The 111,577-nt window shown below is 56.7% G+C and carries 107 protein-coding genes and 2 tRNA genes; 21 read left to right on the forward strand and 88 right to left on the reverse strand.

Annotation, left to right across the window (positions count from 1 at the left end; genetic code table 11):
- The 19 genes from VJ651_RS19725 to VJ651_RS19815 form a co-directional block, all read right to left on the reverse strand.
- Positions 1–128: uroporphyrinogen decarboxylase family protein (locus VJ651_RS19725; protein WP_324107468.1), on the reverse strand; the 128-nt coding region annotated here is incomplete at its 3' end.
- A 185-nt stretch (positions 129–313) separates the two neighbouring features.
- The gene (locus VJ651_RS19730) at positions 314–1,051 is read right to left on the reverse strand and encodes an SGNH/GDSL hydrolase family protein (RefSeq protein ID WP_324109080.1); all 738 of its coding nucleotides are present in this window, start codon (positions 1,049–1,051) and stop codon (positions 314–316) included.
- 21 nt (positions 1,052–1,072) lie between these two features.
- Entirely contained in the window at positions 1,073–1,504 is a 432-nt protein-coding gene (locus tag VJ651_RS19735) for a CoA-binding protein (protein ID WP_324109081.1), read from the reverse strand.
- 66 nt (positions 1,505–1,570) lie between these two features.
- Positions 1,571–1,993, reverse strand: coding sequence for a F0F1 ATP synthase subunit epsilon (locus VJ651_RS19740; RefSeq protein WP_136419275.1), 423 nt, complete (start codon positions 1,991–1,993; stop codon positions 1,571–1,573).
- A gap of 110 nt (positions 1,994–2,103) precedes the next feature.
- Complete coding sequence (gene atpD / locus VJ651_RS19745; protein ID WP_324109082.1) at positions 2,104–3,504, reverse strand: F0F1 ATP synthase subunit beta; 1,401 nt, start codon at positions 3,502–3,504, stop codon at positions 2,104–2,106.
- Positions 3,505–3,537: 33 nt separating this feature from the next.
- Positions 3,538–4,407: a F0F1 ATP synthase subunit gamma gene (gene atpG, locus VJ651_RS19750; protein WP_324109083.1), complete on the reverse strand. Its 870-nt coding sequence runs from the start codon at positions 4,405–4,407 to the stop codon at positions 3,538–3,540.
- 27 nt (positions 4,408–4,434) lie between these two features.
- Positions 4,435–5,970, reverse strand: a complete 1,536-nt coding sequence (atpA, locus tag VJ651_RS19755; protein ID WP_136419272.1) for a F0F1 ATP synthase subunit alpha — start codon at positions 5,968–5,970, stop codon at positions 4,435–4,437.
- 60 nt (positions 5,971–6,030) lie between these two features.
- On the reverse strand, positions 6,031–6,564 hold the full coding sequence (locus tag VJ651_RS19760; RefSeq protein WP_136419271.1) for a F0F1 ATP synthase subunit delta: 534 nt from the start codon (positions 6,562–6,564) through the stop codon (positions 6,031–6,033).
- 2 nt (positions 6,565–6,566) lie between these two features.
- Positions 6,567–7,037, reverse strand: a complete 471-nt coding sequence (locus VJ651_RS19765) for a F0F1 ATP synthase subunit B (protein WP_292932722.1) — start codon at positions 7,035–7,037, stop codon at positions 6,567–6,569.
- Positions 7,038–7,111: 74 nt separating this feature from the next.
- Positions 7,112–7,357: a F0F1 ATP synthase subunit C gene (atpE, locus tag VJ651_RS19770; RefSeq protein WP_088710626.1), complete on the reverse strand. Its 246-nt coding sequence runs from the start codon at positions 7,355–7,357 to the stop codon at positions 7,112–7,114.
- Between the two features lie 85 nt (positions 7,358–7,442).
- Positions 7,443–8,270 carry a F0F1 ATP synthase subunit A gene (gene atpB / locus VJ651_RS19775; RefSeq protein ID WP_324109084.1) on the reverse strand — a complete coding sequence of 276 codons (828 nt, stop codon included), beginning with the start codon at positions 8,268–8,270 and terminating at the stop codon, positions 7,443–7,445.
- Position 8,271: 1 nt separating this feature from the next.
- Positions 8,272–8,610 (reverse strand): ATP synthase subunit I, encoded by a 339-nt coding sequence (locus tag VJ651_RS19780; protein ID WP_136419268.1) that lies wholly within the window; start codon positions 8,608–8,610, stop codon positions 8,272–8,274.
- Between the two features lie 163 nt (positions 8,611–8,773).
- Positions 8,774–9,325: an RBBP9/YdeN family alpha/beta hydrolase gene (locus tag VJ651_RS19785; RefSeq protein ID WP_324109085.1), complete on the reverse strand. Its 552-nt coding sequence runs from the start codon at positions 9,323–9,325 to the stop codon at positions 8,774–8,776.
- Between the two features lie 113 nt (positions 9,326–9,438).
- Complete coding sequence (locus VJ651_RS19790; protein ID WP_324109086.1) at positions 9,439–10,326, reverse strand: ParB/RepB/Spo0J family partition protein; 888 nt, start codon at positions 10,324–10,326, stop codon at positions 9,439–9,441.
- A gap of 13 nt (positions 10,327–10,339) precedes the next feature.
- Positions 10,340–11,110 carry an AAA family ATPase gene (locus VJ651_RS19795; protein WP_324109087.1) on the reverse strand — a complete coding sequence of 257 codons (771 nt, stop codon included), beginning with the start codon at positions 11,108–11,110 and terminating at the stop codon, positions 10,340–10,342.
- Between the two features lie 3 nt (positions 11,111–11,113).
- On the reverse strand, positions 11,114–11,746 hold the full coding sequence (gene leuE / locus VJ651_RS19800; protein WP_324109088.1) for a leucine efflux protein LeuE: 633 nt from the start codon (positions 11,744–11,746) through the stop codon (positions 11,114–11,116).
- Positions 11,743–12,396: a 16S rRNA (guanine(527)-N(7))-methyltransferase RsmG gene (rsmG, locus tag VJ651_RS19805; protein ID WP_324109089.1), complete on the reverse strand. Its 654-nt coding sequence runs from the start codon at positions 12,394–12,396 to the stop codon at positions 11,743–11,745. Before rsmG ends, leuE begins: the two co-directional genes overlap by 4 nt.
- Positions 12,397–12,409: 13 nt before the next feature.
- Positions 12,410–14,335 carry a tRNA uridine-5-carboxymethylaminomethyl(34) synthesis enzyme MnmG gene (mnmG, locus tag VJ651_RS19810; RefSeq protein WP_324109090.1) on the reverse strand — a complete coding sequence of 642 codons (1,926 nt, stop codon included), beginning with the start codon at positions 14,333–14,335 and terminating at the stop codon, positions 12,410–12,412.
- Positions 14,336–14,501: 166 nt separating this feature from the next.
- Positions 14,502–15,254 (reverse strand): hypothetical protein, encoded by a 753-nt coding sequence (locus tag VJ651_RS19815; RefSeq protein ID WP_324109091.1) that lies wholly within the window; start codon positions 15,252–15,254, stop codon positions 14,502–14,504.
- A gap of 220 nt (positions 15,255–15,474) precedes the next feature.
- Between VJ651_RS19815 and VJ651_RS19820 the strand changes: the two genes are divergently transcribed.
- Entirely contained in the window at positions 15,475–16,650 is a 1,176-nt protein-coding gene (locus tag VJ651_RS19820) for an iron-containing alcohol dehydrogenase (RefSeq protein ID WP_324109092.1), read from the forward strand.
- Between the two features lie 117 nt (positions 16,651–16,767).
- Here the strand turns inward: VJ651_RS19820 and VJ651_RS19825 are convergent, their stop codons facing one another.
- The 8 genes from VJ651_RS19825 to VJ651_RS19860 form a co-directional block, all read right to left on the reverse strand.
- Positions 16,768–17,754 carry a branched-chain amino acid ABC transporter permease gene (locus VJ651_RS19825; protein WP_324109093.1) on the reverse strand — a complete coding sequence of 329 codons (987 nt, stop codon included), beginning with the start codon at positions 17,752–17,754 and terminating at the stop codon, positions 16,768–16,770.
- Positions 17,755–17,767: 13 nt separating this feature from the next.
- A complete protein-coding gene (locus tag VJ651_RS19830; RefSeq protein ID WP_324109094.1) occupies positions 17,768–18,652 on the reverse strand; it encodes a branched-chain amino acid ABC transporter permease in 885 nt (294 codons plus the stop codon).
- A gap of 220 nt (positions 18,653–18,872) precedes the next feature.
- Positions 18,873–20,084: an ABC transporter substrate-binding protein gene (locus VJ651_RS19835; protein ID WP_324109095.1), complete on the reverse strand. Its 1,212-nt coding sequence runs from the start codon at positions 20,082–20,084 to the stop codon at positions 18,873–18,875.
- 45 nt (positions 20,085–20,129) lie between these two features.
- The gene (locus VJ651_RS19840; protein ID WP_136418191.1) at positions 20,130–20,840 is read right to left on the reverse strand and encodes an ABC transporter ATP-binding protein; all 711 of its coding nucleotides are present in this window, start codon (positions 20,838–20,840) and stop codon (positions 20,130–20,132) included.
- Positions 20,840–21,613, reverse strand: a complete 774-nt coding sequence (locus VJ651_RS19845) for an ABC transporter ATP-binding protein (RefSeq protein ID WP_324109096.1) — start codon at positions 21,611–21,613, stop codon at positions 20,840–20,842. Before VJ651_RS19845 ends, VJ651_RS19840 begins: the two co-directional genes overlap by 1 nt.
- Before the next feature lie 105 nt (positions 21,614–21,718).
- Positions 21,719–23,863, reverse strand: coding sequence for a 3-hydroxybutyrate oligomer hydrolase family protein (locus VJ651_RS19850; RefSeq protein ID WP_324109097.1), 2,145 nt, complete (start codon positions 23,861–23,863; stop codon positions 21,719–21,721).
- A gap of 91 nt (positions 23,864–23,954) precedes the next feature.
- Positions 23,955–24,692, reverse strand: a complete 738-nt coding sequence (gene fabG, locus VJ651_RS19855) for a 3-oxoacyl-[acyl-carrier-protein] reductase (protein ID WP_324109098.1) — start codon at positions 24,690–24,692, stop codon at positions 23,955–23,957.
- 288 nt (positions 24,693–24,980) lie between these two features.
- A complete protein-coding gene (locus tag VJ651_RS19860; protein ID WP_324109099.1) occupies positions 24,981–26,423 on the reverse strand; it encodes a sigma-54 interaction domain-containing protein in 1,443 nt (480 codons plus the stop codon).
- 940 nt (positions 26,424–27,363) lie between these two features.
- On the opposite strand from VJ651_RS19860, the gene VJ651_RS19865 reads away from it, so the two are divergent.
- Positions 27,364–27,714 (forward strand): response regulator, encoded by a 351-nt coding sequence (locus VJ651_RS19865; protein ID WP_324109100.1) that lies wholly within the window; start codon positions 27,364–27,366, stop codon positions 27,712–27,714.
- A 56-nt stretch (positions 27,715–27,770) separates the two neighbouring features.
- Here the strand turns inward: VJ651_RS19865 and VJ651_RS19870 are convergent, their stop codons facing one another.
- The 9 genes from VJ651_RS19870 to VJ651_RS19910 all read right to left on the reverse strand — a co-directional run bounded on the left by VJ651_RS19870 (position 27,771) and on the right by VJ651_RS19910 (position 35,799).
- Positions 27,771–28,160 (reverse strand): MerR family transcriptional regulator, encoded by a 390-nt coding sequence (locus VJ651_RS19870; RefSeq protein ID WP_324109101.1) that lies wholly within the window; start codon positions 28,158–28,160, stop codon positions 27,771–27,773.
- A gap of 11 nt (positions 28,161–28,171) precedes the next feature.
- Entirely contained in the window at positions 28,172–28,585 is a 414-nt protein-coding gene (locus VJ651_RS19875; RefSeq protein WP_136418185.1) for an integration host factor subunit alpha, read from the reverse strand.
- A 35-nt stretch (positions 28,586–28,620) separates the two neighbouring features.
- A complete protein-coding gene (gene pheT, locus VJ651_RS19880; protein ID WP_324109102.1) occupies positions 28,621–31,047 on the reverse strand; it encodes a phenylalanine--tRNA ligase subunit beta in 2,427 nt (808 codons plus the stop codon).
- Positions 31,048–31,122: 75 nt separating this feature from the next.
- Complete coding sequence (gene pheS / locus VJ651_RS19885; RefSeq protein ID WP_324109103.1) at positions 31,123–32,139, reverse strand: phenylalanine--tRNA ligase subunit alpha; 1,017 nt, start codon at positions 32,137–32,139, stop codon at positions 31,123–31,125.
- 144 nt (positions 32,140–32,283) lie between these two features.
- Positions 32,284–32,643 (reverse strand): 50S ribosomal protein L20, encoded by a 360-nt coding sequence (rplT, locus tag VJ651_RS19890; RefSeq protein ID WP_136418182.1) that lies wholly within the window; start codon positions 32,641–32,643, stop codon positions 32,284–32,286.
- 20 nt (positions 32,644–32,663) lie between these two features.
- Positions 32,664–32,861 carry a 50S ribosomal protein L35 gene (gene rpmI, locus VJ651_RS19895; RefSeq protein WP_119768735.1) on the reverse strand — a complete coding sequence of 66 codons (198 nt, stop codon included), beginning with the start codon at positions 32,859–32,861 and terminating at the stop codon, positions 32,664–32,666.
- A 156-nt stretch (positions 32,862–33,017) separates the two neighbouring features.
- Positions 33,018–33,539: a translation initiation factor IF-3 gene (infC, locus tag VJ651_RS19900; RefSeq protein WP_136418181.1), complete on the reverse strand. Its 522-nt coding sequence runs from the start codon at positions 33,537–33,539 to the stop codon at positions 33,018–33,020.
- A gap of 60 nt (positions 33,540–33,599) precedes the next feature.
- Positions 33,600–35,507, reverse strand: a complete 1,908-nt coding sequence (gene thrS, locus VJ651_RS19905) for a threonine--tRNA ligase (RefSeq protein WP_324109104.1) — start codon at positions 35,505–35,507, stop codon at positions 33,600–33,602.
- A 215-nt stretch (positions 35,508–35,722) separates the two neighbouring features.
- Positions 35,723–35,799: transfer RNA gene (locus VJ651_RS19910), tRNA-Val, on the reverse strand.
- A 228-nt stretch (positions 35,800–36,027) separates the two neighbouring features.
- Between VJ651_RS19910 and VJ651_RS19915 the strand changes: the two genes are divergently transcribed.
- Positions 36,028–36,984 (forward strand): cation diffusion facilitator family transporter, encoded by a 957-nt coding sequence (locus VJ651_RS19915; protein ID WP_324109105.1) that lies wholly within the window; start codon positions 36,028–36,030, stop codon positions 36,982–36,984.
- A gap of 15 nt (positions 36,985–36,999) precedes the next feature.
- On the opposite strand, the gene VJ651_RS19920 is transcribed toward VJ651_RS19915, so the two are convergent.
- The 3 genes from VJ651_RS19920 to VJ651_RS19930 are packed head-to-tail and all read right to left on the reverse strand — an operon-like array spanning position 37,000 to position 40,497.
- A complete protein-coding gene (locus tag VJ651_RS19920; RefSeq protein WP_324109106.1) occupies positions 37,000–39,249 on the reverse strand; it encodes a bifunctional (p)ppGpp synthetase/guanosine-3',5'-bis(diphosphate) 3'-pyrophosphohydrolase in 2,250 nt (749 codons plus the stop codon).
- A 7-nt stretch (positions 39,250–39,256) separates the two neighbouring features.
- A complete protein-coding gene (locus tag VJ651_RS19925) occupies positions 39,257–39,607 on the reverse strand; it encodes a RidA family protein (RefSeq protein ID WP_324109107.1) in 351 nt (116 codons plus the stop codon).
- A 23-nt stretch (positions 39,608–39,630) separates the two neighbouring features.
- Entirely contained in the window at positions 39,631–40,497 is an 867-nt protein-coding gene (locus VJ651_RS19930; RefSeq protein ID WP_324109108.1) for an alpha/beta hydrolase, read from the reverse strand.
- Positions 40,498–40,608: 111 nt separating this feature from the next.
- On the opposite strand from VJ651_RS19930, the gene VJ651_RS19935 reads away from it, so the two are divergent.
- Complete coding sequence (locus VJ651_RS19935) at positions 40,609–41,403, forward strand: 3-hydroxybutyrate dehydrogenase (RefSeq protein ID WP_324109109.1); 795 nt, start codon at positions 40,609–40,611, stop codon at positions 41,401–41,403.
- 103 nt (positions 41,404–41,506) lie between these two features.
- On the opposite strand, the gene VJ651_RS19940 is transcribed toward VJ651_RS19935, so the two are convergent.
- Positions 41,507–42,160, reverse strand: a complete 654-nt coding sequence (locus VJ651_RS19940) for a 3-oxoacid CoA-transferase subunit B (RefSeq protein ID WP_324109110.1) — start codon at positions 42,158–42,160, stop codon at positions 41,507–41,509.
- A 14-nt stretch (positions 42,161–42,174) separates the two neighbouring features.
- Positions 42,175–42,873: a CoA transferase subunit A gene (locus VJ651_RS19945; protein WP_136418174.1), complete on the reverse strand. Its 699-nt coding sequence runs from the start codon at positions 42,871–42,873 to the stop codon at positions 42,175–42,177.
- Between the two features lie 133 nt (positions 42,874–43,006).
- Here VJ651_RS19945 and VJ651_RS19950 point away from each other — a divergent pair, with 133 nt between their 5' ends.
- Positions 43,007–43,567: a PAS and helix-turn-helix domain-containing protein gene (locus VJ651_RS19950; protein ID WP_324109111.1), complete on the forward strand. Its 561-nt coding sequence runs from the start codon at positions 43,007–43,009 to the stop codon at positions 43,565–43,567.
- Between the two features lie 14 nt (positions 43,568–43,581).
- On the opposite strand, the gene VJ651_RS19955 is transcribed toward VJ651_RS19950, so the two are convergent.
- Both VJ651_RS19955 and VJ651_RS19960 read right to left on the reverse strand, forming a co-directional pair.
- A complete protein-coding gene (locus VJ651_RS19955) occupies positions 43,582–43,989 on the reverse strand; it encodes an acyl-CoA thioesterase (protein ID WP_324109112.1) in 408 nt (135 codons plus the stop codon).
- A 59-nt stretch (positions 43,990–44,048) separates the two neighbouring features.
- Positions 44,049–44,825, reverse strand: a complete 777-nt coding sequence (locus VJ651_RS19960; protein WP_324109113.1) for an SDR family oxidoreductase — start codon at positions 44,823–44,825, stop codon at positions 44,049–44,051.
- Positions 44,826–44,989: 164 nt separating this feature from the next.
- Here VJ651_RS19960 and VJ651_RS19965 point away from each other — a divergent pair, with 164 nt between their 5' ends.
- The gene (locus VJ651_RS19965; protein WP_324109114.1) at positions 44,990–46,678 is read left to right on the forward strand and encodes an electron transfer flavoprotein-ubiquinone oxidoreductase; all 1,689 of its coding nucleotides are present in this window, start codon (positions 44,990–44,992) and stop codon (positions 46,676–46,678) included.
- A gap of 53 nt (positions 46,679–46,731) precedes the next feature.
- Here VJ651_RS19965 and VJ651_RS19970 read toward each other — a convergent pair whose 3' ends face one another.
- From VJ651_RS19970 to VJ651_RS20065, 20 genes are all read right to left on the reverse strand, one after another.
- Complete coding sequence (locus tag VJ651_RS19970) at positions 46,732–47,286, reverse strand: NUDIX hydrolase (RefSeq protein WP_324109115.1); 555 nt, start codon at positions 47,284–47,286, stop codon at positions 46,732–46,734.
- 66 nt (positions 47,287–47,352) lie between these two features.
- Positions 47,353–47,658: a DUF2818 family protein gene (locus tag VJ651_RS19975; protein WP_324109116.1), complete on the reverse strand. Its 306-nt coding sequence runs from the start codon at positions 47,656–47,658 to the stop codon at positions 47,353–47,355.
- A gap of 24 nt (positions 47,659–47,682) precedes the next feature.
- Positions 47,683–49,167, reverse strand: coding sequence for an NADH-quinone oxidoreductase subunit NuoN (gene nuoN, locus VJ651_RS19980; RefSeq protein WP_324109117.1), 1,485 nt, complete (start codon positions 49,165–49,167; stop codon positions 47,683–47,685).
- Positions 49,168–49,279: 112 nt separating this feature from the next.
- Positions 49,280–50,770 carry an NADH-quinone oxidoreductase subunit M gene (locus VJ651_RS19985; RefSeq protein ID WP_324109118.1) on the reverse strand — a complete coding sequence of 497 codons (1,491 nt, stop codon included), beginning with the start codon at positions 50,768–50,770 and terminating at the stop codon, positions 49,280–49,282.
- 27 nt (positions 50,771–50,797) lie between these two features.
- Positions 50,798–52,846: an NADH-quinone oxidoreductase subunit L gene (nuoL, locus tag VJ651_RS19990; protein WP_324109119.1), complete on the reverse strand. Its 2,049-nt coding sequence runs from the start codon at positions 52,844–52,846 to the stop codon at positions 50,798–50,800.
- A 26-nt stretch (positions 52,847–52,872) separates the two neighbouring features.
- Complete coding sequence (gene nuoK / locus VJ651_RS19995; protein WP_136418164.1) at positions 52,873–53,181, reverse strand: NADH-quinone oxidoreductase subunit NuoK; 309 nt, start codon at positions 53,179–53,181, stop codon at positions 52,873–52,875.
- A 14-nt stretch (positions 53,182–53,195) separates the two neighbouring features.
- On the reverse strand, positions 53,196–53,837 hold the full coding sequence (locus tag VJ651_RS20000) for an NADH-quinone oxidoreductase subunit J (RefSeq protein WP_324109120.1): 642 nt from the start codon (positions 53,835–53,837) through the stop codon (positions 53,196–53,198).
- A 45-nt stretch (positions 53,838–53,882) separates the two neighbouring features.
- Entirely contained in the window at positions 53,883–54,371 is a 489-nt protein-coding gene (gene nuoI / locus VJ651_RS20005) for an NADH-quinone oxidoreductase subunit NuoI (RefSeq protein WP_324109121.1), read from the reverse strand.
- 24 nt (positions 54,372–54,395) lie between these two features.
- Positions 54,396–55,463, reverse strand: coding sequence for an NADH-quinone oxidoreductase subunit NuoH (gene nuoH / locus VJ651_RS20010; RefSeq protein ID WP_324109122.1), 1,068 nt, complete (start codon positions 55,461–55,463; stop codon positions 54,396–54,398).
- Positions 55,463–57,799, reverse strand: coding sequence for an NADH-quinone oxidoreductase subunit NuoG (gene nuoG, locus VJ651_RS20015; RefSeq protein ID WP_324109123.1), 2,337 nt, complete (start codon positions 57,797–57,799; stop codon positions 55,463–55,465). The genes nuoH and nuoG overlap by 1 nt, the downstream gene beginning before the upstream one ends.
- A 47-nt stretch (positions 57,800–57,846) precedes the next feature.
- Positions 57,847–59,142, reverse strand: coding sequence for an NADH-quinone oxidoreductase subunit NuoF (nuoF, locus tag VJ651_RS20020; protein ID WP_324109124.1), 1,296 nt, complete (start codon positions 59,140–59,142; stop codon positions 57,847–57,849).
- Positions 59,139–59,630 carry an NADH-quinone oxidoreductase subunit NuoE gene (gene nuoE, locus VJ651_RS20025; RefSeq protein ID WP_324109125.1) on the reverse strand — a complete coding sequence of 164 codons (492 nt, stop codon included), beginning with the start codon at positions 59,628–59,630 and terminating at the stop codon, positions 59,139–59,141. Before nuoE ends, nuoF begins: the two co-directional genes overlap by 4 nt.
- A gap of 23 nt (positions 59,631–59,653) precedes the next feature.
- Positions 59,654–60,907 carry an NADH-quinone oxidoreductase subunit D gene (locus tag VJ651_RS20030; RefSeq protein WP_324109126.1) on the reverse strand — a complete coding sequence of 418 codons (1,254 nt, stop codon included), beginning with the start codon at positions 60,905–60,907 and terminating at the stop codon, positions 59,654–59,656.
- Entirely contained in the window at positions 60,907–61,503 is a 597-nt protein-coding gene (locus tag VJ651_RS20035; protein ID WP_324109127.1) for an NADH-quinone oxidoreductase subunit C, read from the reverse strand. The genes VJ651_RS20030 and VJ651_RS20035 overlap by 1 nt, the downstream gene beginning before the upstream one ends.
- Positions 61,504–61,524: 21 nt before the next feature.
- Positions 61,525–62,001: a NuoB/complex I 20 kDa subunit family protein gene (locus VJ651_RS20040; RefSeq protein WP_136418155.1), complete on the reverse strand. Its 477-nt coding sequence runs from the start codon at positions 61,999–62,001 to the stop codon at positions 61,525–61,527.
- 3 nt (positions 62,002–62,004) lie between these two features.
- A complete protein-coding gene (locus VJ651_RS20045) occupies positions 62,005–62,364 on the reverse strand; it encodes an NADH-quinone oxidoreductase subunit A (protein WP_136418154.1) in 360 nt (119 codons plus the stop codon).
- A gap of 98 nt (positions 62,365–62,462) precedes the next feature.
- Positions 62,463–62,547, reverse strand: a tRNA-Leu gene (locus tag VJ651_RS20050).
- Between the two features lie 76 nt (positions 62,548–62,623).
- Positions 62,624–63,034, reverse strand: coding sequence for a preprotein translocase subunit SecG (secG, locus tag VJ651_RS20055; protein ID WP_136418153.1), 411 nt, complete (start codon positions 63,032–63,034; stop codon positions 62,624–62,626).
- Between the two features lie 40 nt (positions 63,035–63,074).
- The gene (gene tpiA, locus VJ651_RS20060; protein WP_324109128.1) at positions 63,075–63,821 is read right to left on the reverse strand and encodes a triose-phosphate isomerase; all 747 of its coding nucleotides are present in this window, start codon (positions 63,819–63,821) and stop codon (positions 63,075–63,077) included.
- Between the two features lie 147 nt (positions 63,822–63,968).
- Positions 63,969–64,949 carry an NAD(P)H-quinone oxidoreductase gene (locus VJ651_RS20065; RefSeq protein ID WP_324109129.1) on the reverse strand — a complete coding sequence of 327 codons (981 nt, stop codon included), beginning with the start codon at positions 64,947–64,949 and terminating at the stop codon, positions 63,969–63,971.
- A 296-nt stretch (positions 64,950–65,245) separates the two neighbouring features.
- Here VJ651_RS20065 and VJ651_RS20070 point away from each other — a divergent pair, with 296 nt between their 5' ends.
- Positions 65,246–67,735: a sensor domain-containing diguanylate cyclase gene (locus tag VJ651_RS20070; RefSeq protein WP_324109130.1), complete on the forward strand. Its 2,490-nt coding sequence runs from the start codon at positions 65,246–65,248 to the stop codon at positions 67,733–67,735.
- 117 nt (positions 67,736–67,852) lie between these two features.
- Here the strand turns inward: VJ651_RS20070 and pnp are convergent, their stop codons facing one another.
- Both pnp and rpsO read right to left on the reverse strand, forming a co-directional pair.
- Positions 67,853–69,982 carry a polyribonucleotide nucleotidyltransferase gene (gene pnp, locus VJ651_RS20075; RefSeq protein WP_324109131.1) on the reverse strand — a complete coding sequence of 710 codons (2,130 nt, stop codon included), beginning with the start codon at positions 69,980–69,982 and terminating at the stop codon, positions 67,853–67,855.
- 200 nt (positions 69,983–70,182) lie between these two features.
- On the reverse strand, positions 70,183–70,452 hold the full coding sequence (gene rpsO, locus VJ651_RS20080; protein ID WP_136418149.1) for a 30S ribosomal protein S15: 270 nt from the start codon (positions 70,450–70,452) through the stop codon (positions 70,183–70,185).
- Between the two features lie 299 nt (positions 70,453–70,751).
- Between rpsO and bamE the strand changes: the two genes are divergently transcribed.
- On the forward strand, positions 70,752–71,120 hold the full coding sequence (bamE, locus tag VJ651_RS20085) for an outer membrane protein assembly factor BamE domain-containing protein (RefSeq protein WP_324109132.1): 369 nt from the start codon (positions 70,752–70,754) through the stop codon (positions 71,118–71,120).
- A 65-nt stretch (positions 71,121–71,185) separates the two neighbouring features.
- Here the strand turns inward: bamE and VJ651_RS20090 are convergent, their stop codons facing one another.
- The 7 genes from VJ651_RS20090 to VJ651_RS20120 all read right to left on the reverse strand — a co-directional run bounded on the left by VJ651_RS20090 (position 71,186) and on the right by VJ651_RS20120 (position 79,119).
- Positions 71,186–72,724 (reverse strand): 2-isopropylmalate synthase, encoded by a 1,539-nt coding sequence (locus VJ651_RS20090; protein WP_136418147.1) that lies wholly within the window; start codon positions 72,722–72,724, stop codon positions 71,186–71,188.
- 330 nt (positions 72,725–73,054) lie between these two features.
- Entirely contained in the window at positions 73,055–73,561 is a 507-nt protein-coding gene (gene lysM, locus VJ651_RS20095; RefSeq protein WP_136418146.1) for a peptidoglycan-binding protein LysM, read from the reverse strand.
- A gap of 88 nt (positions 73,562–73,649) precedes the next feature.
- Positions 73,650–74,531, reverse strand: a complete 882-nt coding sequence (pssA, locus tag VJ651_RS20100) for a CDP-diacylglycerol--serine O-phosphatidyltransferase (protein ID WP_324109133.1) — start codon at positions 74,529–74,531, stop codon at positions 73,650–73,652.
- 319 nt (positions 74,532–74,850) lie between these two features.
- Positions 74,851–75,609 (reverse strand): SIMPL domain-containing protein, encoded by a 759-nt coding sequence (locus tag VJ651_RS20105; RefSeq protein WP_324109134.1) that lies wholly within the window; start codon positions 75,607–75,609, stop codon positions 74,851–74,853.
- 248 nt (positions 75,610–75,857) lie between these two features.
- Positions 75,858–76,874, reverse strand: coding sequence for a ketol-acid reductoisomerase (ilvC, locus tag VJ651_RS20110; protein ID WP_136418143.1), 1,017 nt, complete (start codon positions 76,872–76,874; stop codon positions 75,858–75,860).
- Positions 76,875–76,912: 38 nt separating this feature from the next.
- A complete protein-coding gene (gene ilvN, locus VJ651_RS20115; protein ID WP_135086867.1) occupies positions 76,913–77,404 on the reverse strand; it encodes an acetolactate synthase small subunit in 492 nt (163 codons plus the stop codon).
- On the reverse strand, positions 77,404–79,119 hold the full coding sequence (locus tag VJ651_RS20120; protein ID WP_324109135.1) for an acetolactate synthase 3 catalytic subunit: 1,716 nt from the start codon (positions 79,117–79,119) through the stop codon (positions 77,404–77,406). The genes ilvN and VJ651_RS20120 overlap by 1 nt, the downstream gene beginning before the upstream one ends.
- 511 nt (positions 79,120–79,630) lie before the next feature.
- Between VJ651_RS20120 and VJ651_RS20125 the strand changes: the two genes are divergently transcribed.
- Genes VJ651_RS20125 through VJ651_RS20140 form a run of 4 tightly spaced genes read left to right on the forward strand, consistent with a single transcriptional unit; the run spans position 79,631 to position 81,808 of the window.
- On the forward strand, positions 79,631–80,200 hold the full coding sequence (locus VJ651_RS20125) for an RNA polymerase sigma factor (protein WP_324109136.1): 570 nt from the start codon (positions 79,631–79,633) through the stop codon (positions 80,198–80,200).
- Positions 80,197–80,601 (forward strand): DUF3619 family protein, encoded by a 405-nt coding sequence (locus tag VJ651_RS20130; RefSeq protein ID WP_324109137.1) that lies wholly within the window; start codon positions 80,197–80,199, stop codon positions 80,599–80,601. The genes VJ651_RS20125 and VJ651_RS20130 overlap by 4 nt, the downstream gene beginning before the upstream one ends.
- A gap of 1 nt (position 80,602) precedes the next feature.
- Positions 80,603–81,286 carry a DUF3106 domain-containing protein gene (locus tag VJ651_RS20135; protein WP_324109138.1) on the forward strand — a complete coding sequence of 228 codons (684 nt, stop codon included), beginning with the start codon at positions 80,603–80,605 and terminating at the stop codon, positions 81,284–81,286.
- 9 nt (positions 81,287–81,295) lie between these two features.
- Positions 81,296–81,808, forward strand: coding sequence for an RDD family protein (locus tag VJ651_RS20140; protein WP_324109139.1), 513 nt, complete (start codon positions 81,296–81,298; stop codon positions 81,806–81,808).
- Between the two features lie 10 nt (positions 81,809–81,818).
- Here the strand turns inward: VJ651_RS20140 and VJ651_RS20145 are convergent, their stop codons facing one another.
- The gene (locus VJ651_RS20145) at positions 81,819–82,550 is read right to left on the reverse strand and encodes an FFLEELY motif protein (protein WP_324109140.1); all 732 of its coding nucleotides are present in this window, start codon (positions 82,548–82,550) and stop codon (positions 81,819–81,821) included.
- A gap of 195 nt (positions 82,551–82,745) precedes the next feature.
- Between VJ651_RS20145 and VJ651_RS20150 the strand changes: the two genes are divergently transcribed.
- From VJ651_RS20150 to VJ651_RS20160, 3 genes are read left to right on the forward strand one after another with little or no spacing between them, the layout of a single operon-like run.
- The gene (locus tag VJ651_RS20150; RefSeq protein ID WP_324109141.1) at positions 82,746–83,264 is read left to right on the forward strand and encodes a twin-arginine translocation signal domain-containing protein; all 519 of its coding nucleotides are present in this window, start codon (positions 82,746–82,748) and stop codon (positions 83,262–83,264) included.
- Positions 83,265–83,272: 8 nt separating this feature from the next.
- On the forward strand, positions 83,273–84,910 hold the full coding sequence (locus tag VJ651_RS20155; RefSeq protein WP_324109142.1) for a GMC family oxidoreductase: 1,638 nt from the start codon (positions 83,273–83,275) through the stop codon (positions 84,908–84,910).
- Between the two features lie 3 nt (positions 84,911–84,913).
- Positions 84,914–85,876 (forward strand): esterase/lipase family protein, encoded by a 963-nt coding sequence (locus VJ651_RS20160; RefSeq protein WP_324109143.1) that lies wholly within the window; start codon positions 84,914–84,916, stop codon positions 85,874–85,876.
- Between the two features lies 1 nt (position 85,877).
- Here the strand turns inward: VJ651_RS20160 and corA are convergent, their stop codons facing one another.
- On the reverse strand, positions 85,878–86,843 hold the full coding sequence (gene corA, locus VJ651_RS20165; protein ID WP_324109144.1) for a magnesium/cobalt transporter CorA: 966 nt from the start codon (positions 86,841–86,843) through the stop codon (positions 85,878–85,880).
- Positions 86,844–86,888: 45 nt separating this feature from the next.
- On the opposite strand from corA, the gene VJ651_RS20170 reads away from it, so the two are divergent.
- Entirely contained in the window at positions 86,889–87,485 is a 597-nt protein-coding gene (locus VJ651_RS20170; protein WP_324109145.1) for a fasciclin domain-containing protein, read from the forward strand.
- A gap of 52 nt (positions 87,486–87,537) precedes the next feature.
- On the opposite strand, the gene VJ651_RS20175 is transcribed toward VJ651_RS20170, so the two are convergent.
- Positions 87,538–89,526: an SDR family oxidoreductase gene (locus tag VJ651_RS20175; RefSeq protein WP_324109162.1), complete on the reverse strand. Its 1,989-nt coding sequence runs from the start codon at positions 89,524–89,526 to the stop codon at positions 87,538–87,540.
- Positions 89,527–89,736: 210 nt separating this feature from the next.
- Between VJ651_RS20175 and VJ651_RS20180 the strand changes: the two genes are divergently transcribed.
- The 5 genes from VJ651_RS20180 (at position 89,737) to VJ651_RS20200 (ending at position 93,944) form a co-directional block, all read left to right on the forward strand.
- Positions 89,737–90,255, forward strand: a complete 519-nt coding sequence (locus VJ651_RS20180) for a phasin family protein (RefSeq protein WP_136418131.1) — start codon at positions 89,737–89,739, stop codon at positions 90,253–90,255.
- Positions 90,256–90,380: 125 nt separating this feature from the next.
- Positions 90,381–91,634, forward strand: a complete 1,254-nt coding sequence (locus tag VJ651_RS20185; protein ID WP_324109146.1) for a patatin-like phospholipase family protein — start codon at positions 90,381–90,383, stop codon at positions 91,632–91,634.
- A gap of 77 nt (positions 91,635–91,711) precedes the next feature.
- Entirely contained in the window at positions 91,712–92,377 is a 666-nt protein-coding gene (locus tag VJ651_RS20190) for a TetR/AcrR family transcriptional regulator (protein WP_324109147.1), read from the forward strand.
- 10 nt (positions 92,378–92,387) lie between these two features.
- Positions 92,388–93,161, forward strand: a complete 774-nt coding sequence (locus VJ651_RS20195; protein ID WP_324109148.1) for a hypothetical protein — start codon at positions 92,388–92,390, stop codon at positions 93,159–93,161.
- 189 nt (positions 93,162–93,350) lie between these two features.
- Complete coding sequence (locus tag VJ651_RS20200; RefSeq protein WP_324109149.1) at positions 93,351–93,944, forward strand: TIGR00730 family Rossman fold protein; 594 nt, start codon at positions 93,351–93,353, stop codon at positions 93,942–93,944.
- 57 nt (positions 93,945–94,001) lie between these two features.
- Here VJ651_RS20200 and VJ651_RS20205 read toward each other — a convergent pair whose 3' ends face one another.
- The 13 genes from VJ651_RS20205 to VJ651_RS20265 all read right to left on the reverse strand — a co-directional run.
- Positions 94,002–95,171 (reverse strand): tetratricopeptide repeat protein, encoded by a 1,170-nt coding sequence (locus VJ651_RS20205; RefSeq protein ID WP_324109150.1) that lies wholly within the window; start codon positions 95,169–95,171, stop codon positions 94,002–94,004.
- Positions 95,168–96,061: an ExeA family protein gene (locus VJ651_RS20210; RefSeq protein WP_324109151.1), complete on the reverse strand. Its 894-nt coding sequence runs from the start codon at positions 96,059–96,061 to the stop codon at positions 95,168–95,170. The genes VJ651_RS20205 and VJ651_RS20210 overlap by 4 nt, the downstream gene beginning before the upstream one ends.
- Positions 96,062–96,063: 2 nt before the next feature.
- Entirely contained in the window at positions 96,064–97,827 is a 1,764-nt protein-coding gene (gene mshL / locus VJ651_RS20215; RefSeq protein ID WP_324109152.1) for a pilus (MSHA type) biogenesis protein MshL, read from the reverse strand.
- Positions 97,824–98,252, reverse strand: coding sequence for a hypothetical protein (locus tag VJ651_RS20220; RefSeq protein WP_324109153.1), 429 nt, complete (start codon positions 98,250–98,252; stop codon positions 97,824–97,826). Before VJ651_RS20220 ends, mshL begins: the two co-directional genes overlap by 4 nt.
- A complete protein-coding gene (locus VJ651_RS20225; protein ID WP_324109154.1) occupies positions 98,237–98,956 on the reverse strand; it encodes an MSHA biogenesis protein MshJ in 720 nt (239 codons plus the stop codon). The genes VJ651_RS20220 and VJ651_RS20225 overlap by 16 nt, the downstream gene beginning before the upstream one ends.
- Entirely contained in the window at positions 98,953–99,564 is a 612-nt protein-coding gene (locus tag VJ651_RS20230) for a PilN domain-containing protein (RefSeq protein ID WP_324109163.1), read from the reverse strand. The genes VJ651_RS20225 and VJ651_RS20230 overlap by 4 nt, the downstream gene beginning before the upstream one ends.
- A gap of 65 nt (positions 99,565–99,629) precedes the next feature.
- Positions 99,630–100,577, reverse strand: a complete 948-nt coding sequence (pilM, locus tag VJ651_RS20235; RefSeq protein ID WP_324109155.1) for an agglutinin biogenesis protein MshI — start codon at positions 100,575–100,577, stop codon at positions 99,630–99,632.
- Between the two features lie 133 nt (positions 100,578–100,710).
- Complete coding sequence (locus tag VJ651_RS20240) at positions 100,711–106,284, reverse strand: DUF6701 domain-containing protein (RefSeq protein ID WP_324109156.1); 5,574 nt, start codon at positions 106,282–106,284, stop codon at positions 100,711–100,713.
- An 84-nt stretch (positions 106,285–106,368) separates the two neighbouring features.
- Positions 106,369–106,770: a hypothetical protein gene (locus VJ651_RS20245; RefSeq protein WP_324109157.1), complete on the reverse strand. Its 402-nt coding sequence runs from the start codon at positions 106,768–106,770 to the stop codon at positions 106,369–106,371.
- A gap of 49 nt (positions 106,771–106,819) precedes the next feature.
- A complete protein-coding gene (locus VJ651_RS20250; RefSeq protein WP_324109158.1) occupies positions 106,820–107,644 on the reverse strand; it encodes a prepilin-type N-terminal cleavage/methylation domain-containing protein in 825 nt (274 codons plus the stop codon).
- An 8-nt stretch (positions 107,645–107,652) separates the two neighbouring features.
- The gene (locus VJ651_RS20255) at positions 107,653–108,252 is read right to left on the reverse strand and encodes a type II secretion system protein (protein WP_324109159.1); all 600 of its coding nucleotides are present in this window, start codon (positions 108,250–108,252) and stop codon (positions 107,653–107,655) included.
- Entirely contained in the window at positions 108,239–108,727 is a 489-nt protein-coding gene (locus VJ651_RS20260) for a hypothetical protein (protein WP_324109160.1), read from the reverse strand. The genes VJ651_RS20255 and VJ651_RS20260 overlap by 14 nt, the downstream gene beginning before the upstream one ends.
- Before the next feature lie 150 nt (positions 108,728–108,877).
- On the reverse strand, positions 108,878–111,577 hold a 2,700-nt coding region (locus VJ651_RS20265; protein ID WP_324109161.1), incomplete at its 5' end, for a tetratricopeptide repeat protein.

The raw sequence follows: 111,577 nt of genomic DNA on the forward strand, positions 1-111,577 counted from the left end.
GTGGCGCAGTATTCGGGCAGGTAGCGTCCGGCCTGGCGCATGAGCCACAGCGGCGTGTAGTCGGTCGGCTGGCGCAGCAGCGCGCGCAGGAAGGTGTCGTTCTTCAGGGGGGCGAATTTGGATGACATGGATTGGCTTTCGTTAAGCGCTCATTATCGCCGATGCGACGCTCCCGATGAACCGGTTGCGGAGGCGACATCCACAAATTTTCCATTTGGCAATGCCTCGGGTTCCGCTGCCGGCCATCGCCGGCAATATCGGCATCGGGAAATGTCGCACTGTCCGGCCTCTGGCCGCCGCAACCTGCTCGCGATCAGGAATTGCAACGAGACACATAGGCGTCGGCCAGCAGCTCGGCCCAAGCCTGGCAGCCCTTCTCGGACGGGTGGTAGCCGTCGGACGCCATCATGCTCCTGTCCCGTGTATCGAGCAGCAGCGGCACATACAGCGCGTGTGGCAAGGCATGGGCGAGTTCGCGTGCCGCACTGTCAAGCGTTTGCGCCTTCAAGCCCATCACCCAACGCAAAGGCTGCGGCAATGCCGGAAAATGGGCCACCGGAGGCACGCCCGAGACAATCACGCACCGCGGCGAGCATCGCGCCTGGACTGCCGTCAGTACATCGCCCAGGTCACGCCGCCACGCCGCCAGCGGACGAAATACCGTGGTGTCGTTCACGCCGAAGGCGACCAGCGCCACATCGACCGCCTCCACCGGAAGCTCCGGAACGAGTTGCTCGAGCGCCTCCCGCGCGGTCAGGCCGTTTTTCCCGCATGCGCGCCATGCGACAGGCCGATGCAGCCGCTGCGCCAAGGCGTCGGCGAGCCGGCCGGTGATTGCCTGCTCGTGGGAATCCACGCCGACTCCGGCGATCGGGGATTCGCCAATGGTTAACAAAGACAGCCGCGCGCCGGAATGCGTGTGCCCTGCGACCCCGGTCGTGGGCCCGGACGCTTCCGGCAGGCGCGGGGTTACCTTGCGTGCATGCCTGCCCTGTGCGAGCAGGAAAGGCAGCAAAGGCAAGGCGACCAGTTCGGGCAGAAAGCGACGCATGGAATATCGACAAGATCGGCGTTAGTGATGCAGGCCGTGTTCGACCTTGATGCATTTGTCCATCACCACCTTCAGTCCGGCCGCCTCGGCTTTGTCGGCGGCAGCCTGGTTGATCACGCCGATCTGCATCCAGACGCATGGCGCCTTGATGGCAATCGCGTCTTCGACGACCGGCAGGATGTGCTCCGACTTGCGGAAACAATCGACGATATCGATCCGCCCCCCCTCCTTCTCGACCGCGGCGGCAGCATCGTGCAAGCTGGAATAGCAATGCTCGCCGAGAATGTGAGTGCCCGCATACGTCGGATTGACCGGGACGATACGATAGCCGTGCGATTGCATGTAATGCGCCACTTCGTAGCTCGGCCGGTCCTCATGCGAAGACAAGCCGACGACCGCGATGGTGTGGCTGTCCCCGAGAAGTGCCGGAATGAAGTCTTCGTTTTGGTCCATGGAAATCCTGCTTCTGAAAATAAAAAAGGCAGCCGAGGCTGCCTTTTCATTCTACTGCCAACATCATTAGCGTTTTTGACGCAGCTTCTGAATTGCCGCCAACTGAGCGACAGCGGCAGCCAGTTCAGCCTGCGCCTTCGCGTAATCGATTTCCGATTCGCGATTCGCCAGTGCTTCCTCCGCCAGTTTCTTCGCTTCGTTTGCCTTCGCCTCGTCCAGGTCGTGACCGCGGATAGCAGTATCGGCCAGCACGGTGACGTTGTTCGGTTGCACTTCGAGGATGCCGCCGGCGACGAAGACGAATTCCTCGTCCGCGCGACCCGGCACCTTGATGCGCACCGCACCCGGACGAATGCGCGTAATCAACGGCGTGTGCATCGGATAGATGCCCAGCTCGCCCGCTTCGCCCGGCAACGCGACGAATTCGGCTTCGCCGGCGAAGATTTCTTCTTCGGCGGAGACGACGTCTACGTGAATAGTGTGTGCCATGTTAGAACCTTTTTTGTTCGTCTGAAGAACAGACCGTTTGCGCGCCCCGCGCACCAGTCAGATACCGTAGCGCTCCGGCATCCGGGCTGGCGCGCATTGCGCGCTCCCGATTACTGGATCTTCTTGGCTTTTTCGATTGCTTCCTCGATCGTGCCGACCATGTAGAACGCTTGTTCCGGCAGGTGATCGAGTTCGCCGCTGGCGATCATCTTGAAGCCCTTGATCGTGTCCTTCAGCGAAACGTACTTGCCCGGCGAGCCGGTAAACACTTCAGCAACGTGGAACGGCTGCGACAGGAAACGTTGCATCTTGCGAGCGCGTGCCACCACCAGCTTGTCTTCCGGTGCCAGTTCGTCCATGCCCAGAATCGCGATAATGTCGCGAAGTTCCTTGTAACGCTGCAGCGTGCCTTGCACTGCACGTGCGGTCTCGTAGTGCTCGGCGCCGACCACGTTCGGGTCGAGCTGACGCGACGTCGAGTCGAGCGGATCAACCGCCGGATAAATACCCAGAGCGGCGATGTCACGCGACAACACGACGGTGGAGTCCAAGTGCGCAAAGGTGGTTGCCGGCGACGGATCGGTCAAGTCGTCGGCTGGCACGTACACGGCCTGGATCGACGTGATCGAACCGGTCTTGGTCGAGGTGATACGCTCTTGCAGACGGCCCATTTCCTCGGCCAGCGTCGGCTGGTAACCCACCGCGGAAGGCATACGGCCCAGCAGTGCGGACACTTCGGTACCGGCCAGCGTATAACGGTAGATGTTGTCGACGAAGAACAGAACGTCACGGCCCTCGTCACGGAAGGATTCCGCAATCGTCAGACCGGTCAGTGCCACGCGCAGACGGTTGCCCGGCGGCTCGTTCATCTGGCCGTACACCATCGCCACCTTCGAATTGGCCAGGTTGTCGAGGTCAACGACCTTCGAATCCGCCATTTCGTGATAGAAGTCGTTACCCTCACGAGTACGCTCACCCACGCCGGCAAACACGGACAGACCCGAGTGCGCCTTCGCGATGTTGTTGATCAGCTCCATCATGTTCACGGTCTTGCCCACACCTGCACCGCCGAACAGACCGACCTTACCACCCTTGGCGAACGGGCAAACCAGGTCGATAACCTTGATGCCGGTTTCCAGCAATTCCTGCGACGGCGACAGTTCGTCGTAGGCAGGAGCCTTGCGGTGGATCGAGGCGATACGCTCGGATGACACCGGACCGCGTTCGTCGATCGGGTTGCCCAGCACGTCCATGATGCGGCCCAGTGTTGCCGGACCAACCGGCACCGAGATCGGCGCGCCGGTGTTCTGGATCACCATGCCACGACGCAGACCGTCGGAAGAGCCCAGCGCAATGGTACGGACAATGCCGTCGCCAAGCTGCTGCTGCACTTCCAGGGTCAGCGCGGAGCCTTCCATTTTCAAGGCATCGTACACCTTGGGCATGGCATTACGCGGGAACTCCACGTCCACCACGGCGCCGATACACTGAACGATTTTGCCTTCAGCCATTTTCGTTCCTTCAATATAAATAAATTCTTCTAGTTAAACCGCAGCCGCACCGGCGACGATCTCGGACAGTTCCTTGGTAATCGCAGCTTGACGGGTCTTGTTGTAAACCAGTTTCAGCTCGCCGATCACATTGCCTGCGTTGTCGGACGCCGCCTTCATCGCGACCATGCGCGCCGATTGCTCGGACGCCATGTTTTCCGCAACGGACTGATAAATCAGTGCCTCGACATAACGCACCAACAGTTCGTCGATCACGCTTTGCGCATCCGGCTCATAGAGGTAATCCCACGAGTGGGAGTTCTTGTCAGCCTCCATGCGCTCCGACGACAACGGCAGCAACTGATCCATCATCGGTTCCTGCTTCATCGTGTTGATGAACTTGGTATAGAACAGGTAAACCGCGTCGAGCCTGCCTTCCTGGTATTCGTCGAGCAGCACCTTGACCGGGCCGATCAGCTTGTCCAGGTGCGGCGTATCGCCGAGCTGGACGGCTTGCGACACGACCTTGGCACCGATGCGGTTCAGGAAACCGAGACCTTTGTTACCGATTGCGACTGCTTCGGTCTTGATGCCTTGACCTTCGAGTTCGCGCACCTTGTTGGTCACCTGACGCAGCACGTTGGTGTTCATGCCGCCGCACAGACCCTTGTCGGTCGTGACGACGATGATGCCCACCTTCTTCGCTGCGTCCTGCTTGACCAGGAACGGATGCGTGTACTCCGGATTGGCTTGCGACAAGTGAGCGGCGATATTACGAATCTTGTCACTGTAGGGACGGGCCGCGCGCATCCGGTCCTGCGCCTTGCGCATTTTGGATGCGGCGACCATTTCCATCGCCTTGGTGATCTTCTTCGTGTTCTCGACGCTCTTGATCTTGCCGCGTATCTCTTTGCCTGCAGCCATGAGTAATTACTCCTTTAGCTCCAGTGATCAGAAGGTTTTCTTGAAGTCGGCGATCGCGGCGGCCAGTGCTGCTTCGCCGTCCTTGTCGAGTGCCTTGCTGTCTTCAATCTTCTGCAGGAGAGCGCCGTGGCTGGTCTTCATGAAGTTGTGCAGGCCCGATTCAAATGCCAGCACCTTCTTCACATCGACGTCGTCCAGGTAGCCCTTGTTCACGGCGAACAGCGACACGGCCATCAGCGAGATCGGCAGCGGCGAATACTGCGGCTGCTTCAGCAATTCGGTCACGCGTGCGCCGCGGTCGAGCTGCTTGCGGGTGGCTTCGTCTAGATCCGATGCGAACTGCGCGAACGCGGCCAGCTCACGGTACTGTGCCAGGTCGGTACGGATACCGCCGGACAGGCCCTTGATGACCTTGGTCTGGGCAGCACCGCCGACGCGCGACACGGAAATACCGGCGTTAATCGCAGGACGGATACCGGCGTTGAACAGCGAGGTTTCCAGGAAGATCTGGCCGTCGGTAATCGAGATCACGTTGGTCGGAACGAATGCGGACACGTCGCCGGCTTGCGTTTCGATGATCGGCAGTGCGGTCAGCGAGCCGGTCTTGCCCTTGACTTCACCATTGGTGAACTTCTCGACGTAGTCGGGGTTCACGCGAGCGGCACGCTCAAGCAGACGGGAGTGCAGGTAGAACACGTCACCCGGATATGCTTCGCGGCCCGGCGGACGGCGCAGCAGCAGCGAAACCTGACGGTATGCGACCGCCTGCTTGGACAGATCGTCATAAATGATCAGTGCGTCTTGACCACGATCACGGAAGTATTCGCCCATCGCGCAACCGGAGTAGGCCGACACGTATTGCATCGCGGCGGACTCGGAAGCGTTGGCGGCAACGACGATGGTGTATTCCATCGCACCGTGCTGTTCCAGCGCGCGCACGATGTTCTTGACGGTCGATGCCTTCTGGCCGATCGCGACGTAGATACACGTCATGTCCTGGCCTTTTTGGTTGATGATGGTATCAACCGCGACAGCAGACTTACCGGTTTGGCGGTCGCCGATGATCAGCTCGCGCTGGCCACGGCCGATCGGCACCATCGAGTCAATTGCCTTCAGGCCGGTTTGCATCGGCTGGGACACGGACTGACGTGCGATAACGCCCGGAGCGATCTTCTCGATCGGGGCGGTCAGCTTGGTGTTGATCGGGCCCTTGCCGTCGATCGGCTGACCCAGTGCGTTGACCACGCGGCCCTTCAATTCCGGACCGATCGGCACTTCCAGGATGCGGCCCGTGCACTTGACGGTATCGCCTTCGGAAATGTGCTCGTACTCGCCCAGAATAACGGCGCCGACGGAGTCGCGCTCGAGGTTCAGTGCGAGGCCATAAGTGTTGCCCGGGAATTCCAGCATCTCGCCTTGCATGGCGTCGGAAAGACCATGGATGCGGCAGATACCGTCGGTCACGGAAATCACCGTGCCTTGATTGCGAATCTCAGCGGTTTCGCCAAGGCCTTGAATCCGGCTCTTGATCAGTTCGCTGATTTCAGACGGGTTGAGTTGCATGTTAACTCCTAAAATTTTGTATCTCTTACGCTAGCGCTTGGGCCATCAATGAGCCGGCAATCACGACGCGAGGGCTGTATACATCTTCTGCAGCTTGGCGCGTACGGAGGTGTCGAGCACTTCGTCGCCCACTGTCACGCGCACGCCACCGATCAGCGAATTGTCCACGGTCACCGACGGCTTGAGCTTGCGGCCGAATTTCTTTTCCAGGGTCGCTACCAGGTCCTTCACTTGGGCGTCGGTCAACTCGAACGCGCTCGTGATTTCCGCATCGGCGGCGCCTTCCGCGGCGTTTTTCAACGCGTGGAATTGCGTACCGATTTCCGGCAACAACGTCAGGCGGCCATTTTCGACCAGCATGCCGATGAAGTTTTTCGCTTCGGGACTGACATTGGACTTCAACAGCGACAGGAACGTTTCGACAACCTGCTGATCCGAATGCTTCGGATTGCCGGCAAATGCCTTCACGTCGGGATGACTGGCAACGACCGCCATTTCCGACACGAGGTCGGACCAGGCGGCGAGATTGCCGGACTTGGCTACACGGAACAGTGCTTCTGCGTAAGGACGAGCAATCGTTGCGAGTTCGGCCATGATTACAGCTCGTTCTTCAGTTGGTTCAGCAGATCGGCATGCGCCGCTGCATTCACCTCACGCTTCAGAATCTGCTCGGCACCCTTGACCGCGAGACTCGCGACCTGGGCACGCAGTTCGTCACGTGCACGAGTTACTTGCTGGTCTGCATCGGCTTTGGCGGCGGCAACAATGCGCGCAGCTTCTTCGGATGCAGCTTTCTTGGCTTCTTCGATAATCGCCTGGGCACGCTTTTCGGCATCGCCGATGCGCTTCTGACCTTCGTCGCGGGCGGTAGCGAGTTCAGCCTGCGCGCGCTTTTCTGCGGCAGCCATTTCTGCTTTGCCCCGGTCGGCGGCAGCCAGACCATTCGCGATCTTCTCGGCGCGTTCGTCGAGCGCCTTCATCAGCGGCGGCCACACGAATTTCATCGTGAACCACGCGAGGACAAAGAAGACCACGAACTGCGCAAACAAGGTTGCATTTAAGTTCACGGTATTTTCCTTCTCAGAATAACGAGAGCCGAACCTGTTACCGGTCCGGCTGCTGGAAATCAGCTATAGGCTAATTACTTCGCGATGAACGGATTTGCGAATGCGAACAGCATGGCGATACCGACACCGATCAGGAACGCCGCGTCGATCAGACCAGCCAGCAGGAACATCTTGGTTTGCAGGGTGTTCATCAATTCAGGCTGACGTGCCGATGCTTCCAGGTATTTGCCACCCATGATTGCGATACCGATACATGCGCCGATAGCACCCAGGCCGATGATCAAGCCGCAAGCCAAAGCAACAAAAGAGATGTCAGTCATGAGAATTCCTTCAATAAGTTAAGGTTAAAAACAAAATACAAAATACAAAAACAAACTTCTTTGCGTACAACTATCTTTCGATTCTTTAGTGAGCCTCGTGCGCCTGGCCGATGTACACCAGGGTCAGCATCATGAAAATGAAGGCTTGCAGGAACACGATCAGGATGTGGAAGATGGCCCATGCGGAGCCGGCAATCACCTGTCCGATGAAGCCGAAGGCAGTGGCCATCGAGCCCAGCAAGGCGATCAGCAGGAACAGCAGTTCGCCTGCGTACATGTTGCCGAAAAGTCGCATGCCGAGCGAAATGGTACGGGCGAGGTATTCGATCAGGTTCAGCAGCACGTTGAACGGCGCCATGTAAATGCCGAACGGCGCAGCGAGCCACTCGTGCAGCCAGCCGCCGACGCCCTTGATCTTGAGGTTGTAATAGATCACCACGGCCAGGACGCCGAGCGCCATGCCGAGCGTGCCGTTCAGGTCGGCGGTCGGCACCACGCGGTGATGAATATCAATGCCGACCAGGCGGAAGATGCTTGAAAATAGATCCACCGGCAGGAAGTCGAGCGAATTCATCAGGGCGACCCAGACGAATACGGTCAGTGCCAGCGGCGCGATGAAAGTGCGGTCACCATGGACGATGGACTTGGACTGGTCTTCCACCATTTCGACGACCATTTCGACGAAAGCCTGGAAGCGTCCCGGTACGCCGGAGGTGGCACGGCGCGCAGCCATCCACATCAGCAGACAGCCAAACACGCCGGCCGCAAGCGACCAGAAGATGGTGTCCATGTTGATGATCGAAAAATCGACAATCTTTTCCTGGTGATGGGTGGAGAGGTGTCCGAGGTGATGGACGATGTATTCGGACGCAGTGGGTGCGTGTTCTGCTACTTCGCTCGCTGGAGATGACATGTCAGTGCCTAAATAATAAGATGATGTAACTTTTCAGCGCCACGATGAAAGCGGCGATCAGCGCCAGCCAGTTCAAATCGCGGTACAGCCAGACCACCGCGCCCAATAGCGCGATCGTCAATGCAATCTTGATAAATTCGCCGATGAAAAACGTCATCGGATTGACAGCACCCGGCTTGCGCGCGTTAATGAACAAACGCAAGGCAAACAAACCGTTTGGCACCACACAGCACAAGCCACCAAGGAGCGCAGATATCAGCGCGTGTCTTCCGCCAAGCACACCGGCAATCAGTCCGGTGATGACCGTAGTCGACAATTGCAGCAGGACAATGCGTAGCATATCGGTCCGAAGTCATGCAATCCGTCGAGCCTCGAAGGACTCGGCTACGGGCCGCGGTGTTCCAAGGTGGTGCGTTTTGTGAAACCACGGGATTATAAGTGTTTTCCACAGTCACCGTCAAACCTTTGCTGGCGCGCACGCCCGCGAAAACACTACGGTAAAACTACGATTGCCAAGACTGCAGCTCCTTCAGCCAAGCCCTGCCTTCGGCCCATGTTCCAAGTCCGCTGTCGGCATTGATATGCCCGCGCGGACCAATATCGTGAAAGCGGGCGCCCCAGTCGGCCGCCCAGCTTTGCGCTTTTGATAACGCGCACCACGGATCGTTCGAGGATGCGGCGACGATCGTCGGGAACGGCAAAGCCGTGCGCGGCATCGGCGCAAAGCCGGTGACGAAGCCGGGAAAATCGGCGCGTTCGACATCCGGCGGCGCAACAAGCAAGGCGCCCTTCACTTTGGACGCATGCGGCTGGTCCCGACATTCGACCGACCACCAGGCGGTCAGTGCGCATCCGAGGCTGTGCGCAATCAGCAACACAGGGCGGACGCTCGAGCGGATTGCAGCGTCCAGCGCCACAAGCCACTCTTCTCGCTTCGGCGCATTCCAGTCCCGCTGCTGCACGCGTCGTGCATTGGGAAGCATTGTTTCCCATTGTGTTTGCCAATGCCCGGCGTCGGAGTTGTACAGGCCGGGCAGGATGAGCAGAGTGTGCATGGTTAGGTGATGAGCTTGAGAGTAGCTTAGTGAACGGCCGGCAGCCTGCCAATTACCAGCCAAGTAATTGTTTTCGTACAACGCAGGAATACGCCGGCGCGCCGGCGCCGGTGTCAGGCGCGCAGTTTCGCGATCAGGTCGTCGAGTGCATCGAGATTGGCAAAATCGATGATGAGCTGCCCCTTGTTCTTTGCACCGACCTTGATCAGGACCTGCGTGGCCAGCGCGTCCGACAACTCTTCTTCCAGGCGTGCAATGTCGCGCGACTTTTCCTTCCCGGAGCGCGGCTTGTTCGCGGCGGCTTGTTCGGTCGTGGTTTTGGCCACGAGCTTTTCCGCTTCGCGCACCGACATGCGTTTCGCAACGATCTGGTTGGCGAGTGTGATCTGCGTTGCAGCGTCGACCGAGAGCAAGGCCCGGGCGTGGCCCATGTCGATGTCGCCGGCCATGAGCATGGTTTGCACCGGCTTGGCGAGATTGAGCAGGCGCAGCAGGTTGGACACCGCGCTGCGCGAGCGGCCGACCGCGCCGGCCGCCTGTTCGTGGGTGAAGTCGAAATCGGTGATCAGGCGATGGATACCCTGCGCTTCTTCCAGAGGGTTGAGGTCTTCGCGCTGAATGTTTTCGATCAGCGCCATCGCCGCCGCAGCCTGGTCGTCGACGTCCTTGACCAGCACCGGCACTTCGTTCAGACCGGCGATCTGTGCCGCGCGAAAACGCCGCTCGCCGGCGATGATCTCGTATCTGTCGCTGCCGTTATGCGCGATCGGGCGCACCAGGATGGGCTGCATCAAGCCCTGCGCCTTGATCGACGCAGCAAGCTCGTTCAATGCCCCCTCGTCCATGCGCGTGCGCGGCTGGTACTTGCCGGCTTGCAGTTGCGCAACATTCAAGGTCGAGGGCGCGCCCGCGACGTTGGGCACCGCTTCGGTGATGTCGGACGAGCCGCCAAGCAATGCGTCGAGACCGCGACCTAGCCCTTTGGATTTTTTCGTGACCATGTTCTGTGAGCGCTTACAGTGATTTGATGCGTTGGACCATTTCGGCGCCGAAGGCGATATAGGCCTGCGCGCCTTTCGAGGCGGGATCGAAGGACACGCCGGGCATGCCGTAGGATGGCGCTTCGGCCAGGCGGACATTGCGCGGGATGATGGTCTTGAACACCTTGTCGCCGAAGTGCTGTTCGAGCTGCGCGGAGACCTGCTGCGACAGCGTCATGCGCGGGTCGAACATGACACGCAGCAGGCCGATGATCTTCAGGTCGGTATTGAGCTTGGCATGCACCTTCTTGATCGTGTTGACGAGGTCGGACAGGCCTTCCAGTGCATAGTATTCGCATTGCATGGGGATGACCACGCCGTGCGCGGCGCACAGGCCGTTCAGGGTCAGCATCGACAAGGCCGGCGGGCAGTCGATCAGCACGAAATCGTAGTCGGCATCGACCAGGGCGATGGCATCCTTGAGGCGCTTCTCGCGATTGTCGAGTTCGACCATTTCGACTTCTGCGCCGGCCAGTTCGCGATTCGCGGGCAGCACATCGAACTTGCCCGTCTCGGAATGTTTGCGCGCGGTCTGAATGTCGGACAGGCCGAGCAGCACTTCGTAGACGGAAGCGGTCAGTTCGGACTTGTTGATGCCGGCACCCATGGTGGCGTTGCCTTGCGGGTCGAGGTCGACCAGCAGCACGCGCTGATCGAGCTGTGCCAGACCGGCGGCGAGATTGACAGCGGTGGTGGTTTTGCCGACGCCGCCTTTCTGGTTGGCGACGCAGAAGATTTTGGCCATAGCTTAATTAGTAGTGAGTTTGATGCCGAAGCCGATCAGGAACATGCCCGCTGCTCTCGACGCGAATGCGGCGACGCGTCGATTGCGCGCGAGACGCTTGGCGGCGGCATTGCCGACGAGAACCAGCATGCTGCCATAGAACAGAGTGCAACTGGAAATTACCGCGCCCATCGCCGCGAAGGTCGTGCTGCCCTGATGGGTAGCCGGATCAATGAAAAGCGGGAAGAAGGCCATGTAAAAGACGATGGCCTTCGGATTGATGATGGTGACGAGAAAGCCGCGACGGAAATCGGCGCTATTCGAGAACGGCACGACTGCCCCGCCCTGCTCTTTCTTCGCGGTCAACAGCTTGATGCCCAGGTAGGCAAGATAGGCCGCGCCGAGATATTGCAAACCCTTGAACAGCAGCGGGTTCGCCTGAAGCAAGGCAGCAACGCCAATGGCGGCGAGAAACATCAATACGGCGTCGCCCAGCATCAAGCCGAACAGGGAAGCGAAACCGCCGCGCAAGCCGCGCTGACCGGTGCACGTAAGCACGCAAAAGGTGCCCGGGCCGGGCAGCATCAGGAACACCATGGTGGCGGCGATGAGTTGCCAGACGTCGGTGATGCCGAGAGTGTGGAACAGCGGGTTCATGCTTGTTCTCCTGCTTCGATGAAAATCAGATGGCGTTCCGCGTTCAGGCCGGGGACTTGCAGCGCTTGCACCTGGGCAACATGCCAGCCTGCCGGCAGGCGTGCCATTTCTTCCTCGGGCAGCACGCCCTTCATCGCGATGAAGCGGCCGCCCGCCTTCAGCAAGTGACCGGACCAATTGACGAAGTCGGCCAGTTCGGCAAACGCACGCGAAGTGATGACGTCGAATTTTTCCGGCGCCTGCAGTTGCTCGACGCGCATGGTATGCACCGCGATGTTGGCGAGGCCGAGTTCCGCCTTCACCTGAGTGAGGAAGGCCGTCTTCTTGTGCACGGTGTCGATCATCGATACGCGCATGTCCGGTCGCGCAATCGCCAGGACGATGCCCGGCAAGCCGCCGCCGGCGCCGACGTCCAGGACATTTCTTGCACCGGTGAAAGCGGGGACCGCAGCCAGAGAATCGAGCAGATGCTGGGTCACCATCTGCGCCGGATCGCGCACGGCGGTCAGGTTGTACACCGCGTTCCATTTGGACAGCAGTGCAAGATAATCCATCAACTGCCCGATCTGCGCATCGCTCAAGTCGAGCGAAAGCACCCGCGCGCCTTCGGTGAGCGTGCGCGTCAATTCGTCGCGGTGGAATGCGGCCATCGTGCGGTGATCCTCAGGCCGCCACTGGGGCGTTGGCAAATTCCTTGAATCCGCCTTTTTTCAGGTGCACCAGCAGCAGCGAGATGGCGGCTGGCGTCACCCCGGAAATACGCGATGCCTGGCCGAGCGTTTCCGGGCGGTGCTTGTTCAGCTTTTGTCGCACCTCGACCGACAGGCCGCGCACTTCCATGTAGTCAATCTCGGTGGGCAGCTTCAGACTCTCGTAATAGTCATGACGCTCGACTTCGCGCGCCTGGCGGTCGATATAGCCGGCGTACTTGACCTGGATTTCGACTTGTTCCTTGACCGCCTCGTCCGCAACGCCGGGGCCGGCCAGGTCCTGCCCCTCCACGCCCTTCAGGCTCATCAGGCTTTCATAGCTTACATTGGGCCGACGGAGCAGATCAGTAAGCGCGTACTCGCGTTCTATCGCTTTGCCGAGCACGCGTTCGGCTTCAGCGTCAGGAAGCAGGCGGGGATTGACCCAGGTGGATTTCAGGCGCTCCAGCTCGCGCGCAACCGCTTCGCGCTTGGCCTCGAAGGCCGTCCATTGTGCGTCGGACACGCAGCCGAGCTGGCGACCGATTTCGGTCAGGCGCATGTCGGCATTGTCTTCGCGCAGGCTCAGGCGGTATTCGGCACGGCTGGTGAACATGCGGTACGGTTCCTGCACGCCCTTGGTGATCAGGTCATCGACCAGCACGCCGAGGTAGGCTTCGTCGCGGCGCGGTGTCCAGGCTTCGCGGCCTTGGGTCAGCAGCGCGGCGTTGAGGCCGGCCAGCATGCCTTGTGCGGCGGCTTCCTCATAGCCGGTAGTGCCGTTGATCTGCCCGGCGAAGAACAGCCCCTGGACCGCCTTGGTTTCGAGCGAGGCTTTCAGGCCGCGCGGATCGAAGTAGTCGTATTCGATGGCGTAGCCGGGGCGCAAGATGTGCGCATTTTCCAGGCCGCGCATCGAGTGCACCAGATCCAGTTGCACATCGAACGGCAGGCTGGTGGAAATGCCGTTCGGATAGAACTCGTTCGTCGTCAGGCCTTCTGGCTCGAGAAAAATCTGATGCGAAGACTTGTCCGCGAAACGATGGATCTTGTCCTCGATCGATGGGCAGTAACGCGGACCGACACCTTCGATCACGCCTGTGTACATCGGGCTGCGATCGAGGCCGGCGCGAATGATGTCATGGGTGCGTTCGTTGGTGTGCGTGATCCAGCATGGGAGTTGCTGCGGATGCATGTCGACCGAGCCCATGACCGAAAAGACGGGGATCGGGTCGAGGTCGCCCGGCTGTTCTTCCATGACCGAAAAATCGATGGTGCGTCCATCGATGCGTGGCGGCGTGCCGGTCTTCAGACGCCCTTGCGGCAGCTTTAATTCCTTCAGGCGCGCAGACAGGGAGATCGCGGGCGGGTCGCCGGCGCGCCCGGCGGCATAGTTGTTCAGGCCGACGTGGATTTTTCCATCGAGGAAGGTTCCGGCGGTGAGGACGACCGAGCGGCTCCGAAAGCGGATTCCGACCTGGGTAACGGCGCCGACGACACGATCGCCCTCGACCATCAGGTCGTCGACAGCCTGCTGGAATAGCCAGAGGTTTTCCTGGTTTTCCAGGCGGGCACGAATCGCTTTCTTGTACAAGATACGATCGGCCTGGGCGCGTGTCGCGCGTACCGCCGGACCTTTGGAGGAATTCAGGATGCGAAACTGGATGCCGGCCTCGTCGGTCGCAATCGCCATGGCGCCGCCCATGGCGTCAACTTCCTTGACCAGGTGGCCTTTACCGATTCCGCCGATGGAAGGATTGCAGGACATCTGACCGAGGGTTTCGATATTGTGGGTCAGCAACAAGGTTTTCTGCCCCATGCGGGCAGATGCGAGCGCGGCCTCGGTACCGGCGTGGCCGCCGCCGACGACAATGACATCGAAGTCTGTAGGAAAGAGCATAGTGCGCCTCGGTGAGACGAGTAAGACGGAGGCCGGCGTTACACGTCCTGAGAGGAAGTGAAATGAACGCCGGAGGCGAGATTATAAGGTGTTTTCTGTCTGACTCGCTCGTGTCGGCGAGGATTCGCCTGATTTTGTTTCACGTGAAACAAAATCAGGCCATTTTTCAGTGTGTCAGCTGGGAGAGCAAAAAACTTCCAATGAACGCGATACCAAGGCCGATCATCCAATAGCCCCAATGGAGGCTGCGCAAGGGGGAGCGCTCTGGCTCGATGACGTGCTCAATTGCATGATTCATGCGAACAGCCGGGCGCGCGGCCTTCTCCACCGCGGGCACAGGACGAAAGGCACGCTCCTGGTTGCGCGCCCTCACCTCACGCTCGACAGTACTGGCCAGCTCGGCAAGTTCGGCGAGCTCATCGAATGTCGTATCGATGCCGCTAGTCGGGTCTGCGGTCGATTCCGCAATCGCATTCACCGTGGGTCCCTCCTGCTCGACGGATGCAGCGGTGGGCGGCGGTGACGACGGTTCGACAGACTTGGGTGTGGGCGTGAGTGCAGGCATGCGGTTAAGCAAACCGAGTTGGTCCTCCGGATCAACAAAGATAATCGTCACCGGGTCCAAAGGATCCTGTTGCAGGAATCGATCGACGACCTCGGTCTCGATCTCATCCGCGACCTGCCCCTCGATCGGCATGAAGACCTCGCTAACCAACTCCTTATTGTGCAGGGTAAGCATGGCCCGCTCGAAACGCTCGTCGGTCAAAGAGGTCAGTTTTTCACGGACTTTCTGATGGGCAGTGACGCCATCGATCATGATGAGGACCAGACGCTCGCTTTGCGTCAGCCCGTGGCTCTTGTTATAGATTTCATCGCGGCCACTTTGAGTCCGCTGGAAGATGGAGGTGGGATCGATCATAGGAGCACCCTTTCCGTATGTTTCACGTGAAACATTTGGCGTGTCGACGAACTGGAATAAAACCATCCTAGTCGATTTGCCTTGCGGCATGAATTCCCGTTACATTCAGGTACATCTGCCTGTCCCACTTTTGCCACAAGCTGTCCGTATCCAAGCCCGTCGCCCACCGACACGCTCCACACTTCGGCTTGCTACAATGCGTTATTACCAAGGAGAGACGATGACCACTTCTGCCATTTCCAACGCTTTCAGCTTCAGTACCGTCCCGCACATCGTATCCGAGCCGGGCGCAGCCAAGCGCATCGGCCTCCATGTGTCACAACATTTTCCGACTGCTCGCCGCGCACTGGTTGTCACCGACGCGGGTTTTCTGAAAACCGGTCTGGTCGATGCACCCATTGCTGCTCTTCGGGAAGCTGGATTGACTGTGAACATCTTCTCTGACGTCCTGGCCGATCCGCCGGAGGCGGTGGTGTTACAGGCGGTCGACAATGCGCGCAAGAATGAAATCGACCTGGTAATCGGAATCGGCGGCGGAAGCTCGATGGACGTGGCGAAACTGATTGCCGTGCTGACCGACAGCGAGCAGGAGCTGAAAACCATGTATGGCATTGGAAATGTGAAAGGCAGCCGACTGCCGCTGATCCAGGTGCCGACAACTGCCGGCACCGGATCGGAAGTTACGCCGATCTCCATCGTCACGACAGGTGCGACAACCAAGATGGGGGTTGTATCGCCACAGCTGTATGCGGACCTGGCCATTCTCGACGCGGAACTGACCGTCGGACTCCCGCCCAAGGTGACGGCTGCGACCGGAATCGATGCGATGGTACATGCGATCGAAGCGTATACCACCAAGCTCAAGAAGAACCCGCTGTCCGACATGCTGGCGGTCAAGGCGCTGACCTTGCTTTCAAATAATATCGTTGCCGCATGTGAAGACGGGAAAAATCTTGCAGTCCGGCAGGCAATGTTGCTCGGAGCCATGCTCGCAGGTCAATCCTTCGCGAATGCGCCTTGCGCCGCCGTCCACGCCCTCGCCTATCCGATCGGCGGAATTTTCCATGTGCCGCACGGCCTGTCGAACTCGCTTGTATTGCCGCATGTTCTCCGCTTCAATGCACCGAACGCGGCGACACACTATGCGGAGCTGGCGGAAATCGTGACGCCGGGTGTCACCGGCAGCATCGAAGCACGCACGCAAGCCTTGATCGACAGAATGGATGACATTGCCAAGCGCACCGGGATCGAAACCCGGCTGCAGCAAGTCGGTATCTGTGAAGCGGATCTCGATCGGCTTGCCGATGATGCGATGCTGCAGACACGCCTGCTCACCAACAACCCGCGCGAAGTCACGCGCGCCGACGCGCGTGCGATTTACGCGGCGGCTTTGTAATCACGGGGAAACGAACTGGCAGGAAAAGCCTGCTGGTCCAGGAAAACGCGAAAGGCACGAAATTCACTTGGAATTTTCGTGCCTTTCGCGTTTTTCGTGGACAACTGCTATGCAGGCTTAATGCGACGCGGATGACCCCGCGCTCGGTCGTTTGAATAGCGCGAGAAACTCGCCAACGATGCCTCGGCGGAAAGCCAGCACGCAGACGATGAAGATGAGCCCGGTGACGATCGTGACCGACTCGCCGATAGAGCGGAACCATTCGATGCTGGTCAGCGTTGCCAGCCAGTTGCCCAGATCACCCAGTTTGTTTTCCAGTGCAATGATCAGGATCGCGCCGACGATCGGACCGATCAGCGTACCGAGGCCGCCGACCAGCGTCATCAGCACCACCAAACCCGACATGGTCCAGTGCGCATCGGTCAGGGTTTCAAAGCCGAGCACTACGGTTTTAGTAGCGCCTGCCAGGCCCGAAAGCGCCGCCGACAGCACGAATGCGAGAAGCTTGTAGCGGTCGGTGTCGTAACCGAGCGAAATTGCGCGCGGCTCGTTCTCCTTGACCGCCTTCAACACCTGTCCAAACGGCGAATGCACGGTGCGTACGATGAGCGCGAAGGCAGCGACGGCGATGCCGAGCACCACGTAATACAGCGTCATGTCGTTCGACAGATCCACCATGCCCAGCAGCTTCCCGCGCGGCACGCCCTGCAATCCATCCTCGCCGCCGGTGAATGGCGCCTGCAGGCAGACGAAGAACAGCATCTGCGCCAGTGCCAGCGTGATCATGGTGAAGTAGATGCCCTGGCGGCGTATGGCGAGCATGCCCATGACCAGTCCGATCAATGACGCCGCAGCCACGCCCGCCACAAGACCGAGCTCGAACGGCAGACCCATGGACTTGATCGCATAGCCGGCCACATAGCCCGCGCCGCCGAAGAAGGCCGCGTGGCCGAAGGACAGCAGGCCGGTAAAACCGATCAGCAGGTTGAAGGCGCAGGCAAACAGGGCGAAGCACAGTACCTTCATCAGGAACACCGGGTACATCACAAAGGGCGCTGCCAGCGCCACTGCCAGTGCAATTGCATATCCGACTTTGCTATTCATGCGATACCCTCTCTTACTTCTCTTTACCGAACAAGCCCGCAGGGCGAATCATCAAGACGATCGCCATGATAATGAACACGACGGTGGCCGATGCTTCCGGATAGAACACACGGGTCAGGCCTTCGATCACGCCCAGCCCGAGGCCGGTAAGGATCGACCCCATGATGGAACCCATGCCGCCGATCACGACCACCGCGAACACCACGATGATCAGGTTGGAACCCATCAAGGGCGACACCTGGATCACCGGCGCCGCCAGCACGCCGGCGAAGGCCGCCAGCGCGACGCCAAAGCCATAGGTGAGCGTCACCATCAGCGGGACATTGATGCCGAAGGCTTCCACCAGTTTCGGGTTCTCGGTGCCTGCGCGCAGGTAGGCGCCGAGCTTGGTCTTCTCGATGATGAACCAGGTCGCGAAGCACACCACCAGCGACGCCAGCACCACCCATGCGCGGTATTTCGGCAGGATCATGAAGCCCAGGTTGAAGGCGCCGGACAAGGCTTCCGGCACCGAATAGGGCTGCCCGGAAACGCCGTAAAACGAGCGGAACAAGCCTTCGACCATGAGCGTGATGCCGAAGGTCAGCAGCAGGCCGTACAGATGGTCCAGCTTGTACAGCCAGCGCAGCATAGTCCTTTCAATGATGATGCCGAAGATGCCCACCAGGACCGGGGCGGCGATCAGCATCACCCAGTAATTGATCTCGAAATAGTTCATCCCCATCCAGGCGAGGAAGGCGCCCATCATGTACAACGCGCCGTGCGCGAAATTGATCACGTTGAGCAGGCCGAAGATGACCGCGAGGCCGAGCGACAGCATCGCGTAGAACGAACCGTTGACCAGGCCAAGCAATAGCTGGCTCAGCATTGCTTGCAGAGGGATGCCGAATATTTCCATAAGCGGAATAAGAAAAATTGCTGCTGAACGAGCGGCGCGGAAACGCTACGCCACCGCCATGAGCGCCCGAATGCGGGGCGGGCTGCGCGAGGGCTGATGCAGGAATGGGCTTCCATGTCCTGACACGCGCCCTCCACTCCTGCCCCTCTCACTTGCCGGAGAGGGGCCTGTGCTGCACTTGCGTCATGCCTGGATTTCCGGCGGTACAGCCGCCTTCAAACTACTTCCACAACGCGCACTTGGATTCGGCCTTGGTGGTAAAGGCCTGGTCGCCCGGAATCGTTTGCGCAACCTTGTAGTAGTCCCACGGATGCTTGGATTCCGACGGCTTCTTCACTTCCATCAGGAACATGTCGTGCACCATGCGCCCGTCCGGACGGATCACGCCATTCTTGGCATACATGTCGTTGACCTTGGTCTTCTTGAACTGGTCCAGGACCTTGTCCGGATCATCGGTGCCGGCAGCCTTCACGGCCTGCAGGTAATGCAAGGCAGACGAGTAGTCGGCCGCCTGTAGGGACGACGGTTCCTTCTTCATCTTTTCGAAGTAGCGCTTGGACCAGGCGCGGGTATCGTTATTCATGTCCCAATACCAGCTGTCGGTCAGGTACATGCCCTGTGTCAGGTTCAGGCCGAGGGAATGCACGTCGTTGATGAACATCAGCAGGCCGGCCAGCTTCATCGTTTTGGTGATGCCGAATTCGTTGGCTGCCTTGATCGCATTGATGGTGTCGCCGCCCGCGTTGGCCAGGCCCAGGATCTGCGCCTTGGAAGCCTGCGCCTGCAGCAGGAAGGACGAGAAGTCGGAAGCCGACAGCGGATGCTTGACGCTGCCCAGTACCTTGCCGCCGTTGGCCTTCACGACCGCGGCCGTGTCGTTTTCGAGCGAAGCGCCGAACGCGTAGTCCGCAGTCAGGAAGAACCAGCTTTTGCCGCCCTGCTTCACGACCGCCGAGCCGGTGCCCTTCGCGAGCGCGACCGTATCGTAGGCATAGTGCACGGTGTAAGGCGAGCACTCTTCATTGGTCAGGCGGGCCGTGCCGGCGCCGATGGCGATGAAGGGCTTCTTCTTTTCTGCCGCGACCTTGGCCATGGACAGGCTGGTGGCCGAGTTGGTGCCGGCGATCAGCACGTCGACGCCTTCGCGGTCGAACCATTCGCGCGCCTTCGAGGCAGCGATATCGGCCTTGTTCTGGTGATCGGCGGTAACCAGCTCGATTTTCTTGCCGTTGATCGATCCGCCTGCATCGGCGATAGCCATCTTGATTGCTTCGGCGCCGCCCGGACCGTCGATGTCCGCGTACAAGCCCGACATGTCGGTGATGAAGCCGATCTTGATCGTATCACCGGAAATCTGCGCGTTTGCAGTACCGCCGATGCCGGCGAAGACGGATGCGACGGCGAGAGTGATCACGGTTGATTTGAGTTTCATTATTTCTCCTCTGTTTTAGGTAGTGTTACAACGGCACTTCTATTCTCAGACACCCAGCAGTTCGTGCAGAACAGGCATCTTCGACTCCAGCTGCGATGATGCAAAGGACTCGACAATATGCCCGTGCTCCATCACATAAAACCGATCCGCCAAGGGTGCGGCGAAGCGGAAGTTCTGTTCCACCATCACGATCGTGTAGCCCTTTTCCTTCAGGGTAGTGATCATGCGTGCGAGTGCCTGCACGATGACGGGTGCCAGGCCCTCGGAAATTTCATCCAGCAGCAAGAGACGCGCACCGGTGCGCAGGATGCGCGCCACGGCCAGCATCTGCTGCTCGCCGCCGGACAGGCGCGTTCCCTGGCTGGAGCGACGTTCTTCGAGATTCGGAAACATCTTGTAGATCTCCTCGACTGACATGCCCTTCGAGGTCTTCGACACCATCGGCGGCAGCATCAGGTTTTCCTCGGTGGACAAGGACGAGAAGATACCGCGCTCTTCCGGGCAATAGCCGACACCGAGATGGGCAACCTTATGCGTCGGCAAGCCGATCGATTCGACGCCGTTGAGCTTGATCGATCCCTCGCGCGTGCCGGTCAGGCCCATGATGGAGCGAAGCGTCGTCGTCCGTCCCGCGCCGTTGCGCCCGAGCAGGGTGACGACTTCGCCCGGCTGCACGGACAGATTGACGTCATGCAGGATGTGCGACTCGCCGTACCAGGCCTTGAGGTTCTTGATTTCAAGTGCAGCCGCAGCCATCAATGCGCTCCTTCCAGTTCGCCCGCGCTGGTGCCCATGTAAGCTTCCATCACCTGCGGATTGCTCGATACTTCTTCGTAGGTACCTTCAGCGAGCAGCGAACCGCGCTGAAGAACAGAAATCTTGTCGCAAATGCCCGACACGACGCTCATGTTGTGCTCCACCATCAGGATGGTGCGGCCGGTCGAGACTTTCTTGATCAATTCGGTGACGCGGTGGACGTCCTCATGGCCCATGCCCTGGGTCGGTTCGTCGAGCAGCATCAGCTCGGGTTCCATCGAGAGGGTCGTCGCGATCTCAAGCGCGCGCTTGCGGCCGTAAGGCAAGTCCACGGTCATGGTGTCGGCGAAGCTCTCCAGATCGACCTCGGCCAGCAGTTCGAGCGCGCGCTGATTCAACTGCGTCAGCGTCTTTTCGCTCTTCCAGAAATGGAAGGAAGTGCCGAGCGCGCGCTGCAGGCCGATGCGCACGTTTTCAAGGACCGTGAGATGCGGAAAGACAGCGGAGATCTGGAACGAGCGAATCACTCCCCGATGCGCAATCTGTTCGGGTGCCAATGCGGTGATATCGTCGCCGTTGTATAAAATCGATCCGGCCGTCGGCGTCAGGAATTTCGTCAGCAGGTTGAAAAACGTCGTCTTGCCCGCGCCGTTCGGCCCGATCAGTGCGTGGATAGAACCGCGCCTGACCTTGAAGTTGACGTCATTCACTGCGATGAACCCCTTGAAGCCCTTGGTCAGGTTCCTCGTCTCAAGTATGACTTCGCTTGCCATCCATTTTCTCCAATGTTGCTGCGTTGCTTGTTGCGCTTTTCATGTTGCGCGAGGCTCCGCACGCGCCGGCCTTGTCTTACCGGTCGCGTGCGCTCTCACGACCGATCAGTTCGGAATCGCGAGCGTATTGTTTTCAAAGCTGATCGTGTTGGCTGCCGCGGGCGTCGTTGCGATCGACGGCATGTTGGCTGCCGTGAGCGCCGGCGCCGAACCGGGACTGCCTCCGCGCGGCGTGGTACGCACGACCTGACTGCCAGGCAGCGCGGCGCCGCTATTCAGGTAGGCCCACATTCTGTCGAGCGCCTGAATCAGGTAGTAATGCAGCGGAATCAGCCTGCTGTCATAGCCGGGCAACAGCGGATTGTCGATAAAGGTATCGAAGTGATTGGCGTTCTCCACCTCGATGTAGCGTGCGTTGGTCCCGGAACCGGACATCTGCACCGCGCCAAAATAGGCGCGCGAGGTCTGGTTGATCGGAAGCAGTGCATCGCTTCGCCCGGCGACGATCAGGGTCGGCTTGTTGCGCAGGTTGCCGTTGAGCTGAACTTCCGCGATACCTTGCTGTACCCGCTGCGACTTCGCGAGCATGTCGCCGGTCAGGGCAGCACCGGTTACCGGATCTTTGCCGGTAACAAGCGCGCGCTGACAGAGAGCGCCGTCAAGCGCGAAGTCCGTCAGGTTGGTCGAGGGCGAGGTGGCAAGCAGATCAAGCTTGGCGCCGCCAACCGAGTCGTTATAGACAATGTTGACGCCGCTGGTCGGCGGAACGCCATTGCCGGAACCGAACAGGCCGGCTTGCACTGCCGGATTTTGTGCAGCCACATTGCCGCTGGAATCGGTGGCTGCGAAGCTGAAGCCACACAGATTGTCGGCAACGCCAAACCGTCCGAGTGCGTTGGTGTAAGTCATCGCGATCGAGGGGGTAGCGAGGCGATAGTGTGACGAGTGCAAGACGTCCTGCTCCGCCTCCCATCCATATGCATGCATCTTTGCCAGTGCGTCGGCGGCCTGCTCGGCAGTGGTCGCGCCCGACAACAGCCCTTTTGCCGCCAACGCCGCGCAACGGTTCGTCGCGTTGGTCGTCGACAGCAAGGCGGAGCCCGGGCTGCTCGGCACCGCGAGCGATGCACATCCCTGGTACAGGTTGGCGTAGGTGAAGTAGTCGATCAGTGGCTTGCCAATCGTGCTGACTGCCGTACCGCCGCGCTTGATGGTCAGGCCCGCGGTGGATTTCGGCTGGGCGTTCGGCTCTGTCACCACGACTGCGTCGATGAGACCTTGCGTGTCCTGCTCGGCCGCCATCAGCGCAGCGCCGGCACCATTCGACACGCTCGAAGCGATGACCTTGGTATTCGACGGTGCGATCGTGCGCACCTTCACACCGCCGGAGCTGGTGCCGTATTGGTCGTTGAGGACATAGAAAGCGAACTCGACAGCCTGCAATGTGTTCTTGCCCCAATCCTTTTCCGGATTCTGCTGTGAATGGGCATGCTTGTAGGCGACGCGGTTCGGGAACAGCGCGTTGTAGGCAGTGCGAGCCGCATCGGTCAGTACGGCCTTGAAGTGCGCGGCAGTTCCCGCTGTCGCGGCGTCGGCCGGCACGCCGGTCATCAGCGTGACCGTATTGCTCATCAAATCGTGATAGCCATTGCCGGTGCCCTTGTCGGTGTAGGCAACCGCACAACCGTGCTTGAGGCCCCATTCGCCGGACGTCCCGATCGCGCCGTAAATTCCGCGCGAGCCGGATGAAGTTGCAGTGACCACGCACGGCTTGCCGGCATCGAAGGTATTCGGAACCTGGACCATCAACACGACGTTCTGCAGCCCGCTGCCATCGTCGGCATAGGCAATGTATTCCTTGCCCGCGATCTTGCCGGAACCGCTGGTCGCGACGCCATCCGTGCCCACGTTCGGCCCGAACAATGTGCCGTACCCACCATTTGCGTTGACGTCGACCAGCGCGCGGTAGTTGTTGTAGATGGCCGACTTGCGCAGTTCCGATGCGGTCGGACTGGAAGGATTGGCAAAGGTCGGCGCCGCGCCTTGCAGGCCGCTCGCGCCGAGACCGGCGGTGAGCAGGTCATCGCTGTTGCCGTCGTAGGTCTGGCTGCTGACGCTGCCCTTCACAAACGAAGGCAGTGTATTCACCTGGCCCAGTGCTATCGGTGACGAGTCGCCACCGCCACCACATCCGGCAAGCAGCCCTGCTGCCACCAATGAAGAAAATCCCAATGTCCTGCGTGTTGCCATGTCGTCTCGCTCCTTGAAGGTGCCCGCCGTTGCCGGTCGGGCTGTTGATTTTTTTTGGAACTTCACACCACACAACCGATACTTGCCGCCTCTACAGGGTCATCCCTCCACATACTTCGATGACCGCGCCATTGATGTAACTTGCTTCATCCGATGCGAGAAAAGCGAAGGTGCTCGCGATCTCTTCCGGTTTGCCAAGCCGGCCGAGCGGCACGCGCTCTTCCAGCTCGCGAATGACCTTTTCCGGCATGGATTTGAGAATCGAGGTTTCGATGAATCCAGGACAGACCGCATTGACGCGAATGCCATGCCGCCCCAGTTCGCGTGCCCAGGTTTTTGCCATGCCGATGACACCGAATTTGCTGGCGGCGTAATTGGTCTGCCCGAAGTTGCCGTAAATGCCGACGATCGAGGAGGCATTGAGGACCACGCCCGCCTTCCTCTCGATCATGGCGTCCACTACGGCCTTGGTGCAGTTGTAGGTACCCTTCAGGTTGACGTCGATGACCTTGTCGAACTGTTCGTCGGTCATCTTCTTGAGTTGCGCATCGGCGACAATGCCGGCGTTGTTGACGAGCACGTCGATATGTCCGTAGGTGGTCAAGGCGCTGCGCACCATCGATTCGATGCTCTCCGCCTTCGTCACATCCACCTTGAAGCCAATCGCCTGCCCGCCTTGCAGGCGGATTTGCGCAACCGTTTCAGCCACTGAGTCGTCGAGGTCGCAGACAACGAGCTTCGCGCCCTCCCGTGCAAATTTGAGTGCGGTTGCCTTGCCGATACCTTTGCTTGCGCCCGTGATGAGCGCCACCTTGTTTGAGAGCCGCACCTTGCCTCCGTCGTCAACTTCCAGAAAGATGAAGGCAAGCAGGTTTTTGGTTTGACTGCATCAGCTTGGCCACCATCAGCGAATAATCACCAATGGCAATTGCCATGCCAATGAATGTAAGTTATTGATTTAAAAGAAATTAAAACAGAATAGTCAGCACAACGACCGATTGAGAGGCCAAATGCGAGGGAAAATATGCCCAAACTTTAGACACATTTAAGTTATATCTTGTTATCTCTTTGAATTATAACGAATTTCAAAAATGTCTATTAATTGTACATATGCCTATTAATCAGACAATAGCTTGAAATCGGTGATTTTTTGATAGAGGGTTGCGCGCGAAATGCCAAGCAGTCGCGCGGCCAATGCCTTATTGCCGCCAGTGTTTTCCAGCGCTGAGCGAATCGCCTGCTTCTCGACTTCCGCGACGGCGTCGGCCAGCGGACGAATGCTTGCCTTGGAATCGCCGTTTGCGGCTGCGCCACTCGGCAAGCTTGTCTTGGCATCCATCGAGAGGATGGTCGCAAAATCCTCCGCAGACAGCGCGATACTATCCGTCAACATTCCCGCCTGTTCCAGTGCGTTGCGCAGTTCGCGCACATTTCCCGGCCAGCTGTACGAAGCAAGGAAAGCGCGCGCCGAAGGCGTGAGCTCCCGTTGCGGCATGCCGGTGCGCGTCGCAATCTGCTCCAGAAGATGTTCGCACAAGGCATCCAGATCGCCGAGCCGCTCTCGCAAGGGTGGAAGAAGAATCGGCAGCACGTTCAACCGATAGTACAAGTCGGACCGGAACTTGCCGTCGGCAACAAGCTGCTTGAGGTCATGACTGGTGGCGGCGATCACCCGCACATCCACCTTGATGATCTTGTTGGAGCCGAGCGGCTCGATTTCCTGCTCCTGCAAGACGCGCAACAGCTTGGCCTGCACTTGCAATGGCATGTCGCCAACCTCGTCGAGGAACAATGTTCCGCCGTCGGCAATCTTGAATTTGCCATCCCTTCCCTTACGATCGGCTCCGGTGTACGCACCCGGCGCCACGCCGAAGAATTCCGCCTCGAGCAGGGATTCCGGCACTGCTGCAATGTTGATGCCGACAAAAGCCTTGCCGGCCCGGCCCGATGCGGCATGAATACCGTGCGCGAGCAGTTCCTTGCCGCTGCCGGTTTCACCGAGCAGCAGCACCGTGGTGTCAAGTTGTGCCGCCCTCCGAGCACGGTGCTTGAGCTCGAGCGAGACCGGGCTGACACCGATGAAGCTGGATATGGAGTATTTGGTATGGCGCAGCTGCGCCAGCTCCTTCTTGGTGTTGGCCAGGGCCCACTGCAGTTCGGCAAACTTCGACACCAGCGGCTTCAGGCGCTGCAAGCGGTCATACAGCGCAAATCCGAGCGCACCGATGATCTTTCCGGCCTCATCCTTCATGGGAATCCGCATTACCACCAAAGGCTGGTCACGAATCATCATGATGTCCAGCAGAATAGGCCTGCCAGTCTGCACAACCTCGCGCATGCGGCTATTCGGAATGATCTCTTCAACAGGCTTTCCCAGCGCGTCGTCCGGACCTTTCAAGCCGAGGAAGGCCACGTATTTGTCATTGATCCAGGCGATACGCCCCTGATCGTCAACCGCCATGGTTCCTTCGCAGGAATCATCGAACAAGTCGAGAAGAGATTGCATTCCTACCCGCAGGAAGCTGTCCACGTCCCAGGAAGAACCAACAGACGTCTTCATATCATCTCCATCTTGACCTTTGGGAAAACCGATTCCAAGCAAACAAGCTTGCCCGATTATAGATGCTCTTCGGCAACATTGTCTTCAGGTCAGCATTTTTCTACGCCTGTGCGATGCTCTTTTCTACCCAAAACCGAACACAGCATAGCTCAACCAAAGGTAATAAATCTGCAAATGAACCGTCCGCACGGCTGAACGCTTCAGGCGCTTTTCGCTCTTAATGAGATGGCTGGCCATGGTCATAGCGTGATACCGCTGCAGTAGAGGAATCAACTTTGCACCGTGATTCCCTAACAAATTGTGCAAGCGATCGGTACGGCTCATGACCTGAGCCAATGCGATAACCGAGCTTGCCGTCGCGACCTACCTCAATTGCCAGTCGCACTCGCGCGATCTCCCACACATATGACGAGTTCATGCTGTTCGAATTAACGCACTGCAAGGCAACTCCCCAATGGGCAAACATCTGGTTCAATTTTATGATGATGAGGCATTCCTTGTTGAGGAGATATGGAGCTTCATTGGCCCATGCCTGCGCATCGCGGGGCGTGGCTGCCCTCATCGCATCGAAGCCGCGTCGAGAGCACAAGACAGCCAAGTACACCGATACCGGCGTATGCATTTTATTCAGCGCGTCACGAAGGAGAAGCGATGCTGCTCAGCGACAATGGCATCGGCATTGCGCCAGACCTTCGCGAAAAGATTTTCGATCTGTTCGTCCAGGACGTGCATCGCTGCCGAAGGCGCACGACGGGCTTGGGCTCTCGGGCTCAGTGCAACTCAATGGCGGTACCGTGCGGGCGCATAGCGAAGTCTATGGCCACGGCGGCGAATTCGTAGTGACGTTGCCGCTTGGTGCGACAACACCGCTCATTGCTCCACAGGCGACAGCCTCTCCCAATCACCAATGCAGAACGCACAGCCACGCACAATACTGATCGTGGACGACAACATCGATGCAGCCGAATCCCTGAGTGAATTTCTTAAGGCTGTCGGACACGATGTTCATGTTGCAAACGATGGCTTAAGTGCAATCGATAAAGCCGAAAAGCTCAGGCCGGATATCGTGATTCTCGACATCGGCATGCCCGCGATGGATGGCTATCAGGTTGCGCAATATCTTCGCACCAAGGGCGGCCTGACTTCATCCCTGCTGATCGCGGTCACCGGCTATGCCCAGGAACAGGATCGCATTTCAGCCCAGAAAGCAGGGTTCGATCACCATTTTGCCAAGCCGCTGGATTTCAGAAAATTGACAGAAATTCTGGCCTCTCATTGCAACAGGCAATAAAAAAGCCGCATGGCAGCGGCTCTTTCAAAATACAAGCGGTTATTGACGCATGCCGGTCATCGCTTCAACAGATCAAGGATCTCCGACAATTCGTTACGGATGGAAATCGTGTTCAATTCAAGTGGCGGCAAGCCCGCAGCGAGATCGTCTTCTCCATTCCCGTTGGTCATGCGGCTGTCGAGCTTGTTGCGCGCGCCGCTGATTGTGAAGCCCTGCTCGTACAAGAGTTCGCGAATGCGGCGAATCAGAAGTACTTCATGGTGCTGGTAATAGCGCCGATTCCCGCGGCGCTTCACCGGCTTCAACTGCGTGAACTCCTGCTCCCAGTAGCGCAGTACATGCGGTTTCACGCCGCATAAGTCGCTCACCTCACCGATTGTGAAATAGCGTTTCGCCGGTATCGGCGGCAAAACAACCGCATCGGATTTGTGAGAACGCTCGGTCATGATTGGTCAGCTCAGGCCAGGCGCACCAGCGGTTTGCCGCTCGCGGCTTCCACCATGCTTTTCAGCTTCTGGCTCGCGTGAAAGGTGACAACGCGTCTTGCTGTGATCGGGATTTCTTCGCCGGTCTTCGGATTGCGTCCAGGCCGCTGCGGCTTGTCGCGCAACTGGAAATTGCCGAAGCCTGACAATTTGACCGACTCTCCGCGCTCAAGCGCGTTGCGGATTTCGTCGAAAAACGTCTCGACCATGTCCTTGGCTTCGCGCTTGTTCAAACCCACCTGCTCGAAGAGAAGTTCGGCTAATTCCGCCTTGGTCAGCGTCGGCAGCTCCTTCTCAGCCTGCGTGCGCGCCTGTGCCTCTTGCATTGCACGATTGAGGTCGGCGGCCAAAACGGATTGAAGTTCGGCTGGGTTCACGTCATTCATAATAGTTGTCGTCCCTGCCCTGCTATTGTTTCCGTTCATGCGCGCAACTTGGCGCCATGCTTCTTATCGACAGATGCGATGAACGCAGCCATTGCGGCATCCACTTTATCGTCTTGCAGGGTAGTTTGAGTATCTTGCAAGGTGAATCGGAAAGCAAGACTTTTTTCGTCATTTTCCAGCCCCTTGCCGCGATATTCATCAAATAAAACAATGGCTTGCATGATAGCACAGGCAGGATTTGCTTGTCGTTCCCCAATAAAGGTGTCGATCAAATCCTGTGCTTGCACCGATTGTTTGACAACCACGGCGATATCACGTGTTACTGCCGGGAATTTCGATATCTCGCGATATTCCGGAATGTCACGCGACCGCAATGCCAATACGTCAACTTCAAACACGACCGGCGCGAACGGCAAGTCGTACTTCTGCTGCCAGCGCGGATGCAGTTCTCCAACGAATCCCACCACTCTTCCGTCAGCCAGGATCTGTGCCGAACGCCCGGGATGCAAGGCGGCATGCTCTGCCTTGACGAAGCGTAGCGGTTTGGGTGCAAACAGGACTTCCAGATCCGCCTTTATATCGAAGTAATCCACATTGCGCGTCGGCAGTCCCCACTGTTCCTCAGCGACCGGTCCGTACGCAATCGCTGCGACACGCTTGGGCTGATCGTAGCCTGCCACAGACAAGGGACCATCCATAACGGCCGAATCGCGCAAGTAGACGGCACCGACCTCGAACAGTCGCACGCGATTGATTTTCCGGTTCAAGTTGTAGCGTACATTCGCTACCAGGCTGCCAATCAGCGAGGAGCGCATCACGCTCATCTGGCTGGCGATCGGATTGAGCAAGCGAATCGGATTGGTATTCGCGGCGAAATCGGTTTCCCATGCCTCTTCGACAAAGCTGAAATTGACGACTTCCTGATAGTCGAAGTCGGCCAATTGATGACGAATCGCGAACAGCGAACGCGTATTTTCCGGTGCGATATGCATCGTATTCGGAGCGACCGGAGGCAGCGCGGGAATATTTTCGAATCCGTAGACGCGGGCGATTTCCTCGATCAAGTCTTCCTCGATCTCGATATCGAAACGGTAGGACGGAGGCGTGACGGCAAACAGGCCCGGCTCCTGCGCAAACTCGAGCCCGAGCCGCGTAAAGATATCGGCAATCTGTTCATCCGAAATCTGGATGCCGATCACCTTCACCGCGCGCGCAGTCCTCACCGCGACAGGCTTGCGTTGCGGCAGGTTGACGACATGATCGTCTACCGGACCGACTACCGTATCCGCGCCACCGCAGATTTCAACGATCAGGGCGGTGATACGCTCAATGTCTTCAACCGTCGTTGCGTAATCAACCCCACGCTCGAAGCGGTGGGCGGCATCCGTCGAGAAATTGTATCGGCGTGCGCGCCCCTGGATCGCCTGTGGCCACCAGAACGCAGCCTCAAGGTAGATATTCTGCGTGTCGAGCGAAACCGCCGTCGAGTCGCCGCCCATGATACCGGCGAGAGACTCGATTTCCCGATCATCCGCAATCACGCCAACCCAGTTGTCCACCTCAACCGTATTGCCGTTCAAAAGCTTCAACGACTCCCCTGCCCGGCCCCAACGTACATCCAGCCCGCCATGGATCTTGTCCAGATCGAATACATGCGACGGACGACCCAGTTCGAGCATGACATAGTTGGAAATGTCGACCAGCGCTGAAATCGGCCGCTGACCACTGCGTTCGAGCCGGCGCTTCATCCAGTCAGGCGTTTCCGCCCTGGCGTTCAGACCGCGAATGACACGTCCCGAGAAACGTCCGCACAGATCGGGGGCCGACACTTTGACAGGCAGTTTCTCTCCCGTCGTTACGGCAACCGGCTTGTTGGTCGGTACCTTCAGCGGTGCGCCAGTCAGGGCCGACACTTCACGTGCGATGCCCAGCACCGACAAGCAATCGGCCTTGTTCGGCGTGAGCTTGATGGTGAACTTGAGGTCGTTGAGCTGATAGTAATCGCGGAAGTTCTGACCGACCGGCGCATCGTCGGGCAAGGACAGCAGTCCTCCGTGATCTTCCGACAGCTTCAACTCGCGTGCGGAGCACAACATTCCCTGCGATTCCACGCCGCGCAACTTTCCCACCTTGATTTCAAATGGCTTGCCATCCTCGCCCGGCGGCAGCTTTGCACCCGCCATGGCACATGCCACTTTCATTCCCGGACGAACATTCGGTGCGCCGCAGACGATGTTCAGCAGCGTGCCGGTCCCCGCATCCACCTGGCACACGTTCAGGCGATCAGCGTTCGGATGCTTCGCAACCTCAATCACCTTGGCCACCACGACATTGGAAAACGGCGGCACGACGGGCTCGACCTCTTCGACCTCCAGACCAGACATCGTCAGCAGATGCGATAACTCGTCCGAAGTCATCTTCGGATCGACCAGTGTACGGAGCCAGCTCTCGGAAAATTGCATAGTTCAGACTTTCAGCCACAGATTCCACGAAGCGCATTGAGCCGGTCTACAGCTCGACACCCTCCGTGACGAGGTTTAGTTGAATTGTTTCAGGAAACGCAGATCGCCCTCATAGAAGAGGCGCAAGTCGTTGATTCCATAGCGCAGCATCGTCAGACGTTCCAGGCCCGAGCCGAAGGCGAAGCCAATGTACTTCTCCGGGTCGAGTCCGAAATTGCACACCACGGTAGGATGGACCTGGCCGGCGCCGGACACTTCCAGCCAGCGCCCCTTGAGCGGTCCGCTCCCAAACGCGATATCGATCTCCGCGGACGGTTCGGTAAAAGGGAAATACGAAGGACGGAACCGCACCTGCAGGTCATCAGTTTCAAAAAACGCCTGCACGAAATTCAGATAGACGCCCTTCAGATCGGCAAAGCTGATGTCTTCCGCGATCCACAAACCCTCGACCTGATGAAACATCGGCGAGTGGGTTGCGTCGCTGTCGACACGATAGGTACGCCCCGGCGCAATCACCTTGATCGGCGGCTTGTTCATGCGGGCGTAACGAACCTGCATCGGGCTGGTATGCGTACGCAGCAGAAGCGGCTTGCCCTGGGTGTCGTTTCCTTCAATGTAGAAGGTGTCCTGCATCGAACGGGCCGGATGGTTTTCCGGGCTGTTCAATGCGGTGAAATTGGTCCAGTCATTTTCAATTTCCGGGCCGTCTGCAACATCAAAGCCCACGGAGCGGAAAATCTCTTCAATGCGCTCCCAGGTGCGCATCACTGGATGGATACCGCCTTTGCCGCGCCCGCGGCCCGGCAGCGTGACATCGATCGCTTCGGCATTCAGGCGCGCCTGCATTTGCGCGTTCGCCAGCGCGTCACGTCGGGCATTCAACGCAGCTTCAATTTTTTCCTTGGCGGCATTGATGATCGCGCCTTGTGTCTTGCGCTCTTCCGGCGCGAGCTTTCCAAGGCCCTTCATCTGCTCTGTAATCTGCCCGGTCTTGCCAAGGTACTTCGCTTTTGCATTCTCCAGCGCTGCGGCATCGCCTGCTTCAGCAAAGTCGGCTTGAGCCTGGACGACAATTTGATCGAGGGAATTCATGCGGCTTTTTCGCCCGTGAAAAGAAATCGAAAAACAGAAACCTGCTCGGTGAAAGCGGCGATTCAAAATAAAACGGGGCACAGGTGTGTGACCTCTGCCCCGCTTTTTGCAGTGCCGCTCACGCGACACAAACGATCACAACACTCAAGCGGCGATACTGGCCTTCACCTGGTTGACAATCGCGGCAAATGCCGGCTTGTCCATCACCGCCATATCAGCCAGGACCTTGCGGTCAAGTCCGATGTTGGCTTTCTTGAGGCCGTTCATGAATACGCTGTAGGTAACGCCGTGCGCGCGCGTCGCTGCGTTGATACGAGTAATCCACAATGCGCGGAATACGCGCTTCTTGTTGCGACGGTCGCGATAGGCATATTGACCGGCGCGCATGACCGCCTGCTTGGCGATACGGTAGACATTACCGCGACGACCACGATAGCCCTTGGCTAGATCGAGAACTTTCTTATGACGGGCCCGTGCTGTGACCCCACGTTTGACTCGAGGCATGTTAGCTCCTTAGTGTGAGGTTAAGCGAACGGCATCATCGCGCGAACGGAGTTCATGTTTGTATCATGAACGTCCACTGCACCGCGCAACTGGCGTTTGTTCTTGGTGGTTTTCTTGGTCAGGATGTGACGCTTGAAGGCTTGACCGCGCTTGACGGTACCGCCCGGACGTACGCGGAAGCGCTTTTTAGCGCTGCTCTTCGTCTTCATTTTAGGCATAGCAATATCTGTCCTTGCGGACAGCTCCATTTTTAACATGATTGCAGGTGGCAATACTTCATTGCACTTGGATGCCTGCTTTCACTTGTTTTGCGGTCGAATCGCGTTCGCCGCCATTTGCACAGACCGCCCGACGGGGCGATTCATGCGAATTCTTTATTTCTTTTTCTTGGGCGCCAGCACCATCACCATCTGGCGGCCTTCCATTTTCGGGAACTGCTCAACCTGGCCATACGGTTCCAGATCGGCTTTGAGTCGCTCAAGCATACGCATGCCGATATCCTGGTGCGCCATTTCGCGTCCGCGGAACCGCAACGTAATCTTGGTCTTGTCGCCCTCTTCGAGGAACTTGGTCAAGTTACGCAGCTTGATGTTGTAATCGCCGTCGTCAGTACCCGGCCGGAATTTGACTTCCTTGACCTGGATAACCTTCTGCTTCAGCTTCGCTTCGTGCGCCTTTTTCTGTTCCTGATACTTGAACTTGCCATAATCCATCAGGCGGCACACAGGCGGTTGCGCGGTAGGCGCAATTTCCACCAGATCCACGTTTGCTTCTTCCGCCAAGCGGAAGGCTTCAGCCAGACTTACGATACCAAGCGGTTCGTTATTGACCCCAGAGAGGCGCACCTCGGGCACAGTAATTTCGCCGTTGATGCGATGCGACTTATCCGTAGCTATTGCAGTTTCCTTTTAAAATCAAATGATTAAGCCGTGCTCTAGCGCTTCGAGTTTCCTCGATCAGGCTTTGGTGTCGATCTCGTTCTTGAGTCGCTCCACCAGTGCATCGACCGGCATTACCCCCAAGTCGATGTTGCCCCGCGCACGCACGGCCACTGTTTTCGCATCCCGCTCCTTGTCGCCAATAACAACGATATAAGGCAGCTTCTGAACCGAATGCTCGCGTATTTTATAGGTTATTTTCTCATTACGCAAATCGAGGCGCACTCTAAACCCTTGTTTTTTCAGGTTTTGTGCTACTTCTTGAGCGTAATCAGCCTGTGCGTCCGAAATGTTCAGTATTGCAATCTGCACGGGCGCCAGCCACAACGGGAGCGCCCCCGCGTGATTTTCGATCAAGATGCCGACAAAGCGTTCCATCGAACCCACGATGGCCCGGTGCAGCATGACCGGCACCTTGCGCGTATTGTCATCCGCAACATATTCTGCACCGAGACGGCCCGGCATCGAAAAATCGACCTGCATGGTTCCGACCTGCCACGGCCGACCGAGCGAATCTTTCAGGTGGTACTCGATCTTCGGGCCGTAGAACGCCCCCTCGCCAGGCAACTCTTCCCAGGTTACGCCGCAGGCGCGCAGCGCCGAGCGAAGAGTTTCCTCCGCCCTATCCCAGGTTTCATCCGATCCGATGCGACTATCGGGACGCAAGGCGATCTTGATTGATATCTCGGTAAAACCGAAGTCTTTGTAGACACGCATTGCCTGCTGATGGAATGCGGTGACCTCGCCCTGAATCTGCTCTTCAGTACAGAAAATATGCCCGTCGTCCTGGGTAAAGCCGCGCACACGCATAATCCCGTGCAGCGCACCTGATGGCTCATTGCGGTGGCACTGCCCAAACTCACCATAACGCAAGGGCAGATCGCGGTAGCTGCGCATGTCAGAGTTGTAAATCTGAACATGCCCTGGGCAATTCATCGGCTTGAGTGCGTAATTCCGGTTCTCAGACTCGGTCACGAACATATTTTCGCGATAGTTTTCCCAATGGCCAGTCTTCTCCCACAAGGCACGGTCCAGAATCTGCGGCGCCTTGACTTCCTGATACCCGTTTTCCTGATAGACGCGACGCATGTACTGTTCAACCTGCTGCCAGATTGTCCAGCCCTTCGGATGCCAGAAAATCAAGCCCGGCGCCTCGTCCTGGAAATGGAACAAATCCAGGGCTTTGCCCAGTTTGCGGTGATCGCGCTTTTCAGCTTCCTCCAGCATGTGCAGGTAAGCGTCCTGGTCTTCCTTCTTCGCCCAAGCCGTTCCATATACACGCTGCAGCATCTCATTCTTCGAATCGCCGCGCCAGTATGCGCCGGCGAGCTTCATCAACTTGAAGACCTTCAGCTTGCCGGTGGACGGCACGTGCGGGCCACGGCACAGATCAGTGAACTTCCCTTCGGTATAGAGCGAGACGTCCTCGCCCTGCGGAATGGATCCGATGATTTCAGCCTTGTAAGCCTCGCCGATCGATTTGAAATACGCGACGGCCTCATCGCGCGGCAAGACTTTGCGAACCACCGGCTCGTCCCTCTTCGCCAGTTCCGCCATCTTCTTTTCGATCGCTTGCAAATCCTCGGGAGTAAACGGGCGCTTGTACGAGAAGTCGTAGTAAAAGCCGTTTTCAATTACCGGACCGATAGTGACTTGCGCATCGGGGAACAATTCCTTCACTGCATAGGCAAGCAAGTGCGCGGTCGAGTGACGAATCACGTCCAGACCTTCCGGATCCTTGTCGGTGACGATGGCAAGATCGGCATCGCGCTCGATCAGGAATGACGTGTCGACAACCTTGCCGTCGACCTTGCCTGCCAGCGCTGCCTTGGCAAGGCCTGTACCGATGCTCGCGGCGACTTGCGCAACCGTTATCGGGCCATCGAATTGACGTTGCGAACCGTCTGGAAGTCGGACTGAAACCATTTTGCGCTCCATGTCAGTGCAAAGTTAAAACTGACGCTAGAAGATTGAATATCAAAAACTGCAGACGAAAAAAAACGCGGACTAGCCGCGCTTTTTCTTATTGCAATGACGAAAAAGATCTCCGACTAGCGTCGCTCCCAAACCATGTTAGTGGTAGTTCGCGGTGTCATAACCGGATTGCCTTTCTCGCTCTTACAAAGGTACTGCTTTTTCGTTGGTAGGCTCGATTGGACTCGAACCAACGACCCCTACCATGTCAAGGTAGTGCTCTAACCAGCTGAGCTACGAGCCTAAAGAAGCGAAATTATAGCGGCATTTTTTTTATTTTGCTAGTGCCTTTGCTTAACGGCATCTTGAATTGGTAATAAACTTCTACTGCGAGGACATTCATGCGAGCATGAGTGGTGCAAGTCTACTGGCGATCGTTGCTCATGCCAGTCGTTTTGAGGAGCGAATTCTGTAGATTGAAAACGAGTATTTCCCAAACCATCGCAAACCTGAAATCCGTGCCGATATTCTAATGATCGGCCTATTAAATGAAGTTATGCATACAACGCCCTCCAACTCCACCTCAAGCCATCTGCATGCTCATCGCGCCGGTGATGCGTCCCATCATCACGTCGCCGAAAGGCGAAGCCCCAAAGTGCTCGGCTGGGCGGTGGTGCTGACGCTGATCTTTGCCGCAGTCGAAGCCTTTGCCGGATTCTGGTCCAATTCGCTGGCCTTGATTTCCGATGCGGGGCACATGGTGACCGACAGCACGGCACTCGGACTGGCACTGCTGGCACAAATCATCGCTCGACGTCCACCGTCGCCGAAACATTCATTCGGCTTTGGGCGCGCTGAAGCATTGGCCGCATTCATCAATGCGCTCGCCATGCTGGCAATCGTTGGCTGGATCGTTTTCGAGGCGGCGCAGCGCTTTTCCAGCCCACAGCCCGTTCAGGGCAAAACTGTTTTTGTTGTCGCCTTGATCGGTCTGGTAATCAATCTTGCGGTCGCTTGGGTGCTTTCGCAGGACAAGCAAAGTGTCAATGCCAGGGCCGCACTGGTTCACGTCATTGGAGATCTGCTCGGATCCGTGGCAGCGCTGATTGCCGGCGCGGTGATTTATTTTACCGGCTGGATGACCATCGATCCGCTGCTGTCTCTGGCCGTATCACTATTAATTCTGAAATCCACCTTTGGCATCTTGCGCGAGTCCTATCATTTCCTGATGGAGGGCGTGCCGCATCATATCGATTACTTGCAGGTCGGTGAAGATCTGGCCGCAATCGACGGTGTGCTATCGGTACACGACCTGCATGTATGGGAAATGACTCCCGGCCAACCCGCGCTGATCGGCCATGTCGAAATCCGCTCTCTGCTTGAATGGCCGACGCTGCTTCAGGCCATCAAGGCCATGCTCTTGGAAAAACACAGCATCGATCATGTGACGCTACAGGCGGAACTGCCGACAATGGCCGATGATCATTAGCTGCGATTTATTGGTTTATTGACGCTGTGCCTGCAGCACACCGTTAACATCGCGAATGATCATCAACGCCTTCTGCAATTGTTCAGTCGAGGAGATTTCAGCGGTGAACGACATGCGCGCCTGCCCCTTCGCGCTCTGTGTGTTGACGCCGATGACATTAATCTTCTCTCTTGAGAAAACCTCGGTAATATCGCGCAACAAGCCTTGCCGGTCATTCGCGAGAACGAAAATATCCACTGGATAAACCGTCTCCCTTCCTGCCTCTCCCCATGTGGTCTGGATCACACGTTCCAGCGCCTTCATTCGCATTTGCGCTAGGTTCTTGCAATTGGCACGATGGATCGACACACCTTTTCCTCTGGTGATGAAACCGACGATTTCATCAGGCGGCGCCGGCTTGCAGCAGCGTGCCAGCTGAGTCATGAGGCCATCTGTGCCGACGACAAGAACCCCGGAACGCGCGCCCTGCGCGACGCTGGACGCGCGGCTCTTGTTCGGGACGATCGCCTCTTCGACCGGCTTCGGCGCATTCCTGGCGTCATCCTCATGGAGAACATATTCGATATTGCGCAGGCTGAACTCTTCTTTGCCAACCGCAAGAAACAAATCGTCGAGCTTCGAAAAACCGAGCTTGTGCGCCAGCTCTTCAAGATTGATGGCGGTCTTGCCCTCTCGCTGCAAGGTCTTTTCAACGAGGCTGCGACCGTGCGAGAGCGTTTCCTGCTGCTCGATAGCATTGAACCACGCGCGGACCTTGGTCCGGGTGCGCGGGCTTGCGACATAACCGGGGCTTAACCAATCGCGCGACGGTCCGACCGCAGCGCCACCCCGTGCCGTGATGATCTCAACCGTCTGCCCGTTCTTCAATACCGTATTCAGAGGCACCATTGCACCGTCGACGCGCGCACCGCGGCATCGATGGCCAACATCGGTATGCAGGTGATATGCAAAATCGATCGGCGTGGCGCCATTTGGCAATTCGATGACGCGGGCCTGCGGCGTCAGCACATAGATGCGATCGTCCAGCGCCGCGGATTTGAGCTTTTCCACCCACTCGCGCCGCATGTCTTCCTGCGCTACTACCGCGTCGGCAACTTCGCTCTTCCACGCAAGAAGCTGGCGTAACCATGCGATTTTTTCGTCATACTTCTGTGCGGAGAAATTCGACCCACCACTCTCCTTGTAGCGCCAGTGAGCCGCCACGCCGTACTCTGCGAAGCGGTGCATTTCATGCGTGCGTATCTGCACTTCCAGCGCACGCCCGTCTTCTGCAATCACAACGGTATGCAGTGACTGGTAACCATTCGACTTCGGCCGCGAGATGTAATCATCAAACTCGTCGGGAATGGGCGTCCAGATGTTATGCACCAGGCCAAGCACGGTATAGCAAGCCTTGACATCGTCGACGATCACACGGAATGCACGCACATCGTACAACTCGGAAAAGTCGAGCGACTTTCCGCGCATCTTGTTCCAGATACTGAAGATATGCTTCGGCCGGCCGGACACCTCGGCCTTGATGTCTGCCGCAGCCAGTTCCGACTTCAGTCGTCCGATCGCCGCTTCGACGAAACTCTCACGTTCGAGGCGCTTTTCTTCGAGCATCCTGGCGATGCGCTTGTACGTCGCCGGCTCAAGGAAGCGAAACGCCAGATCTTCAAGCTCCCATTTCAACTGCCATATGCCGAGCCGGTTTGCCAGCGGCGCATACAGATCAAGCGTCTCGCGCGCGTATTGATGTGTCTTTTCATTCTCCAGTTTGAGCTCGGAGAAATAGCGCAATGTCGTCACTCTCGAAGCAAGGCGCACGAGAACCGCGCGCATATCCGATGCCATTGCGAGCAGCATCTTGCGCAGCGTTTCAAGATGCTCCGCCGCCTGTTGCGAGGCGTTCTTGCCGCGTCCAACCTCATGCTGACCCGAGGTTTGCACATGCAATCGCATCAACTGCCGAATGCCATTCACCAGGTCGGCGATATCCTTCCCGAACCGGGATTCGATCGTTTCAGCCGCCTTGGGATCGATGACGGGAAGCTCCGTCAATAGACCGGCAATGCGCGTATCCGCATCCGTATTGAGCAAGGCAAGCACGCTTGCGATGCCTTGCGCAAACTCGAACGCATCCTGTCCGGTGATCATGCTGTTGCCGCGATAGATCGGCTCGATGAAGCCAAGCGCATCCATTACGCGCGCGCTGTCTTCTGTCGTCAATCCGGAAGACAACAGAACATGCGTTTCGCTTTGCGTTGCTGCGACGGAAACCATTCAGCGACTATCTCTGTGCGGCAGTCACGACCATCTCGATCAGCCACTCAGGCTTCGCGAGCTTCGCCTCGACTGTTGCGCGCGGCGGAGAATTACCCTCGGCAACCCATTCATTCCAGGCGGCGTTCATTTCACCAAAATCTTTCATGTCCGCGATAAATATCTGACACATCAGAATGCGTGATTTGTCGCTGTTCGCTTCAGCCAGTAAACGGTCGATATGACCAAGCACCTCGCGCGTCTGGCCGGCGATATTCTGCGTCAGGTCTTCTGCGACCTGCCCAGCAAGATACACCGTGCCGTTATGTATTGCGACCTCGGAGAGCGTCTTCCCTGTATGCAAACGTTTGATATCCATGATGTCCCGTTGTTGAATCCGTGTTACTGGAGCAAAAACTCCTTCACGACATTGATCTGGTCTGCGTGCAGGAAGGTGGGTGCATGCCCGACACTGGGGATCTCGACCAGTTTCGCCTTAGGCCCGCGCGATGTCATCGCTTGCGCGGCATCGTGCGTCAGCAAGTCGGATTGCGCGCCGCGCACCACAAGAGTCGGACAGGAAATGGCATCGTACATCGCCCACAGCACTGCCTCCATCTGCCGAATGCTTTCCGGCGTTGGCGCCTTGATCGTGGACGCGATGCCGGGATCATAATTTCGAATCCATTGGCCATCCTTATCCTGCTTCAGCACATCGGTCGCAAGCTTGTTCCACTCCTCATCGGCATGCGGCCCGAACGGCAGCGAAATTTCCTTGATATAGTGCACCGCTTCATCGAAGGTCTTGAACCGAACCGGTTCTCCGATATAAGTTCCAATGCGGGTCAGCGCCTCCGGATTAAGCGATGGGCCGACATCATTCAGGACAAGTTTGCGAATTGGAGTGTCTTGCAGCGACGCCAAGCCGATCCCTATCAAGCCCCCCATCGATGTCCCCAGCCAGTGCACCGATTCCGCATCGATGCGTGCAAGCAAAGTCACCATGTCGCTGACGTATTGCGGAATCTGATAATGCTGCGGATCGCGCAGCCAACCGGAACGCCCTCGGCCGACGACGTCCGGGCAGACCACGCGATATTCCCCGCACAATTCCCTCGCCAGATTGTCGAAATCATCGGAGACGCGAGTGACTCCATGCACACAAACGAGCACCTTCGAATTCCGCTCGTCGCCCCATTCCTTGTAGGCCATTTTATGCAGGCCGGACGGGGACAGGCATTGCAGCGTTTTAATCCGATGTTGAGTCATTTTGTCGGGTATCAGTAAATCCGATTGTCATTCTCACATTTTACTGGTCGTTCCGCTTAAAATCCTATCTAAGTTTGTCGCAATTCCAAATTTCATTCGAAGAGGGACATCATGCAAGGCAATATGCACAAAGGGAAGACTGCGCTCGTCACCGGATCGACATCCGGCATCGGCTTGGGAATCGCCCGAACATTCGCTGCTCAGGGCGCAAACATCGTCTTCAATGGTTTCGGAGATGCCAAGGAAATCGAGGCGCTGCAAGCCAGCGTCAGGGACGACTTTGGCGTGCAGACTGCCTATCACAATGCAGACATGTCCAAGCCCGCGGAAATTGAAGCCATGATGAAGTTCGCCGCAGAGCGCTTTGGCGGCGTCGATATCCTGGTCAACAATGCCGGGATTCAACACGTTGCGAACATCGAAGATTTCCCCATCGAAAAGTGGGATGCAATCATTGCAATCAATCTGAGTTCAGCGTTTCACACGACACGGCTTACGCTGCCTGCAATGAAGGTTCGGAACTGGGGTCGCATCATCAACGTCGCGTCAGTGCATGGATTGGTTGGCTCGGCGCAGAAATCGGCCTATGTGGCGGCCAAGCATGGCATCGTCGGCTTCACCAAGGTTACCGCGCTCGAAACCGCGCATACAGGCATTACATGCAACGCGATCTGCCCAGGATGGGTACTTACTCCGCTGGTGCAAAAACAGGTCGATGCACGCGCTTCGCAGCAAGGCATATCGAATGAGGAAGCCAAGAAGAGCTTGCTGCTGGAGAAGCAGCCCTCGGGTGAATTCGTCACGCCCGAGCAACTTGGCGAGCTCGCACTGTTTCTTTCCAGCGATGCGGCCAGCCAGGTTCGCGGTGTTGCGTGGAACATGGATGGCGGTTGGGTTGCGCAATAGGGATTATCCTCGGGCATCGGTCGGCGGAAGTCATCGCCGATTGAGGTCCGGGACAAATAAAAACGGCGCTCGAAAGCGCCGTTTTTATTTTCGGAAGCCGACTTTAATGCACGGCGCTCACGTCCAGTTCCGCACCTGTCTTCTCGATGAATTCTTCCTTCGTTACACCAGGTGCAAGTTCAATCAACTTCAAGCCGTTTGTTCCGACGTCGATAACGCCAAGATCGGTAATGATGCGATTGACCACGCCGACGCCCGTCAGCGGAAGGTCGCATTTCTTCAGGATCTTGTGTGATGTCGATCCATCCTTGGCCTTGGCAACATGCTCCATCAGGACGACCACGCGGCCAACACCGGCGACCAAGTCCATCGCGCCACCCATGCCCTTGACCATTTTCCCGGGAATCATCCAGTTCGCCAGGTCGCCCTTCTCGCTCACCTGCATTGCGCCGAGAATCGCGATATTGATCTTGCCGCCGCGGATCATTGCAAACGAATCCGCAGAACTGAAGAAGGACGATCCACGTAGTGCCGTGACCGTCTGTTTCCCGGCATTGATCAGGTCCGGATCGACCTCGTCATCGGTGGGGAACGGGCCGATGCCCAGCAAGCCGTTTTCCGACTGCAGCCACACTTCAATGTCCTTCGGCACGTAATTGGCAACCAGCGTCGGCAAACCAATACCGAGATTCACATAAAAGCCGTCCTGCAGTTCCTTCGCCGCGCGCGCGGCCATTTCGTCACGAGTCCATGCCATGTTCGTTCTCCGTATTACTTTGCACGCGTAGTGCGTTGTTCGATGCGCTTCTCCGGCGTTGCATTGACAACAATGCGATGCACGAAAATACCCGGGGTATGGACTTGATCGGGATCAATCTCGCCCGCCTCAACCAGCTTCTCGACCTCGACCACGGTGATCTTGCCCGCCATGGCGATGTTCGGATTGAAGTTGCGTGCGGTCTTGCGGAATACCAAGTTGCCCACCTTGTCGGCCATATAGGCCTTCACCAGCGAGACATCGGCGACGAGGGAACGCTCCATCACATACTGATGGCCGTCGAATTCGCGCACTTCCTTTCCCTCGGCGACGATGGTGCCGACGCCGGTCTTGGTGAAGAACGCGGGAATGCCTGCACCGCCGGCGCGCAGCTTCTCGGCCAAGGTGCCTTGCGGCGTGAATTCCAGCTCGAGTTCACCAGCCAGATACTGGCGTTCAAACTCCTTGTTTTCACCCACATAGGATGAAATCATTTTCTTGATCTGACGCGTCGACAAGAGCTGCCCCAGGCCGAAACCGTCGACGCCTGCATTGTTGGAGATCGCCGTCAGGTTCTTCACGCCGGAATCGCGCAGAGCCTCGATCAGTGCCTCGGGAATGCCGCACAGTCCGAAGCCGCCGACGGCAATCGTTTGGCCGTCCTTGACAATGCCGGCCAGAGCACTGGCGGCATCAGGATAAACTTTATTCATTCCGACCCTCTTCTTGTGTAAAGTGCCCCTAAAAAGGCTGTTGTAATGTGCCTGTCAGCATAAGATGCTGGACTACACCATGCAATACCGTAAAAATACGAATTTTTGCCACAAAAAGGCCACCCGATAGCCTATGAGCGCACCCTTGACGATAGACTACCAGACGATCTTTCAGCATGCGCCGGTGGGTATGTGCGTATCGCAGCACAGGGTCATTCACGCGTGCAATGATGCGCTCGCAGAAATGTTCGGCTATCGGCCCCGCGAACTGGTCGGCCAGTCTTTTCGCGTACTCTATCCGACACTCGACGAATTTGAACGCACGGGAGCCCGTATCGTTCCTATCATGAGCGCGAAGGGCTACTATTCCGATGAGCGGATCATGAAGCGCGCCAATCACGAGTTATTCTGGTGCCATGTCAGCGGCCGCTCCTTGATCCATGATGACCCGCATGCGGCCGGAATCTGGACTTTCGAGGATCTCAGTGCGAAACGCCCTGTCACGGCGGAGCTGACGCCTCGCGAACGGGAGATCGCTGCATTGCTGGTCGAAGGAAAAACCAGCAAGCTGATTGCGCGTCAAATCGGGCTGAGTCCACGAACCGTGGAAATGCACCGCGCAAAGCTCATGCGGAAATTTTCAGCGGCGACCTCAAGTGAACTGGTGCATCGCCTGATGGGTGTGACCGGCTGATTCAGCCGCAGCACTTATGTTGCCAGGAGATGGAGAATGCGCTCCGGCAAAGGCACGGATTTTTCCTGCGAATAATTGATCCACACGACCTTCGCACCACCCGACGCAGCAAGCACCTCCGGTTGATCGACCCGCCGGATTTCCTGAATTGTTTCGAAGCTGGATCGTCCCGGTGGACCGACAAAGGTCCGAACCTCGATATCCCCGGGGTATTTCAGTTGCTTGATGAAAGTGCAGTGCGCATTGATGATCACCGGACCTTCCCCGCTCGCGTCGGGTCCGCACCCCTGTTCGGTGAACCACTCGATCCGCGCTTGTTCGAGATAGCGAAAATAAATCGTGTTGTTGACATGTCCCATCGCGTCCATGTCTCCCCAGCGAATCGGGATATGCAATGTATGAACGAGCTTCTTGTGGGTCATAGGAAATCAGGCTGGATGCTGGGTGGCCGCCGCTGATGCGGCCGCTCGAATTCAGGGACTCAGTAGGCGCTCATTCCGTCGTCGGCAGTAACGATGGCACCATTGATGAAATTCGACTCATCGGATGCCAGCAAAAGCAGCAAGCCGTCGAGGTCTTCCGGTTTGCCGAGACGCTTGCGCGGCAACATGTTGATCAAGTTGCGACCCTGCTCTGTTTCGAAATGCTCGGCATTGATTTCCGTGCTGATGTAGCCGGGACAGATGGCATTGACATTGATGCCGTAGCGCCCCCACTCCACCGCCATCGATTTAGTCATGTGCACGACCGCCGCCTTGCTCATGCAATAGATCCCGATTTGCGGCAATACCCGCAGGCCTGCCACCGAGGCGATATTGATGATTCTATGCTGCTTCCTCGGATCACCCTTGGCGCGTGCGATCATGCGCTTTGCAGCCTCCTGCGCAACGAAGAAGGCACCGCGCTGATTGGTGTCCATGACGAACGCATAGTCCTCCGGCGTGACATCGACCAGGCGCTGAGTGGTGGAGACGCCTGAATTATTCACAAGAATATCGATCGGCCCCGCCTCCGTCTCGGCGTGGGCAATTGCAGATTTGATGCTGGAATAATCCGTGACATCCAGCGCCACCACATGCGCGGCGCCGCCGGAAGCCTCGATCTCCGCGCGCAACTCCTTCAGGCGATCGACCCTGCGCGATGCGAGCACAACCTGGGCACCGGCCTCAGCAAGCACCTTCGCGAACCGAGCGCCGAGTCCACTTGACGCACCGGTAATCAATGCGATCTTCCCCTCAAAATTGACTTCAATCCCCACGTATATCTCCAAAGTTTGTCATGCAATTTACTGTGCTGCCCCGTCGGACACATTATCATTACACGAAAGTGCAATGATTAGAGTGATGTATCTAGCATTCTCATTCAAAATCCACGACAATTAGCACGTTCGTTCGATAATCTTATTTTACCGTGGGGAAGACCATGACGCAGACCCAAAATCTGATAGAACAATACGGCCCGCGAGAAGCGATGGAATATGACGTCGTCATCGTAGGCGCCGGTCCCGCCGGCTTGGCTGCCGCGATTCGGCTGAAGCAACTGGCGGCAGAAAAAAGCAGGGAGATTTCTGTCTGCGTGCTGGAAAAAGGCGGCGAGGTCGGTGCCCATATTCTTTCCGGTGCCGTGATGGACCCGATTGCAATGAACGAGCTGTTCCCGAAGTGGAAGGAAATGGGCGCGCCGCTGAATCAGCCCGTCACCGCAGATGACATCCTGACCCTCACGGAAACCGGCGCCTCGCGCATTCCCGATTGGCTGGTCCCGCGCAATTTCCATAATCACGGCAACTACGTCGTGGCTCTTGGCGCACTCGTCAAATGGCTGGGGCAACAGGCTGAAGCGCTTGGCGTCGAAATCTTCCCGGGCTTCCCTGCTGCCGAAGTCCTGTACGACGACAAGGGCGCAGTCAAGGGCGTGGCCACCGGCAATATGGGCATCGGCAAGGACGGCGAACCGACTGAAGCCTTCCAGCTCGGTATGGAATTGCTTGGCAAGTACACCCTGTTTGCAGAGGGCGCGCGCGGTCATCTCGGCAAGCAATTGATTGCCAAGTACAAGCTCGACGCAGGCAAGGATCCGCAAAGCTTCGCGATCGGCATCAAAGAACTATGGGAAGTTGATCCCGCCAAGGCGAAGCCGGGACTGGTGGTCCACACTGCCGGCTGGCCCATGGATCCGCATACCTTCGGCGGCGGATTCCTCTATCACCTGGAAGACAACAAGGTCACGCTCGGCTTTGTTATCGGTCTGGATTACAAGAATCCATGGATGAGCCCGTTCGAGGAAATGCAGCGCTGGAAGACACACCCGAGCATTCGCGCTCAACTTGAGGGCGGCAAGCGTATCAGCTATGGTGCACGTGCAATCAACAACGGTACGCCGCAGGCGCTGCCTAAACTCGTCTTCCCGGGAGGTGCGTTGCTGGGGTGCGATGCAGGCTTCTTGAACGCCGCGCGCATCAAGGGCAGCCATACCGCGATCAAGAGCGGCATGCTGTGCGCCGAGGCGGTCTTCGAAGCAGTGACCTCTGGTCGTGCAGGTGATGAACTGGTTGCGTATCCCCAAGCGTATGAAAACAGCTGGCTGGCCAAAGAACTTGATGAAACTCGCAACTTCAAGAACTGGTTCAAGAAGGGTCCACTCGTTGGGCAGCTGATGACGGGGATCGAACAATGGTTTCTGCCCAAGATTGGTGTCAAGAGCCCGCCTTGGACGCTGCATCGCGACAAACCGGATCATACCTATTTGCTGCCGGCCGACCAATGCCCGAAGATCGATTATTCCAAGCCCGACGGCAAGCTTACGTTTGATCGCCTCAACAGCGTTTTCGTCAGCAATACCAATCACGAAGAAAACCAGCCGGTGCATTTGACCTTGAAAGACGCATCGGTGCCGGTAAAGATCAATCTGGCGAAATTTGCCGGACCCGAAAGCCGCTATTGCCCGGCTGGCGTGTACGAATTTGTGAAAACGGATGCCGGTGAAGACCGCCTGCAAATCAATGCGGCGAACTGCGTGCATTGCAAGACCTGCGACATCAAGGATCCGACGCAAAACATCGTATGGGTTACACCGGAAGGTGGTGGCGGCCCGAATTATTCAAACATGTAATAAAAACGTAAAGAGCCGCGATTGCGGCTCTTTTTTCATTCCGGACAAAACCATCAGGGCTTCCAGGCACCGCTCAGAATTTTCTCCAGCCAGAACGCGCCGATCACCGTCTTCACATCAGTCAGCTTTCCCTCGCGTATCCAGCTCAGCATGTCCGGCACGCTCGCGGTGAATGTCTCCAGAAATTCGCCGTCATCGAGCTTTCGCGCCCCAGCCACAAGCCCTCGGGCGAGGAAAATATCGAGATGCTCGTCCGAATACGCAATCGCATTATGGATTGTGCATACAAACTTCCAGTCGGTGGCGGTATATCCTGTCTCCTCCTGAAGTTCGCGTTTGGCGCACACAAGAGGGTCTTCATCGGGATCGATCTTCCCCGCGGGAAATTCAATAAAAACCCGGTTCAAGGGGTAACGAAATTGCCGTTCCAGCAGGACTGTTCCGTCGTCCAATAGCGGCAGGATGACGACCGCTCCAGGATGCTTGATGTACTCTCTTTTCGAATTCTTTCCATCGGGCAGGCGCACGGTATCGCGCTGGACTTTCAGGAAATGCCCTTCATAGGCGAGTTCGCTATCGACTTGATGTTCTTTCAGGTGCAGATCCACAGCCATCCTCCAATACGTTGAATGCACCTATTTTACTGTGCGGCGACGATCGGCCATTACAGCAAATCAACCGTGTCGCTTGCGCAAGTATCGGAACACAAAACCGGGGTATGCCAGCACCACGAAGAGGCATGCCGTAATCGCGTAAAACTCCCAGTGCTGGGAGAACACATTACCGATACGCTTCTCCAGCAATAATGCAATTCCGAGGATGAGGAAGTAGAGGACAAGGAGCTCCAACAATCGAAGCCAAAGCGGCTTGCGAGGAGAGCCAATCGGGATAAGAGCGAAAAGCCGCTCGTTCAGAAAAGGCAAGTTGGCGGCAAGCGCCGCCAACAGGATTACAAACCAGCTCGCGAGAGAAACATCCACCGAGAAGATAAATCCGGATCCGGATTAAGCCGCCAGCGTTTTCACGATGGTCGTTGCACACAAAGCCATCAGGGGCCCCGGCAACACACCAAGAACAAGAATTGCGATGCCGTTCACGCTCAGGGCGAAGCGCATGTCGGCGGGGGCCACAATCTGCGCCGTATCCACCGGTTCATCAAAGTACATCACTTTGACAACACGCAGGTAATAGAAGGCACCGATCAGCGACAGCAACACGGCAACGACGGCCAGCCAAACCTGTCCCGTTCCCAGTACTGCTTGCAATACCGCCAGCTTTGCATAGAATCCGACGGTCGGAGGAATGCCGGCGAGCGAGAACATCAGGATCAGCATCACAAATGCGAACCATGGGCTACGCTGATTCAGGCCTTTGAAGTCATCGATATTCTCCGCCTCAAAACCGGAGCGAGCGAGCAGCATGATCGCGCCGAATGTGCCCAAGGTCGTGAGGACGTAGGTGATCGAATAAAACAAGGCAGAACTGTATGCATTGCCAGCGGGACCAACATCGCCATTCACTACGCCCGACAACATGCCAAGCAACATGAAGCCCATTTGGCCGATTGTCGAATATGCCAGCATGCGCTTCAAGTTCGTCTGCACGACCGCAGTAATATTACCGATCGCCATCGACAACACCGCAAGCACGGTAATCATCTGCTGCCAATCAATCGCCAACGGAAAAAGTCCCTCAACCAACAGGCGGATCGTGATCGCAAACGCTGCCAGCTTCGGTGCGCCGCCCAGAAGGAGAGTCACCGCCGTAGGTGCCCCCTCATATACATCGGGCACCCACATGTGGAACGGAACAACACCAAGTTTGAACGCCAGACCAGCAACAACAAACACCACGCCGAACACAAGCACGGTCTTGTTCACAGTGCCGGATGCAGTTGCCTTGGCCACTTCGGTCAAATCAAGCGAGCCTGTGGCGCCGTACAGCATCGACAGGCCGTACAGCAGGAACCCGGACGCCAGTGCGCCCAGAATGAAGTACTTCATGGATGCTTCAGTCGATACCGAATTACCGCGACGCAGCGCCACCAGTGCATACAAGGACAAGGACATCAATTCCAGGCCGAGATAGATGATCAGGAAGTTATTCCCTGAGATCATCACCATTTGCCCGAGCAAGGCAAACAACCCGAGCACATAGAATTCGCCGCCGAGCGTACCGCCCAGCATTCCCCTGTCCGTCGCATACTGACGCGAGTAAATGAGGGTAATACCAACAGCAACATACGAGAAGATCTTCAGGAGGTTCGACATCGGATCCGACACAAACATATTATGGAATGTGTAGGTTGTCGTCCCATTGAAGTCAGCAACGTTTAGCGCGATGCAGACAATGAGCGTCGCAATCGTTAGCCCGTAGGTGATATGTCGCTTGGCGTCGGCCAGAAACATGTCAATCAGCAGAATTGCCGAGGTTGCGACCAGCAGAAAAATTTCCGGATAAGCCGGCACCAGATTCATCATGTTATTCATGTTGTCACTCTTAAGCCCCGCAGAAACAGCCTGAGCCGCTTCCGTCTAAACGCCCCCTCACGCATGAATGAGAAAGAGGACGGGTGTGAGGGATGCCTCCACGTATTTCGTTTCAGTTCAACTTGGATATCGCGACGTGCTTGAGCAAATCATCGACCGAAACCTGCATCACATCAGTGAATGGCGCAGGATACAGGCCCATTACCAGCACAGCGATCGCCAGCAGGCTCAGCATGACGAACTCACGGCTACTGAGATCCTTCAACTTGGCAACATGATCGTTGGCGATGGCACCAAATATCACTCGTTTCACCAGCCAGAGAGAATACGCTGCGCCCCAAATCAGGGCCGTAGCAGCGAGTATCCCGATCCAGAAATTAAACTTGACCGTACCAAGAATAACCATGAATTCACCGACAAACCCGGAAGTTGCCGGAAGCCCGCAATTCGCCAAGGAGAACAGAACAAAAAAGGTAGCGAATCGCGGCATCGTGTTGATCACACCGCCGTAGTCGGCAATCTGACGCGAGTGCATGCGGTCATACAAGACGCCAATGCAAAGGAACATCGCGGCGGATACGAAGCCGTGCGAGATCATTTGCACGATACCGCCCTGCACCGCCATCTCGTTAAAGACGAAGAAGCCAAGCGTGACGAAGCCCATGTGCGCAATCGACGAGTACGCAACCAGTTTCTTCATGTCTGCCTGCACCAACGCGACGAGGCCAATGTAGATGACCGCAATCAACGACAAGGTAATGATGAACCCGGACAATGAATGGCTCGCGTCTGGAGCGATCGGCAAGGAAAACCGCAGAAAACCGTAAGCACCGAGCTTCAGCATGATAGCTGCCAGTACCACTGAACCACCCGTAGGCGCTTCGACGTGCGCATCAGGCAGCCATGTATGCACCGGCCACATCGGCACCTTGACTGCAAATGCCATCAGGAAGGCAAAGAAGATCAAGATCTGCACATTCAATGGCAGTGGAAGTTTATGCCACGCCAGGATGTCGAAGCTGCCACCCGATTTGAAGTAAAGGTACAAAAGCGCAACTAGGGTGAGCAAGGAACCCAGCAACGTGTAGAGGAAGAACTTGATCGCGGCGTACACGCGGTTTGCACCGCCCCAGACGCCAATGATGATGAACATCGGAATCAGCGTCGCCTCAAAGAACACATAGAACAGCAAGCCATCCAGCGCGCAAAACACACCAATCATCAGACCGGAGAGGATGAGGAATGCACCCATGTACTGCGCGACGCGCTTCTCGATGACTTCCCAGCCTGCAATCACGACAATAATTGTGATGAAAGCGGTCAGCAATACGAACCAGATCGATATGCCGTCAATGCCGAGGAAGTAATTGACATTGAAGCGCTCGATCCAGGCTGCTTTCTCGACGAACTGCATGCCATGCGCGGCTTTGTCGAACTGCTGAATCAAGGGCAGCGTGACAAGGAAACTGATGATGGACCCCAGCAGCGATACGGCTCGCACCAATGCCGGGTTGTCATCACGGCCGAATGCCAGGACGAACAGGCCGAACGCGATTGGGCACCAGATCGCGAGGCTCAGAAGAGGAAAAGTTGACTGCATCATGATTGTTTTTTGCTTTACTTCGCCAACTTATTTGGCAAATGTCGGGAACGGCATGAAATAAATCAGGAAGAACAACACGCCGAGAATCATTACAAATGCATAGTGATAAATGTAACCAGTCTGGAAATGGCGAATCAGCGCCGCAAACCAGCCAACCAGCTTGGCGCTGCCGTTGACGATCAGCCCGTCGATCAGCCCGCGGTCGCCCACATTCCACAAGCCGCCGCCGAGTACGCGAGCTCCCTTGCCGAAGACCACCTCATTGAACTTGTCCATGTAGTACTTGTTGTCCAGGATGGTGTAGATGCCGTGGAACTTCTTATAGAACCACGCCGGCACCTTCGGATTGACCATGTAGCAGTAGTACGACGAGACGACGCCAGCCAATGCCAGCACAAAGGGGACTGAGGCAAACGCATGCACACCCATTGCCCAGGCGCCATGGAATTCCTCTGCGAGTTCCTTCATCGCGTGATGCGATTCACTAACGAAAATCACATCCTTGAAGAAGTCACCGAACAGCATCGGGCCGATGGTGATGAAACCAATGACCACCGATGGAATCGCCAGCAGCATCAACGGCACAGTCACAACCCATGGTGCTTCATGTGGCTTCTGCCCCGGCGCGAGGCCATGATGATGTTCATCGCTATGCTCATCGTGACTGTGATTCTGATGTTCGTCATGGTGCGGCTTGCCAAAACGTTCTTTTCCATGGAACACCAGGAAATACATCCGGAAGGAATAGAACGCGGTGACGAAAACGCCTGCCAGGACCGCAAAATTGGCAAAGCCTGCACCCGGAATATGGGTTGCACGCACGGCCTCGATGATGCTGTCCTTCGAATAGAAACCGGAGAAGAATGGCGTGCCGATCAAGGCCAGCGACCCAAGCAAGGAGGTAATCCAGGTAATCGGCATGTACTTGCGCAAGCCACCCATGTTGCGGATATCCTGATCATGGTGCATGCCGATAATCACGGCACCGGCACCAAGGAACAGCAGCGCCTTGAAGAAAGCGTGCGTCATGAGGTGGAACACGGCAACAGAATAGGCGGAGGCACCCAGGGCAACCGTCATGTAACCGAGTTGCGACAAGGTCGAGTACGCAACAACGCGCTTGATGTCGTTCTGGATGATGCCAAGGAAACCCATGAACAGGGCTGTAATCGATCCGATCACGAGGACGAACGAAAGCGCAGTATCAGACAGTTCAAACAGCGGCGACATGCGCGCCACCATGAAGATGCCCGCAGTCACCATGGTTGCCGCGTGAATCAGTGCGGAGATCGGTGTCGGACCTTCCATCGAATCGGGGAGCCAGACATGCAGCGGAAACTGCGCCGATTTGCCCATCGCGCCAATGAACAGGCAAATACAGGCTACGGTCAGCAGCATCCAGTCGGTTCCGGGCAATACAAGCGTTGCCAACTCTGTCTTCTTCGCGAATACTTCCCCGTAGTTCATCGAGCCTGCATAGGCCAGCAGCAAACCGATACCGAGAATAAAGCCGAAGTCGCCGACCCGGTTGACCAGAAACGCCTTCATGTTGGCGTAAATCGCCGTCGGACGCGTGTACCAGAAACCGATCAGCAGGTATGAGACAAGTCCCACCGCTTCCCAACCGAAGAACAGTTGCAGGAAGTTATTGCTCATGACGAGCATGAGCATCGAAAACGTGAACAGCGAGATATAAGAGAAGAAACGGTTGTAGCCTTCGTCTTCCGCCATGTAGCCGATCGTATAGATATGCACCATCAACGAGACGAAGGTGACCACGCACATCATCATCGCCGTCAGGCTATCGACCAGAAAACCAACCTCCATCTTCAGGCCCATGACGGTCATCCAGTTATAGACGGTGCCGTTATAAGTAGCACCATCCATCACTGCGAGCAGCGTCTGGAAGGAAATGATGAAGGCGACCAGTACGCCCAGAATCGTGACCGAATGCGACGCGGTACGGCCGATCTTGTTGCCGAAAAATTTGGTTCCGAACAGACCTGCGATCGCAGAGCCCGCGAGAGGTGCCAACGGCACAGCCAATAAAACGTTAGGGTTGAGTTGCCCCGCCATGATGGACCTTATCGTTATTTTTGTGGTTAACCTTTGAGAGCATCGAGATCTTCGACATTGATGGTGTCCAGATTACGGAACAGAACCACCAGGATGGCGAGACCAATCGCGGACTCCGCGGCAGCCACAGTAAGGATGAAGAAAACGAAAATCTGCCCAGCCGCATCGCCGAGATAGTACGAAAAGGCGATGAAGTTCATGTTGACCGCGAGGAGCATCAATTCAATTGCCATCAACAACACGATGATGTTCTTCCGGTTCAGGAAAATCCCGACGATGGAGATCGCAAACAGGATTGCTCCCAGGATCAAGTAGTGTGCAAGCGATAAAGCCACGGCGCTTCCCCTAATTATTTTTCTGCTGCCGAGGCAGCCGGTTGCACTTTTGCGTTCGCACGCTCGGATTCGGCCTTCATGCGAACGATACGCAGACGGTCGGTACTCTTGACCTTGACTGCAGCAGCGGGGCTGAAATACTTGATGTCCTTGCGGCGACGCAGGGTCAATGCGACTGCAGCGACGATAGCGACCAGAAGCACAACCGCGGCAATTTCAAAGGCGTAGATGTATTGGGTGAAAATGAGTTTTCCCAATTCCTTGGTATTTCCGATGTTCGCCGCCGCTGCCGGAACTTGCGCTTCGGGCGCCCAGAAGCCATGGAGCAGAACAGCCGACATTTCCAGCACGATTACGACACCAATCGTCGCTGCCAGAGGTAGGTATCCCCAGAATCCCTCGCGCAGCTTGTCCGTGTTGATATCCAACATCATCACCACGAACAGGAAGAGCACCATCACCGCACCGACATAAACCAGGACGAGTACGATGGCCAGGAATTCAGCTTTCAAGAGCAGCCATATCGCAGCACCGGAGAAGAAGGACAAAACCAGAAACAGCGCGGCATGCACCGGATTCCGGTCCGTGATAACGCGTATCGCGGCAATCACCAGGATCGCTGAAAACGCGTAGAACAAGGCAGTTTTAAATTCCATAATGGACCAAGTGAGTCAGCTTTATGCAGGCCAGATCAGGCAAAATCAACGATATGCGGCGTCGGCTGCGCGCGCCGCGGCAATATCCTTTTCATATCGATCACCGATCGCGAGCAACATCTCTTTCGTGTAGTAGAGATCACCACGCTTTTCGCCGTGATACTCCAGGATGTTGGTCTCAACAATCGAATCGACCGGGCAAGACTCCTCGCAGAATCCGCAGAAGATGCACTTGGTCAGATCGATGTCATAGCGCGTCGTGCGGCGTGTACCATCATCGCGCTCCGTCGATTCGATCGTGATCGCCATCGCGGGGCATACTGCCTCACACAACTTGCATGCGATGCAGCGCTCTTCCCCATTCGGATAACGGCGCAATGCATGCAGCCCGCGAAAGCGCGGCGACATCGGCGTCTTTTCCTCGGGATATTGCACCGTAATCTTGCGCTCGAACATGTAGCGTCCGGTCAGCGCCAAGCCTTTTAGCAGCTCTCGGAGCATCAGGCTGCTGAAAAAATCTTTAATGGCTTCCATCTTGATCAGCCTCTATTCTTTACTTTACTTCCAAATATTCCACGGTGACTGAATCCAGGCAGCCACGATAACCAGGTAAGCGAGCGTCAGCGGAATGAACACTTTCCAACCCAGACGCATAATCTGATCGTAGCGATACCGCGGGAACGATGCACGTGCCCAGATGAACATCGATACGACCACAAAGGTCTTGATGCCTAACCAGATCCATCCCGGGATCCAGCTCAGGAATGATGCCGGCGCTGCCCATCCACCCAGGAACATGAGCGAAGCAACGATCGAGATCAGGATCATGTTCGCGTATTCGGCCAGGAAGAACATCGCGAACGACATGCCGGAATATTCGACCATGTGACCCGCGACGATTTCCGATTCACCTTCAACCACGTCAAAGGGGTGACGATTGGTTTCGGCAATTCCCGACACCACGTAGATCACGAAAATCGGCAGCAACGGCAGCCAGTTCCATGAAAGGAAACCAAGCCCCTTGTCAGCAAAGTATCCTTTGCTTTGCGCCATCACGATATCGGTGAAATTCAGGCTGCCAGAAACCATTAGCACGATCACCAAGGCGAAGCCCATCGCAATTTCGTAGGACACCATTTGTGCCGAGGCGCGCATCGCGCCCAGAAAGGCGTACTTGGAATTGGACGCCCACCCTGCGATGATGACACCGTACACTTCCATGGAGCTGATTGCCATCAGAAGCAGCAGACCGGCATTGACGTTGGCCAGCACAGTCTCCGGCCCAAACGGAATCACGGACCAGGCGGCAAGCGACGGCATGATCGTCATTACGGGAGCAATCACGAACAAGGCCTTGTTGGCACGCGTCGGGACAACGATCTCCTTCATCAACAACTTTACCGCATCCGCGATCGGCTGCAGCAGGCCAAGCGGACCGACGCGGTTCGGCCCCAGCCGAATGTGCATCCAGCCGATCATTTTGCGTTCCCACAGCGTGAGATAAGCGACCAGGCCCATCAGCGGCGCAACTAGCACGACGATCTTGACCAGGGTCCAGATGAGCAGCCAAGCTCCGCCGAACAGATTTTGTCCGTTCGTATTTATGGTCAGGAGCAACTGGTCCATTACGCTTTCTCCACGCTGATTGCACCGAACATTCCGCCAAGGGGTGCCGTTGTTGCATGGCCTGCGGAGACTCGCACGACGTTTTCAGGCAACTTGGCGTCGATCGCAGCGGCCAGGACCGCGGAGCCTTTTCCTTGCGTGACCTTTACCTGTGTGCCTTCAACCACGCCCAGCTTTGCTGCCAGCACTGTGGAAAACGACGCCTTCGGCGCTTGCGCATCGGTGGTCATTTGCAAGGATTCGGCCCGGCGTACGATGGCATCCGTGAAATAGATCGGCACATCTGCAATGCGCTCAACTTGTGTGGACGCTGCAGGCAGCGTCGCTTGCGGCTGCGCACTGATAAGGTTGTTGAGGCGCGGTTTGAGATCGGCTTCTTCTGCGGTCCTGGTCCCGAGCAGTTCGACTCGGATCTCTTCCGAGGTCTCGTAATCGAAGCCAGGAATATCAAGCATATTGCCCAGAACACGCAGTACTTTCCATGCCGGCCGCGTTTCACCCAGCGGCTTCACGGCTCCATTGAATCCTTGCGCACGACCTTCACAGTTCACGAAGGTGCCGGAGGTTTCCGAGAATGGTGCGATCGGCAGCAGTACATCAGCGTAATCAGCACCGTGTTTGAACGGTGACATGACGACAACCATCTCGGCCTTTTCCAAGGCGGCGCGAGCTGCCTGCGGGTCGTAGCTGTCGAGTTCAGGCTCGGCGTGCAAGAGCACGTAGGCTTTACGTGCTTGTGCAAACGCTTCAACTGCATTGGCACCTTTGCCCGGCGTCGCGTTTGCGAGATAGCCGCCGACAGTATTCGCGGCTTCAGTCAGATAGCCAAATTTGGCATCGGTATTCTGCGCGATCCACTGTGCCGCGGCGTGCAAGTGAGATGCCTGAGGATGTTGAGCCGCTGCATTGCCAAGCACCACAGCTTTTTTGTCACCCGACAGCATGCTTGCCGCAATACCCTTCGCCACTTCGCCAGGGGAGAGCTTATCGAAACCGGCCGGTGCGGCGATACCTTTTGCCTGGGCAATCGCAGCGATAACTTCACCCAATCCGGACATCCAATCAGATGGGGCCTTGATCATCCGATTTGCAATCGGCATCAGAAGGTCATCGTCGCTGGCGTGCAGAATGCTGAGATTTGCCCCCCGCTTAGCAGCATGGCGCAATCGAGCTGCGAGCAAAGGATGGTCCTTGCGCAAGAAAGAGCCGATAACGAACGCGCGGTTAAGCTGGCCGAATTCCTCGATCGACATGCCGAGCCACGGTACGACTTTGCCATCCAGCGAAAAATCTGATTGGCGCAGACGGAAGTCAATGTTATCCGAGCCCAGCCCGCGAACCAGCTTTTGCAGCAAAGAGAGCTCTTCCAACGTGGAGTATGGGGCAGCCAAGGCGGCGATTGCGTCGGCGCCATGTTCCTGACCGACACCCCGAAGTCCGCGCGCAACATATTCAAGCGCAGTTTGCCAGTCAGTCTCAAGCCACTTTCCGTCCTGCTTGACCATCGGCACAGTCAGGCGCTCTGCGCTATTCAGGCCTTCGTAGGCGAAGCGATCCTTGTCGGACAGCCAGCATTCGTTCACCGATTCGTTTTCCAGCGGGAGAACGCGCATGACTTTGCCGGCCTTGACCTGGACTATCAGGTTTGCACCAAGTCCGTCGTGTGGACTTACCGAGCGGCGACGAGACAGTTCCCAGGTTCGCGCGCTATAGCGGAAGGGCTTAGAGGTCAACGCACCAACCGGACACAAGTCGATCATGTTGCCGGACAACTCGGAATCGACTGTCTTACCGATAAAGGTGGTAATTTCAGAATGCTCGCCGCGGTTCAGCATGCCGAGTTCCATGACGCCGCCGATTTCCTGCCCGAAGCGTACGCAACGGGTGCAATGGATGCAACGCGCCATCTCCTTCATCGAGATCAACGGACCGGCATCCTTCGGCACCACGACGCGTTTCTCTTCCTGGTAGCGAGATGCCGATGCACCGTAACCGACTGCCAGATCCTGCAACTGGCACTCTCCACCCTGATCACAGATCGGGCAATCGAGCGGGTGGTTGATCAGCAGGAACTCCATGACGCCTTTCTGCGCGTTGATTGCCTTGTCGCTGCTGGAGCGTACAACCATGCCATTGGTCACCGGAGTTGCACATGCAGGCAAAGGCTTAGGTGCCTTCTCAACTTCAACCAGACACATGCGGCAGTTCGCCGCAATGGACAGTTTCTTGTGATAGCAAAAGTGCGGAATGTAGGTGCCAAGCTTGTTGGCAGCGTCCATCACCATGCTGCCTTCTTGCACCTCAACTTTTTTGCCGTCAATTTCGATTTCAACCATGGCTCTGTTTTATGCCGTAGGGCGCGCTTGTATGCGCACCGGATTTATTAAACGTAAGCAGGAACAATGCAGCGCTTATGCTCGATGTGATATTCAAATTCCTTGCGGAAGTTCTTCACGAATGCACGGACGGGCATTGCAGCCGCGTCCCCGAGTGCGCAAATTGTGCGGCCTTGAATGTTGTCAGCAATCGAGTTCAGCATGTCGAGATCATCCGCACGGCCTTGACCGTGCTCGATGCGATGCACCATCCGGTACAGCCAGCCCGTGCCCTCGCGACAAGGCGTGCACTGACCGCATGACTCTTCGAAATAGAAGTACGACAGCCGCAGCAACGACTTGACCATGCAACGCGTCTCATCCATCACGATGACCGCACCAGATCCGAGCATCGATCCGGCCTTCGCAATCGAGTCGTAATCCATGTCGGTATTCATCATGACGTCACCGGTCAGCACCGGCATGGACGAGCCACCGGGAATAACCGCTTTGATCTTTTTGCCATCGCGCATGCCGCCGGCGAGCTCAAGCAGTTTGGCGAATGGCGTACCGAGCGGGACTTCATAATTTCCCGGTCGGGCAACGTCACCGGACATTGAGAAAATCTTGGTACCGCCGTTATTCGGCTTGCCAAGCCTGGCATAAGCCTCTCCGCCCATGCGCATGATGAACGGCACGGCCGCAAACGTTTCCGTGTTGTTAATGGTTGTCGGCTTACCGTACAAACCGAAACTGGCCGGAAACGGCGGCTTGAAGCGCGGCTGACCTTTCTTGCCTTCAATGGATTCGAGCAGAGCGGTTTCCTCACCGCAGATATACGCGCCGTAGCCGTGGAACGCATGCAACTGGAAGTTGAATTCGCTCTCCATAATTTTGTCGCCGAGGAAGCCCGCTGCACGCGCCTCTTCCAGCGCTTCTTCGAAACGCTCATATTCAGCCCACACTTCGCCATGGATGTAGTTATACCCTACGGTAATACCCATCGCGTATGCGCCGATTGCCATCCCTTCGATGAGCGCATGCGGGTTGTAGCGAATGATGTCGCGATCCTTGAATGTTCCCGGTTCGCCTTCGTCAGTATTGCAGACGAGGTATTTTTGACCAGGGAACTGGCGCGGCATGAAACTCCACTTCAGCCCCGTCGGGAAGCCTGCGCCGCCGCGACCGCGCAGGGATGAAGTCTTTAATTCAGCAATTACCTGTTCTGGCGCGATCTTTTCGGTCAGGATGCGCTTCAATGCCTCATAGCCGCCACGCTTCACGTAGTCGGCCAAGTGCCAGTTCTTGCCGTCCAAGCCCGCCAAAATAAGCGGGTTGATATGACGATCATGCAGGCAGGTCATTTTTTCAGTTCCTCCACCAGCGCATCGATCTTTTCATTCGACATATGGCTGCACATGCGCTTGTTGTTCACCAGCATGACGGGCGCGTCGCCGCAAGCACCCATGCACTCGCCCTCGATCAGGGTGAATTGGCCGTCGGCAGTGGTTTCCTTGTAGTCGACGCCAAGCTTTTGCTTCAGATAGTGCGCTGCACGCTCGCCGCCGGACAAGGCGCAGGGCAAATTGGTGCAAACGGAAAGCTTGTGCTTGCCGACCGGCTTGGTGTTGTACATGTTGTAGAACGTTGCGACCTCTTGCACGGCAATTGCTGCCATACCGATGTAATCAGCAATGTCCTGCATTACCTCCGGCGAAAGCCAGCCCTTTTCGTCCTGCGCAATTGCAAGCGCCGCCATGACGGCAGATTGCCTTTGATCAGCAGGAAATTTCGCGAGTTCGCGATCGATTTTTTTGTACGCTTCTTGACTTAACAGCATATTGTCGGCCATCCGTGCGCAATGTTCCGCGCGGTTTATCGGTCAATTTCACCAAACACAATGTCCAGCGAACCAATGATCGTCACTGCATCCGCGATCATGTGGCCCCTTGCCATTCCATCCATGCCTTGCAAGTGTGCAAAGCCAGGCGCGCGAATCTTCATTCGGTAAGGTTTATTGGCGCCGTCTGAAATCAGGTAGACACCGAATTCACCCTTCGGGTGTTCGATGCCGACATAGGCCTCGCCTTCCGGCACGTGGAATCCTTCGGAAAAGAGCTTGAAGTGATGAATCAGCTCTTCCATATTGGATTTCATGTTCACGCGCGACGGAGGAGCCACCTTGTGGTTATCAGTCATCACGGGGCCAGGGTTGTTACGCAACCATTCGACGCACTGCTTGATGATGCGGTTTGATTGACGCAACTCCTCGACGCGCACGAGGTAGCGATCATAAGAGTCACCGTTCGTGCCAACCGGGATGTCGAAGTCGAGCAGGTCATATACTGCGTACGGCTGCGTCTTGCGCAAATCCCACTCGATACCGGATCCGCGCAACATCGGACCTGTAAAGCCCATCGCCTTCGCATACTCGGGAGAGACGACACCCACGCCGACCAATCGTTGCTTCCAGATGCGGTTATCGGTCAACAGCGTCTCGTATTCATCGACGTAGCCGGGAAAGCGATTCGTGAAGTCTTCAATGAAGTCCAGCAGTGAGCCCTGGCGGGTTTCATTCAACTGCTTGATCGCCTTTTCACTACGAATCACCGACGGCTTGTACTGCGGCATCACATCCGGCAAATCGCGATAGACTCCACCCGGACGATAGTATGCAGCGTGCATGCGCGCACCGGACACCGCCTCATAGCAATCCATCAGATCTTCGCGTTCGCGGAAGGCGTAAAGAAATACGGCCATCGCGCCCACGTCCAGACCGTGTGCACCAATCCAAAGCAGGTGATTGAGAAGACGGGTGATTTCATCGAACATGACCCGGATGTACTGGGCGCGCAACGGCACTTCAATGCCGAGGAGCTTCTCGATCGCCAGCACGTAGCCGTGCTCATTGCACATCATCGACATATAGTCGAGACGGTCCATGTACGGAACGGACTGCAGGAAGGTTTTCTGCTCGGCGAGCTTCTCGGTAGCACGATGCAGCAGACCGATATGCGGATCCGCACGCTGAATAACCTCACCATCCAGCTCGAGCACGAGGCGCAACACGCCGTGCGCAGCGGGATGCTGCGGACCAAAGTTCAGGGTGTAATTCTTGATCTCAGCCATTATTTCATCCCGTATTTTTCTTCGCGAATCACCCGCGGAATAATTTCACGCGGTTCGATCGTCACGGGTTGGTAAATCACGCGTTTCTGTTCAGGGTCATAGCGCATTTCGACATACCCGGACACCGGGAAGTCCTTGCGGAATGGATGTCCGATAAAACCGTAGTCGGTGAGAATGCGACGGAGGTCGCTGTGCCCTTCGAACAGGATGCCGAACAGGTCGAACGCTTCACGCTCATACCAGTTGGCAGAGGGCCAGATCTCGGTGACCGAGGAAACAACCGGCAGTTCGTCGTCCGGCGCGAATACGCGCACCCGAACCCGCCAGTTATGTGTGATCGAGAGGAGATGAGACACGACAGCGAAGCGTACCCCTTCCCAGATGCCGTCGCCATATGTGGAATAGTCGACACCGCACAGATCGATCAGTTCTTCAAAACGCAGATCAGCATGATCACGCAACACACGCATCGCCGACAGATAATCGCCTGCACCAACAACCACTGTCACCTCACCTACTGCGACAGTCAGGTTCCGGAGCTGGCTGCCGAGCGCAGTGTGCAAGGCAGCTTCGAGAGTTTCAATTTTTGTGGTCATATCTTTTTCTAAGCGACCCGCTTAGCGTGCAATCGTGTTAGTTCGCTTGATCTTGTTTTGCAACTGCATGATGCCGTAGATGAGAGCCTCTGCCGTAGGCGGGCAGCCCGGGACATAGACATCAACAGGAACGATACGATCGCAACCGCGGACGACCGAGTAGGAGTAGTGGTAGTAGCCGCCACCATTGGCGCAGGTACCCATCGAGATAACCCAACGCGGCTCGGCCATCTGGTCGTAGACCTTTCGCATGGCCGGAGCCATTTTGTTGCACAAGGTGCCTGCAACAATCATCACGTCAGACTGACGTGGAGACGGACGGAACACAACACCGAAACGATCCAGGTCATAACGTGATGCACCGGCATGCATCATCTCGACCGCACAACATGCCAATCCGAACGTCATCGGCCACAACGAGCCGGTACGAGTCCAGTTGATCAGCTTGTCCGCTGTGGTCGTGACAAAGCCTTCGTTCAATACACCTTCAATAGACATGACTTACTCCCAATCCAGAGCACCGCGCTTCCAGATGTACCAGAACCCGACGATGAATTCGGCGATAAACACCATCATCGTGACGAAGCCCTGCCATCCGAGGTCACGCATTGCAACACCCCACGGGAAGAAAAATGCGGTTTCCAGATCGAACAAAATAAACAGGATCGCAACCAGGTAGTAGCGCACGTCAAACTTCATGCGCGCGTCACCAAACGCCTCAAATCCGCACTCGTACGGAGAAAGCTTGTCAGCGTCAGGCTTATGCGGAGCCAGCACGCGACCGAGAATCTGCGGCAAGACACCAACGCCAATACCGACAAGAATAAAAAGAAGGACGGGGAAATAATTTTCGAGGTTCACGATGTGGGCCGGATGTTGGTTAATTGAGTGATTTGCAAATCAAACCAAGATTCCTCGATAAAAAGCCAGCTTGGGGATTCCCTTGCTGGCCTTATGATTGGTGCCGACGGCGAGACTCGAACTCGCACAGCTTTCGCCACTACCCCCTCAAGATAGCGTGTCTACCAATTTCACCACGTCGGCTGAATGAGGTCGTATTCTACTCTGCTTTGGGGCATTTGTTCAACGCACAATTGCTCCAAATCAAAACGACCTTCAATTATTTTGGTATTTGATTTGCCTGCCCGGCGCCTCCCGCCGGAGCAGTAGTCGATGATGCAGCAGCACCTTGTGCGGGCGCCTTGTCATTCGTCGCCGGAGCAGGCGTCGCCGGCACAGTAGCAGTCGGCGCAGAAGGAAGCTTTTCCATCACGCCCGCACTGACTCCCGTACGCTTGTTACCGACGAATGCAAGAGCCAAGGTGGCACTGAAAAAAATCGCAGCAGCTACCCCGGTCGACTTCGAAAGAAAGTTGGAGGACCCCGTTGCGCCGAACAAACTTCCCGAGGCCCCCGAGCCGAATGCAGCGCCCATGTCTGCACCCTTCCCGTGCTGAAGCAGAACAAGACCGATAATCGCAATCGCGGCCAACACTTGCACGACAACGATGACTGTGAACAAAGCGCTCATTAAGTAATTTCCAATCTAAGGTTAAATCTCTGCCAGCCGCTCACACAGCCCGGATAATCGCGAGAAAATCTGCTGCCTTTAATGATGCGCCACCGATCAGGCCGCCATCAATATCAGGCATCGTCAGCAGTTCGCGCGCATTGTCGGGCTTCATGCTGCCGCCGTAGAGGATTTGCACGGATGTCGCCGCTGCAGCGTTTTTAGTCGCGAGCCTTGTGCGCAGCATTGCATGGACGTCTTGTGCCATCTGAGGTGTGGCGGTCTTACCCGTACCGATTGCCCACACCGGCTCATATGCAACGACGATCTTGTTGACATCGCCTGCGTCGAGGGCACCAAGGACAGCATCGATTTGCGCACCCACCACAGCATCGGTCTGACCTGATTCGCGTTCGGCCAGCGACTCGCCGACACAAACAATTGGCGTCAACCCGGATTTGATTGCGCTGCCCGTTTTTTGGGCAACCAATGCATTGCTTTCGCCATGATAGGAGCGGCGCTCCGAGTGTCCGACGATGACATACGTGCAGCCAAAATCACGCAACATTGCACCAGACACTTCGCCGGTATATGCACCGGACTCGTGCACGGAGAGATCTTGTCCACCCCATGCAACCGGGCTTCCCGTCAACTCGGCTTTGCATTGAGCAAAATAGGGCGCAGGAACGCAAACCGCCACGGCGCAAACCGGCTGGTTGATCCCGGCCTTGATTCCATCCAGCAAAGCAGCGTTGGCAGCAAGGCTGCCATTCATCTTCCAGTTACCGGCGATAAGTTTGCGTCGCATAAGAGTCTAAAAATTCAATAACCCTTGATTCTAACGCGCCGTACCATCGCCGGTCAAACTTGCGTGACTAGGTATGACCAGCCACACCTCGTCGATGTTCCGTAAATCGGTCCATTTTTTGCCGAGCAAAGCCGCGCATCAGGAGGATCAGTTCACACGCAAAATAATTTTACCGACGTGAACACTCGCCTCCATCAACTCATGTGCATGGACCGCATCCTGCAAGGGGAATATCTTGTAGATCACCGGCTTGATCCTGCCTGTCTCGATCAGTGGCCAAATCCGGGTGCGCAGGTTTTCGGCGATGGCCGCCTTGAATTCGACCGATCGCGGGCGCAGCGTCGAACCGCTCACTGTCAGACGGCGCCGTAATACCTGTCCGAGGTCCACCGTTGCTTTGGCCCCTCCCAGAAGAGCGATAATGGCCAGGCGGCCGTCATCGGCAAGACAATCCAGTTCGCGGGCAACATATGCGCCGCCGACCATGTCAAGAATAACGTCGACCCCGGCACCTCCGGTTTCCTTCTTGATGACTTCAACGAAATCGTCAGTCCGATAATTTATTCCCCGAATCGCGCCAAGTTCTTCGCACGCACGGCACTTTTCATCCGAGCCCGCAGTTGCAAACACGCGATGCCCCAATGCAGTGGCCATTTGAATCGCGGTAACGCCGATACCGGAAGTGCCCCCCTGCACCAGCAAAGTCTCGGAATCCGCAAGGTGAGCTCGGTCAAACACATTGCTCCACACCGTGAAAAAGGTTTCCGGAAGCGACGCCGCTTCGACGGCGTCCAGACCGGCCGGAATCGGCAGACACTGTTTCACGGGCGCGGTGCAGTATTCGGCATAGCCACCGCCTTGCACCAGCGCGCAGACAAGGTCTCCAACCTTGAAATGACTACCTGCCAAATCACCTTCGACAATTTCGCCGGCGATCTCAAGGCCGGGCAAATCCGACGCACCTGGCGGGACCGGGTAATGGCCCATGCGTTGAATGACATCCGGGCGGTTGACGCCTGCAGCATGAACCTTGATCAATACCTCGCCTGCTTTCGGCTTCGGCATCGGCCTCTCGCAGACTTTCAATACATCAGGCAATCCGGGCTGGGTGATCTCTACGGCTCTCATCGCACGTTCCATTGTGAGTAAAAATGCATTGTACGACAGCCAACGATTTTGAATGCACGTCACACGCGGGCTTGGCCATTTCCCGCAATGTTGACGTAACGCAACATTCTATTTTCACATTCGTCAAGAATGGATCTTCGTTGCCGGTTTTGCCCGAAATGCCTTCATGGCCGGCATCCATCGCCGGCATGGCAGATTTGTAACAGGAAACGTTGCTCCAGTTACAAAATGATGGGAACTAATCAACCCTCTCCATTTCCAAAAGGCAATATCATTTCATTTCAGGCAGACCCTCCATGCGTGGCTCTTTCATTTCCGCTCCCTTGAAGAAGCAAGTGAATCCGTCGACCACATCATCGGCAATGCATGACCGACTCAGTCTCGCCCTTGAGAGTTCTCGTCAGATTGCATTTGACTGGTTTATATTGGACGACCGGTTGTATTTCAGCGGCGAACCGGCAGCCGGTCTCAAGGCTATCTTGCTCGATACGACGAGAACGTGGAGCTCGAAGGCACTGCCTTCTTTCATTCATGAGGACGACCAGGAAAACTTCCGCAAGTGCTTGCGCGAGGCGCTGAAGGGAACGGGCTACGGAGATGGCGCCTTTCATAACGTGGAGCTGCGCTTGAAAGATGCCTCACTCTGTTGGCGCTGGGTGGCGATCAGCGGCAAGATCGTCGAGAGGGATATTCATGGACGCGCGGTGCGAATGGTCGGGATGTTCTCCGATATCGAGGAACGCAAACATGCAGAACGAAAGTCGGCCAGGTTGCGTGATCTCTATATCGCGTTAAGTCAGACGAATCAGGCGATTGTTCGGATCCACGAGCGTGATGAGCTATTCGAGGAAGTCTGCAGGATCATCGTCGAACATGGCCATTTTTGCATGGCTCGGATCAGTGTGATCCAGCATGACAAGCAGCAGGTCGAGACTGTCGCGGCGTACGCATCGAGCAATGACAAGTTGCGTGGCGTGACAAGATCGCTGGAAGAGCCCGACATCGATAGCGAAAGCATGGTCGCGGCGGCACTCAAAGAGGGCAAACTCAAGGTTTGCAACAACGCATCGGTTACGCTTCATTCGGCCGACATCAACAAGACTGCCGTACAAAACGATCTTCAATCCCTTGCCTGCTTCCCGTTCAAGCTCTCTGGCCGACCGTTTGGCGCTCTTACAATTTGTTCCGCCGACAAGGATTGCTTCGATTCGCAACTGATCAGACTGCTGGAAGAATTGGCCGGCAGTATTTCGATCGCCATCGACAATTACGCGCGCGAATCGCGACGCAAATCCATCGAGGCTGCGCTTGTAGACAGCGAGAAATTCAAGAGCGCCATTCTGACCGCTTCCCTCGACTGCATCGTTTCGATCAACCACCTCGGCGAAATCATCAGCTTCAACGAAGCCGCAGAAGCGACTTTTGGCTACCGCAACGATGATGTGCTTGGCAAGAAATTGGCCGACATTATCATTCCGCAGGCGTGGCGCGAGCTGCATCGTTTGGGGATAGAACGCTTTCTTGCGACAGGCACGAGCTCCCTGCTGAACCGGCGCCTGGAACTCACCGCAATGCGGGCGGACGGCTCCACCCTTCCTGTTGAACTTGCCGTGGTTCCACTGAGCGTGCAGAACGATCCAGTGTTCACTGCTTTCATACGCGACATCTCCGAGCGCAAACACGCGGAGACTCTTCAGCTTGGACAAAATCGCATCCTGAACATGGTCGCCACTGGCGTTCCCCTGCGGGAGATTCTGACCGAAATTGCCCGTTTCGCCGAAAATCAGTCCGGCCGCGGATTGTGTTCGATCCAGCAGCTTAACGACGAAGCGAACACTCTTTTCGGTCGCGTCGCGCCGAATCTGCCCACATCATTCGTGACGCAATTTGATGACTCGGAAGTCGGGCCGAGCAATGGCTCATGCGGAACAGCTGCCTTCCGCGGAGAACCAGTGACGGTAACGGATATTGCAAGCGATCCGCTCTGGGCGGAGCAGCGCGACCTCGTTCTTCAGCATCGATTGAAGGCCTGCACCTCGTGGCCGATCTTTGGGCGAAACAGGAAGATTCTTGGCACATTCGCGCTCTACTTTCGGGAAGCGACAGCTCCGACCGCAAAGGATCTGCAGTTGTTCGAAATCTGCACGAATCTTGCAGGCATCGCGATCGAGAGCCGCGCATTGGAAGAAAAGATTCGCTATCTCGCCCACTATGACGGACTAACGTCTTTGCCCAACAGGTTCTTGTTCAAGGAATACCTCGAAATGGCGCTCGGCAACGCGCGCCGCCACGAAAAGAAATTTGCCGTGTTCTTTCTCGACCTCGACAAGTTCAAGGAAATCAATGACACCCTTGGACATGACGCGGGCGACAAGGTTCTGCGCGAAATAGCAAAGCGCTTGCGCACAAGCCTCCGGCACACGGACAAGATCGCGCGCATGGGAGGTGATGAGTTTTATGTACTGATCGAGGAATTGAGCGATGGACGTTATGCTGCCGATGTCGCGCAAAAACTGCTCAGTGAAGCATCACGTCCGGTGCGAATCGGCGATCAGGAATGCCGCTTGAGTGTCAGTATCGGAATAAGTGTGTATCCGAATGATGGGAACGACGGACAGACCTTGCTGAAGAACGCCGATTGCGCGATGTACCGCGCAAAAGAAAAAGGGAAAAACGGTTTCGAGTTCCATTCTTCGATCGATGAGCCCGTGGAAAATCGGATGCAGGTTCTCGCACACCACATGCGTGGCCTCCTTTCTGAAGCAGACGCAATGCGCGTGTCATAAATAGTCAAGCAGCGGGCGGCATCACCGCTCTCAGAGTCTGCACATAAAAAAAAACCGCCCGGGCAAATACCACCGGGCGGTTGATTCATTGCAGACCGGCTGCAATGAGGATCTTGATTACTGCTGAGGCTGAGTGGCTGCGCCCTCTTCTGCGGCAGCAGCTTTCATCGACAGTTTCAGGCGACCGCGGTCATCCGTTTCCAGTACCTTGACACGTACCTGTTGACCTTCCTTGAGGTAGTCGGCCACGGCATTGACGCGTTCGTTGGCGATCTGACTGATATGCAGCAGGCCATCCTTGCCCGGCATGACCTGAACGATCGCACCGAAATCAAGCAGCTTTAGCACGACACCGTCGTAGATCTTGCCGACCTCGACGGAAGCCGTCAGCTCTTCGATACGACGCTTGGCTTCCTGGCCCGCAGCAGCGTCGACCGAAGCGATGGTCACGATGCCCTCATCGGTGATGTCGATCTGCGTTCCGGTTTCTTCAGTCAGAGCGCGGATTACCGCACCACCCTTGCCGATCACGTCGCGGATTTTTTCCGGATTGATCTTGATGGTGATCAGGCGCGGCGCGAAGTCGGACAGTTCAGCCTTGCCGGTCGGCATGGCGTCCTGCATCTTGGCCAGGATATGCAAACGGCCTTCCTTGGCTTGCGCCAGCGCGACTTGCATGATTTCCTTGGTGATGCCTTGGATCTTGATATCCATCTGCAGCGCGGTAATACCGTTGGCAGTGCCCGCCACCTTGAAGTCCATGTCGCCCAGATGATCTTCGTCGCCCAGGATGTCGGTCAGGACGGCGAACTTGCTGCCTTCCTTGATCAATCCCATTGCGATGCCGGCCACATGCGCCTTCATGGGTACGCCAGCATCCATCAGCGCCAGGCAGCCGCCGCAGACGGAGGCCATCGAAGACGACCCGTTGGATTCGGTAATTTCCGATACGACGCGCACCGAATAGCTGAACTCTTCCGGCGACGGCAGCGCGGCGACCAGGGCCCGCTTTGCAAGACGGCCATGCCCCACCTCGCGGCGCTTCGGCGTACCGACGCGGCCGGTTTCGCCAGTGGCGAACGGCGGCATGTTGTAGTGAAGCATGAAGCGGTCCGAGTACTCGCCCATCAGAGCATCGATCTTTTGCTCATCGCGTGCGGTACCAAGCGTAGCGACCACCAAGGCCTGGGTTTCGCCACGCGTGAACAGCGCAGAGCCGTGAGTACGCGGCAAGACGCTGGTACGAATGGAGATCGGACGCACGGTGCGCGTATCGCGTCCGTCGATGCGCGGTTCACCTTCGAGAATCTGGGAGCGAACGATCTTTGCTTCCAGGTCGAACAGAATGCTTCCGACTTCAGCCGTGTCGGGTGCTGCGGCGCCTGCGGCATCCGCCTCAGCAGCCAGTGCTGCATTGACTTCGGCGGTGACGTTGTTGAGCTTTGCAGTGCGTGCCTGCTTGTCCTTGGTCTGATAGGCCTCGCGCAGCTTTGCCTCGGCCAGTTGGGTGACGCGACCGATCAGTGCTTCGTTCTTCGCCGGCGCACTCCAGGTCATTTCCGGCTTGCCGCCGTCGCGCACCAGATCATGGATTGCATCGATCACAGCCTTCATCTGATCGTGGCCGAAAACAACGGCACCCAGCATGATTTCTTCGGACAGTTGGTTCGCTTCGGATTCCACCATCAGCACCGCTTGTTCGGTTCCGGCAACGACCAGATCCATCTGCGATTTCGCCATCTGCGAGGTCGTCGGATTCAGCACATACTGACCGTCGATATAGCCGACACGGGCTGCGCCGAGCGGGCCGCTGAACGGGATGCCGGCAACGCAGATGGCGGCCGATGCACCGATCATGGACGCGATGTCGGGATCGATTTCCGGGTTAACGGACAGAACGTGCACGATGACCTGCACTTCGTTCAGATAGCCTTCCGGAAACAGCGGACGAATTGGGCGATCGATCAGGCGAGAAGTGAGGGTCTCCTTTTCCGAAGGACGGCCTTCACGTTTGAAGAAACCACCGGGGATACGGCCGGCAGCGTAGCTCTTCTCAACGTAATCGACGGTCAACGGGAAAAAATCCTGGCCCGGTTTGACATCCTTCTTCGCTACAACGGTTGCGAGCACAACGGTGTCTTCAATTGACACGAGCACGGCACCGGATGCCTGGCGTGCGATTTCGCCAGTCTCCAGCGTCACTGTGTGCTGGCCATACTGGAAGGTCTTGGTAACTTTATTGAACACGGTGTTTCCTTTCTATTTTTACCGACAGGTTTTCAGGGGCTGTCGTTCACCTCACCACGGATGACATGCCACGCATGGCGCGCCACCTTCACTGCATAAGTACTACCACTACCGAATTACAAACTGCTAAATGGCAAAATGCCTGCATCAGCAGACTGACGCAGGCATTTCGTCTATAACCCGAGCGAGTATCGCAACTATTACTTGCGCAGACCGAGTTTCTCAATCAGAGCGCGATAACGGTTTGCGTCCTTATCCTTCAGATAGGAGAGCAGGCGCTTGCGACGATTAACCATCATGATCAAGCCGCGGCGGGAGTGGTGATCCTTGGCGTGGGCCTTGAAGTGGTTGTTGAGTTCATTGATACGGGCGGTCAGCAGTGCAACCTGCACCTCCGGAGAGCCTGTGTCATTCGTGCCGCGAGCGTTGTCCGCGATAATGGCGGCCTTGTTGATGTTTTCTACTGACATGAGATACCTTTCACATGCGGTATACGGAGTCGCAACCCCACGTACCGTGAACAATTGATAAAAAAACTTGGTCAAACCGACCAAGACGCGCAGTATATAGGAAATACGCCAATCATTCAAACACTTAGCGGTTCTTGACGAGGCGATTGGGGAAAATAATGAAATTGACGACTCGGTTTCTGTCTACTGTGTTTTTGGCAATTGTTTGCGGATGCGCGACATTATTCCCCGCAGCTGTCAATGTCGGCGATTCCGAACAGGATTTGATCGCCAAGCGCGGCCAGCCTGCGCATCGGTACATGGATGGCGGCGATCAATTGCTGGAATACCCGCTCGGGCCATGGGGCCAGAAAACCTATATGGCACGCGTCGGTCCGGATGGAAAAGTTATTTCGTTCGAGCAAGTTTTGACGAATCAGAAATTCGCCAGCATCAAGGTGGGCGAATCAACGAAGGAGGACGTGCTGCGGACCGTTGGCGCGCCCGTCGAGACATCTTATCTTTCCCTCACGGACCTCGAAGTATGGTCTTATCCTTACAAGGAAAGTGGCGTCTGGAATTCTGTGATGCATGTGCATTTTGACAAGGCAGGCGTCGTACGCAAGATGTTGAATGGTCCGGATCTGCGATTCGATCCTGACCGACGCTTTCCCTTCGGCCGGCTGTAGCCTCCCAAAAAAACAAGAGACGCCCCACAATCAGGCGCCTCTTGAATTTGCGATCCAGCGTCGGACTATAGCTGCGGATTCAGCTTGTCGACCTTGGACTGCAATTTGTTCAGCGCAGACAAATATGCTTTGGCCGACGCGACAACGATATCCGGATCCGCGCCGACGCCATTGACGATGCGCCCTGCCTTCGACAAGCGCATTGTCACCTCTCCCTGCGACTGCGTTCCGGTCGTGATCGCATTGACGGAAAACAGCAACAACTCGGCGCCGCTCTTGGCCTGCGATTCAATCGCATTGACGGTCGCATCCACCGGTCCATTGCCCTCGCCGGTGCAGGACTGCTCCTTCCCCTCCATCGTGAAGACGACTTTTGCAGACGGCTTTTCACCGGTTTCCGAGTGCTGCGACAGCGATACGAAGCGGTAGTACTCGTTGTCATGGGAATGCTGCTCGTCCGAGACCAACGCGATGATGTCTTCATCGAAGATGTCTACCTTGCGGTCGGCCAGTTCCTTGAAGCGCGCAAATGCTGCATTCACTTCGGTTTCCGAATCGAGCTCAATGCCGAGTTCTTCCAGGCGCTGTTTGAACGCATTGCGTCCCGACAGCTTGCCAAGGACGATCTTGTTTGCAGTCCAGCCCACGTCTTCTGCACGCATGATTTCATAGGTATCGCGCGCTTTCAGCACACCGTCCTGATGGATGCCGGATGCATGCGCAAAAGCGTTGGCACCAACGACCGCCTTGTTAGGCTGAACGGCAAACCCGGTGATCTGCGATACCAGTTTGGATGCTGGGACGATCTGCGCCGTATCGATTGCCACGTCGAGCTTGAAATAATCCTTGCGCGTCTTGACCGCCATCACGATCTCTTCCAACGCGGTGTTGCCGGCACGCTCACCAAGGCCATTGATGGTGCATTCGATCTGACGCGCGCCGCCTATCATCACGCCGGCCAGGGAATTGGCTACTGCCATGCCGAGGTCGTTATGGCAATGGACTGACCAGACCGCCTTGTCGGAGTTCGGGATGCGCTCGCGCAGCGTCTTGATCATGTTGCCATAGAGTTCAGGTACACCGTAACCGACGGTGTCCGCGAAATTGATTGTAGTCGCCCCTTCGGCAATCACCGCCTCGATCACTCTGCACAGGAAATCCATATCCGAACGACTGCCGTCCTCGGGGCTGAACTCGACATCATCGGTGAACTGACGGGCAAAACGTACCGCCTGTTTCGCTTGCTCAAATACCTGATCCGGCGTCATGCGCAGCTTCTTTTCCATATGCAGGGGCGAGGTCGCGATAAACGTGTGAATACGCTTTCTTGACGCCGATGCCAACGCTTCCGCTGCACGCGAAATGTCGCGGTCATTGGCGCGCGACAGGGAGCACACGGTCGAGTCCTTGATAATGCCGGCAATTGCCTTGATCGCCTCAAAATCACCGGGAGATGCCGCAGCAAAACCGGCTTCGATCACATCCACGCGCAGACGCTCCAACTGCTTCGCAATGCGGATTTTTTCATCCTTGGTCATCGATGCGCCGGGCGATTGTTCGCCATCTCGCAAGGTAGTGTCGAAAATAATCAATTTGTCGGCCATGCTGCACTCCTTTAGGAAAATTCTTTGATCGTATCGTTTTAAACGGTTTTTCGCCTGCCCTTGCCATTATCGACATGAGCCAGAAACTGCACGAATTGTGGGGTATGGGATTTAGCGCGCGTTAACGCACTAGTAGAAACAGCGGCAGCAGCAGGCCTGGCAACAGGGTGCTGAGAAAAACAGAAGCGGAAATGTTGATTTCGCGAGACATGCAAAAAACTATAAGCGGAATTGTGGAAAAGTGCAACTATTTGATCGACAAGCGAATTTCGCAGGTGGTTCCCGGACGACCACAGGAATTGAAGCGCCCGCGGCCGTCAGGATGTACGACTAATGCTGGGCAGGGATTCGCAGCATCTGACCAGGGTAAATCTTGTCGGGATCGGTCAGCATGGGCTTGTTCGCCTCGAAAATCGCGCTGTAGCGATTGGCATCACCGTAAAATTGCTTGGCAATCTTGGACAAGGTATCGCCACTCTTTACCTCGTACCATTTTGATTCGTCACGCGCACCAACAGCGACATTGATCTGGTCGTTGACATGCGCGACGCCTTGCACATTGCCGCAACATAAAACAATCTTCTCTCGCGTAGCCTGGTCCGGCGCAGAACCGCTGACGGTAACGGTTGCAGAGGACGAGTCATAGGCCACTACGAGGTTTTCGATTGGCAGGTTTTGCGCTGCCATGTAATCAAGGATGGCACGTTCCAGCGCCTGTTCCTTTTCGCGGATATTCACTGGCGAAGCTTGCGGCTGTTGCGCTTCGGCGTTCTGCTTGGCCGGCCCTGCATGCAGCAGCTTTTCACCGGCCTCTTTCAAGAATGAAATCACACCCATGATGCCCTCCTCTCATGAGGTTAAAAAGTCATCATGACAGGATGAGTGACCCCGAACTACAGGCATCGAATGATGTAAAACAAACTCCTTACTCTTTCCCTTCCGGCAGGTCAGCTTCTGTCGTTTGCACGATACTCACCGGTTTCCCCTTGGACAAACGCCAGAAGTAGATGACATATCCGGACAGGCCGTAGAGCACAAACAAGCCGAACAGAACCTTTGGAGGATCACTCGACACCAGGACAAATGCCAGCACAATGAGAAAGATTGCGATGAATGGAACCGATTTGCGGAAGTTGATTTCCTTGAAGCTATAGAACGGTACGTTGGTCACCATGGTGAGACCCGCGTACAGCGTAATGGTCCACGAGAACCAGCTCAGCTCCGTGCCAACATAGCGCAGATCATCCATCAGCCAGACAAAGCCTGTGACGAGCGCGGCCGCAGCGGGGCTGGGCAGTCCTTGAAAGTAACGCTTGTCGACCACGCCAATATTGGTATTGAAACGCGCCAGGCGCAGAGCCGCTCCAGCACAATATACGAATGCCGCCAGCCAGCCGAGCTTGCCCATGCCGCGCAGCGACCATTCATACACCACGAGGGCAGGTGCGGCGCCGAAAGACAGCATGTCTGACAAGCTGTCGTATTGCGCTCCGAATTCGCTCTGGGTATTGGTGAGCCGAGCCACACGACCGTCCACGCTGTCGAGCAGCATTGCGGCGAAAATCGCTACCGAGGCGAAATCGAACTTCAGGTTCATCGCCATGACGATCGCAAAAAAGCCGCAAAACAGGTTGGCCGTCGTAAAGGCATTCGGCAACAGATAGATGCCCCGGCTCCGCACTTTCGGCGCCTCCAGATGCACATCCTCATCAAGCGGCACATGCGGTAATGCTCGTTTGTTCAGCCGCGCGACCTTGGGAAATACGCCAACGTTACTTTTCGCTTTACGTCGATTGAAGGTTGCCATGCTGATTCCGTTTTAAATTGGTGCAAATATGATCACAACGCGGCATGAATCGTTTCAGTTGCCGACATGTTGTCGATCTCAGTCGCCCTCGATCTCGCAACAAGCGGTCGGCAGGCAATCATGCGGGCAAGGATGGCATGAGATTGTTCAACGCCGCTCCGCCTAATAACAAAAAGTAAAAAAGCGTCGCTATTCTAGACGAGCGGGCAAGAAATGTAACCCGGCGAAACTATTCCTTCCAAGCAATATCCGAAATAGCGCATGATGCTTTGCCCACGTACAAGCTTTCGTCGACGTTTTTTCCCGCTCTCATCCAAGCTTATTTAAAGCGAACTTTGCCGACCACATGCATGCTTAACGTGGTTTCACCCGGTTCAAAGCTTGGCTCTTCTACTGGAGCCGACTCCGCAGGTGCTGCACGCATCGTCGTGAGAACGCGGGAATCACGCTGAGGCACATATGCACCCGATCCTTCAAAATCCAGCGTATCAAGGACCGCATCGGATGCGCTTTTCCCCAACGCCTTGGCAATCGCGGCGATTCGGTCTGTCAGGTTCTGATAAGCGGCGGCAATCCTCTGCTCCTCCAGTTTTTTGGTAGTTGCTTCAGTCAAACCGAAATACAGGCCATTCAGCGCAAGCACTTTCTGCGCAGCGGCCACTGTCTTTGGCAGGCCATTGATGTTTTGGGTTGTCACGTCCAGATACTGGCCGACACGCCAGCCGACAGGCTGCCTTACCTTGGTTCCTTGGCGTGGTTGCGGAGGCTCGTCTCCATAAATGGGATAGGTGTAATAGCCGCGCGTCTTCAGCAAGGCCTGCGGGTCTTCTCGCTTGACGATCTCCATGCCCTGCTTCATCTTCAGATTGGCACGGGATGCTGCAGTTGCCTTGTCTTTATCCTGCTCTTCGATCATGAGCGTCGCGCGCGCCTCGTCGTTCGCATGCTTCACTTCACCCGATGCCGCAACGACGACCAATGTTCCTGCTGTCTGTACGGAGGCTTGCGTCTGCGCCTGCGCAGAAGTCAGGCAGCTGAACAGGATCAGTGCCGCGATGCGGACGGAAAGTCTGGGCATTGTTTTCTCCAAGTGAAAAGAGGTGGCACGATAATGTGCATCCATTTTATTTTACTCAACCACTCAATATTGTCCGATCAATTGCTCAATTCGCACAAATCGGTTCATGTGATCGGCCTGCCATTTTTCTGATTAGAGATCGATGAAGTCGACAAATAAGAAAAGCCGTGGCTAAGCACGGCTTTTAATTCGACCTGCAATATCCGCTTGCATGCGGACATTGCACGATGCTTTTTGGCAATCGCAGATTAGTTCTTCGATTGATCGACCAGCTTGTTCTTCTTGATCCAAGGCATCATCGCACGCAGCTTCTCACCGACCTGCTCGATCTGATGTTCGGCAGTCAGGCGACGACGCGAAATGAGCGTCGGAGCACCGGCCTTGTTTTCCAGAATGAAGCTCTTGGCGTATTCGCCAGTCTGGATATCCTTCAGGCATTGACGCATTGCATTCTTGGTGTCTTCGGTAACGACGCGCGGGCCGGTAACATACTCGCCATACTCGGCGTTGTTCGAGATCGAGTAGTTCATGTTGCCGATGCCGCCTTCGTAGATCAGGTCGACGATCAGCTTCAACTCGTGCAAGCACTCGAAATACGCCATTTCCGGTGCATAGCCGGCTTCGACTAGCGTTTCGAAACCAGCCTTGATCAGTTCAACCGTGCCGCCGCACAACACGGCTTGCTCGCCAAACAGATCGGTTTCGGTTTCTTCACGGAAGTTGGTCTCGATGATGCCGGCACGGCCGCCGCCGTTGGCCATTGCATAGGACAGCGCGATGTCACGAGCACTGCCGGACTTGTCCTGATAGACAGCGACCAGGTGCGGGACGCCGCCACCTTGCGAGTAGGTGCTGCGCACGGTATGGCCGGGAGCCTTCGGCGCGATCATGATGACGTCGAGGTCGGCGCGCGGCATTACCTGGCCGTAGTGGACATTGAAGCCGTGAGCGAAAGCCAGCACAGCGCCCTGCTTTGCGTTCGGGGCAACGTTTTCGTTGTAGACCTGCGCGATATTTTCATCCGGCAGCAGGATCATAATGACATCAGCTGCTTTGACGGCTTCGTTGACTTCGGCAACGTTCAATCCGGCGTTCTTCGCCTTTTCCCAGGAAGCGCCGCCCTTGCGCAGACCGACGGTGACCTTGACGCCAGAGTCGTTCAGGTTTTGCGCGTGCGCGTGGCCTTGGGAGCCGTAGCCGATGATAGTGACATTCTTGCCTTTGATCAGGGACAGGTCACAGTCTTTATCGTAGAAAACTTTCATTGATCTTCCTAACTTTTATAGTGTTGTTGATACTGGATTTAAACTTTGAGAATGCGCTCACCGCGCCCGATGCCCGAACCGCCGGTACGCACGGTTTCGAGAATCGCAGTGCGATCGATCGATTCGATGAAGGCATCGAGCTTGGATTTGTTGCCCGTCAGCTCGATCGTGTAAGTCTTCTCGGTGACGTCGATAATACGACCGCGGAAGATGTCTGCGGTGCGCTTCATTTCCTCGCGCTCCTTGCCGACGGCACGTACCTTGATCAGCATGAGCTCGCGTTCAATATGCGCGCCTTCCGTCAGATCGACCACTTTGACGACTTCAATCAGGCGATTCAGATGCTTGGTGATCTGTTCGATCACGTCGTCCGAACCCGTGGTGACGATCGTCATGCGTGACAGTGTTGCGTCTTCGGTTGGCGCCACGGTCAGGGTTTCGATGTTGTAACCACGCGCAGAAAACAGGCCTACCACGCGCGACAATGCCCCTGCTTCATTCTCAAGCAAAACAGAAATAATGTGTCGCATCACAGATCCTCCGAACCCAGCAGCATTTCAGTCAAGCCTTTACCAGCTTTCACCATCGGCCAGACGTTTTCGGTTTGATCCGTAATGAAATTCATGAACACCAGCTTGTCTTTCATGCCGAACGCTTCTTTCAATGCGCCTTCGACATCGCCCGGCTTCTCGATCTTCATACCGACATGGCCAAAGGATTCTGCCAGCATGTTGAAGTCGGGCAGTGAATCCATGTACGACTCGGAATAGCGTGAGCCGTAATCGATCTGCTGCCACTGGCGCACCATGCCCAGGAAGCGGTTGTTCAACAGGATGATCTTCGGAGTCAGGTGATACTGCTTGCAGGTCGCCAGCTCCTGGATGCACATCTGAATCGACGCTTCACCGGTAATGCACGCAACAGTCGCACCCGGATTGGCCATCTGCACGCCCATTGCGTACGGCAGGCCGACGCCCATGGTGCCAAGACCGCCGGAATTGATCCAGCGACGAGGCTTGTCGAAGTTGTAGTACTGTGCGGCCCACATCTGGTGCTGACCAACGTCCGAGGTGATGTAGGCGTCGCCCTTGGTCACTTCCCACAGCTTGCGAACAACTTCCTGCGGCTTGATGACATCGCTGGAAGTAGCGAACTTCAGGCAGTCACGGCCGCGCCACTCGTTGATCTGGCGCCACCATGCTGCCAGAGCCTGGGAGTTCGGCTTGGGTTCGGCAGCGTCGAGCTGGGAAAGGAGCTCGAGAAGCACGTCTTTCACATTGCCGACGATCGGAATATCGACCTTCACACGCTTCGAAATCGACGACGGGTCGATATCGATATGAATGATCTTGCGCGGATGCGTGGAGAAATGCTTCGGATTGCCGATCACGCGGTCGTCGAAGCGGGCACCGACGGCGATCAGCACGTCGCAGTGGTGCATGGCCATGTTGGCTTCATACGTGCCGTGCATGCCCGGCATGCCGACGAACTTGTCGCTCGACGCCTTATACCCGCCCAAGCCCATCAGGGTGTTGGTACACGGATAGCCGAGCTTGTCGACCAGCTTGTTCAGCTCGCCCGCCGCGTTCGCGAGAATCACGCCGCCGCCGGTATAGATCATCGGACGCTCGGCGGTCAGCAGCAATTGAACCGCTTTGCGGATCTGGCCGGAGTGGCCTTTGTCGACCGGCTTGTACGAGCGCATGTCGAGTTCCTTCGGATACTCGAATGCGCATTTCTGGATTGAGATGTCTTTCGGAATATCGACCAGCACCGGGCCCGGACGGCCGGTAGTGGCAATAAAGAATGCTTTCTTGATCGTCGACGCGAGATCCTTGACGTCCTTGACAAGGAAGTTGTGCTTGACGCAGGGGCGCGTGATGCCCACCGTATCGCATTCCTGGAACGCATCCTGTCCGATCGCATGCGTCGGAACCTGACCGGTGATGACCACCATCGGGATCGAGTCCATGTATGCCGTTGCGAGCCCGGTCACTGCATTCGTTACACCGGGACCGGAGGTCACGAGGGCGACGCCGACTTTGTTCGAGCTGCGCGAATAGGCATCGGCTGCGTGAACGGCGGCTTGCTCGTGGCGTACCAGGATGTGCTGGAATTTGTCTTGCTTGAAGATTGCGTCGTAGATGTAGAGCACTGCGCCGCCGGGATAACCGAACACGTGTTCGACGCCCTCTTCGGCCAGGCAGCGCACGACTATTTCTGCGCCTGTCAATTCGTTACTCATTGCTTGGTTCCTTTCAAGGTCCATTGGAAATTGATCGGATGCTCTCTCCTTGCGAAATCGCGCGGAACGACAGTGCAATGGCTTCCCTTCCTTGTGCGGTCACGCCGATTCGTTGCACACCCGTAGATGCGGTTCAAAGTGGCGCTAAACGCAACTCGTTCAGCCAGAATACCTGAAGTGCCAATGCGGATTTCTCACGCTTGTGGCATGGGTTAGAGCAAACAGCTTTTAAAAGTTAAAGCGCGCCTGTTCGGAGGGCGGCATTATGCGCCGCGCGAAAAGACATTCCCTTCTAGGGTAGGAAGGGACTGATAAGTTAATGCGTCGCATCATTTTGGTCAAGCTAAATTCTTGTAAAAGCCTTAGAAATCAAGCATTTTCCGTAAAATCCATGCACAAGGACGAGCTTTTTTGCTAGCATGCGCACAGTTCGCGAAACAAGTACTCAAGAGCACGATTTCTCCTCGATCCACAATTCCCCTGGCGGCCCGGATACAAGCTGCCGTATCGCATGGCCACTGACAAAGAACTGTCCGACTTTCTGGAAAGCGTTGAGCGACGAGCCTTCAAGCAGGCCGCCTATGCCGTTCGGAAGGACGAGGCGGCGCTCGATATTGTGCAGGACGCAATGATCAAGCTCGCGGAAAAGTATGGTGACAAGCCTGCGGCCGAGCTGCCCCTTCTGTTTCAGCGGATTTTGCAGAACACGATCCATGATTACTTCCGGCGCGAAAAGGTGCGCGGGACATGGGTAAGCCTCTTTTCCGGCCTGGGGAGCGACCAGGGGGACATGGAGAACTTCGATTTGCTGGAAACCTATGAGGCCGAAGAAGGCACTGAAGCTGCCGAATCCAGCGCAGACAAGGTCGAACGCGACCAGGTGCTCGCCGTCATAGAGCAAGAGATACAAAAACTGCCGGCGCGTCAACGGGAAGCCTTCCTCATGCGTTATTGGCAGGATATGGATGTAGCCGAAACGGCTGCAGCGATGGGATGCTCCGAGGGAAGCGTGAAAACGCACTGCTCCCGTGCCACGCATACGCTGGCCCAAGCGCTGAGAGCCAAAGGAATCACATTATGAATTCGAACCAATTGAATTTCGCTTACAAAGTGCGTCATGCGCTGAACGAAAATCTGGATAATTTACCGCCCTCTGCCGCAGAAAAGCTGGCTTCTGCTCGCAAAATTGCGCTATCTCGCAAAAAAAAGGAATCCCGGCTGCGCGTTTTTGTGCCGCAACGATTTTTTGCCGGACAAACTGGTCATTTTTTCAGCGAACCCCTTTCCTGGCTGACGCGCATGGGACTGGCCGTTCCGCTGGTCGTCCTTGTCATCGGACTGAGCAGCATTTTCCGATATGAACAGCAACGTCACATCAATGACACCGCGGATATCGATGCGGAGGTACTGGCGGATGAGCTTCCGCTGTCGGCATACCTCGATCACGGCTTCAATGCCTACCTCGCCAAGCGAGGCGAATGACATGACGGTATTTTCTTCCCTGCTCAACGCCCGCCCCGCGCGGGCGGTGTTCATTTTGGGCTTTTCGCTTGTCACAACGTTAAGCGGATTCGCCCTTGGCGTACATGCACAAACCGCCCCAGCACCCGCCTCAACCCCTTCGCCAACGCCATCAAGCACGCGTGCCGCGACTGCGACAAAATCGCAGACAACGGGACGGCCGCTGTGGGTCGAGTTGACGCCGGCGCAGCAACAAGCCCTTGCACCTCTCGCGCCGGAATGGGACAAGATGGATGCCTTCCGCAAGAAGAAATGGCTTGCCATCGGCAACAAGTACGCGTCCATGAAACCCGACGAGCAGCAGCGCTTGCAGGCGCGGATGCGTGACTGGATCAAGTTGACGCCGGAGCAACGGAGAATCGCGCGCGAGAACTACGCTCGCGCCAAGAAACTCAATCGGGACCAGAAGTCGGCCCATTGGGAGGAATACAAGCAGTTGCCCGACGAGCAGAAGAAAAAGCTGGCAGCAGATGCGGCGTCCAGAAAGCGCGTCGCAACACTTCCCTCACCCGCGTCGCAAGGCAAGAACAGCAAGACACTGCCGCCGATCAAATCAGCTCCGAAGCCTGTATTGGAACAATCCGTCACGCCCAAGGCAGCAAGCAGATCCGCGATTCAATCATCCGCACAACCCGCCAAACCATAAGTTCTTCAGTTGGACATTACCTCGACACCCCCACTCAAGCGTCGCCTCGCCAGCATGCTCTATGAAGCAATGCTGATGTTCGGCGTACTGTTCATTTCAGGCTGGATCTTTTCAACCTTGCTGCAGCAGCGGCATGCTTTGTATTTGAGGGATGCGTTGCAGGATTGGCTTTTTCTGGTCATCGGCATCTACTTCGTCTGGTTCTGGACGCATGGCGGCCAAACTCTGGCGATGAAAACCTGGCGCATTCGTCTGGTAACCGTCGATGGCCACCATATCGGTGTGAAACGAGCGGTCGGACGGTATTTGCTTGCCTGGCTCTGGGTCTTGCCCGGCTTGGCCGCCGCATGGGCCATGGGTGCCAAGAACTGGATGCTGGTAATGATTCCCGCGGCGAATGTGTTTCTTTGGGCGCTGACGGCATACTTCGATCCGCAACGACAGTTTCTCCATGACCGCATCGCCGGTACGCGCATTGTTACCGTCCTGGACATGCCTGAGAATAAACCCGCAAAGAAATAGTGGCCGGGCCTTACGCGTTCGCAATGGACGCGTGATCGACAGGGGCAGGCGTCGCGAACGGATTTTTTTTCCCCGCATACATCGCGTCCATGATCGCCCGTTCACGCTGAATGATCGTCGTCACGAAATCGTATGGACGTTTCATTCCCTTGAAAGCCTTGAAGCCGCGCTCAAGAAAACTGTGCAGCTCGGTGAGCTTCGCCAGCCTGGAAGGGCCGCGCATCATCGCCAGCGTACTGCCGACCAAGGGTATGCGCACCAACTCGCACAAGGCCGCTCCCACTGACTCGACATGCGCCAACTGGCGTTCACGGTCGGTGCGCTTGCCCACCTTTCGGTAGGCATCGATATAGTCGACCTCCGTAAATGATTCACCCAGACGACAGGCCATTCCCGCATCGAGCTTTTCGGACAGCGCATCCAATGCCACGGCCTCTGCAACGGTTTCGAGCGCCGCTGCCGGCAGCAAGCGTTCCATGGACGGAATGATGCGCTCCAGATTGGCATCCCGCTCGGTCAAATCGTAGGGACCGTACAAATCGCTGAGAAAAAAACGCGCCGCCGGCCCCGTTTCCGTTTTCGCCAGCAAATCCGCATGGGTTCGCGCCATCCGCTGCGACTGGAATTGCCTAAGTGCAGTGCGCGCCGCGTTCATGGCGGGATTTTCCTTGGCGACGCGGCGCTCTGCCACGACAGTTTCCAGCTCGCGCCGAAGAACGGCGATGATTTCCGACTTTTCCATGATCTGTGTCGCAATTCTCATATTGCAAGCAATAGGGACTGCCTTCCTTGCCTGAACTGCCAATGACCTCTATTTTGTACGAACATCGAGAAGAGATATTGTGCAAATCCATTCTAGAGCTAGAACTCTATTTTGCTAAGGCAGGCAAAGTTTTCGCCGGAGTACACTAGGCGAAAACTATTACAACGAGGAGATATGGCAACTACCCTATCCCGCCGCTCCTTTTTAAAGGCCGGCTTGATCGGTACGATTGCGCTGGTGGCGGCCGGCGGTATTTATCGTGCGACACAGCGGACAGTGCCGTCCGGCAGGTTCGTTCTGGACGAGGCGGCGCGAGCCGTGCTCGGGGCAATCGTCCCGGTCGTTCTGAAAGATGCAATTGATCCGGCGCCATCAACAGTTCAAGCCGCAGTGACACGGGTGGGCGTCGCAATCAGCGGTTTGACGCTCGCGACGCAAAAAGAAATTCAGGACTTGTTCGGCCTTCTGACGCTTGGTCCTACGAGGCGCTTTCTCGCAGGCGTTCCGGATGACTGGCCGGCGGCCAGGCCGGAAGATATCGCCGCCTTCCTGCAAAGCTGGCGCCTGAGCCGTTTCGCCTTGCTGCAGAGCGCTTACCATGCACTGCATGACCTGATCATGGGAGCGTGGTACGGCGACGAGTCGACCTGGGCCGCTATCGGCTACCCGGGCCCGATCAAGGAATTGAGCTAAGTGACGCCATGACCAATACTTCAACGAGCCCCATCGCAGATCCGATTCAGGCAGGACTGGCATCCGGCTGGAAAGTCATCGACGCCTCCACGCTCACCGACAACCGCACGATCGAAGCCGATGTGGTTGTCGTCGGCACTGGCGCAGGTGGTGGTGTGACAGCGGAAATTCTTTCGCTGGCGGGATTGAATGTCCTCCTGATTGAGGAAGGCCCGCTCAAATCCTCGAAAGATTTCAAGATGCGCGAGGCGCAAGCCTATCCCGCGCTTTACCAGGAATCGGCAGCGCGCAAGACCAGCGACAAGGCCATCAACATTCTGCAGGGCCGTGCAGTCGGCGGGTCAACCACTGTCAACTGGACGTCCAGCTTTCGCACTCCCAAGACCACATTGAATTATTGGCAGAAGACGTTTGCGCTGAATGATTATTCGACTGATGTGCTGGCGCCATGGTTTTCGATGATGGAGAAGCGGCTGAATATCGATACCTGGCTGATCGCACCAAACCGGAACAACGAACTGCTCAAGCAAGGCGCAACCAAACTCGGCATTCCTGTTGCCGCAATACGGCGCAATGTGAAGGGCTGCTGGAACCTTGGCTACTGCGGGATGGGCTGCCCGACCAATGCCAAGCAGTCGATGCTGGTTACCACAATCCCCTCCGCGCTGACCCATGGCGCGACCCTGTTGACGCGCACCCGAGCCGACAAATTTTCATTCAAGGGAGACAAGGTTGACGGGCTTGCCTGCGTTGCACTCGACGCAAGCGGACTTGCCCCTTCCGGCAAACTGATCAATGTGCGCGCCAAACATTATGTCGTGTCCGGAGGCGCAATCAATTCGCCGGCGCTGTTGATGCGTTCTCAAGCCCCCGACCCCAATGGCTTGCTGGGCAAGCGCACCTTCCTGCATCCGACGATCATTTCTTCGGCATTGTTTGAGGATAAGGTCGAAGGCTTTTCGGGAGCGCCGCAAACGGTATATTCCGACCATTTTCTCGAAACCCAGCCGATCGACGGTCCCATCGGCTACAAACTGGAAGCGCCACCACTCCATCCCCTGCTGTTCGCCTCCACCATGCAAGGCTTCGGCGCACCGCATGCCGCCACCATGAAGCAGTTCGCGCATGCGCATGCCTTGCTGGCGCTACTGCGTGACGGCTTCAACGAACAGTCGCCCGGCGGCACCGTGCAATTGAGGAGCGATGGCTCGCCGGTGCTCGATTACCCGCTCACGGATTTCATCTGGGACGGCGTCAGGCGTGCACTGCTGACCATGGCGGAGATTCAGTTTGCCGCCGGTGCAAAAACCGTCTATCCGGTCCACGAAATGGCAGAGTCCTATACCGATTGGCCATCGGCAAAGAAGGCGATTGAATCCTTGCCCTACAAGCCGCGCATTGCGCGCGTGGTGTCCGCGCATGTCATGGGCGGGTGTACCATGTCGGATGACACGAAACTCGGCGTCGTCAGCTCCAGCGGGCGCTATCACGGTGTCAGTAATTTATCGGTGCACGACGGTTCGCTGTTCCCGACATCCATCGGGGCCAATCCGCAACTCTCGATCTATGGCATCACCGCGCGCCTGGCAAGTACGCTGGCGGCCCAACTGACCGGCAAACCGGCGCCGACGCCCAGCGCCGCATGAAACATGATCGTACGCATTACGCGACTGCTGCTATTGATTCAACTTCTGGCCGGCATCGGGATCTATCTCCTGGTGAGAAGCGCTTTGCATGTCGATCCTCCGGCACTTGCGGGAGCACTGAGTCTCGCAGTCATTCTTCTGGTGCGCCTGATCATCACGGCCAACAATTTCGCGCTTGCGTGGCGGTATCGCAGTGAGACACCAGTGCACTATCGTATCGGCTGGTGGCAGGCATGCAAGTTGTTCCTCGGAGAATACCGGGCAACCATGACGGCGTCCTCATGGACCATGCCGTTTCGCACATTTTCCCGCTACGACGCGACACATCCGTCCGGACTGCCCGTGTTGCTGATTCACGGCTATGGCTGCAACAGCGGCTACTGGCATCCGATGAGCAAGGCGCTGCGCGCAGCGGACATCACCCATCACGCGATTGACATGGAACCTGTGATCGGCAGCATCGATGACTACGTTCCCTTGATTCACCGTGCTGTTGAGCGGCTATGCCAGGAGGCGCGGCAAGACAGAATCGTGATCGTTGCTCACAGCATGGGCGGATTGGCAGCACGTGCCTACTTGCGCGACCACGGGTGCCGCCGCATAGCCAAACTCATCACCCTCGGCACGCCGCATCATGGAACCGCGCTGGCCCACTTCGGCGTCGGTGTGAACACCCATCAGATGCGCTGGACGGCGACTGAGCAGGAAGGGCTCGCCAGCGAGTGGTTGCGTAAGCTCGCAGCCAGCGAGGATCCTTCCTGCTATCGCCTGTTCGTGTCCATCTACTCGCACCAGGACAATATCATCTCACCGCAAAGATCCTCGCATTTGGAGGGAGCCAAAAATATCGAGTTCCATGCGGTCGGTCATGTCGCCTTGGGGATTGATCCGCGCGTCCAGGCCCAGGTCGTGCAGGAAATCCGCAGCGCGGCGACACCCGTTTCGCTTGCCGCCGCAAGCGCCTGATTCAGAGCCATCCTGATTTTCTGAAACGCCGGTACAGATATCCGCATACGAGCGCTACCACAAGAATCGCCGCCGGATAGCCATATCGCCATTTCAACTCCGGCATGACTTCGAAGTTCATGCCCCAGATACCGAAGAACGCGGTGGCAACGGCAAAGATGGCAGCCCATGCAGCCAGTCGCTTGTTCACTTCGCTTTCATCAATGGTAACCATCGACAGATTCACCTGGATCGCCGTGCTGATGGTGTCGCGGATGTTATCGATCGAGGTGTTGATGCGATAAAGATGGTCATACACGTCTCGAAAATATTCCTGCGTACTCATGCAGATGCGCGGAACGCGTCCTCCGTACAGTTTGGAGACGGCCTCCATCAAGGGAAACACGGCATGTTTCAAGACCATCACTTTGCGCTTGAGCTGGTACAGGCGCTCGATGTTGGCGCGCTCGGAGCCCTTGGCGAATATCTGCTCCTCCACCATTTCAAGTTCGGATTCGAGTGCATCGATGACCGGAAAATAACGATCCACCACTGCATCGAGCAGCGCATAGAACACGAAGGCAGCACCTTGCTTCAGCATGTGCGGCTCGCGCTCGCATCGCGCGCGCACATCCAGCAAGCCATGCTCGCTTTTGTTCCGGATCGACAGGACGTAGTTTTCCTCGACGAAGATGTCGAGCTCGCCGACACGCAATTCGCCATCGTTCATTTCAATCGTGTGAACCACGCCGAACAGGGAGTCGCCGTATTCCTCGATCTTGGGGCGTTGATGGCCATGCAGCGCGTCCTCGACCGCCAGTTCATGCAGCTTGAATTGATCCTGCATCTGCTTGACCTCGTCCGGCTCCGCATCCTTCAGCGCCACCCAGACGAAACAACCAGGTCGGTGAAGAAATTCGCCGATTCTCGGTACAGGAACCTCGGCCAACCGCTTTCCGTCCTGATACGCAACGCAATTGATGAGCATGAATAACATCTCCGAATAGCCGTGTCGCAACAAGCATAGCGCGATTTGAACTTTTCCGGCCTGATAACAACTGACATCAGTTATGCTGGCGCGCGAGGCCTGTCTCGGCGTCACTATTACCGCAATACAAAACCATTCGTATTCTCCGAAGACAAGGAGTGTGTAATGAAGCATCCCTTCGTTGCAATTGTGTCGGCTATTGCATTGACGCTGAATGCCTCTCAAGTTCTCGCCGCGGACCTGGTTGATACGGCCGCGACGTCGGGCACATTCAAGACTTTTCTTGCCGCAGCCAAAAAGGCTGGCGTGATCGATACGCTCAAAAATTCAGGGCCGTACACTGTATTTGCGCCGAGCGATTCGGCTTTCAAGAAATTACCGCCGGAAACCTTGAATTCGCTGATGAAAGACAAGACCAGGTTGGCCGAGGTTCTCAATCATCATGTTATCCAGGGCAAGGTGGCGATCGCCGACGTCAAGCCGGGAAAGGTTGAAACAATTCAGGGTGACATGCTGACTTTGACGTCGGATAACGGCAAAGTGACTGTCGACAACGCCAATGTGATTCAAAGCGATCTGATGGCGGATAACGGTGTGATTCATGAAATCGACACTGTCGTCATCCCGGCGGAATTGCGGTGATTCCCTCGAGACGTATTCGAATGGCGGGCCCGTTGCAGGCCCGCCTTCGCCGTCAAAAATGCACGCCGCGCAGCAACTGCTGCAGCGCGATCTGATCCGCACTCATCTGCACAGCCTTCTTGTCGCCATTCGCTGCTGCCGCATTGGAATCCGGGAACATGCGGAAGCTCGTGTTCATGATAATCTGCGCGATGCGCGGCACCAGTGCGTGCATCACTTCGCCCAGAATACCCAGCCGAGTGGCAATACGGACGGGCTTGTCCACGATCGCCTGAGCGATCATGTCGGCGGCATCGTCCGGCGACAAGGTCGGGACATTTTGATAAATCCTGGTTGGCGCGATCATCGGCGTGCGCACCAGCGGCATGTTGATCGTCGTGAACTTGATGTTCAGGTCGGCAAACTCGGACGCAGCGCAACGTGTCCACGCATCCAGCGCCGCTTTCGACGCGACATAGGCTGAAAAGCGGGGCGCATTCGTCAGCACGCCAATCGACGAGATGTTGATTACATGTCCGCGCTTTTGCGCCACCATCTTCGGCAACAAGCCCATCGTCAGACGCAGCGCGCCGAAATAGTTCAGTTGCATGGTGCGCTCGAAATCATGGAACCTGTCAAAGCTCGACTCGATGCCGCGCCGAATGGAGCGGCCTGCGTTGTTGATCAGGACATCGACACCGCCGTGGTTCTCGATCAAGCGCTCGACAAAGCGATCGCATTCGGTCATGTCAGCGACATCGACTGCATAGGTAATCACTTCAAAGCCACGTTCCTTGATTTCCTTCTTCGCCGCTGCAAGCTTGTCTTCATCGCGACCGCAGATGATGGTGACCGCCCCCGCCTCCGCCAACTTATGGGCGGCTGCGAGCCCGATGCCCGATGAGCCGCCGGTCACGAGCACCACCTTGCCGGCCACCTGCCCGCGCAGTGTGCGGTCGATGAACAGATCCGGATCGAGGTTGCGTTCCCAGTAGTCCCAGATGCGATAGGCGTAATCCTCCAGGCGCGGACACTTGATGCCGCTGCCCTTGAGCGCAGCGGCCGCATCGCGATTATCGAAACGCGTGGGGTAATTGATGAATTGCAGCAGATCATCCGGCAGGCCCAGATCCTTCATGACGGCATTTCTCAGGCGGCGCACCGGCGTCAATGCCATCAAGCCATTCTTGATCGAACGCGGGATGAAACCCAGCAGCGCAGCATTGATTCGCAAGCTCATGGTAGGCGCATGTGCTGCACGAGCGAAGGTATTGAGCACGTCGCCGACACGCATGGGGTCGGGATCAGTCAGATGGAAGCACTTGCGCTCCAGGTCTGGCTGGTGCGCAATGAAGTCCATCGCGTCAACCACATAGTCGACCGGCACGATGTTGATGCGGCCGCCTTCGAGACCGATGGTCGGCATCCATGGTGGAAGCATCTGGCGAATGCGCTGGATCAGCTTGAAGAAATAATACGGTCCGTCGATCTTGTCCATCTCGCCGGTGCGAGAATCGCCCACCACCATGCCCGGCCGGTAGATACGATAGTCGCGCTTGTATTCATCGCGGACGATCTTTTCAGATTCATGCTTGGATGCGAAATACGGATGCTCAAGGTTCTCTGCCTCCTCAAACATGTCCTCGCGGAAAATTCCTTCGAACAGGCCGGCCGCGGCGATCGAGCTGACATGATGCAGGCAACCGGCGCGGATCGCACTGGCGAAAGCGATGGTGTTGCGCGTGCCTTCGATGTTGACCGCCATCTGTTCTTCGGCATCGGCTTTCAGGTCGTAAATGGCCGCGAGGTGGAAGAAGTGGTCGATGTTCCCCGCCAGGTTCGTGATATCTTCCTTCGGTACGCCGAGTCTGGCTGCGCGCAGATCACCGTATACCGGGATAGCGCGCGTCTTCGCGACGCCCCAGTATTCGAGCAGAGCAGGCACCTTTTCCATGCTCTCTTCGCGCATCAGAAAATAGACGACGCTGCCTTTGCGGGCGAGTAGTTTTTTGACGAGCCGCTTGCCGATAAACCCTGTGGCACCTGTGACGAAATACTGCATCTTCATCCCCTTTTTTTGCTGAATTTACAAGGGGTCAATCATTGCAGGCCCGGCGGTCATTAGCAAGCCGCCCGGCACCAAAGGGCCGTCATTTAGAACAGGCGCTCTACCGGTTTAGAATGCCATCTCGACTTTTTCATCTTAAACTGCATTCATCAAAAAGCGCGTCGGGCACACCGGCGACCGAGTTACTCACGAACGGAGAGCACAATGGTAAAGAAGCTGAAAGCACTGGCGAATTCTGACGACAAACAACTGGCCGATGCAGTGCGCACCTCTGCGCAGCAGATCTGGCAAGCCGGGTTGGGCGCATTCGCCAAGGCGCAGGAAGAAGGCGGCCGCGTGTTTGCGAAGCTGGTCAAGGAAGGCACCGAACTGCAGAAACGCACCCAGAAACTCGCCAACGGAAAAGTCGGCGAAGTCACCGACACCGTCGCAAAGATGGCCGACAGCGTCAGCAAGCAAGCAGCCGGTTCCTGGGACAAGCTGGAAAAGGTTTTTGAAGATCGCGTCTCCCGTTCGCTGAAGACGCTTGGCGTTCCGACCCAGAAGGATATCCAGACGCTGACCAAGCGCGTGGAAGAGTTGAGCAAGGCAGTCGCCACACTGTCCGGCAAGAAACCTGCCGCGTCGCGCGCTGCAGCCAAACCGGCGGCAAAGAAAGTCGCTGCAAAACCGGTCGCGAAGAAAGCTGTCAAAACAGCTGCGAGAAAAGCCGCTGCCAAGTAAGCAGGCAGCGTTGCTGCGCTCCTTGCGCAAACCAAAGGGCTTGTGCTTGCACAGGCCCTTTTTAACGCCCGCTGGGTGCATCTCAGGTTGAGAAAACAGTTTATCAACGCCGGTTCCAAAGGCTTATGACATCCAAGCAAACTTCCCGGTCCGTTTCCCTTACCCCTGTTTCCCGGCGCAAGGTCCGGGGTACATCGCCGCGCGTTGGCCTGGCACTGGCTGGCGGCGGCCCGCTTGGCGCCGTTTATGAAATCGGCGCCCTGGCCGCATTCGAGGAATCGATCGAGGGCCTCGACCTGAACGATGCCGCGATCTATGTCGGCATCAGCGCCGGCGGGATCATCGCGGCCGGTCTCGCCAATGGCATCACGCCGCATGACATGTGCCGCTTGTTTGTCGAAAGCGATGCCGGAGATAATGAAGAAGAACTGTTCAAGCCGGAAATTCTGCTCAGGCCCGCATGGGAAGAGTTCAGCATCCGCGCAGCAGCATTTCCCGTCCTGCTTGTCGGCGGCCTTTACCACTACCTGCGGCGTGGCGGCAGATCCAGCATCGCCAGTTCGCTGGAACGCCTGAAGGCTGCCCTGCCGACCGGGATATTCTCCGGCGAAGGCATCCATGAATTCATGCAGCAGACATTTTCCAGCCAGGGGCGCACCAACGATTTTCGTAAGCTCAGGCAAAGGCTGGTCATCGTCGCGACGGACCTCGATTCCGGCGAGCCGGTTCGATTCGGCCATCGGGATTATGAGCATGTGCCGATCTCCAAGGCCGCGCAAGCCAGCGCGGCGGTTCCCGGATTGTTCCCTCCGGTCGAAATCGACGGAAGGTATTACGTCGACGGCGCATTGCGCAAGACCATGCACGCCTCCATTGCACTGGAAGAAGATGTCGATCTGCTGCTCTGCCTGAACCCCATCGTGCCCTACAACGCCCGCTCACTGCACCCGGCAGGAAAACTCGCCCAAGGCGGATTGCTGTCAGTACTGTCGCAATCGCTGCGCGCCATCATTCATTCCAGGGTGGAAATCGGACTGGCGAATTACTCGGTGACCTATCCCACGTCGGACATCCTCCTGATCGAACCCAGCACCGAAGACGCCGACATGTTCTTCACCAACCTGTTCAGCTACAACAGCAGGCGGCGCATGTGCGAAAACGCATACCAGAACACCCGCATGATGCTCTGGCAGCGACGCAAGGAAATCGGGCCGATGCTTGAACGCCACGGGTTGCGGCTGAAATTGTCAGTACTGCGCGATACCAGTTTGACGCTGGTCAAGAAGCCAACAAGCGACAAGGAAGATCGTTTCGGATTGAATCGTCTGAACGAGACTTTGGACGGCCTGGAAAGGCATCTGAAAATCGTTGCCGGCTAGTGATGGATCGCATTTGTGGAACGTTTCATCGGTGTTATGCTAGTGCAAAACCAAAACAGACTTGGGAGGCAACTAGCATGCAACACAAAGCCCCTCGGCGCACACGCGAGCGCATCCTCGAACTGTCACTCCGACTGTTCAACGAGTTTGGCGAACCCAACATCACCACCACCGTCATCGCCGAAGAAATGAACATCTCGCCCGGCAACCTGTACTACCACTTCCGAAACAAGGACGACATCGTCAACTCGCTGTTCGCGCAGTTCGAGGCCGAGATTGGCCGCATGCTGTCGATCCCGGAAGGCCGTCGTCCGAACATGGAGGACGTGTGGCTGTATTTGCACCTGAGCTTTGAACTGGTGTGGCGATACCGCTTCTTTTACCGCGATCTGAGCGACCTGCTGTCCCGCAATCGCAAGCTGGAATTGCATTTCAAGCAAATCCTCGCGCACAAGATCAAGGTGGCGAAGGAACTCTGCCTTGGCATGCGGGAAGACAAGGCAATGGAAGCGACGGATCAGGAAATCGAAGCGCTGGCGACCAACATTGTGGTTGTCGCGACCTACTGGCTGTCCTACGAATATGTGCGCAATCCGCGCAAATATACCGAGCAGGAAGCCATGGCTGAAGCACTCGCGCGCGGATGCTATCAGGTGCTCTCGCTGATCGGTCCCTATCTGCGTGGCGAGACACAGTTGCTGTTTGAAAAACTCGCGGAAGAATATCTAAAAAAACTTAAATAAGGACAATACCATGGCATGGAGCAAATTCCCCTATTCCGACGACGCATACAACTACACTGCGGCCAGCCTCAAGAAGGCTTGGGCGCGCTTGCATGCGGGGGACGCCGAACCGTTTCCGAAAGATGCGGCGCTGGTAGAAGCTTGGATCGCATTCCATGCCGGGGAATTTGAAAAGGCCGCCAAGCTCGGTCTGGAGCAAGGCATGGACGGTTATGCGGTTGCCAACAAGGCGACCGGCATCTATGCCAACTACCTGGAAAAATCCGAGAAGAAGAAACTGGCGCTCTTCGAAGAAGTCGCGCAGCGCTGTGAAGAGCAGCAGAAGGAACAGCCGAAGAATCCCGCAGCCTGGTATTGGCACGCCTATGCGCTGGGTCGCTATGCGCAAGGCATATCGATCGTGAAGGCGCTGTCGCAAGGCATCGGCAACAAGGTCAAGCACAGCCTCGACATGACCATCAAGCTCGCTCCGAAGCACGCCGACGCGCACATCGGACTGGGCACCTATCATGCGGAAATCATCGACAAGGTCGGGGCGATGATCGGCGGCCTGACCTACGGCGCCAAGAAAGAAGAAGGCATCAAGTATTTCAAGGCCGCTCTCAAGCTCAATCCCGACTCGGCAATCGGCAGGATCGAATACGCCAATGGCCTCGTCATGCTGGAAGGCAAAAAGAAAATGGACGAGGCGGTCAAGTTGTATGAAGAAGCTGCTGCATGCGAGGCGAAAGACGCCATGGAGCGGCTGGATGTGGAACTGGCGAAAGAAGAGCTGGAAGATTAATCTGTCCGGCAGCTTTGCCTGGGGCTCTTCGCCCCATTCAATTAGCGAACAAGCCCAGAGAGCGTCCGATAAGATGCGTCGCACAACAACATTTTATCGGGCGCTTTTATAATTGCCGAATGCGATCGCCTCGCGCTCCCTGCACGCCGGCTACACCGGGTGTCCTGTCATTCTTGCCATTGGAGTCTCATGAAATCACTCTGCGTCTATTGCGGCTCATCCGTCGGCGCCTCGCCGGATTATGCCGATGCTGCGCGCCTGCTCGCCAAAGCCATGGTCAACGACAATATCGGACTGGTATATGGCGGCGGAAATGTCGGCCTCATGAGCGTGATCGCCGACGAGGTGATGCGTCTGGGCGGCGAAGCGACGGGCGTGATTCCCAAGGCCCTGATGGACAAGGAAGTCGGTCATATCGGCCTGACGCGCCTGCATATCGTCAAGGACATGCATGAACGGAAAGCGTTGATGGCAGACTTGTCCGATGGGTTCGTCGCAATGCCCGGCGGCATCGGAACGCTCGAAGAGCTATTCGAAGTATTTACCTGGTCGCAACTCGGATTTCACGACAAGCCGATCGCATTGCTCAACGTGAATGGTTTTTACGATGGCTTGATCTCGTTTTTGCGGCACGTCGTCAGCGAGCGCTTTCTGAAGGCCGAACAGGCCTCGCTACTGATTCACGAAGCGACACCATCGGCATTGGTTGAGCGGATCAAGACGTTCAGGCCGCAGTACTGCAATAAGTTGCTTGATCCCGCCACTGCTGGAAAAGTGATCTGATGCCGCAGGGTTATCCCCCTGTGCCGCGATGTCCGCAAGCCCATGGTGTGCGTACTGTCAGTGCTTGAGCTGACTTAACCGTCCGTCGACGAAGGCCTCCAGTTCCGGCGTCAGGCTATTGCTTGCCTTGGCGCGCTTGAATGCTTCCTGCGCGTCCGCAAAACGCTGTTCGGCTTGCAGGGAAATGCCCAAGCCCATCCACCAGACGCCATTTCGCGGTGACCTTTGTACTGCCTGCAAATAGTGCTCCACTGCTTGCTTGTGCCGCTCATCACGCTGCAAGAGTGCCGCCAGAAATGCCTGATAGTCGCCATGATCGGCAGCAAAGGGCAGTGTGCGTTCAAGGGTTTCAATGGCAGGCCGTAGCGCTCCCTTTTCCAGTTGCAGGCGTGCGGCAATCATTGCCAGCCCCGCCTGTGCCGGATCCAGCGCGAGTCCTTCCCGCGCCTTGTTCAATGCGTCGTCCTGCCGCTTGCTCTCCAGGTATACGCCAATCAAAGCCTGGCGCGCGGCGACGTGTTGCGCATCAAGCTGCAGCGCCTGTTCCAGACCGGCGATCGCGTCGGCCGTTTTCCCTTGCTGAACCGCGGTGATCGCTTTGCGGTATTCATTCTCCGCGCGCTGTTGCGGTGTGAGTTCCTTGAACTGCTTGCTGATGGCGATCGGCGCCTCTGGTCCCGTCGGTTTGGCCACCGAGGTTTCGGCCATTTTTTTTGCAGCGGGCACCACCTTGGCCAGGTCGGGAACGACGTTCGCCGAGGTCGATTTGCCTGATTCAGATGGAGCAGCAGGTTTTATGGCGGGGGCCTGCTTTTCCACTGGCGACGAGACAGGGAGTACCGCCGCCGGCAGCCTTGCTGGCTCCTTCGGCGGTTCCACCCGCCCGTTTGGCTCACTGGAACTCTGTTCGGCCGTCACGGCCTGAATCGCTTGGTTGGTAATTTGACCGGCAGACGGGCTTTGAGCGCTCACGGATACCGTATCCAGGTCACTGTCCAGCTTGAGCGGCAGGGCTACGGCCCGGGCCGGAGTCGCGGCCGGGGGCTGCAGGAATACCCACGCCAGAACGCCGCTCAATACGCCTGCGAGCGCCAGTGCGACCCACCAGGCCGGATGTATGCCGCGTTGCTCGGGAACCGCCCGAACCTGCTGACCGAACGGACTGGAGCCCGTCGTTTCGGAGCGGCGCGCGTCCAGCTCCTGCAACATCTGATTGATCAGGCTCATCGGAAAAACGCCCATCCCGCGCCGGTACTGGCGACAAGCAAGATGACTCCGCCAAGCCAGGCCCACGGCCGGATCCCTCTTCGGGCTGCGCCGGTGTCGGTCGCCGCCGCCTTGATATGCCGAGTGCCGACCTGCTGCTTGCCCTCGCCAAAGGTCAGCATCAAGGCTTTGTGCGAAAGGATGTTCACCAGACGTGGAATGCCGCCACTGGTCGCAAAAAGCGCTCTGATCGCGCCGCGATTGAACAGGCGACTGCCGGAATAGCCGGCCACGCTCAGGCGGTGAGAGATATAAAACTCCATATCGTCTTTTGTGAGCGGCCCGAGATGATAATGAAAAGTAATGCGTTGATTCAACTGGCGAATCGCTTCCTGCTCCAGCTTCCTGTTCAGTTCCGGCTGGCCGAACATCACGATCTGCAACAGCTTGCGCTTCTCGGTCTCGAGATTGGTCAGCAGCCGCAATGCCTCCAAGGTTTCGATCGGCATGGCCTGCGCTTCGTCAAGGCACAATACCGCGTGCTTTCCTTCACGTGCCAGCACCAGCAAGCGATGGTTGATCGCTTTCAGCAGTTGATGTTGATCGACATCTTTTTGCTGCGGAATTTCCAGTTCATCCGCGAGCGCAAGCATCAAGGTGCGTGGCTCGAGGAAGGGGTTGGGAATGTAGGCGGTGACAAAACTCTTGTCGAGAGTCGCCATGAATTTGCGGCACAAAAGCGTCTTGCCGACCCCGACTTCGCCTGTGATCTTGATAAAGCCTTCGCCATTCTTCGCAGCGACCAGCAGCGTATTCAGCGCTTCCTGGTAATTGGAGCAGGCGAAGAAAAAACTGGTATCGGGTGTGATGCCAAAGGGCAGTTCACGCAGGCCGAAATGGGCTTTATACATGACTACCTTAGTTCCATCGCGTTACGCGGCTCCAGCGCATGAATGCGCTGCTGGCTTTCCGTCATGTCGTGCGCCCAGGTGCTGCTCCCCTGGACAATTGTCGGTTTCAACAGAATAACCAGTTCACGTTTCTGGGTCAGCTGATTGGTGTTGCGGAACAGGCCGCCGACAACCGGAAGGTCGCCCGCACCGGGAACTTGCGATCTGTCGGAAGTCGATGCTTGCCGCATCAGGCCGCCGATTGCAACGATTTGCCCGTCCTGGCCGCGCACGACGCTGTCCGTCTCGGACACCGTGCTCGATGCGAGCGGCAGGCTGAACGATCCCGCCGTTCCCAGGTTCAAGGGCTTGTCGACCGTCGTGACGTTGCTGACCGATGGATGGATGTGCAGGATGATATTGCCGTCCTCGTCGATTTGCGGCGTGACGTCCAGAGCAACGCCGGAGAAGAACGGCTGCACCGTTACGCTCGGACTGGTTGTCGTGGTGGAGCCGGTGGCAACGGTGCTCGAACTGATGTTGGTCACGAAGAATTCGTCCTTGCCGACCTTGAGCACGGCCTTTTGATTATTCAGCGTGGCGATGCGCGGACTCGACAACACATGCACCGATCCCTGCGTCTCCAGGAACGAAATCAGCGCAGCGAAATTGGCAGTCTGGAATGCGAGGCCAAACAGCGAACCTGCTGCTGCGCCGGCAACGCCCATGTCGAGGCTGGTATTCGCAGTGATGGTTGCGTTGCCGCCAGCGCCGGTGGTCGGATTCGTGCTCGCTACACTGGTTGTCAACGTATTGGACCGTGCAGCAGACGACAAGGTAGTGCCCGGTGCCATGAATCCGGCGACAGTGCGATTATTGCCAATGCCGGTAAAGGAAGCAAACGAAGCCCAGTTGATCCCGCTCTGGAAGCTGTCGTTCAGCTGCACTTCGAGGATTTTTGCTTCAAGAATCACCTGACGGTCGACTGCGAGTTGTGCCGCCTTCAGATAGGCGTTGACGTTCTTCAGCTCGTCCCACATGGCGCGAACCAGAATCACGCCGGACTGCGGGCTGACAACCACGCTGCGCCCTTCCTTGTTGCCCACGATGGCTTCCAGCGATGCCTTGAGTTCGCCCCAAAAGTCGCTGCTGGACGTGGTACTGATCTTGCTGCTGTTAAGCGTCGTGGACGAGGTATTCGAACCTCCCGCCGGTACGCTGCCCTGCTGCCCGCTTTGGGACGGCGCGGCACCCGAGCTTGATGTATCGCTCACGGATCCGGACGTCACGCGGATGTCCGACGTCCCGCGGCGATTGGCCGTCAGGTAGTTCACCGTGAATACGCGCGTTTGCAGCGTCAAGGGCTTGATGTAGATGCGCGTGCCGTCTACCTGGTAGTCATAGCCATACAATTCACGAATCGCATCCAGTGCTTCAAACAGCGTCACATCCTTGAGATTCGCCGACAACGTGCCAGTCACTTCAGGATGAACCAGCATGCTGTAGCGCGTTCCGGATGCGATCGCCATGAAGAACTGGCTCGCCGGCACGTTGTTGAGCGCCAGGCTGAAACGTTCTTCCAAAGCCTGCTTCGGCTTCGGTATTTCAATGTTGATAGGCGGGAGCAAGGCTGCCGATACCGCGTCAGGCTGCGATTGCGCATGCTTGGCCGCCGCCTCCGTTGCTTTTTGCATCTCGGTCGAGATCAGGTCGTAGGTCTCGCGCTTGGATGAAGAAGCGCATCCCAGCAGGCTTAAAGCAATAGCAATTGATGTAATTCTTTTCATTCTAGGGTTTGCCCTTGATGCCGCCGTTGGTCCGCGCTATTCGTCCGCTTTGGCGCCGAGGCGCCGCGGGTCGAGTTTTTTTCGATATTCGGGAAAAGCTTCAATGCCTGCAAATCCTTGCCACTGCGCAGAAAAACCTCGCTCTCCGTGATCCTGACGACCTTCGCCTCGCCGACTTTGTCTCCTACCTTGACGGTCTGCCCATTGATGATGGCTTCTGCCCGATGCGGCGAAATCAAGATCGACTGCAGAATCGGCCCCGCCGCTGCCTGACCCGATGCAAGCTCGCTACTGGCGGCAACTGGCGGGCGGGTCGGATCACTCAAGACTTGCGTCATGGCAATAAAATGCACACCGAAGGCGAGACACGCTGTTGCAGATCGAATTATTACTTGCTTCGCGGTCATATTCAAATATTGAGCCATTTCTTGTCCAAGCTCAACGTATACAGCGTCAAAGTCAGTTTCGCTTTTGGATAATCCTCCGAGTCAAGCTTCGCCTTTCCCCAAAACAGCTGCCACGGCATCGCCTCAAGCTGGCTCAGGTAATCCAGCAAGTCCAGATATCCGCCTTGCACGACTATTTCCACGCCGTGGCGATAGATTGCATCGGCAACCGGCTTGTCTGGGGAAGCAGCGGGCTTGCCATCGGCCTTGTCCCGGGACTGCGTCGCGCTCGCTTCCGGAGTAGCGGTCGGCGTATCGTTGATGCTCGTGACAGGCAAGGTCTTGAGCGATAACAAGCGCAGCCTGCCGTTTCTTTTCAAGATGTCTTCCAGCAGGGATGACATCCTGTCGGGAGAAACCAGTCCTTTCTGCATTCCTCGCAAGGACGTTTGCATTTGCCGGAACTGTTCCTTCAATTGCTGCAGCCGGATCTTGGTCGTACTGTCGGGATCCACGGTTTGCGCCGCAATCTTGCGTTGAATTTCGGCCTGCGCGGAGGCGATTTGCGATTGCTCCTGCTTGATGCGGTCGGACAATTCTTTTTGTCTGGCGTATTGCGGGTCCAGCAGTATGGTATTGACCAGCACGATCAGAATCAGCGCAGCCATCGTAAAAATAATGGCACGCTCGCGTAGCGTCAGGGCATCGATTTTCAGCGCCAGCCGTTGCCAATATCGTTTCATTTATTCTTTGCTCCCGACGCTTCGGCGCGATCCTTCACCATGCCGGATGATCGCAGGCTGAATTCAATGTAAGCCGGCACCGCCGGTTTCGTCATATGGCCCGCTGAATCCGTGGTGCCTTGGTCGGATGCCGGCGTGCGCATCTCGAGCGCTGCGAATGACTTCCCTTGCAGGACGGGCTCACGCTTCAGACGGGTGATATAGGCGGGCACCAGCTCCGGCTGCAAGGCACGCCCGCGGAGCTCAATCTCATTTCCCGCGCCTTCGATAGTGAAGCCGGTCAGCCAGACCCCGTTCACAATCTCCCGAGCGAAGGCGCGCAGATAATCCGCGTAGCCCTTCGTATTGCCGAAATCGCCTTGCTGCAAGGTGTCAAAAACATGCTGTAGCGCACTCACCTCCACCTCGGCCTGATGCAATTCGTCCTCAAGCGATTTTGATTTTTGCCTTGGTCCGTACGTCGCATTCACCTTGCCCAGCTCGGCTTGCGTCACCGCCAATTGCGCAGTCGTCGCCGCCGCTTCTTTCCCATATGCTGTCACCTGATATTGTGCGTATCCGGCGAGGAGGAGGCAGCCGACCAGAATCAGGCCAAGTGCCTGCGCCATGGTCACGGCGGAAAAATATTTTTTCTGGGTGAGAAAAATCGGATTGAACAGATTGATCTGTTGGGTCATAGCGTCTTTTCCTCGAGACGCAATGCCGCGCCAAGCGCCAGGAAGTAACGCTGTTGTGCCTGGAGCGACTGAAGTTCCGGTACCTTTGACAAATCCAATACAGTTTCCAGATTCAACATTTCCACCGGAATATACAAATTGGTCGCCAGATGCTCTTGCAAACCCGAACCCAGTTCCGACAATGAAATTACCAGCTTTGATACGGTAATGAAATGGTACTGCCTGTCGAAATGATCCAGCGAACGCTGCAGCTCCAATGTGATTCGCTCGAAAACCGCGTCCTTTTGCTCGGCATTCTGTTGTGCGAGCTGATCCGGTGTAACGTCAATGCGCCGTGAGAGATAAAGCTCGCCGGAAAAGGTGACCGTCAACAAGCCGCCCGTCGAATCAAATGACAATAACGCCAGGCCGCGCCCCTCCTGTTCAAGCAGTGCGGCGATATTACGCTGCGCCATTTCGGGGATATCGATCACGCTCAATGGAATTTTTGCGTTATTGAACAGCTCTTGCCGTTGCGCAATTATTTGATTGCGAGCAGCAATCGCAAACATGGAATGATTACGCGCAGGAGCATTTTTGTCGACCGGAACATCCGCCACATCAATGGTCGCGTCATCAATATGGAAGTCCAGCATGTCCTTCAAGCGCCAGCGGATTGCTGTTTTCATCTCGTCGGGCGGTACATTAGGTGCGTCGACCGCCAACAACTGATACTCGCCGCTATTGAGCAACGTCATGCAGTAATAGCGGCCAATGTGCAATTCCTTCCCCAGCTTTTCAAGCAATTCTGGCAATGGCGAGCTATCGGACGGGTAAAACGCTGCCCGCTCAATGACAGGCTTGGCGAGCGGGGTGCGTGAAGCGTGAACCGCACATACCCCCTCCGGGTATAAGTTGACGGCCATCCATCCCGAAATTTTTTTACTTCTCGCGAAGAAATGCATGACAACAACTTTTCGAAGAAACCACCTGAAATTATGGGATTAACATATTGTTGTCAATCAATTTTTGGCCGGATTGGAACTTCATGCTATATGGAAGCGACATAGTTTCCGCACGGCATTAAATGCGCGTGAATTAGTACATTTCTCTGAAGTAAATCACTGGCCCACCCCGATAGACACCAAAGGTGGCACGCATGAAAGGATCAATAGTGTAAGTGGTTGCTGTACCCCACCGCCCTTGCAGCCAAGGCATGCCAGCTGTAATGCCCGCTTGACACTGCAGGTTCGGGTCAGGATTGTTATCAGGACCGGCCAGGTCGACGCACAACGTGACACTGCCCTTCACGCCGCCGGTCCCGCCCGCCGGCCTTGTCAGGTTTAAAGTCCCGATCCCCGCAGTAAACGAACCGACATTAATGTTAGTCAGCGGCATATTCGTTGAATTAATCGAACCATCATAAGCCTTGAGCAACATGTTGCTCCGGCCTAGTGCCGTGCAACTATCCAGTGTATTGGTCGTGAAGGCTGTGCCGTTCCAAGACTCGGTACGCATGGTGATCGGAAGATTAAGCCGGTCGGAACCGAAGGCATTGGCAAGCCGCAAGCGGCCGAACCGTAATTGGGTTGGCGTTCCCAGCAATGCGTGATCATTGCCGACCGCCCCGTCCATATCGGTGTTAAGTGCGGTAGCGAGTAGTTTGACGCCATCCCCATCCTGCGGCGCTATGCCGATTCTCAACTCGTCATACGGGCCGTCGGGATTAGTGACGCGCCCCAGCACCGCATCTGCCGCAAAGGTTCCCACGCCGAGATTCCAGGTCATGGCCGGAGCAGGGGAAGCATTTACCGAAACCCGAGCGCTACCAGTTCCATCAATCGACGGGGGAGTAACGACACCGCTAGTGCAGTTATCAAAAATCGTATTCCATGGACTGGCTTGGTCAAAACGTACCCGGCAGGTGCCCGGAGCTACCGGCTGATTGGTTGCCGCCATCCAAAGCCCAAGGCTATCGTTTGCCCCTGCATTGGTCCAGCTTGCAGCGCTGTTGGAAAAACGAGCGTAATTCCCGGCATAGTTTTGGGTTGTCGCCCCGGATGCATTCACTGCCATCAGCGAAAAATTCACCCGCATGGGCTCGCCCAAATAGGTAAACGTCGATGCTGGGGAACACCCGGCGCCACTCCCTACATCGCTGCGGTTGACCATTGATGAACCGGTCAATACAAAACGAGCAGGTTTAAAGCGTCCGACCAATGCGTTTCTCTGACTCGTGTCTGCCGGCGTGGAATATATCGCGGTTCGCAGATTCAGATCGACGCCGGCAGTATTCAAATAGGCGGAAGACGCCGTTGCGCTCAATGAAAAAGTGCCGACTTCCGAATAATTCAAGCCGGTCGCAACCGTACTGCCCGAACTGACCGATACCGTATTCCCATATAGGGTGCCGGCGACACCGCTTCCCGGAGGCGAATCCGCCGCGGTTGCCGGGTAAAACGGCGTGCTGGTGCCCAAGGTCACCAAATCGGCATAATGGGACGCGACACCTCCGCTTGCAAGCTGGGACAAGCTCACCGCATCCGGTAGTCCATCGCCATTGGCATCGCTACCCGCGTTCCAGAGAAGCGCGCTCACCGTCGCCTGAAACAGTGTGCCGGCGCTGGTGAACACGCTGCCTTGAGCACTGCTGTCGCCCGGATTATCACGCTCTCCCGTCACGCCCGAAACGGTCACGGCGAATGGCCTGGCAGTGAGAGTGCCGGATGCTCCGCGCACGACCGGTGAAACCGTATCGTCGCGCAGGCTTAGCGAGTACTTGCCGACGTCACTGGTCGCAAGACAGAAGTAAGCGGCCCCGTTCGAAAAGTTCAACGCGGGCATGAAGTTGCTGGTGGAATCGATCGTTGGCTCGGCGATCGACAGCGTCTGACAGGATCCGATCGGAAAACAGGTAGTGCCCGCATTGGCGGCACACAGTTGGGGCGCATTGGCGCCGGTTGGATGATCACCGGATGCAGGCGAATACCAGCCATCCAGATTCTTGGCCCCACTATAGGACGTGTCGACACCGCACCCGGCATTCGTACGCTTCACCATGAACCGATGAGGGCGCCCGGCCACCACCCCGCCGCCGGGCGCAGGAGCACCGCCAGGTAAAGTCGCGAGGGTATCGACATTTTCGATGTCAAACGATGCCGCGCCGCTGAACTGCACCGCCGAGCCGAAAGAGGAAGAAATCGTGCCGCCGTTTTCTTCGATCGTCAGATAGACATTTTGCGCGCTGGTGTCGGTCAGATAGAACTGCGCTACGCCGTTATCCGTTGGTGTGAACGTATATTGGGTAATGTTGAAAGCGGTGCCGACCTTGCGCCAGGTCGCATTGGAAGCACCTCCGCCAGACAGGCTTGCCTTCAAATTGATCGTCTTGTTGTACGTAGTCACGACGTTGCCGTTGGTGTCGAGCGCCGTGATCGTGACGATCGGCGAGGATGGCGTTTGTCCCGGTCCTCCACAAATACTAGGGGTGACGTTATCCACCTGGATGCGATACCCAGCCGGCGGGGTAATCGTTTGCGCACAGATCTTGAGCCCCTGGATCTCGTGGATATTCACCTGAGATCCTGTCGACCCGGTGAAAGACAGCTTCCAGTTCGCCGGCACATTCGCCTGTCCGGGGTTGATCGTGTAGGCGTCGAAGCTGATTAACTGATTACCCGACGTAAAATTGCCTGCCCCGGTCGTATCGCGGTTTACAGTGACCTGTGCCCTTTTCGCGAGCGACGGGTTATTGCAGGTGATATCGCCACTGCTGGTGTTTCTTTCATAGCAGCGTGCGTCGACCGTGATGCGGTACGCTTTCCCCGGTTGAACCGGCGAGGGGGCCGTCGGATCGTCCACACCGGGATTGAGCGAGGAGGTTCCGGCCATGAAGGGATAGCCGGTCGTGCCGCTCCCCGAGCCACGCACAGCGATCGAGTCGGGAATCAGGCTGTTCCCGCCTCCTACCCGGCCTTCCTGCGCCGTCGAGTAGTTGCCGTACTCATCAATACCGACGCCGACCCAGCCGCCGGTGAAACCGTTGATCCCCGTCTTTTGTGCATAACCGAGGGAACCACCGAAAGCGCCCGGTTGCGGCGAAACTGCCGAGTCTGACAAAGTCAAAGCGACGCCATCCGCACCTGCCGGCCCATCAGGACCGCTTCCGACATAGGCGAAATGCTTGAATTCGACCGTAATCAGGTTTCCGGCCGCCGGAAAGGTGCCGGGCATGGTGGCTGCCGTCGAAACGTTTGTGCTGTTGTCAGTCAGGCGCAAGTATCCGGAATTGACAATCTGCGGAACACCAAACGTTCCACTGGTGGTACTTAAAGACCAATTCCCGCCGTATATAGTCGAGGGATTGAGTCGGGAGCGACCAAAGTTATCGCAAACGCAGGTCATCGTACTTGGCAGGCCCGACGGAACCGAACAGACGAAAGCCGTTTCGCCGGCGGCAAAACTGGCATTGTTCAATGGGCCGGCTACCACGCTGCTGCCGGTGGTAGCGGCGCTCCTTGTATCCACCGGCGTGGGCAGGCTCCAAGACGTCCCGTCGTAGCGGCCAAGAACAAAGCTCCCGGTCGATGCACTGGTGTCCACGTCTCCCGGAACAAAGGTCACGGTCACGCCATAGTTGCTGGAATTGATCGTATCTCCCGTCAGTGACCAATAGCGGTTGACGTCCTTGGTGGCATCAATACTTGAACCCGCGATTTGAGGATGCTCGCTGCCGGTGGTGCTACCGGTCAGCGTACCTCCGCCGAAGGTAAGTGGCTTGGACACCGTAATCGGCGCATATGCCGTGCCGCTACCGACAGGGAATGTGCAGGTTGCAGCAGTAGATGGGAAAGTGAGCGTCAAGCTGCCATTCACGTATCCGCCGTTGGCAGGACGCGAAATGCTCGCGGCGCAGGATGAGGTCGATGTCAGCGTAAAGGCATTCGTCGTGATCGCGCCGCTCGTCAGCGTCAGAATATTTCCAACGCTGAGGTTGCTGCTTAACGTAATGCCGTTCGCATTGTTCACGGTCAGATTCCTGAGCGTCGTGACGCTGGCTGGAATGATGACATCAGACGATGATCCGCCAAAAACAAGGCTTGAAGCTGCAGTTGCCGACAGGTTGTTTCCGACGACCGAAGGGCCATCCAGGATGAGTGTGTTGCCCCCGACATTAAGCGCGCCACTTGTCACGGTCAAGAGTCCGGAGACGGTTGTCGTGCCCACCATCGATGCCCCGCTCGCATCGCTCACTGTGAGGCCGCCATAGGTCAACGCCGAAACGATTTGCGCCGCGGTACCGGCATAATCCACGGTCAAATTGGTCAATGAATTCGTCGCGAATTTGTACTGACTGGCGAAATCAGCGGTTGCTGCTGTTCGCGTCACCTTCACCGTGCCGGAACCGGTAAGTGTGCCTGCCGCACCGGCATTGTTGATCACCGCAGTGGGTTCCGCCGCCAGAACGGCGCCTGCATTGACATTGAGCACACCGGTAACCCTGACGTTGGTGCCGCTTGGCGACACCGTGCCGCCCGTGTTTGCCACTGTCAGATTGTTAAAAGTCAGTGTGTTGGTGCTGCTTATTGTCTGCGTGCCGCTGCCATTGAATATGAATGTGCTGGAGGATGCGCTAAAGCTTGCGCCATTGTTGACGAAGTTCCCGACTACGCTATGTGTGAAGGAACCCGCATTGAAGGTGACGCCCGTATTCAAGCTGACATTTCCGCCGATAGTGAGCGCTCCTGTCGCAGTCGTGCTCAAGGTGCCCGAGGTCGTTGCAGTGAAATCGCCGGCAATGGTCAACCCTGGAGGCAAATTCTTGGTACCGGTACCCGCCAGCGTGAGGTTGTAGTAGGTGCTGCCAGAAGGCACTTCAATTGTTTGATTGTTGGCCCGACCATATATCACGGTATTGCCGCTGGCGCTGGCGACAAGCGTTCCGGTCTCCATTGGCGCCCGATTGGATCCACTACTCACATAATTGAGCGTCGAACCTGACCCATTTACCCAAGTCGAGCCGGTTACGTTTCCATTGAGTCTACCGTTAATGGTGACAACATCGCTGTTATTGTTCGTTACGGTGATCGCACCGCTTATCGCGACGGTATCAAAGGTGATCGGACTGGCACCATCGATGATTTGGCTGTTGGTTTCGAAAGTTTGAGTACTGGTACCGGCACCGTTAATCCACGTGCCGTTATTGGTGATTCCACCACGGAAATTGATTGACTCACTGACGCTGTTATTCCAGGTTCCACCACTGTTGACATTCACGCGTCCAACGAAAAATGCCGAGCCTCCGGTATTTGTATGAGCAAGGGTGCCGGAAATGCTGACGATGCCGTTGGAGGTCCAGTTCGAGCTGCTGATATTGAGCGTACCGCCGCTGTCGATCGTTACTGCACCTACAGTTACGGTGACGTTTGCATTAATCGTGTGGCCATTCAAAATGGTCACCGAATCGCCTGAACCTGGCGTTCCGTTGCAGTTTGTCCAGGAAAGGGGATCACTCCAGTTAGTACGGATCCCCGTGGAAGTACAGTTTGCGGCTTGAGCAGGCAAGCTCACTAGCACAGCGCATACCGCGGCCGCGAGCTGCGCTGCGAACGGTTTACGCATTTTCCCCTGCCATACCTGATAAAGACGTTTTATGCCAATCAAGAGGCGCATTTTGTTCCTGCTCCCAATCTGAACTTGTTCTTTTCGTGCGGCCTGTTCTTGTGCTTTCCGGCAGACCGCAGCCGTCGCCCACCGTCACGGCGGAGGCGGATACTCGACCGTCACTTGAAGCTGCCGCTCCACGCGGGCAACACTTCCCTCCGCGCCGATGACAGCAGTCGATGTAATCCGGAATACCTGGCTGGAGGTGCCGTTTTCGTTGAACGCTCCTGAGGCGGGGAATACGGCGCATTCCACCGTCACGGCGAAGCCGCTCAATGTCCCTCCCAAGGTCAACGGCGTACTGGCATTGCATACCGGCGGCGTCGGGCTCCCCCGCAATACCTGGAACACGCCCCATTCGATTCCGGCACGCGCCGCCTGATAAGCCCGGCTTCCCTGGATATCCTGGGCCGAAGTTGCATGCTGCGCGGTTGAAAACGTCACCATGGCAGCACCCAGCGCTGCGAGCACAATCAACAGGAATATCGCGGACACGATCGAGAATCCACGTTGAAGCCCGGGGGCCGCCCATTTTTTTATCGGATCACGGCACATTGTTGACATGCACCTCGTGATATAGGGTGATGGTCTCGCCTGACTGCGCGATCGACAAACGCATGGTCACCAGCCCGTTACGCTCGGTAAGCGGGGTATAGATGAACGCGCAAGCGCTGACCTTTTTCGCCAGCAGCGCGTGATACGTGGTGGATGGCGGAACCGACTGCGTGGAGCTGATGACATAACCCCAATAGCGAGTCAAGGTTCCGGCCGAGAGGTCGCAGATATAACTGACGGGCGTGTCGACGACCTGGAAGCGGTGTGCCGGAGAATCGAAAGGAAACGGGTTGCTCGACGTGATGACGACCGTACTCACCGAACCCGTCGCCCCGTTATAGGGACGACGGTTATGCGTCGCAGCCGTATTTCCCGCATAGGCATCCGCCCCCGTGATGCCGAGGTTGTAAATCACGATTTCATTCTGATTCTCGGGCGAGGTCGCCTGAAACGGAATGGACGGGCCGAAGATTTCGAAGGAGGTGTCGCTGGCATTGTTGAAGTTCAGCGCATCGCCCGGACCACCGACACGATACCGGCCGCCGGTTCGGGTCGACAGGAATTCCAGCGCCAGATTATCGGGACTGACGCGCACACTGTTCGGCAAGGCCAGGTGCAGGTCGCGGGAAATCCGGCGCAAGGCCGTATCCGCCGTGTCCGTCATTTCTGCGCGGCGCGCGGAATCAACGTAGCCTTGCACGGGCTTGACGATAAATACCGCCACGACCGCTGCGATAATGCCGGTAATCGCGATCACGATGATCGCCTCGAGCAGCGTGAAACCTTGATGCGGTTTCTTCACGAGGGTAGTCATAGGCCGCTTCATACCGACCATGGCGCATAGCGCAGGCGATAACCCGTCAGGGTGACATCCGTGCCGGCCGGCCCTGTCACCCTGACATCGATCCGCAGCGATTCCGTCGCGGCGACTGCGCCCGCTCCGGACCCGACTGATTCCTGGGTGATGGTGACGGTTGCGCTATAGGCGCTCAATCCGGCAATCGCCGTGTTGTCGCTGACGTCGACAATCGCGATCGCTTTGGGTACGCCGTTAGCGTCGACGTAGTCGTTGACGTTATCAAACGGCAGCACAGAATCAGTGCGTGTTTCGCCCCCTTCCGGACCGAAGCCTTCCGGTATAGCGCAGTCGCCAGGTTGGGTAACTGCGGGAGACGCGGCGCTGGGATCATCCGGATCGCAGTAGCTGAAAGGCTGCATCTCGATTTCTTCGAGCAGCGACTCCGCGATGGCAATCGCCTGTTTGCGCACCAATGGATCGGAACTGTGTGCTGTCGTCAGATTCATCACCGACAGAATCCCCACGATCCCGACGCTGACGATCACGATAAACATGATGAGTTCGACGAACGAGATCCCGCTCTGCAATGCACGATAGTTGACCGGGAAACTACGTATGGACATAGCCGGTCTCCCTCTCTACCGTGATGCTGTCAGGGGCTCCTAACACCTGTATGGTTTGCGTGACGCTTGCCTGACCCAACGATGTGAAATAAAAGGTGGCCGGCGTCGCTGAAAAACTGATATTCGATTTGGCCGTGATCTGATAGGGGTTTTCACCTCCGGGCCCCAACAGCGGAGGATTCGCGCCGCAGGTGTTCGTCCCTGCGGCTGCGGCGATGGTAAGCGAGACGGTGGTGGAGGTGAAAGTGACACAAACCGTTCGGCGCTGCGCAATCGCGGCTTTTTGCGCATAGCGCAGGATAGCCAGAGTTTGATCAGAAAAAGCCCGCGCCTCAAACGTGGAGCGATCGAAAAAGCGCGGCAGCGCGACCACGGCAAGGATGCCGATGATGATCATGATGCTGATCAGTTCGACGAGTGTGAAGCCGGTTGTTCTTGTATGCATCATCAGCGATCGACGTTTCTGAATATCCAAGAAGCGGCCGCGGCGATACCGATATGGCACCTGTCACCGACCTGGATTAAATCCGCTGGCCCGCCGACAACCACGCATGGAGCCAGCTGCGAACCTATTATGCCTCACGGAAACCCCAACCAACTTTCAGGAAGCCAGTTCCAATTCCTTTTATTGGTTGAGCGACGCGGGGAAACACGATTTCCTGTCGCCCTCCACCCTGCCTGACTCCACTGTCGCTGAATAGGCAAGCGCCCAAAGGTCATAGGATGGTCCGCGCTCCACCACCGTCGCCTCAAAGCCGCTTTCGCGAAGTACGCGGTCAAGGCTTCGTGCGGTAAATCCGGTCTTGTGCGCCATGAAGAGGTTGCCCCTTGCCATCGCAGGCCGGTGGCCGTACAGGATGTCGATCGGCGCAATCGGCCCGGCGGGAGCGACATAGGCAGGTTCTTCGAGCTTGTCATCGGCGACCAGCGCGCACACTGATTGCAGATCCGGACAAGTCAGCACCAGGAGTCCGTCGGGTTTCAGCACACGCCTGAACTCCTTCAGCGCCACCTCGACTTCATGCGGATACAAGTGTTCGATGTTGTGGGACGAGTAAACAGCATCCACGCTGCCACTCTCGACCGCGGCCATGTCGAGCATGCTTGCAACGACATCCGGATTGACGCCCGGATCGATGTCGAGGCGGATTTCCTGCCAGCGGCTTTGAAAATGGACGGGTAACGAGCGCTTGTCGGCAGGACCGCAGCCGACATGCAGAACCTTTTTTCTTGCAACAGGTGTACCCGGTACAATCTCCGCGCCAAGCTTCTCGTCGCGCAGCCAGGCTTGCCACATGCGGCGGTACAGCGTCTCCAGATCATGGGTGAACTGCTCCGGCTGGCACAGCGGACTGTTTGCCATGCGGCGTCGGATCTGTTGCCTCATTCCGGAAAGACGCTCGACCTTGTGTGCGAGCGAGATCGCGCCTTCAACATACATGTCAAGGTCGTCGAAGATGAGTTCGGTCAGCCCGATATTGGTCAGTGCAGAGGCAGATTGCCGCGAAACCACGCTGTTGCCAGCCAGTGTCACGACCGGCACTCCCATCCAGAGCGCCTCCAGTGTCGTCATGCCGCCATTAAAAGGAAACGGGTCGAGGGCGATGTCAACTTCGCCATACTGCTCCAGCATTTCCGGATGTTGCGATGGCCCGCGCAATTCCAGCCGGTCGCCTTTCAGCCCCAGCTCGGCAAAGCGGCGACGCAGGGACTCGCGCACGCTTTCATTCTCCAGCACGCCGGCCTTCAGCAGCAGCCGGCTGCCCGGAACCGCATCAAGAATCCTGACCCAGGCAGAGATTACCGGATCAACCAGCTTTTCGACGCGATTGAATGAGCCGAAGGTGATATAGCCGACATCGAGGACCGGCGACGGCGCAACATCTGGCGCGTACTCGGGCGGCGAGTAGCAAAAACGGGAGTGCGGCAGCCACACCGGCGTCTCGGAAAACAGCTGTCCCGCATTGGCGGGTGTCGTCACCGGGTCGGTGATGAAGTAATCGATGTTCTTCAACCCGGTCGAATGGAAGTAGCCGATCCAGGTTGCCTGGACCGGCGCAGGCCTGCGCACGAATGCGGGCAAGCGGTTGTAGGCGGTATGCCCGGAAAGGTCCACCAGGATGTCAATCTGGTCCTGATGAATCTGCTCCGCCAGTTCATCATCGGTCATCAACAGCGCATCGATCCATGCAACCGCATTGGAGCGGATGGCATCGGTGACATCGTCGCTGGCGCGCATCATGGAATAGCAATAAATTTCGACCTGCTGCCGGTCGTGGTTGCGCATCACGTCCCTCAGCAGGAAACCCACAGGATGCCTGCCAAAGTCTCCGGACACGTAACCTATCCTTAACGGACGATCCGCATCCCGGGATTGGTCGTAGCCGAATGGTTTCTTGTCGTTGACTTTCTCGAATCGATCCGCCCATTCCCGATGGTAGGCAAATACTTCATCGGCGGAGATATCCGGCAGATAGGTGGCGTCAAAGGCGATGTTCGAATAGATCGCCGGCATGTCCGGATTTTCCGCCAATGCCCTTTCATGCAGGCGGATCGCGCCCTGATGATCGCCTTTCACACTCAGGCATCCTGCAAGCGTGATCAGGACCGAAATGTTATTGGGCTGCATCCGAAGCACTTTCAGGCACGTCGCCTCCGCCTCGGACAAATTACCCTTTGCCTGCTGGGCCAATGCCAGCGAAGCGAGACGCTGGACACTCTCCCCTTTAACTTCAATCTCATGCTCGAAGTATTCGAGCGTCTCCGCAAGGCGCCGGGTCTCGCCCAGCAAGGTCGAGAGCGCGAGGTGGGCTTCCGGACATGATGGATCGTATTCGAGAGCCTTGCGAAATGCCTTCACTGCCGGACGTGCTTTTCCTGAATGCAGCAAAACATTGCCCAGGTTGACGTGCAAGGCCGCTTCATTCGGATGCAACTCGATCGCTTCGCGAGCGGCAGACTCTGCGTCCGTGAACTTCGCCAATTCGTACAGCGCCGCAACGCGATTGTTCAATGCCTGCAGCAATCGCGGCTCGATTTTCAGCGCGCGCTCGATCTTTTCCAGTGCCGCAGGAGTCTCGCCTTTGACCAACCACCACTCACCCAAATTGCTCCATGCCTGTGCATAATCTGGATCGAGTTCAATCGCCTTTTCATAGGCCTCACGTGATGCGTCCATCCGGGCAAGGCGTCGTTGTGCGGCGCCCAAGGCACACCAGGCCTTTGCATACGCCGGATCAGCGCGCAGCGCCTCCTGGCATGCATCGACCGCTTCCTGGTTGAGATCCCTGGCCATGAGCCGCTGGCTCAATTGAAATCCTGCTTC

Source organism: Noviherbaspirillum sp. (genome assembly GCF_035254865.1).
GTDB lineage: Bacteria > Pseudomonadota > Gammaproteobacteria > Burkholderiales > Burkholderiaceae_D > Noviherbaspirillum.

What these genes read in the sequence shown, in the direction of transcription:
- VJ651_RS20160 (WP_324109143.1), top strand. Translation starts at nt 84,914, where the DNA reads ATGATCGTACGCATTACGCGACTGCTGCTATTGATTCAACTTCTGGCC.
- VJ651_RS20105 (WP_324109134.1), bottom strand. Translation starts at nt 75,609, where the DNA reads ATGCCCAGACTTTCCGTCCGCATCGCGGCACTGATCCTGTTCAGCTGC.
- bamE (WP_324109132.1), top strand. Translation starts at nt 70,752, where the DNA reads ATGGATGGCGGCGATCAATTGCTGGAATACCCGCTCGGGCCATGGGGC.
- VJ651_RS19760 (WP_136419271.1), bottom strand. Translation starts at nt 6,564, where the DNA reads ATGGCCGAACTCGCAACGATTGCTCGTCCTTACGCAGAAGCACTGTTC.
- VJ651_RS19925 (WP_324109107.1), bottom strand. Translation starts at nt 39,607, where the DNA reads ATGGATATCAAACGTTTGCATACAGGGAAGACGCTCTCCGAGGTCGCA.
- VJ651_RS20065 (WP_324109129.1), bottom strand. Translation starts at nt 64,949, where the DNA reads ATGAGAGCCGTAGAGATCACCCAGCCCGGATTGCCTGATGTATTGAAA.
- VJ651_RS19825 (WP_324109093.1), bottom strand. Translation starts at nt 17,754, where the DNA reads ATGAATAGCAAAGTCGGATATGCAATTGCACTGGCAGTGGCGCTGGCA.
- VJ651_RS19790 (WP_324109086.1), bottom strand. Translation starts at nt 10,326, where the DNA reads ATGGTCACGAAAAAATCCAAAGGGCTAGGTCGCGGTCTCGACGCATTG.
- leuE (WP_324109088.1), bottom strand. Translation starts at nt 11,746, where the DNA reads ATGAACCCGCTGTTCCACACTCTCGGCATCACCGACGTCTGGCAACTC.
- VJ651_RS20090 (WP_136418147.1), bottom strand. Translation starts at nt 72,724, where the DNA reads ATGGCCGACAAATTGATTATTTTCGACACTACCTTGCGAGATGGCGAA.
- ilvC (WP_136418143.1), bottom strand. Translation starts at nt 76,874, where the DNA reads ATGAAAGTTTTCTACGATAAAGACTGTGACCTGTCCCTGATCAAAGGC.
- VJ651_RS19795 (WP_324109087.1), bottom strand. Translation starts at nt 11,110, where the DNA reads ATGGCCAAAATCTTCTGCGTCGCCAACCAGAAAGGCGGCGTCGGCAAA.
- VJ651_RS19820 (WP_324109092.1), top strand. Translation starts at nt 15,475, where the DNA reads ATGACCACTTCTGCCATTTCCAACGCTTTCAGCTTCAGTACCGTCCCG.
- VJ651_RS20220 (WP_324109153.1), bottom strand. Translation starts at nt 98,252, where the DNA reads ATGGCTCAATATTTGAATATGACCGCGAAGCAAGTAATAATTCGATCT.
- VJ651_RS20145 (WP_324109140.1), bottom strand. Translation starts at nt 82,550, where the DNA reads ATGGAAAAGTCGGAAATCATCGCCGTTCTTCGGCGCGAGCTGGAAACT.
- VJ651_RS20155 (WP_324109142.1), top strand. Translation starts at nt 83,273, where the DNA reads ATGACCAATACTTCAACGAGCCCCATCGCAGATCCGATTCAGGCAGGA.
- mshL (WP_324109152.1), bottom strand. Translation starts at nt 97,827, where the DNA reads ATGAAAAGAATTACATCAATTGCTATTGCTTTAAGCCTGCTGGGATGC.
- VJ651_RS19985 (WP_324109118.1), bottom strand. Translation starts at nt 50,770, where the DNA reads ATGATGCAGTCAACTTTTCCTCTTCTGAGCCTCGCGATCTGGTGCCCA.
- VJ651_RS19830 (WP_324109094.1), bottom strand. Translation starts at nt 18,652, where the DNA reads ATGGAAATATTCGGCATCCCTCTGCAAGCAATGCTGAGCCAGCTATTG.
- VJ651_RS20125 (WP_324109136.1), top strand. Translation starts at nt 79,631, where the DNA reads ATGGCCACTGACAAAGAACTGTCCGACTTTCTGGAAAGCGTTGAGCGA.
- VJ651_RS19920 (WP_324109106.1), bottom strand. Translation starts at nt 39,249, where the DNA reads ATGGTTTCCGTCGCAGCAACGCAAAGCGAAACGCATGTTCTGTTGTCT.
- VJ651_RS19780 (WP_136419268.1), bottom strand. Translation starts at nt 8,610, where the DNA reads ATGCTACGCATTGTCCTGCTGCAATTGTCGACTACGGTCATCACCGGA.
- VJ651_RS19945 (WP_136418174.1), bottom strand. Translation starts at nt 42,873, where the DNA reads ATGAATAAAGTTTATCCTGATGCCGCCAGTGCTCTGGCCGGCATTGTC.
- VJ651_RS20240 (WP_324109156.1), bottom strand. Translation starts at nt 106,284, where the DNA reads ATGCGCCTCTTGATTGGCATAAAACGTCTTTATCAGGTATGGCAGGGG.
- VJ651_RS19835 (WP_324109095.1), bottom strand. Translation starts at nt 20,084, where the DNA reads ATGAAACTCAAATCAACCGTGATCACTCTCGCCGTCGCATCCGTCTTC.
- rpmI (WP_119768735.1), bottom strand. Translation starts at nt 32,861, where the DNA reads ATGCCTAAAATGAAGACGAAGAGCAGCGCTAAAAAGCGCTTCCGCGTA.
- VJ651_RS19915 (WP_324109105.1), top strand. Translation starts at nt 36,028, where the DNA reads ATGATCGGCCTATTAAATGAAGTTATGCATACAACGCCCTCCAACTCC.
- VJ651_RS20195 (WP_324109148.1), top strand. Translation starts at nt 92,388, where the DNA reads ATGGCATGGAGCAAATTCCCCTATTCCGACGACGCATACAACTACACT.
- VJ651_RS20205 (WP_324109150.1), bottom strand. Translation starts at nt 95,171, where the DNA reads ATGAGCCTGATCAATCAGATGTTGCAGGAGCTGGACGCGCGCCGCTCC.
- secG (WP_136418153.1), bottom strand. Translation starts at nt 63,034, where the DNA reads ATGAGCGCTTTGTTCACAGTCATCGTTGTCGTGCAAGTGTTGGCCGCG.
- pheS (WP_324109103.1), bottom strand. Translation starts at nt 32,139, where the DNA reads ATGAATTCCCTCGATCAAATTGTCGTCCAGGCTCAAGCCGACTTTGCT.
- VJ651_RS20175 (WP_324109162.1), bottom strand. Translation starts at nt 89,526, where the DNA reads ATGCAGTATTTCGTCACAGGTGCCACAGGGTTTATCGGCAAGCGGCTC.
- pheT (WP_324109102.1), bottom strand. Translation starts at nt 31,047, where the DNA reads ATGCAATTTTCCGAGAGCTGGCTCCGTACACTGGTCGATCCGAAGATG.
- nuoH (WP_324109122.1), bottom strand. Translation starts at nt 55,463, where the DNA reads ATGGACCAGTTGCTCCTGACCATAAATACGAACGGACAAAATCTGTTC.
- nuoI (WP_324109121.1), bottom strand. Translation starts at nt 54,371, where the DNA reads ATGGAAGCCATTAAAGATTTTTTCAGCAGCCTGATGCTCCGAGAGCTG.
- VJ651_RS20130 (WP_324109137.1), top strand. Translation starts at nt 80,197, where the DNA reads ATGAATTCGAACCAATTGAATTTCGCTTACAAAGTGCGTCATGCGCTG.
- VJ651_RS19815 (WP_324109091.1), bottom strand. Translation starts at nt 15,254, where the DNA reads ATGATCGATCCCACCTCCATCTTCCAGCGGACTCAAAGTGGCCGCGAT.
- VJ651_RS19785 (WP_324109085.1), bottom strand. Translation starts at nt 9,325, where the DNA reads ATGCACACTCTGCTCATCCTGCCCGGCCTGTACAACTCCGACGCCGGG.
- VJ651_RS20185 (WP_324109146.1), top strand. Translation starts at nt 90,381, where the DNA reads ATGACATCCAAGCAAACTTCCCGGTCCGTTTCCCTTACCCCTGTTTCC.
- VJ651_RS20180 (WP_136418131.1), top strand. Translation starts at nt 89,737, where the DNA reads ATGGTAAAGAAGCTGAAAGCACTGGCGAATTCTGACGACAAACAACTG.
- nuoE (WP_324109125.1), bottom strand. Translation starts at nt 59,630, where the DNA reads ATGGCCGACAATATGCTGTTAAGTCAAGAAGCGTACAAAAAAATCGAT.
- tpiA (WP_324109128.1), bottom strand. Translation starts at nt 63,821, where the DNA reads ATGCGACGCAAACTTATCGCCGGTAACTGGAAGATGAATGGCAGCCTT.
- VJ651_RS19950 (WP_324109111.1), top strand. Translation starts at nt 43,007, where the DNA reads ATGAGCGCACCCTTGACGATAGACTACCAGACGATCTTTCAGCATGCG.
- pssA (WP_324109133.1), bottom strand. Translation starts at nt 74,531, where the DNA reads ATGGCAACCTTCAATCGACGTAAAGCGAAAAGTAACGTTGGCGTATTT.
- atpD (WP_324109082.1), bottom strand. Translation starts at nt 3,504, where the DNA reads ATGGCTGAAGGCAAAATCGTTCAGTGTATCGGCGCCGTGGTGGACGTG.
- VJ651_RS19955 (WP_324109112.1), bottom strand. Translation starts at nt 43,989, where the DNA reads ATGACCCACAAGAAGCTCGTTCATACATTGCATATCCCGATTCGCTGG.
- VJ651_RS20035 (WP_324109127.1), bottom strand. Translation starts at nt 61,503, where the DNA reads ATGACCACAAAAATTGAAACTCTCGAAGCTGCCTTGCACACTGCGCTC.
- nuoN (WP_324109117.1), bottom strand. Translation starts at nt 49,167, where the DNA reads ATGAATAACATGATGAATCTGGTGCCGGCTTATCCGGAAATTTTTCTG.
- atpE (WP_088710626.1), bottom strand. Translation starts at nt 7,357, where the DNA reads ATGACTGACATCTCTTTTGTTGCTTTGGCTTGCGGCTTGATCATCGGC.
- VJ651_RS19735 (WP_324109081.1), bottom strand. Translation starts at nt 1,504, where the DNA reads ATGGACCAAAACGAAGACTTCATTCCGGCACTTCTCGGGGACAGCCAC.
- nuoG (WP_324109123.1), bottom strand. Translation starts at nt 57,799, where the DNA reads ATGGTTGAAATCGAAATTGACGGCAAAAAAGTTGAGGTGCAAGAAGGC.
- VJ651_RS20225 (WP_324109154.1), bottom strand. Translation starts at nt 98,956, where the DNA reads ATGAAACGATATTGGCAACGGCTGGCGCTGAAAATCGATGCCCTGACG.
- atpA (WP_136419272.1), bottom strand. Translation starts at nt 5,970, where the DNA reads ATGCAACTCAACCCGTCTGAAATCAGCGAACTGATCAAGAGCCGGATT.
- VJ651_RS20030 (WP_324109126.1), bottom strand. Translation starts at nt 60,907, where the DNA reads ATGGCTGAGATCAAGAATTACACCCTGAACTTTGGTCCGCAGCATCCC.
- VJ651_RS19875 (WP_136418185.1), bottom strand. Translation starts at nt 28,585, where the DNA reads ATGAATGACGTGAACCCAGCCGAACTTCAATCCGTTTTGGCCGCCGAC.
- corA (WP_324109144.1), bottom strand. Translation starts at nt 86,843, where the DNA reads ATGCTCATCAATTGCGTTGCGTATCAGGACGGAAAGCGGTTGGCCGAG.
- VJ651_RS19840 (WP_136418191.1), bottom strand. Translation starts at nt 20,840, where the DNA reads ATGGCTGCGGCTGCACTTGAAATCAAGAACCTCAAGGCCTGGTACGGC.
- atpG (WP_324109083.1), bottom strand. Translation starts at nt 4,407, where the DNA reads ATGGCTGCAGGCAAAGAGATACGCGGCAAGATCAAGAGCGTCGAGAAC.
- VJ651_RS19740 (WP_136419275.1), bottom strand. Translation starts at nt 1,993, where the DNA reads ATGGCACACACTATTCACGTAGACGTCGTCTCCGCCGAAGAAGAAATC.
- VJ651_RS19940 (WP_324109110.1), bottom strand. Translation starts at nt 42,160, where the DNA reads ATGGCATGGACTCGTGACGAAATGGCCGCGCGCGCGGCGAAGGAACTG.
- nuoF (WP_324109124.1), bottom strand. Translation starts at nt 59,142, where the DNA reads ATGACCTGCCTGCATGATCGTCATATCAACCCGCTTATTTTGGCGGGC.
- VJ651_RS19730 (WP_324109080.1), bottom strand. Translation starts at nt 1,051, where the DNA reads ATGCGTCGCTTTCTGCCCGAACTGGTCGCCTTGCCTTTGCTGCCTTTC.
- nuoL (WP_324109119.1), bottom strand. Translation starts at nt 52,846, where the DNA reads ATGGCGGGGCAACTCAACCCTAACGTTTTATTGGCTGTGCCGTTGGCA.
- VJ651_RS19870 (WP_324109101.1), bottom strand. Translation starts at nt 28,160, where the DNA reads ATGACCGAGCGTTCTCACAAATCCGATGCGGTTGTTTTGCCGCCGATA.
- VJ651_RS20200 (WP_324109149.1), top strand. Translation starts at nt 93,351, where the DNA reads ATGAAATCACTCTGCGTCTATTGCGGCTCATCCGTCGGCGCCTCGCCG.
- VJ651_RS20070 (WP_324109130.1), top strand. Translation starts at nt 65,246, where the DNA reads ATGCGTGGCTCTTTCATTTCCGCTCCCTTGAAGAAGCAAGTGAATCCG.
- thrS (WP_324109104.1), bottom strand. Translation starts at nt 35,507, where the DNA reads ATGGTTTCAGTCCGACTTCCAGACGGTTCGCAACGTCAATTCGATGGC.
- VJ651_RS20150 (WP_324109141.1), top strand. Translation starts at nt 82,746, where the DNA reads ATGGCAACTACCCTATCCCGCCGCTCCTTTTTAAAGGCCGGCTTGATC.
- ilvN (WP_135086867.1), bottom strand. Translation starts at nt 77,404, where the DNA reads ATGCGACACATTATTTCTGTTTTGCTTGAGAATGAAGCAGGGGCATTG.
- VJ651_RS19965 (WP_324109114.1), top strand. Translation starts at nt 44,990, where the DNA reads ATGACGCAGACCCAAAATCTGATAGAACAATACGGCCCGCGAGAAGCG.
- rsmG (WP_324109089.1), bottom strand. Translation starts at nt 12,396, where the DNA reads ATGGCCGCATTCCACCGCGACGAATTGACGCGCACGCTCACCGAAGGC.
- VJ651_RS20120 (WP_324109135.1), bottom strand. Translation starts at nt 79,119, where the DNA reads ATGAGTAACGAATTGACAGGCGCAGAAATAGTCGTGCGCTGCCTGGCC.
- pilM (WP_324109155.1), bottom strand. Translation starts at nt 100,577, where the DNA reads ATGCATTTCTTCGCGAGAAGTAAAAAAATTTCGGGATGGATGGCCGTC.
- VJ651_RS19845 (WP_324109096.1), bottom strand. Translation starts at nt 21,613, where the DNA reads ATGGCAAGCGAAGTCATACTTGAGACGAGGAACCTGACCAAGGGCTTC.
- atpB (WP_324109084.1), bottom strand. Translation starts at nt 8,270, where the DNA reads ATGTCATCTCCAGCGAGCGAAGTAGCAGAACACGCACCCACTGCGTCC.
- rpsO (WP_136418149.1), bottom strand. Translation starts at nt 70,452, where the DNA reads ATGTCAGTAGAAAACATCAACAAGGCCGCCATTATCGCGGACAACGCT.
- VJ651_RS19850 (WP_324109097.1), bottom strand. Translation starts at nt 23,863, where the DNA reads ATGGCAACACGCAGGACATTGGGATTTTCTTCATTGGTGGCAGCAGGG.
- rplT (WP_136418182.1), bottom strand. Translation starts at nt 32,643, where the DNA reads ATGCCTCGAGTCAAACGTGGGGTCACAGCACGGGCCCGTCATAAGAAA.
- VJ651_RS20000 (WP_324109120.1), bottom strand. Translation starts at nt 53,837, where the DNA reads ATGGAATTTAAAACTGCCTTGTTCTACGCGTTTTCAGCGATCCTGGTG.
- lysM (WP_136418146.1), bottom strand. Translation starts at nt 73,561, where the DNA reads ATGGGTGTGATTTCATTCTTGAAAGAGGCCGGTGAAAAGCTGCTGCAT.
- VJ651_RS20210 (WP_324109151.1), bottom strand. Translation starts at nt 96,061, where the DNA reads ATGTATAAAGCCCATTTCGGCCTGCGTGAACTGCCCTTTGGCATCACA.
- VJ651_RS19860 (WP_324109099.1), bottom strand. Translation starts at nt 26,423, where the DNA reads ATGAAGACGTCTGTTGGTTCTTCCTGGGACGTGGACAGCTTCCTGCGG.
- VJ651_RS20135 (WP_324109138.1), top strand. Translation starts at nt 80,603, where the DNA reads ATGACGGTATTTTCTTCCCTGCTCAACGCCCGCCCCGCGCGGGCGGTG.
- VJ651_RS19930 (WP_324109108.1), bottom strand. Translation starts at nt 40,497, where the DNA reads ATGACTCAACATCGGATTAAAACGCTGCAATGCCTGTCCCCGTCCGGC.
- VJ651_RS20250 (WP_324109158.1), bottom strand. Translation starts at nt 107,644, where the DNA reads ATGACTACCCTCGTGAAGAAACCGCATCAAGGTTTCACGCTGCTCGAG.
- VJ651_RS20040 (WP_136418155.1), bottom strand. Translation starts at nt 62,001, where the DNA reads ATGTCTATTGAAGGTGTATTGAACGAAGGCTTTGTCACGACCACAGCG.
- mnmG (WP_324109090.1), bottom strand. Translation starts at nt 14,335, where the DNA reads ATGCTCTTTCCTACAGACTTCGATGTCATTGTCGTCGGCGGCGGCCAC.
- VJ651_RS20190 (WP_324109147.1), top strand. Translation starts at nt 91,712, where the DNA reads ATGCAACACAAAGCCCCTCGGCGCACACGCGAGCGCATCCTCGAACTG.
- VJ651_RS19935 (WP_324109109.1), top strand. Translation starts at nt 40,609, where the DNA reads ATGCAAGGCAATATGCACAAAGGGAAGACTGCGCTCGTCACCGGATCG.
- VJ651_RS20230 (WP_324109163.1), bottom strand. Translation starts at nt 99,564, where the DNA reads ATGGCGCAGGCACTTGGCCTGATTCTGGTCGGCTGCCTCCTCCTCGCC.
- VJ651_RS20255 (WP_324109159.1), bottom strand. Translation starts at nt 108,252, where the DNA reads ATGTCCATACGTAGTTTCCCGGTCAACTATCGTGCATTGCAGAGCGGG.